Below are 102,474 nucleotides of genomic sequence, written 5' to 3'. Positions count from 1 at the left end.
CGGGAGACGAATCTCCCGGGGCCACCGCCGTTTCCGTGTCTACTTCACATTGATGACGTGCTCTGCCGGGGTCGCGGCGTACAGCTGCTCGATGTCGGCGGCGTACTTCTTGGCGATCGGGGTCCGCTTGAGCGACATCTTCGGGGTCAGCTCGTCACCGCCCGGCTCCCACAGGGTCTCCACGATGACGAAGCGCTTGATCTGCTCCACCCGCGAGAGCTTGCGGTTGCCCGCGGTCACCGCGGCCTTGACCTCCTCGACGATCTCGGCGCGCCGCGCGAGCTCGGCGTGGGTGGCGTCGGTGGCGCCGAACTCCTTGGCGCGCAATGCCGCGACCTCGGGGTCGAGCATGATCAGCGCGGTGATGTAGGGGCGGGCGTCACCGATGGCGACGGCCTGACCGATCATCGACGACGCCGCCTTCATGGCGTTCTCGATGTTGGAGGGGGCGATGTTCTTGCCCGCCTCGCTGATGATCAGTTCCTTCTTGCGGTCGACGATGCGCAGGTATCCGTCGGCGTCGAGGGTGCCGATGTCACCGGTGTGCAGCCAGCCCGCGTCGTCGATGGCCTCGGCGGTCTTGTCGGGCATGTTGCGGTAGCCGGGGGTGACGATCGGGCCGCGGATGAGCACCTCGCCGTCGGCGTCGAGGCGCAGCTCGACACCGTCCATGACGCGACCGACCGAGCCGGGGCGCGGCTTGTCGATATCGGTGAACGTGCCGACACCGGTGGTCTCGGACATGCCCCACACCTCGCTGACCGCGAACCCGAGGCCCAGGAAGTACTCCAGGGTCTCCGCGGGCACCGGGGCGGCGCCGGATGCGGCGACCTTCAGGTCGCCGAAACCGAGGGCTTCGCGCAGCTTGGACAGCACCAGCGCGTCGGCGACCTTGTGCTGCACGCCGAGCAGAAGCGAGCCGCCCTCACCGGACAGCTTCGCCTTGGCCTGCGCCACGCCCACCCCGATCGCCCAGTTGGCCAGGGCCTTCTTCACCGGGCTCGGTTCGACCGCGAGCTTGTTCTCGATGCCGGCCTTGATCTTCTGCCACACCCGCGGCACACCGAAGAACACGGTGGGACGGGCGTCGGGCAGCGCCGCGGCGATCTCGCGCGGGTCGGTGACCGTGGTGATCTGGATGCCGGTCAGCAGGCTCATCGCGTGCGCGGAGATGCGGTCGGCGACGTGCGCGGCGGGCAGATACGACACGGCACGGTCGTCGAAACCGACCGGCAGCGGACCGGAGACCAGACCGACGACCTGAGCGATCACATTGCTCTGGGTGAGCTCGACACCCTTGGACGGGCCGGTGGTGCCGGAGGTGTAGATCAGGGTGGCCAGATCGCCGGGCTGCACCGCCTGCCACGCGGCGTCGAAGTCGAAGTCGGGCAGCGGATCCGACTCCAGCTGGGCCAGGCCGATGGTGCCCTCGGCGGATCCGTCGACCAGGACGGTGTGCTCGATCTCGGCGCCCGCTTCGCGGATGACGTCGAGGAAGGCCTGCTCGGTGATCACGACCTTGTTGCCCGCGTTGGCGAACACGTGCGCGATCTGCTCGGGGGAGCTGGTGTTGTACACCGAGAACGGGGTCGCGCCCAGATGCAGGGCCGCGGTGTCGATCAGGTTGAACTCGGGGCGGTTGGTGAGCATGATGCCGACCGCGTCGCCGTGGCCGACGCCGAGCTTCGCCAGGCCGGCCGCCAGTGCCCGCACCCGCGTCGCGTATTCCGCCCAGGTGATCTGCTGGGTGCCGCCGACCGTTCGCAAGGCGATCTGGTCGGGCCGCAACGCGGCGGTCTGCTGGAAGGCGGCGGGCACGGTGTGCACCGTGACGCCGGAAGCGTGCGCGAAACCGATGTCTGTCATATCCCTGTTCCCGATATAGGCCGTGCCGGACTCCGAGCCAATGCGAGTGAATCTGTCTCATCGTCTCGAGCGATGGGCGTCAGCAGTGGCGCGGCTCACTTATCGTAACCGGACATACGGGATTGTGGCGGTGGTTACCGTCGACGCGCGAAGAGCCTGCGCCATCCGCGCGGGGTCTGCCCGGCCTGCGGCTGCGGTGCGGCGACAGCGCCTGGGTGTGGCGCCCATGGCGCGAAGTCGCGGGGAATCATGTGCTTGCGCCACCGCACCTTGGCCTCGAGATAGCGCCTGCCACGCTCGGTCTCGAGCCGCACGGCCAGCGGGATCACCTCGACCGCGATCCCCGCCTCGGCCAGCGCGCGCAGTTTGTCGGGATTGTTGGTCAGCAGGCGCACCTGGTGCAGACCGAGGCCGAGCAGTGCCTTGGCAACGAGTTCGTATCGGCGGGTGTCGGGTTCGAGACCGAGCCGGGCGTAGCTCTCGAAGGTGTCGATGTCGTAGCGCTCGCTGGTGCGATAGCCGATGGCCTTCCAGATCAGGCCGGCGCCACGGCCCTCCTGCTCGAGGTAGACCAGCACACCGGCGCCTTCGGCCTGGATCATGTCCATCGACAGTGCCAGCTCGGGGCCGCAGTCGCAGTCGTCGGAGCCGAGGGCATCGCCGTAGAGGCACCGCGAATGGACTCGGACCAGCGGCTTCTCGCCGGGGTCGCCGAACACCAGCACATAGCCGCCGTCGTCCGGGTCGTCGATCGTGTGCACCTGCACCCGCAGCCGGGTGCCGTTGCGGCTGAACTGGTGTTCCGGTCGCAGGTCGTCAACGTCTCGTCCGGTCGCCTCACCCGGCGGGACCTGGACGGGCTCGATGATCGTCAAGCGCTCCTCCGAGACGGTGTCGGCACCGGAAAATCCGCTGCGTGGACGGTGTGGGGGCAAGGCAACGGCGCGACTCTACTCCGGCTGTGATGCCAGGCACATCAACCGGGGGTCACACCGGAGTTACGGGTGACGCCGTCACGCGCGTACAGCTGCATGATCCGGTCGACCTCGGCGACCTGGGGGAAGCCGGCCGACACCGCGCCCAGCTTCTGCGTCGGCAGCATCGCGGCCGTGGCCCACACGAAATCCGCTGCGGTGAGGGCATCTTCGGACTGCACCACCCGGTAGGCGAGGGCGGCCGCGAAGGCCGCGGCAGCACCGACGGCGGCCTTGAGGACCTGGGGAAAGTGGTCGACGACGATGTCGTCGTCGTCGGAGTAGACAGTGCAGCCGAAGCCGTCGACGGCACACACCGCCGACACGCCGAGGCCGCGCAGGCGTCGCGCGGTGTCGGCGGCGGAGTCGGTGTCGACGTCCGGGAGCAGCGCGTCGAGTTCGACGGTGCTGCCGACGAGGTAGTCGACGACGTCGAGGTACAGGTACAAGCCTTGCGGCACGGCGATACTCGGTGCGGCACAGACGATCACCTGTGGGCGCTCCGGGAGATCCCGGACGAACGCGAGGACCTGTTCGATGATCGGCGCCGGCTGCTCGAAGGTGAGCACGACCACCGCCGATCCCGCCAGCGCCGCCCGGACCTCGGGTCGGTCGATGTCGCTGTCGAGCAACTGCACGCGCGAATCGCGGCAGGCGATGAGGCGGACTTCGCCGCTGTGGTTCATGACGACGGCCGTGACCAGGGTCGCCGCGGAGGGCACCACTTTCACCAGCGAACGGTCGACGTCGTAGTCCGCGAGCAGTTCCAGGATGCGCGCACCGTTGGCATCGTCGCCGACGGCCGCGATCAACTGCACGTCGAGCCCGAGCAGGGCGGCGGCGACGGCCCGGTTGAGTCCCTTGCCGCCAGGCAGACCGGCGAAGGTGCCGTCGACGGGGGCTTGCCTGGCCGGGAAGGTGTCGACGCGGTAGAGGTGGTCGATCACGGCATCGCCGATCACGGTGACCGTCCGGCCCGTCGGCAGCGAGGTCGGCGTCACGCGCGACGGTGCAGCGGCCGCTGTCGCCGGATCGGCGGTGAGCAGCCCGGCGAGCGCGGTGAGTGCGGCACGTTCGGCCGTGGTGCGCAGGCGTTTCACCGTCGGCGCCGCCGGAGGGGTGGTGGCACCGACGGCGGTGTGCAGCGCTGTCCAGCGTTGCGCCAGGTACTCGCGACGGGCACCGAGGTTGGCCGCGTACAGCTGGTCGGGGTCGATGTCGCCGTTCGGCGATTCACGAAGCAGACCGAGCGAAAGGGTCGCATCGGCGATGAGACGCTCAGCGGGGGGCAATTGCCGGGTCGTCTCGCGGAGCACCGGCAGGACCGCCTCCTCGCGGGAAACGCCTTCGCGCTGCGCGTAACCGGTCACCACCGGGAGATCGAGAATCGGCGCTGCTCCGATTTCGGTGTGCCGCAGGCGTTCTGCGCTGAGCCCGGAGAACTTGCCCAGCCGCGCGAGAATGCCGCGTACCAGGTCTGTTCGTGCGTCCTGCGGGAGCATCGGCACGCGATCGGCCCTCCATGGTCGTGACGGCGGTGTTTGAGCAGCATCTCGTCGGGCAATTACCAATCTACAACGGCAATTGACCGCACTGAAGGGCAAATGCCACACTGGAATTCCCAGGAACCGGGAGCCCCGAACCGCTCCCCTTCGTGGAATCGGAGTCTCCGATGACCATTCACATCACACCGGACGACATGCGCAGCACCCACAGCCCCGAATACGCGGAGCGGGTGGGGTCGGACCCCGAGGTCTGGCGGTTGAGCTGGTTGCCGGAACGTCGGCTGAGCCGGGACCAGGCCTACGCGGGCATGGAACTCGACGAACTGATCAGCGACCTCACCGCGGCCAACGACCGCCTGGCGCACGCGCAGATCAACGCGCTGGCCGACACCTTGGGGATTGTCTGGGAACAGGCGATCATCCGGCTCTACAAGCGGATGCTCGCTCGTTTCGACGACCCCGACGAGAACGCGCCCCGGCCCCCGCTGACCAGACCGCGCACCACGACGTACCTGTTCGGGCACGGCGGAACGCGGCAGGCCAACTACGGATAGACCCTCAGGCCGACGTCGCGCGGTGCTCGGCGCCGACCGCGTCGGACAGCGAGCGGAAACCGCCCGCGCGCAGGTTGGCGGCGATGCCGCGGTGGATGCGGGTGGTCCAGAAGGGGCCACCGTAGATGAAGCCGGTGTAGCCCTGCAGGAGAGTGGCGCCGGCCAGGATGCGGGCCCACGCCTGCTCGGCGTTCTCGATGCCGCCGACCGAGATCAGGACCAGTTTGTCGCCGACGCGGGCGTAGAGGCGGCGCAGGACTTCCAGAGAGCGTTCGGCGACGGGCGGACCGGACAGGCCGCCGGCGCCCATCGCCTCGACCTCGGCCGCGGGGGTGGCCAGGCCGTCGCGGCGGATGGTGGTGTTGGTGGCGACGATGCCGGCCAGGCCCAGTTCGACGGCGAGGTCGGCGACGGCGTCGATGTCTTCGTCGGACAGGTCGGGGGCGATCTTGACCAGGACCGGGACGGTCACGCTGTCGAGGACGGCCTGCAGGATCGGGCGCAGCGACTCGACGGCCTGCAGGTCACGCAGGCCGGGGGTGTTGGGGGAGGACACGTTCACGACGACGAAATCGGCGAGGGGGCCGAGTAGTCGGGCGCTGGTGGCGTAATCGCCCGCGGCGGCCTCGGGTGGGGTGACCTTGGTCTTGCCGATGTTCGCGCCGATCGGGACGGTCGGATGCGCGTTGTGCAGGCGGGCGGCGGCCGCGGCGGCACCGTGGTTGTTGAAACCCATCCGGTTGATCAGGCCATGGTCGGCGGGCAGCCGGAACAGGCGCGGCGCCGGGTTACCCGGCTGGGCGTGCGCGGTGACGGTGCCGATCTCGGCGAAACCGAAACCGAGCGAGCCCCAGGTGTTCACGCCGTCGGCGTTCTTGTCGAAACCCGCGGCCAGCCCAAGCGGGGCGGGGAAGTCGACACCGAAGGCGGTGGTGGCCAGGATCGGGTCGTCGGCGACGGTCAGCTTGCGCGCCAGCCAGCGGGTCGGCGGGAACCAGGTCGCGAACCGCAGGGCGGCGAAAACCAGGTGATGCACCCGCTCCGGCGGGATCAGGAACATCAGGCGTAGTAACAGGGCGTACATGGGTCGGCTCACAATCCGGGTTCGGGCACAGGCAGGACGGCATTCTTGCGGCGGCGCAACAACACCCGGCGGCTGCCGTCGGTGTAGGCGCGTACCCGCGACAATTCCCAGCCACCGAATTCGGCCTGGATGGCCAGCCGCATCGAGGCGGTGACCCGGGTGACCTCGGGTGGCAGCCGCAGCGGCACGTATTCGTAGTCGTCGTTGCTGGTTTCCCAGCTCGGCGGTACCGCCGAGCGAGAACCGCGAGGCCTGGCCGCCATCACTGCCCTCTCTTCCGCTCGTCCACACCGATCCGCTGCAGACCCTCGCCCGTGGCCGAGGCCACGAACAGGTCGCCGGTGCGTTCGTCGACGGTCACCGCGTCGGGCTGGCGCACGGTCGGGAACCGACCCACCTCGACACCGATCCCGGTCGACAGGTCGTAACCGACGACCTCGTTGCTCTCCGTGCAGGTCACCCAGACCGTGTTCGAGCGCGGATCGTAGGCGAGCGCGTAAGGCGACGATGATACCGGGAAACGCTGGCGCAGCACGAGCGGACCGGCCGAGTAGACCAGCAGTTCGCCGCCCGCGGTGTCGGTGACGATGATCCGCCCTTGCGGGTCGGCGATGGCGTTTGCTGCGCCGTCGCCGGCGCGCAGCATCAGGCCGAGCGCGTCGTCGCGGACGCTGACGACGGCGGTCTGCTTGCGGTCCAGGACGGTGATGTCGGCACCGGTCAGGGCGATCACGTCGGCCGAGACGAGGCCGGTGACGGTGCGGGCGACGCTGCCGTCGGGCCGCAGTTCACGCACCGTGCCGTCGGCGGTGCCGACGATCAGCGTGCCGTCCGTGCGTGTTTGCACACTGTGCACGTCGCCGTCGACGGGAGTCTCTGTCACGGTGCCCGCGGTCACGTCGACCTTCAGCACCCGATCCGGTGCGGCGACGAGTACTTCACCCGGTGTGCCCTGGGCCAATGCCGCGCCCGCGGCGGGCAGGGTGACGGTCCGCGCCGTGGTGGGCGCGGCGGGGTCGAGCAAGGTCAGCGTGGTGCCCGCGGTGTCGAGGGCGGCGAGGCGACCGGTTTCCCGTTCGGCCAGCAGCGCTTTCGTCGGGGTGGCGGGAACGACCTGGCCCGCGGGCGATGTCGCGGTGGCAGGGGAGACGGCCGCGGTGGCCGGATCCCTGGTCGGCACGTCGGGGCCGTCCGCACCGGCACATCCCGTCAGCACCACCAGTGCCGCCGCGCCGAACAGCGCTGAGGCGACCGAGCCGCGAGGGCGCATGCACCGAACTCCTAATCTCACGAGGTGACCGCTGATCACCATCTGACCATGATGACTCACCGGTAGCTCCGACCGGGTGGCGCGCGGCGGGCCTGTCGGTGACGGAGGTTACTGTTGACGTGTCGACTAATTGTTTGCCAGGAAGCGGGAGGGGATCACCGATGACCGACCGGACAACCGCGGGTTTCGGCATCGATGACATCTCCGTCGGCCCCTTCGCCCACGGTTTCGGCACCACCGACGACGGCCGCGCGTTCACCTTCCGCACCCACCGCGCCACCCTCACCGTGCAGATCTACCGCGCCGACCTCGGCGAGACCGTGCCCGGCGCCGACGATGTGGTCGCCACCGCCCAGGCGCAGGTCACCGATATCGACCTCGGTGACGAACGCAGCGTCACCGCCTTCGTGCGCGATCTGCTCCACCACGCGATCCCGGTCCCGGCCGCCGCGCCGAGGGACGCCATGACGGTCCGGAGCATCCTGGGCCGGATCAGTGCCGTGATTGATGGTATGTAGATGGTGATGTCTTCCACACTTTTCGCCAGGGCCGCTGCGGCCACCGCCTGCCTCACGGCCCTCGTCGCCCTCACCGCCTGCGGTGGGACCGACGAGGCCTCGGTCGACGCCGCACGGTCATCGGCCAACGCCTCCCTGTCCTCTTCCATCGCGGTCTCGTCGAGCAAGGCCAATGTGCCGCTGCCGACCGCCGCGGAACTCGACGCGCAGATCAAGCGTGCGCTCGACCCCAACCTGCCCGATGTCGAACGCACCGACCTGATCGAGGACGGCGCCGCGTTCAAGGACGCGATTCCCGACATGTACAAGGCGCTGCGCGACAACCCGCACGCCGTCTACGGCGTCGTCGATCCGGTTTTCGACAACCGTGACGGCACGCTGACCGCCACGATGCGCCTGGACAAGGACGGTTCGGGCACCAACATCCGCACCACCATCGTGCACTTCGTGCTGCTCGACGGGAAGTGGAAGATCTCGCGCACCGATCTGTGCGGCATCCTGCGCTCGGCCGACTATCGCACCGCCGCCTGCGGCTGACGATGCCGGAATCGCGTGCGATGCGGTGGGGCCGGTTCGTCCACCGCCACCGCTACCTCGTGCTCGGGCTCTTCATCCTGACGGTGCTGATCTCGGGCTGGTTCGGCCGGGATCTGGCGGGCCGCTACACCCAGGAGGGCTGGTTCGACGAGTCCAGCCAATCGGTGGCTGCGTCGAAACTGGCCGATGACACCTTCGGCCGCGACACCGACGGCGACCTGATCGTCATCTACACTGCGCCCCCAGGCGCCACCGTCGACAACCCCGCGGTGCGCGGCCCGGTGGTCGCCGCGCTCGCGGACCTGCGCGAGCAATACGGCGAACACATCCACAAGATCGACAGCTACTGGGACAGCCCGTTCTCCGCAGATGCCTCCGATCCGAGTAAGCAGCACGCGTTCGCCAGCATCGGACTGGCAGGCGGTGGCGGAACGGCCACGGTCAACAACTATCTCGCCCTGAAACCGCATCTCAACGCCGGTGTGCCCGGTGGCGGGCCCGGCGGCACCACGGTGCAGCTGGCGGGATTGCAGCCGGTGGTCGAGGGCATCAATATCGGGATGCAGCACGACATCCGGCGCGCGGAGATCATCGCGTTGCCGATCGTGGCGATCCTGCTGTACTTCGTGTTCGGTGGCGTCATCGGCGCGTTGCTGCCGGTGATGATCGGCGGGCTCACCGTCCTCGGCACCTCCGGGATCCTGCGGTTCCTCACCGCGCACATCGAGGTCAATGTCTTCGCCAGTGCGGTGATGACACTGGTCAGCCTCGGTTTGGCGATCGACTACGGACTGTTCACGGTGACCAGATTCCGGGAGGAACTCGCGGCGGGCCGCTGTGTGGAGGACGCCACGGCCCGCACCGTCGCGACGGCGGGCCGCACCGTGTTGTTCTCGGCGGCGATCATCGCGATCAGCCTCGGCGCGCTGTTCATCTTCCCCAACGGGGTGCTGCGCTCGGTGCCCTACGGCGGCATCTCCGCGGTGATGCTCGCCGCGCTGCTGTCGGTGACCGCGCTGCCCGCTGCCCTGAGCATCGCCGGGCACCGCATCGACTGGCTGGGCTGGAAGCGATTCTCGCGCAGCAAGACCGAGGCGGAGATCGACGCGGGATTCTTCTCCCGGCTGGCGCAGTGGGCGATGCGGCGGCCCTGGGCGGTCGTGATCCCCATCGTGCTCGGCCTGCTGGCCTTGAGTATTCCGTTGCGCCACATCGAGTTCGGCGGGATCAGCGAGAAGTACCTGGCGGCGGACAATCCGGCGCGCGTCGCGCAGGAGGACTTCGACCGGCTCTTTCCCGGCTTCCGCACCGAACCGTTGAAGCTGGTCGTGGTCGGCGCCTCACCACAGCAGCTCGGCGACATCCGGTTCGAGGCCAATCAGATTCCGGGCCTGACCGGCCGGTTCGAGCCCGCCGCGCCGACCAAGGACGGGGTCAACGTCCTCTCGGCCGGCCTCGGCGACAAACGCGACGCCGACCGGGTGATCGATACCTTGCGCGATCTGCCCGAACCACCGGGTGTCCAGATCATGGTCGCCGGCATCCCCGCACTGGAACGCGACAGCATCAACGGCCTGATCGACGGGCTCCCGCTGCTGTTGGCGATCCTGATGGCCGCGGCGCTGGCGATGATGGTGATCGCGTTCCGGTCGGTGATCCTGGCGGTGAAGGCCGTCGCGATGAGCGCGCTCAGTCTCGTCTCGACACTCGGCGTGCTGACGTGGATCTTCGTGCAGGGACACGGATCCGATGCCTTCCACTTCACGCCGGGCCCGTTGATGTTCGCGGTGGTTGCCTTGATCGTCACGGTGATCTTCGGGTTGTCCACCGACTACGAGGTGTTCCTGCTGTCCCGGATCGCGGAGAAGCGGGCCTCGGGCGCCGATGCCACCGAGTCCATCCGCTACGGCGTCGCCCACACCGGTGGCGTGATCACCTCGGCCGCAGCCATTCTCATCGTCGTGACGGGCGCATTCGGCTTCTCCGACCTGGTGCTGATGAAGTACATCGCCTACGGCATGATCGTCGCGCTCATCATCGACGCGACGATCATCCGCATGGTGCTCACCCCCGCCCTGCTCAAGATCATCTGGCGGTGAGCGGGGGACTCGGGTCGTCTTGATGATGCCGCCGTCGATCACCAGGTCGGCGCCGACGATATTGGCCGCCTTGCCGGAGGCGAGGAAGGTGATCAGGGCGGCGACTTCCTCGGCTTCGGTGATGCGGCGCGAGGCGATGTCGAACTGGTCGGGCAGGGCGTCGAGGAGCTGCTGGTGGGAAACGCCCTGTGCGGCGGCCAGTTGCGCGCCGATGCGGTGCTCGTCGCGCCAGATCCTGGTGCCCACCGGGCCCGGTGAGACGGTGTTGACCCGGACGCCGCGCGGACCGAATTCCTCGCTGAGTCGCTTGCCGAAGGACGTGAGCGCGGCCTTGGCCTCGCTGTAGCCGACCGGGCCTGACCCGGGGACGTGAGCGTTGATCGAGGAGACGTTGATGACGGTTCCGCGGCGGTCGAGCAGGCTCGGGAGGGCGGCGCGGGTGGTGCGGATCGCGCTGAACAGGTTGAGGTCGAGGTAGTGGCGCCACTGGTCCTCGGTGCTGTCGAGGAATCCGCCCAGGGTGAGCCATTCGGGATCGCCGCCGCCGACATTGTTGACCAGGATGTCGATCCCGCCGAGTTCCTCGAGCGCGGTGTCGATGACCGTTGTCGCGCCCTCGCTGGTGCTGAGATCGGCGGAAACGGTGGCGGCCGAGGCCTTTTCGAGTTCCGGGGTGATGGTGCGGGCGGCGCCGAGGACGCGGACACCTGCCGCGGCGAAGGCTTCGGCGACGGCGAGACCGATGCCGCGAGAGGCGCCGGTGACGACGGCGGTCTTGCCGGTGAGTTCGAGATCCATGGGAATACCTTTCTTGAACTGTAGGTCAAAAATGTGGGCATGCGAAAAGACTGGGTGGTGGAGCGGGGAATCAGAGGACGGTCAGTGCGACGTCGACGAGGCGGTAGAGCTCGGGAGCGTCGTTGGTCTTGGCCATGATGCGCAGGCCGGCGCTGGTCGTGAACAGGAGCGCGGCGATCGCGTGTGGGTCGATGGACGCGTCGACGTCACCGTCGCGGCGGCCCTGATCGATGCGGGCGGCCAGGGCGGCGACGATGCGGTGTTCGATGTCGCGCAAGGTTTTCGTGATCGCGGGGTCCTGGCCGCCGAACTCGGCGGCGGTGTTGACCGCCAGGCAGCCGCGACGGATCGGAGTCGTGAAATCGAGATCGACCGCGGCGCGCAGGTACTCGCGGAGGCACTCGCGGGTGGTGCCCGGGCGGGACATGTAGTCCTGGGCCATGGCGACGCCCTGGTGTCCGTAGCGCTCGAGCGCCTGGTCGAAGAGTGCGCGTTTGCTGCCGAACGTGTTGTACAGGCTGCCTTTTCCGATGCCGGTGGCGTCGGCGAGCTGCGCGGGGGAGGTGTTGGCGTAGCCATGGGACCAGAACTGGTCGACCGCGCGGTCGAGGACCGTGTCGGTGTCGAAGTTGCGGGGCCTGGCCATGATTCGACCCTAGATGTTCTGAACCTCTAGGTCAATAACTAGGGATTGCCGTCAGCCGCGGCCGCGTTCGGGCAGCACGAGCTGCGCTCCCGTGGTCGGGTGGTCGAAGACGTCGACCGGGTGGCGGTAGATCCTGGTGAGCAGGCCGCGAGTGAGAACCTCCCGCGGCGGACCGTCGGCGGCGACCCGGCCGCCGTCGAGGACGGTGACCCGATCGGCGTAGGCGGCGGCCACGCCCAGGTCGTGCACGACGACCACCACGGCGGCACCCTCGGCCGCGCGGGCGGCGGCCAGGCGCAGGACCGCCTCCTGATGGCCGATGTCGAGTGCGGCGGTCGGTTCGTCCAGCAGCAGGGTGGCGGTGTCCTGGGCGAGGACACGGGCCAGGGCGACGCGGGCGCGTTCACCACCGGACAGCGACGGGAACACGCGGCCGGCGAGATGGGTGACGTCGGTGGCGGCCAGGGCGGCGGCGATGAGGTCGTCGTCGTGCTCGGCGGCGGGCGTGTGCAGCCAGGGCGCGCGGCCCATGGCGACGACCTCGCGGGCGGTGAACGGGAACCCGACCGCGTGCGATTGCGGCAGCACCGCACGCCTACGGGCCATGTCGGCGTGGGTCCAGTGCGTGAGAGCCTGACCTTCGAGCTGCACCGTGCCGGTGCTCGGTGCGAGTTCACCGGCGAGAGCGGCGAGCAGACTCGACTTGCCCGCGCCGTTCGGTCCGACGAGGGCGACGATCTCGCCTGCCGCCACCTGGAAGTCGACGTCTTCGAGCACGGTCCGGGCACCGCGCTGGACGGTGAGACCCGCCGCGCGCAAGGTGACGGTGCCCGGTGCGGGCCGCGCCGGGACATCGGGGGTCCGGGCGAACAGGCTGCGCAGCGAACGGCTGCGCCGCAGGGGAGCAGCGGGTGTGTCGGTGCCCGGGCGGAGGTCGGTCATCCCCAGCCTCCCGCCCGCGCCCTGGTGCGGCGCAGCAGCCAGAAGAAGAACGGGCCGCCGATCAGCGAGGTCAGCATGCCCAGCGGCAGGTCGGCGTTCGGCACGAGCGTGCGCGCCACGACGTCGGCGCCGAGCAACACCACCGAACCGACGATCGCGCTCAGTGGGACCAGCACTCGATGACCGGGACCGACGAGCATGCGTACCACGTGCGGCACGATCAGCCCCACGAACAGGATGATGCCGCTGAACGCCACCCCAGCAGCGGTCAGCACGGCCACCACCACGATCACCTGCCTGCGCAGCCGTTCCACGTCGACACCGAGATGCCGGGCCGCGGAGTCACCCAGTGCGAGCAGGTCCAGCCGCGGCGCGATGAGAACGGCGGCGAGCACACCGACCGAGGCCAGCACGGCGACCACCGCCACCGCCTGCCAGGTGGCGCCGTTGAGGCTGCCGAGCTGCCAGAACACGATCTGGTCCCGGGCCGCGGGCGTGGCGACGAACAGCAGCAGCGCGATCAGGCCGCCGGCGAAGGCGTTGATGGCGATGCCGGTGAGGATCAACGTCACGACCTCGGTGCGTCCACCTGAGCGCGACAGCACGTAGACCAGCGCGGTGGTGAGCAGTCCCGCGACGAATGCGGCCGCGGCCACCGACCAGGAGGCGACGAAGGCACCACCGACCACGATGACGGTGCCCGCCCCGACCGCCGCACCCGCGGATACACCGATCACGCCGGGTTCGGCGAGCGGATTGGCGAACACACCCTGCAACAACGCACCCGCTGTCGCGAGCGAAGCTCCGACGAGCACGGCGAGCGCGACGCGCGGGAACCGCACCTCCCACAGCGTCACCTCGCCCGCCGGATGCGCGGGCATCGGCCCGATATCGAGCCCGATCCGGTGCGCGACGCTACCCAGCACCTCGGCCGCGGTGGTCGGCACCTGTCCGAGCACCGCCGACACCAGTGCCAGCACCACGAGGGCGATCAGCGCGACCGCGAACACGACGGTCACCCGGGTGGTCCGGTGACGCAGGTGCGGCAGCGGGTCGGGGGTCGCGTCGTCGATCCGCGGCGCGTCCGCGGATTTCGTCAGATCGGGGGCATCGCTCATGCCGGCTTGCCGTAGACGGCGTCGGACAGCGCGGTGATGACCCGGCCGGTATTGGGGCCGAAGCTGAGCAGCACCGCATCGGACATGTCCACGACCCGGTGATTGCGCCCGGCGGGGGTTTGAGCGATACCGGGGATCTTTACGAGCCCGTCGATCCCGCCGACCGACTTCAGCCCGTCCGACATCACCAGCAGCACGTCGGGCGCGGCGGCGATCATCGCCTCGCTGGTGATCGCGGTGAACGGTTCGCTCACCCCGGCGGCGGTGCCCGCGTCGACGCCGCCGATCGCGGTGATCAGCGAATCGGCGCCCGAACCAGGGCCCGCGATCATGGTGATCGCGGTGCTGCGCAGGTACAGGAACGCGATCTTCGGCTGCGGATCCTGTTTCGGCACGCGGGCGGTGGCGGCGGCGATCTCGTCGCGGGTGCGCTGCCCGAGCTGTGCGCCTGCCTCCGGGACGCCGAGCGCGGTGGCGACGGCCTCGATCTGCGGCACGACACCGTCCATGGTGCGGTCCGGATCGAAGTAGACGACGTTCACGCCTGCCGCGCGCAGCTGATCGCGGACCGCGGGCGCGGCGCTGGTGGTGTCGGTCAGGAACACCGACGGGCGCAGCGCCAGGACGGCTTCGACGCTGAGGGCGCCGTTGCCGCCCGCCACATTCGGCACGTCGGCGACGGCGGGGAAGGAGGCGGAGGTGCTGCGGCCGACGAGGTTCGCGCCGAGACCGAGGGCGTACACGGTCTGGGCCAGGGTGCCGTAGCGGTCGACGGCGATGATCCGTGACGCGTCGGTGACGGTCACCTCGGTGCCGTCGAAGGAGCGAGCGGTCGCGGGCAGGCGCGGCGTCGGCGGTGCGCCGATCGGGACCGGGTCCAGGTCGGCCAGCTGCGCCGTCGCGGGCCCGCCGGAAACGGCAGTCGATGCAGGATTGCTTCCGGTGCAGGCGACGGCGCCCGTCAGCACCGTCGCCGCGAGCATCGCCGTCAGCAGACCACGCAGTTTCATGCAGGTAAGGCTAGCCATCATTCGGAACGAGCGCTCACATCGTCCAGAGCTGCCGCGATCGCGCGCGGCAACTCGAGGGTTTCGGCGGCCAGCACTCCGGTGAGCTGGCCGATGTCACGGGCACCCACGATCATGCTCGCGATGCCGGGCCGGTCTCTGATCCAGGCCAGCGCCACCGCCAGCGGCGAGGTGCCGAGGCCGTCGGCCGCGGTGACCAGCGCGTCCACCACGCGGGTTGCGCGTTCGTCGTCGAGCCTGCGCCGGATCTCGGCGGCCGTCGCCTCGTCGGCCCCGCGCGAATCCGCGGGCACCCCGTCGCGGTACTTGCCGGTGAGGATGCCGCCCGCCAGCGGCGCGGAGGCGACGATGCCGACCCCGTGGTGGCGGGCGGCCGGGATCACATCGTTCTCGGTGCCGCGCGCGAGCAGCGAGTACGGGGTCTGCGCGGCCGTGATCGGCGCGATCGCGGCGAGGCTGGCCAGCTGCCAGGCCGCGAACCCGCGCACACCCGCGTACCGGGTGCGGCCGGTGCGGACCGCGGTCTCCAAGGTCGCCGCAACCTCGTCGAGCGGGGTGTAGGGGTCCCAGGCCGCGATGCTCCAGATGTCGAGATGATCGGTGCCCAGTTCGAGCAGCGTCCGGTCCAGTTGGGCGAGCAGCGTGCGCCGCGACGCGTCGACCACCGGGCCCGTCGCCGCCGGCGCAGGCACACTGCCACCGACCCCGGCGCCGGGCGCGTGCAGGACCACCCCCGCGCTGCCGCTGAGCACCAGATCGTCACGGGAGACCAGATCGCCGAGCAGATCGGCCAGGATCCGCTGCGCCGTGCCCTCGCCGTAGACGGGGGAGATGTCGACGAGCGTGCCACCGGCCTCGGTGAACGCCGCCAACTGCACCGATGCCTCGTCGGCGTCGGTATGGGTACCCCAGGTATGGGTCGCCAGGCCGATCCGCGACACCCGAAGGCCGCTGCGTCCCACCGTTCGCTGTTCCATCACCGCGCCCGCGTTTTCGTCACGGCGCCCAGCCTAATGGGCGCACCGTGTGGTCCCTCGCCGACGACCCGCGGCGAGGGCCGCGCGAACCGATCGGCCGGTGGGCGGGCGACGTCACCGCGGCGCGACAGGTAGGGTCGCTGCGAGGTCGCGGCCCTTCCAGGGCGCTCGATGTAGCAAAAGCCCAGGAGGATGCGATCTTTCGGGCGCGAGGTAGCAGGAGGCACGGTGGGCGAGTCGATGACCTGGTTTCAGGCATTGATACTCGGGCTCGTACAGGGACTGACGGAGTTCCTGCCGATCTCCTCCTCGGGGCATCTGCGCATCGTGTCGGAGGTGTTCTTCGGTAGCGACGCCGGCGCGTCGTTCACCGCCGTCACCCAGCTCGGCACCGAGGCCGCGGTGCTGGTGTATTTCGCCAAGGACATTCAGCGCATCGTCGTGGCGTGGTTCACCACGCTGGCTATGCGCTGGCGGGAACGCTCGCAGCAGTCGGTCGCCGTCGGTGACCGGGTCACCACCAAGCTGCCGGTGATGGACCGCAGCGCCCGCGAGGCCCACGAACGCGACACCCAGCGCGAGCTCGACTACCGCATCGGCTGGTACGTGATCATCGCCACCATTCCGATCGGCGTGCTCGGCTTCCTGTTCAAGGACGAGATCCGCACCGGTGCCCGCAACCTGTGGCTGGTGTCGTTCATGCTGGTCGCGTTCGCGTTGGTGATCGCCGCCGGTGAGCACTTCGGTAGGAAGACCCGCTCGATCGAGCAGCTCACCACCCGCGACGGCCTCGTCATGGGCCTCGCGCAGTGCCTGGCGTTGGTCCCGGGCGTGTCCCGCTCCGGCGCGACCTCGACCGCCGGCCTGTTCCTGGGTCTCGAGCGGGAGGCGGCGGTGCGTTTCTCGTTCCTGCTGGCCATCCCCGCGGTGACCGCCTCCGGGCTGTTCAGCCTTCCTGACGCCTTCGAACCGGCCGGTGAGGGCCTCAACGCCAGCGGCCCGCAGTTGCTGGTCGCCACCGTCCTGGCCTTCGCCGTCGGCTATGCCTCGGTCGCCTGGCTGCTGAAGTTCGTCAGCAAGCATTCGCTGTACTGGTTCGTCGGCTATCGCATCATCGTCGGCCTGCTGGTGATGGGCTTGCTCGCCACCGGCGTCGTCTCGGCGACCTGAGCACGCGGCAGGCGATGGTTAGGCTGGTCCCATGACGGTGATCCTGCTCCGGCACGGAGTGTCCACCTCCAACATCGGTTACACCCTGGCCGGGCGCAGTCCCGGTGTCGAGCTCACCGAGCGCGGTACCGAGCAGGCCGCCGCGGTCGCCGACCGGCTCGCGACGCTGCCGATCGAACACATCGCCAGCTCACCGCTGCTGCGCTGCCAGCGCACCGTCGCACCGCTGGCCGAGAAACTCGGCCTCGAACCCGAGCACGACGAACGGCTCATCGAGGTCGACTACGGCGACTGGACCGGCCGCCCCCTGTCCGAACTGGTCACCGAACCGCTGTGGAAGGTCGTGCAGCGGCACGCCTCCGGCGCGGTGTTCCCCGCCGGGGAAGGCCTGGCCCAGGTCCAGCAGCGTGCGGTCGCCGCGATCCGCGACACCGAACGCCGGCTGTCCGAGCAGGCGGGTCGTGACGTGTTGTGGGTGGCCTGCGCGCACGGCGACATCATCAAATCGATCCTGGCCGACGCGCTCGGCCTGCATCTGGACAGTTTCCAGCGGATCGCGGTCGAACCCGCCTCGATCAGCGTCGTGCGCTACAGCCCGACCGGGCCGTCGGTGTGGAAGTTCAACGACACCGGCGCCGACCTGTCCGCGCTCGCCGGCGCGGCGGCTCCCGCTCCCGGCGGGGAGGTGCCCACTGGCACCGGCGCGGATAATGGGAATGCGGGACACCGCGATTCTCCTTGACGGGAATGTGTTCGTGAGTGTCGATCAGGGTCACGTATCAGGAGGTGCATGTGTCACGCGCAATCCATGTATTCCGCACCCCCGATCGTTTCGTCGCCGGGACCGTCGGTGAACCAGGCGATCGTTCGTTCTACCTGCAGGCCGTACAGGAACCGCGCGTGGTCAGCGTGCTGCTGGAGAAGCAACAGGTGAAGGTGCTCGCCGACCGGATGGGCCTGCTGCTCGACGAGGTGGCGCGCCGCTTCGGCGCCGAGGTGCCGCCCGAGGGCGAGGACGTCCGCGATGTCGCGCCGCTGGTGACGCCCATCGACACCGAATTCCGGGTCGGCACCATGGGTCTGGGCTGGGACGCCGACGCGGGTGCTGTCGTGGTGGAACTGCTGGCGATCACCGAGACCGAGGTCGACGAATCGGTGGTGCTCGACGACACCGACGAAGGCCCCGACGCCGTGCGGGTGTTCCTCACCCCCATCCAGGCTCGCGAGTTCGCCCTGCGCTCGGCGCGGGTCATCGCCGCGGGCCGTCCGCCGTGCCCGCTGTGCGGCGAACCGCTGTCCTCGCGCGGGCACATGTGCGTGCGCACCAACGGTTACAAGCGCGGCGAGATCTTCGGCGCGGCCGAGCTCGACGAGGAGTGATCCGGTGGCGGCACTCACCGAAGGCGAACTGGACATCGTCGGCCGGGTCGGCGTCGCCAGCAATCTGACGCTGGTGTGTGAGATCGCCGCACCCGAACCCGACGGTGCCCCGCTGCGGGTGGTGTACAAGCCGGTGCGCGGCGAGCGGCCGCTGTGGGATTTCCCCGACGGCACGCTCGCCGGTCGTGAGGTGGCGTCGTATCTGATCTCCGAACACCTCGGGTGGGGTGTCATCCCCGAGACGGTGTTGCGGGACGGGCCGTTCGGGACCGGCATGGTGCAGCGCTGGGTGACCTCGGTCGATCACCACAGCGCGTCGAGCAGCAGGCGCCTGGACCTGGTCGACCTGTGCAGGCCGGGCACGGTGCCCGACGGCTTCTGCGAGGTGCTGCGCGCCCTCGACGGTGAGGGCAACGAGGTCTCGCTGATCCACGCCGATGATCCACGCCTGCAACGGATGGCGGTTCTGGATCTGCTGCTCAACAACGCCGACCGCAAGGGCGGGCACGCGCTGGAAGGCGTCGACGGTCAGGTGTACGGCGTCGACCACGGCATCTGCCTGCACAGCGAACCGAAACTGCGCACGGTGCTGTGGGGTTGGGCCGGACGGCCCATCCACGAATCACTGATCGCCGACATCACCGCGTTCGCCGCGCAACTGCCCGGCCCCGTGGCCGATTCGCTGGCCGAGCACATCACCGACGCCGAGATCACCGCGCTGGCCGAACGCACGAAGGCGCTGCTCGATCATCCGGTGATGCCGGTCCCGAATTCCTCGCGCCCGATTCCCTGGCCCGCGTTCTGATTCCGGCGACGATTCTCGCCCACCGATGCGCTGACGTCGGGTACTGTGAGGCTGCTTTTCCGGGTCGGGGCCGGTGCTAGTGTGCTCCAAGCACTTTCGTCTTACAAGATCAGAGGAAATCTATGTCGTCGACCCGCTCGATCGTCACCAGCTCCGCCGCCGCGCTGCTGCTCACCGGTGCTGTCGCCGCTGTCGCCGCGCCCGCGCAGGCGTTCCCCAGCGGCTGGTGGTCCGAGAAGACCTTCGTCTGCACCGCCACCGACCGCAACACCGGTGCGCCGCTGCCCGAGGTCACCGTGCAGGCCGCCGATCAGGTCGGCGCCGCCTACTACGCCCTGCCGCAGTTCGGCCCGGAGGCCGACACCCTGAACGTGCAGTGCTACGCCCAGGCGTGATCACCCGGTGAGTTCGGTGTCGCCGCACCCGACACTCGGCGACACCGAACGCATCATCGTCGCTCCGGTCAGCCGGAGTACGCGCCGAGGAACTCCCTGATCGTCGCGGTCTGGCCGAACACGCCGTGGCCGACATCGGGCAGCAGGCGCACCTCGCCCCGCGTGAATCCGCCGCGGGCACGTTCGGCCGTGCGTGCCGAATCGAACAGCACGTCGCGATCGCCGGCGATCACCAGCACCGGAATGTTCACCGTGCGCAGTCGCTCGTCGGCGAAGATAGGCAGACGCCCGGTGCGCGGCTTGAAGTGGGCGAAGATCAGCTCGACATCGTCGAGGATCGGGCCGGCCGTCTCGTCGTCGAGACCGAGCACAGTCCGTGCGGAATCGCGCACACTGCCACGGCCGACCAGACCCAGCAGCATGCCCTTCACCAGCCACCCGAATCGCTGACCACCGAGCCCGCCCGGGCACAACAGCACCAGCGCGGTGACGCGGCCCGGCCTGCGCAGCACATAGTCGAGCGCGGTCCAGCCGCCGAGTGACATGCCGGCGAGGGCGATCGTGTCGAGTCCGAGGCCGTCCATGACCTCGTCGAGCCAGCTCGCGGTCGCGTCGCTGTCCAGCGGCAGCCGGGTCGGCGCAGAGAACCCGGGCTCGCCGGGCAGGTCGACGGCGTACACGCGGTACCGCGACGCCCAGCCGGCGACGTCACCGCGCCAGGCCGTGGTGTTGGCACCCGAGCCGTGCAGCAGAACCAGCGGCGGCGCGTCCACGGGTCCGGAGGCGACGACGAACGTCTCACCGACGCCGGTATCGATGCGCAGTTCCTCGCGCGGTACCGGCCAGGCGTCGAGGTGTTCGCGGTAGCGCTGTTCGACGACTCGCCGGCCTTCGGCGGACTTGTAGATGCCGGTCATGAGGTGAGGACTCCGTCCATGTAGTCGAGCAGCCGGGCGGTGTCGGTGATACCGCCGAGCAGGATGACCTTGAGGCGCGATCGCCCCGGGTCGTAGCTGGTTTCCACGCGCAGTGGCGTGCCGCCCGGGCCTCGGGTGGCTGCCGTGGCGGTGAGCAGTGTGGTGATCCGGTCCGCGGTGGCGCGGTCGACGGCGTCGACCTCGACGATGCAGGAGGCCTCGGCGTGTCTGCCGGTCGCGTCCGGCGTCCACGGTGCGGTGATCGGCAGGCCGGTGAACGCCTCGAGGTCGTCGTGGGCGATCCGGTACTGCTTGCCGATGCGGGCCGCGGGCAGTTTGCCGTCGCGGACATAGCTGCGCACGGTGCGGACATGCAGGCCGAGCAAGTCGGCGACCTGCTCCACCGAATAGAAGCGATCCGTCATGAAGCTACCCTAAACGAATGTATCTATAGGGAGCAATAGGGAAGTTTAGGGACTTGTGGCATGTGACAATGCTCGCCACGCCCGCCCTGTCGGCAACCATCGGCCCAGGTCGCGGGCGCAGGTGCCGACGATCCGCCCCACCAGGTCCGTGACCTGCGGATCTGCCTGAGTACAACCCTTGACGGGAACACCGGAACACGTTTGTGTGCAGGTAGCGGGCGGCGCGAGCTACGCCACGAGCAACCGCCTGACCGGGCCGCGGACCAGTCGCCTCGACGGGGGCTCTACCCTCGAATCATGCAGTCCTGGTCCGATATCGCCCTACCGACCGTCCCCGGAGCAGGGCCGCCGTTGCGGTTGTACGACACCGCCGATCGCCAGGTCCGCCCGGTCACCCCCGGCGCGACCGCGAAGATGTACGTCTGCGGCATCACTCCCTACGACGCCACCCACCTCGGTCACGCCGCCACCTACCTGACGTTCGACCTGATCAACCGGCTGTGGCGCGACGCGGGCCACGACGTGCACTACGTGCAGAACGTCACCGACGTCGACGACCCGCTGTTCGAACGCGCCGCCCGCGACGGCGTCGACTGGCGTGACCTCGGCACCTCCGAGATCGAGCTGTTCCGCGAGGACATGACCGCCCTGCAGGTGCTCCCGCCGCGCGACTACATCGGCGCGATCGAGTCGGTCGAGGAGGTGGTGGAGCTGGTGCAGAAGCTGGTCGCGGCCGGCGTCGCCTACCAGGTCGACGATGCCGAGTTCCCCGACATCTACTTCCGGACCGACGCGACCGAGCAGTTCGGCTACGAGTCCGGCTACGACCGCGCCACCATGGAGAAGCTGTTCGCCGAGCGCGGCGGCGACCCCGACCGTGCGGGTAAGCGCGACACCATCGACGCACTGCTGTGGCGGGCCGAGCGCCCGGATGAACCGTCCTGGCAGGCGCCGTTCGGTGCGGGCCGTCCCGGCTGGCACATCGAGTGTGCGGCGATCGCGCTCAACCGGATCGGCACCGAGTTCGACGTCCAGGGCGGCGGTTCGGATCTGATCTATCCGCACCACGAATACTCCGCCGCGCACGCCGAGGCGATCACCGGCACCCGCCGCTTCGCCCGCCACTACGTGCACGCCGGGCTGATCGGTCTCGACGGCGAGAAGATGTCGAAGTCCAAGGGCAACCTGGTGCTGGTGTCGAAGCTGCGCCGCTCGGGCGTCGACCCGGCCGCGATCCGGCTCGGCCTGCTCGCCGGGCACTACCGCCAGGACCGCATGTGGACCGACGAGGTGCTCACCGACGCCCAGACCCGCCTGGCCCGCTGGCGTGACGCTGCCGCCCTGACCAGCGGCCCGTCGGCCGCCGACACCGTCGTCCGGCTGCGTCAGCACCTGGCCGACGACCTGGACACCCCGAAGGCGCTCGACGCCATCGACAACTGGGCGACGCAGGCGCTGACCTACGGCGGCGCCGATCCCGCGGCTCCCGCGCTGGTGCGTGACGCGGTGGACGCGCTGCTGGGCGTCACCCTCTGACGGGTCGCGGCGACCCGCGACCTCCGTCTGCTCGCCCTCCGCGCCGAGTACTGTCGTCAGGGAAGTGAGGCGCACCGGCGCTGTCGCGTCGTGCGTCGACCGGCGACAGGAGCGGCGATGCCTGAGACGCACCACCCCGCCACCACGTCCGCGACGACCGTCCTGCACGTAGGCGGGGTGCTGCGGGCGAGTTCGCATCGGGTACTCACCACCGCCCTGCTCCGCCGTCCCGGTGTCCTCGCCGTCGATACGAACCCGGTCGCGCAAACCGCCACCGTCACCTACGACACGGCGCGGACGTCGGTCGCCGATCTGCGCACCTGGGTCCAGGAATGCGGCTACCACTGCGCGGGCCGCTCGGTGCCGAACCACCTCTGCGACCCGCTGAGCGAGCCACCGTCCAGCGGTGCGACCGCGCAGGCCCACGGCCCCACCGGACACCAGCACGGCAGCCACGCGGCCATGTCCATGGACGACATGGCCCGCGACATGCGCAACCGCTTCCTCGTCGCCCTCGTCTTCTCCACCCTGGTGATGCTGTGGTCGCCCATGGCCACCCACATGCTCGGTCTGCATCTGCCCGTCCCGTTCGGGCTGCGCATGGATGTGTGGGCGCTGATCCTGAGCCTGCCGGTGATCTTCTATTCCTCGACGATCTTCTTCACCGGCGCCTGGCAGGCACTGAAGGCGCACACCCTCGACATGATGGTGCTGGTCTCGGTGGGTATCGGCACCGGCTGGCTGTATTCCCTGTATGTGACGCTCACCGGCGGCGGCGAGGTGTTCTACGAAGCCTCGACGATGCTGGCCGCGTTCGTGCTGCTCGGGCACTGGTTCGAGATGCGGGCCCGCGGCGGCGCCAACGACGCGGTGACCACCCTGCTCGATCTGTCACCGCCGAAAGCCGTTGTGGTGCGCGACGGCACGGAGATCGAGATCCCGACAGCCGATGTCGCCGTCGGCGACACCCTGCTGGTGCGCCCCGGCGCCAAGATCGCCGTCGACGGCACCGTCATCGACGGTTCCAGCGATGTCGACGAGTCGATGGTCACCGGCGAGAGCATGCCGGTGCACAAGGAACCCGGCTCCCCGGTGATCGGCGCGACCATCAACACCACCGGCAGCCTGCGGGTGCAAGCCACCAAGGTCGGTTCCGACACCGCGCTCGCCCAGATCGTGGAACTGGTTCAGCAGGCACAGAATTCGAAGGCGCCGGGCCAGCGGCTGGCCGACCGGGCGGCACTCTGGCTGACCCTGGTCGCCTTGGCAGGCAGCGTCACCACGCTGGTGGTGTGGCTGCTCGTCGGCGCGTCGTTGAGCAGGGCTTTGCTGTTCGCGATCACCGTCGTGGTGGTGACCTGTCCTGACGCACTGGGTCTGGCGACGCCGACCGCGATCATGGTCGGCACCGGCCTCGGTGCGAAACGGGGTGTGTTGTTCAAGAACGCGACGGCACTGGAGGATTCGGCCCGTGTCGATGTGGTGGTGATGGACAAGACCGGCACCCTCACGAAGGGTTCCCCGGAGGTCACCGAGGTGGTGCCGGCGCCCGGGGTGGACACCGGCCGGATGCTCGCCCTGGCCGCCGCCGTGGAACGTGAATCCGAGCATCCCCTCGCCAAGGCGATCGTCGACTACGCGAAAGAGCATGACGCCCTGTCGCTTTCGGCGACGGATTTCCAGAACGTGCCTGGCCGGGGCGCGACCGCCACTGTCGACGGCCACCGGGTACTCGTCGGCAATCGTGGCCTGCTCGACCACGAACACGTAGCGCTCGGTGGCCTGGCTCAGCACCGTGACGACCTGGCCGCTTCCGGGCACACCGCCGTCCTGGTCGCCGTCGACGGGAAAGCCGCCGCGGTGATCGCCCTGGCCGACGCACCGCGCCCGACGTCGGCCGCCGCGGTGGCCGCCCTGCACGATCTCGGCGTCGGCGTGGTCATGCTGACCGGCGACAACCAGGCCACCGCGCAGCGCATCGCCGCCGACCTCGGCATCGACACCGTCATCGCCGATGTGCTGCCCGCCGACAAGGCCGACCGGATCGCCGAGCTACAGCGCGCGGGCAAGAAGGTGGCGATGGTCGGTGACGGCGTCAACGACGCGCCAGCGCTGGCCCGCGCCGACCTCGGCATCGCCATCGGCGCGGGCACCGACGTCGCGATCCAGACCGCCGATGTCGTGCTCATGCGCTCGGACCCGTTCACCGTGTCGACCGCGCTGCGCATCGGCCGTGGCACCGTCGGCAAGGAGCATCAGAACCTGGCGTGGGCGGTCGGCTACAACGGCATCGCCCTGCCGATCGCGGCCGGGGTGTTCGAGCCGTGGGGGCTGACGATGCGCCCGGAGATCGCGGCCATGGCGATGTCGGGATCGAGCCTGATCGTGGCGCTCAACGCCTTGCACCTCAAACGCCTGCCCCTACCCGCACCTGCTGATCAGCGACGCGCCGACGGATCGCCACGGAACGTGGGCGCGGACTAGATTCGAGCAATGGAATCGATCGAGATCGATAGTCCCTCCGGAAGCCTCGAAGCGCTGGTCGCCCGTCCGCAGGGAGCGGGCCCGTGGCCGGGCGTCGTGGTTCTGCACGACGGCCTCGGCCTGAATGCCGATCTCCGCCATCAACTCGACATCGTCGCCGGTCACGGCTATCTGGCGATCGCACCGAACCTGTTCACCCGTGGCCGCGCCCGCTGCATCCAGCAGGCGTTCCGCGCGCTGGCGTTCACCGGCGAGGGGCCGGCGGTGGGGGAGATCCTCGCCGCCCGCGACCGGCTCGCCGCCGACCCCGACTGCACCGGCCGCATCGCGGTCCTCGGCTTCTGCCTCGGTGGCGGATTCGCGCTGCTCACCGCACCGCAGGGTTTCCACGCGTCGGCCCCGTTCTACGGCGGCCTCTACGGCGACTACAAAACCCTGCTCGATGGCGCGTGCCCGGTGGTTGCCAGCTACGGCAGGCTCGATCCGTCACTGCCCGGCGCCGCGGGCAAGCTCGAAGCCGCGCTGACCGCCAACGGCGTCGAGCACGACATCAAGACCTACCCGAACGCCACCCACAGCTTCGCCAACGTCCTGCCCGGAAACGCGGTGCTGCAACGCATCGGCCTCGGCTACGACGAGGCGGCGACCGAGGACGCCTGGCGGCGGATCTTCGCCTTCTTCGACCGGCATCTGCGCACCGGCGAGTGAGCCCCGCGAGCGGGTTGCCCGGAGTGTGCGGTGTTTATACTGTGGCGAAGCGCAGCTGACCTGCCGTCGATCGGAGAGCGTCACATGGGATACCAGCGCATCGTGGTGGGGTCCAACGGTTCGGAATCCGCGCGCACGGCCGTAGCGGTCGCCGGGGAACTCGCGCTCAAGCTCGATCTCGGGGTCACCGTGGTCAGCGTCTGGAAGGAAGCGACGCTCAAGGCGGGCACCGATTCCGCGTGGGCAGAAGCGGTCACCGCGGCCGCCGCCGAAGCGCTGCTCGACGCAGGCCTGCCCGACGTGGTGTGCCTCGAGCTTCCCGGCACCGCGGGCGCGGTGCTGCTGGAGGTCGCCGCCGGCGAACCCGGCACCCTGCTCGTCATCGGCGGCGGAAGCCTGGGCAGCTCGAAGGCACGGCTGCTCGGCTCGACCGCCAATCACGTGTCCCACCACAGCGAGACCGATGTCGTGTTCACCCACAAGATCCCGAAGCGGTGGACCACGGTCGGGCTCACCACCGACGGATCGGCGAGTTCGATCACCGCGGTGCGCCGCGGCTACGAGGTCGCGGTCGGCCTCGGCGCGCGCCCGTTCCTGGTGACCGCGGCCAAAACCGACGACGACGGCGCCGCGACGCTCGTCGACGTCGAAGGCGCCGCCGAGGTGGAGGATCCGGAACTGTTCGGCCGCGACGTGCTGACCGGGGTCCCCGCGGCGGAGGCGATCTGCAACGCGGCCTGGAAGTACGACCTGGTGGTCATCGGCAATCGCGGAATGAGCGGTCCCGCACGGCTGTTGGGCTCGGTCGCCAACAAGGTCACCCACGACATCGACACCAACCTGCTGCTGGTGAACACCAGCAACGGGTGAGTCGCCCGACGATTCCAGGTTTGCTCCGGTTTAGCGGGTAACTGCGAAACTTGCCCGGAACCTCCTGTTCGGTCACCTATGATGACCGAACGCGCGATGTTCGGAACACGACGGAGTGGACGCCGGATGAATGCTGGGATCGAAGCGGCGGGCTTCTTCGGCCTGCTCGACTGGGAGAAGACAACCGGCCTGAGCAAGTTCTGGGTCGACATGATCAGCATTCCGATCTTCAGTGCCATGGCCGGTCTGATCACCAACTGGACCGGCGTGATCATGTTGTTCGCGCCGGTGCGGTTCACCGGGTTCTACGTGCCCGGCCTCAAGACGATCTTCCCGCTGCTGCCGCGCAAGGTGCAGATCCTGCCGACCTTCGCGCCCGGCGGCATCCTCGGTTTCCAGGGCTTCATCCCGGCTCGCGCGGAGAAGATGGCGAGCCTGATGGTCGACAATGCCGTCGCCAAGATCGGGACCGCGAAGGATTTCTTCGACCAGATGGATCCGCGCAAGATCTCCGCCCAGGTCGCGCAGGTGGCGTTGCCGAACGTGCGGTCGATGGTCGATTCGATCATGATCACCGAGCATCCGCAGCTGTGGGCCGACATGCCGCCGCGCGCACGCGAAGTCGTGTACTCGACGGTCGAGGCGGAACTGCCCGCGATCACCGACCGCGCCTTCGATTTCATCGGCGCCAATATCAACCAGTTGCTCGATGTGAAGCTGATGGTCGTCGGCTATCTGCGGCGTCGTCCCGAACTGCTCAAGGACGTCATCTACGGACTCGGCGCGCCGGAGTTGCGGTTCATGATCCGCAGTGGGGTGATCGGTCTGCCGTTCGGCGTGATCGTGGCGCTGTGGTTGTCGTTGCTGCACTACAGCACCCCGCACGGGGACACGCCCGCGATGATCTCGCTGCCGGGCTGGCTCTACGCCATCCTGCATTTCCTACCGGCATGGTTGTGGGTGCTCCTCGGTGGCGCGGTCGTCGGGATGCTGGTCAACATCATCGCCATCAAGGTGGTGTTCGAGCCCGCGACACCGCAGCCGCGCTACAAATATCCCTGGGGCGTCGCGAAATTCGCCAAACGTCAGCATCAGGCCGCGGCCGATCTGGGGCACGCGATCGGGTACCAGATCGTCACCCTCGACGTGGTCACCGAACAACTTCTCGACGGGCCCAGCGGCGACAAGACTCGCGCCGTCATCGCGCACTTCCTCAAGGCCGAGATCGACCGGGTGCTCGGGCCGCTGCGGTCGGTGACCCGGCTGGCGGTCGGGCCACGTCAGTTCGATGCCATCCAGGCGACGGCGGGTGCGAGCCTGGCGACGGAGATGAAGCCGTGGCTGGTCGAGGACGTCGAGTTCTCCCAGACGACCGCGGCCAGCGTCGACCAGCTGGCCACGGAGAAACTGCGCGAACTGCCGCCCGACGAGTTCGTCGAAATGCTGTACACCGCCATCGAACAGGACGCCTGGCTGCTGTACGCGCACGGTGGCGCGCTCGGTGTCCTCGTCGGCGCACTGCACCTGCTGGTCTTCGGAGTATGAGCATGGACGACCGCGAGAAACTCCCCGAACCCGTTCCCGAGCCCGGGATCCCCACCGACCTGGTCGGGTTGGCGCGCATCGCGGGACTGTCGTTGCGCCACATCGTCGGTGCGGTCACCAAGGGCGCGCTGCATACCGCCACCGACCTGGCCGACGAAATCCGTGCGGGCGAACCGATCTCGCAGATCATCGACCATCGGGTCGAATCGCTGCGCCGGATCGCGCTCAGCGCGCTCGGCCTGACCAGCACCGCCGCCGGAGTGTACGGCACCGCCGAATCGGGCGTCGACGCCGAGGATCTCAAGGCGATGGGCGACGCGATGATCACCGAGGGCTGGGATTCGGCGCAGCAGCCCCGCGACCTGCACCCCTCGTTCGTGCCGATCCTGCACGACCTGACCCCCGACGAGGCGCGCATCCTGCGTTTCCTCGCCGTCGCCGGTCCGCAACCGGCGATCGATATCCGTACCAAGGCGCCGTTCGGGATCGGCTCGCAACGCCTGGCCGACGGCATCAACATGATCGCCTACATGGCCGGATGCGCACTGCCCGACCGTGATCACCACTATCTGGGCAATCTCAGCAGGCTCGGGCTGGTCCGCTTCTCCACCGAACCGGTCGCCGATTTCCGCCGGTACGCGTTCCTGGAGGCACAGCCCAGCGCCCAGGCGGCCTACAAGTCGGTGAAGATGCGGGCGATCAGCTCCTACCGCAGCATCTACCTGACGGTGTTCGGCAAGCAGTTCTGCGACGCGTGTTTCGTACTCGGCGACTACACCGGGGGCGGCTGGGCCAGCGACGATCGTGGTGACGTCTATCTGGGCAAGGGCCCCCGGCTGCCGTGATCGCCGTCAGTCCTTGCCGCGCAACGCATCCAGGACGTCGGCGAACATCACCGACTTGATCGCGGTCATCGTCGGCTGGTCCTTGCCGCCCAGCGGCGCGACCATCGCCACCGCGGTGTCGAGGACCTCGGACTCGGCGACCGCGGCGTCGACCAGGTCGGCCGCGAGCGCGTCGGTGCCGCCGTAGCGGCGGGCCGTGGTCATCGCGGCGATCGCCGTCTTCGGGGGCACCTTGGCCTGGATCAGGGCGGCCATGCCGTTGGTGAACGGGATGCGGATGTCGGCCTCGGGGAAACAGAAGAAGCCGCGGTCGGCGCGCATCACCCGGTAGTCGTGCGCGATCGCCAGCATGGCGCCAGCGCCGAAAGCGTGGCCGCCGATCGCGGCGACGGTCGGCATCGGCAGGGTCAGCATCCGGCCGAACAGGGTGTGCACGGCTTCGACGTAGTCGGCGGCGTGGTCGCCGTTGGCGGACAACCAGTCCAGGTCCAGGCCGTTGGAGTAGATCTTGCCGGTTGCGGTGGTCACCAGGGCGGCGGCGCCCGCGGCGACGACGGCGTCGAGGTGGGCGTGCACCTCGGTCATGAAGTCGGGGGAGAAGCGGTTCTCCCCGTCGCCGAGGTCGAGGATCGCGATCGCGTCGTGGTGGCGCAGGGTGGGCATGGGTGGTTCCTTTCAGCGGGGGCCGAGTTCGAGGACGGCACGGACGGCGGCACGCAGTTGTCTGCGGGCCAGGGGATCGGTGAGCCGGTCGCGGCGCAGCAGCAGCGCGGTCGGCAGGTCGACCAGGCAGGTGGTGACGGTGGCGACCCCGCGCCGGTCGGCGCGACCCCACAGGGCACGCGCGAGCCGTTTCAGTGCGGTCAGCAGCGCCTTCTCGGTGGCGGCGATCTCGAGAGCGAGGTCGGCGGGCAGGTCTCCGGCGAGCAGGTCGGCGCGGTCGACAAGCATCAGCAGGCGGGCCGAGTCGGGGTGGGTGTCGGCCAGGCGCGCCGGGGTCTCGGCGGCATCGACGACCGCCTCGATCCTGGCGCTCGGGTCGGTGGCGTCGACGGCACGGTCGATGTCGGCGGCTTGCAGCGCCAGGAAGCGGCGGGCCGCGCGTAACCAGGTGCGCGCCAGCACTTCCTGACGGGAGGCGAAGGTGTGGTACAGCGCGCCGTTGGAGACTCCGGTCGCCGCGGCGACCGCGCGCACGGTCACCGCGGCCGGCCCGGAACGGGCGGCGATGTTCTCGGCGGCGTCCAGCACGGTCTCCGGGTCGTGGGTACGCGGTCTCGGCATGAACAAAAGTTTACAGAGCATCTGCTCTGTAATTCCATTCGGGTGGGCATGTGACCAGGTGGGCCACCGATTTTGTTCCGGCACTTGGTATTTCGATCGCAGAGCTGCGGATTCGGGCACAGCATGGACTTCGTTACGCTCGCGCGAGTCCTCGTTACGATCGGGTACTGTTCGCATTCTTCGGCCCTGTCCGCACGAACAGATCGGCATCGCGATGTCCCGAGTGGTCACCAAGGAGCAGTACTACGACACCGCTGTGGCGGTGCTCGCCGAGTTCGGCTTCAAAGGTCTCAACATCGGTGTGCTGTGCCGTCGCCTCGGTGTCACCAGCGGCTCGTTCTACCACCACTTCGGCTCGTGGCAGGGCTTCGTCGACACGCTCCTCGAGCACTGGGAGAACCGCCAGATGGTCGAGCTACGCGCGCTCGATGTCGGTCACGGCGATCCCGATGCCGACGTGCGCGCCATGTCGGCGCTGGCCAGCGGTCTCGAACACGGCGCCGAAGCCGCGCTGCGTGCCTGGGCGGCCAACGACGAGTCGGTGCACGTGACGGTCAAGCGGGTCGACGAGTCACGCAGGCGGACCGTGCACCGAGTCATCGACAGCGTCGTCGGCGACGAGGCGACCGCCTCGGTCGTCACCGAGTTCGGCATGGCCATGCTGATCGGCTACCAGCAGCTCGCCGCGACCGGCGAACCCACCGAACTGGACCGCCTGCTCGCCGAGTACGCGCGCCTGATCTACTCGCACCGCCGCTAGCCGAGCAGCTCGTCCACGTAGCACCAGCGCCAGACTTCGCCGGGCTCCACACTGCGCATCACCGGATGCGCCGTCGCCGCAAAGTGGGCACTGGCATGGTTGCCCAGCGAGGACTCGCAGCAGCCGATGTTTCCGCAACCGGTGCACATGCGCAGATGCACCCAGGCCAGTCCCTCTTCGACGCACCGGCGGCACACCAGATCACCGACCGGCTCCCGCAGCAGCGGCGCGTGTTCGAGATGAGCGCAGCCGTCGGCGGCCCCGGCGCCGGCGAGCGGTTCGACGCCCGGTTCCTCGTCTGCCTCGTCGAACCGATCGATCATCGACTCTTCGAGGTCGAGCCGCGCCAGCACATGCTGGAGTACCTCGTAGTCCACGGTCCCGGCGTCGCGGACCCGCAGCACGGCATCGCGTTCGGCGCCCAGCATCGCCAGCCGCAGTCGCCGGTACTCCGCGGTCGGGGTCATCTGTTCGGCTTCGGGGCGTCCCAGCCGTTCCCAGGCCGCGTTGGTGCGCCAGATCAGCCGTTGCCGCAGCGACTCGACCACGGGCTCCGGTGTGTCGGGGCCGATCTGTTTGTCCAGTTCGGCCAGTCCCGCGCTCGTAGCCTGTTGCAGCAGATCGGCTTTGGCGAGCGCGTCCTCGGCGCGGCTGGGACCGCGCAGCCGCAGCAGCCGAACCAGCCACGGCAGCGAGGTGCCCTGCACCAGCAGCGTGCCGCCGACCACCACCAGCGCAAGCAGCTCCAGTACCGGCAGCTGCGGTGTCGTGGCGGGCAGCAACAGCACCGCCGCCAAGGTCACCACGCCACGCATCCCCGCCCACGACACCACCGCGGCGTGGCTCAACGGCTCGGTCGTGCGCCCGAACAGCCGGGCGACCAGGACCGGGGTGAACACCCAGACGGGCCGCGCGAGCATCACCGCGGCGAGCACCGCCACCGCCGCCACCACCAGGGTGCGATGGTCGAGGCCGCTGTGCCAGGCGCCGTCGACGATCCAGCGCACCTGCAGGCCGATGATCAGGAAGACCGCGCTCTCCAGAATGAACTGGATGGTGCGCCAGTTCGTCGTCTCCGCGACCCGTGACGCGGCGCCCTGCCAGCGTTGTGCGCCGTGCCCGAGGATCATCCCGCAGGTCACCACCGCGATCACGCCGGAGGCGTGCACATGCTCGGCGGGCAGGTAGGCGACGAACGGGGCGAGCAGCGACACCGTGGTGTCGAGCACCGGATCGTTGATCCGCTTGCGCAGCACCACCAGTCCCGCCGCGACCGCCCCGCCGATCACCGCGCCGCCGACCGCGGCGAGCAGGAAGTCGCCGCCGATCTGCCACACCGTCACCGTGCCGCCGATCGCCGCGATCGCCCCGCGCAGTGACACCAGCGCCGTCGCGTCGTTGAACAGCGACTCGTCCTCGAGCACGGTCACGATGCTGCGTGGCATCCCGGTGCGCCGCGCGATCGCCGTCGCCGCGACCGCGTCCGGGGGAGCGACCACCGCGCCCAGCGCCACCGCCGCGGCGAACGGCACCGGCAGCAACCACCACGCCACCAGCGCCACCGCGAAGGTGCTGAACAGCACCAATCCCACCGACAGCGACGCAATGGTGCGCACGTTGTCCTTGAAGTCGACCAGCGAGGTGCGCAGCGCCGCCGTGTAGAGCAGCGGCGGCAGCAAACCCAGCAGCACCACCTCGGGCTCGAGATGCACCTGCGGCACCATCGGCAGATAGGAGGCGGCGACGCCGGCCAGGGTCAGGACGAGAGGTTCCGACACCCCGAATCGCCGGGCCAGCGCCGCGAGCGCGGTCGCCGAGCCGACCAGAACCACCAAGCCGATCGCCACATCCACAACCGGCATTCTTCCACCGGAGCTACTTCGGCAACGGAGCCGAGGCGTGCTGGGCCACCGGGCTCCACCGATACACCCCGAGGCCGGCCCCGATCCCCAGCCCGACACACACCGCGGCTGTCAGCAATTGTCGGCAGTGCGGGATCGGCTGTCACACGCCGAGCTCAGCCGACCTGCTCGGTGCCGACGAGATGGCCGACTTCGCCCCACACCCGCAGCTCCAGCCGCGGACCTTCGCGCCGCCACTGCGACACCGACGCGTTCGGGACGGGCTCGAGGTGATCCGGCACCGGCGCGCCCATTCCTTCCAGGATGTAGCGCATCGACATCACGACCGCGTCGTGTGTCACCACCAGCACCTGCTCGCCCGCGGCGACCACGTCCAGTTCGTCGAGGAAACTGCGTACCCGCAGCGCCACGTCGGCCAGCGACTCGCCGCCGGGCGGGCGGTACACCCAGTTGCCGACCCGTTCCCTGCGGGCGGCCTCTTCGGGGGAGCGGCGGCGGATCGCCTTGTACGGGTGCAGTTCGAACACGCCCATCTCGCGGTCGCGCAGCCGTTCGTCGACCAGGGTCCGGATCGGTTGCAGGTGCCGGTTGCGGGTCGCCGCGGCCTCGGCCATCAACGCCCAGGTCAGCCGGGTGCGCAGGAAGGGGGAGCAGACCACCAGCTCGGGCCGCTGCGTCCCGGACAGCCCCGCCAGCCAGTCGCCCAGACGCCGGGCCTGCCACTGTCCGTACTCGGTCAGGTCCATCTCGGCGTCGGTGCCGCGCATCGGCCGCAGTTCGGTCGCCGGGTCCGCGTACCAGGCATTGGCCTCGCTCTGGGCGTGCCGCACCGCCCACAATCCACCCAGTGCGCGGGGCACCGCCAATCCTTCGGGCACCTGCACCCACCCCCTCCGTCGATCGAACGCCATCAATCTTTCCTTCGTGCTCGTCCCGTCGTGCCCGGACGCGCCAGGGAATAGCGGCTCCGTTGCCCGCGTTGCACCCCAAGAATTTGAACGCCTGTCCAGATATGTCCGGCGGATCGCCGCCGGATTTTTCGTGTGCCGGAGGAGGCCCGCTTGACCACCAGAGTAGAGATCTGGACCGACATCAACTGCCCGTTCTGTTACCTGGGCAAAGCCCGTTTCGAGGAGGCGCTGGCAGGCTTCGACCATCGTGACGACATCGAAGTCGTGCACCGGTCCTTCGAGCTCGATCCCGGTCTGCCCGCCGGTGAGACCGGCCCGGTCATCCCGCGCATCGCCGCCAAGTACGGCATCAGCGTCGAGCAGGCCGCCGCCAACGAGCGCGCCATCGGCGCCCAGGCCGCCCAGCTCGGGCTGCCCTACCAGACCACCGGTCGCGACTACGGGAACAGCTTCGACATGCACCGGCTGCTGCACTTCGCCCTCGAGCAGGGCAAGCAGGATGCCGTGCTCGACGCTCTCTACGCGGGCAATTTCGCCGAACCCGAACCGGTCTTCGCCGACACCGAACGCCTTGTCGCGCTTGCGGTGCGCGCGGGTCTGGACGAAGCTGCGGTGCGCGCGGTGCTCGCCGACCCGGACGCCTACGCCGACGCCGTCCGCCAGGACGAACGCGAAGCCACGCAACTCGGCGCGACCGGCGTGCCGTTCTTCGTCTTCGACAACAAGTACGCCGTCTCCGGCGCCCAGCCGACCGAGGTGTTCACCCACGCGCTCACCACCGCATGGAACGACCGCCCGGCACCACTGGTGATCACCGCCGAGTCCGACGGCGAGACCTGCGGCCCGGACGGCTGCAAGATCTAACGCTTAAAGGTCGATGACGACCTTGATATCGCTGTGGTCACCCGGCTCGAACGCCTCGAGCGCGCGCTCCAACGGCAGTCGCCGGGTGATCAACCGGCCCAACCACTCCGGGTCGGCCTTCGCCAGCGCCTGCGCCGCCAGCTCGTAGTGGTGCCGGTTGGCGTTGACCGATCCGAACACCACCGCATTGTCGAGCACGATATTGCGGTTGAGCGCGCCCACGTCGACCGGGGCGTCGTTACCGGGTGAGGACACCCCGGTCAGGCAGACGATCACGCCAGGGTGGTTGATCTCCGCGGCCTGCAACGCCACCGCCGGAGCGCCGGTCGCCTCGATCACGACATCCGCGTGGATCTTCTCCGCCACATCCGCGGCCGAACCCGTGTGGAAGGTCCCACCGAGATCGGCCACCAGCCCCGGCTTCGGCCCCTCCGTCGACCGGTCGAGGACATGCACGTCCAGTCCCCGCTGAGCACCGAGCATCGCCGCCAGCAGACCGATCGGCCCCGCACCGGTGATCAGCACCGTCTTCGGATCGAACCAGGCCCGACCGTTGATCTTCTCGATCTGATCCCACGCCTTGGCCACCACCGTCGTCGGCTCCATCAGCACCCCGACCTGCGCCAGCGACGGATCGAGCTGCACGGCGTAATCGACCGGCACCACCCACTCGCTCGACCCGAACCCGTCGATCTGCTTGATCCCGCGCTCCACGTAGTCCCCGTTGCGGCACATGTCGAACTCGCCACGCGCACACGCCCCGCACGGCACCGGATCGGGGCGGCGCACGATCCCGACGACGAGATCGCCTGCGGCGAAACCACTTCCGTCCGGCGCGGTCCGCACCCGGCCCAGCGACTCGTGCCCCAGGATCAGCCGGTCCCGTCCCGGCGGCGCCCACCCGTACTCGCCCGAGGCGATCTCGCGGTCGGTACCGCAGATGCCGAGCGAGATCCCGTCGACGAGCAACTCGTTCGGCCCCGGCACCGGATCCGGCACGTCCTCGATGCTCAACGATCCGGGCTGGTTCGGCACAACGGTCAAAGCGCGCATGTCGGTTTCCCTTCCGCCGCAACGGCGATGCTGTCGGAACCTGCATCAGCAACTTGTTCGCGAACTCACACGAACAAGAATTGCCTGGGACAACGGTACGCGATCGCACAGCAGCGGCAAGATCGCGAATCGCTTGCAATCATCCCGAGAATGCTGCGACGATCGAGGAGGTCGCCACTCGGCATCGGTGGCGGGACCGTGCCTGTCGGTTTCGGCGCGCTGCCCTACGAGACCACCGTGTCGTCTCCGTACCGGGGCACCCGCACCGAACTCGTCGAAGTCCTCGACATCGCCCGCCAGGGACATGTGTCGGTGCATGTCGAGACGTTCAGCCTCGACGAAGCGCCCCTGGCCTACGAGCGGCTGCACGCGGGCAAGATCACCGGCCGCGCGGTCATCGTCCCCGACAGCTGAGGTGGCACCCGGCCCGTCGGCTACGGTGGAAACCGCTCGCACCGATCGACCGTTGCCTGCTGGAGGCGTCTTGCGCATCATCGTCCGGATCCTGCTCGTGCTCGCCGCGCTCGTCTGCGCCACCGCACCCGCCCTCGGCGCACCGGCTGTCGACGACGCCACCGGCCGCAAGATCGACGAACTGCTCGCCGTGCGCGCCGAAGCGGGCGCCGTGGACCGGGGCGAACTGCTGGCCCGGCTCTCCGCCCGCCTGCTCGGCACGCCCTACGGCGCGAACATGCTCGTCGGATCCGCCACCGAGCCCGAACAACTCGTCGTCGACCTGCGCCGCGTCGACTGCTTCACCTTCCTCGACTACGTCGCCGCCGCCTCCCGCTCGACCGACCGCGACCAGTTCGTCACGAACCTGATCGCCACCCGCTATGTCGACAGCCGCGTCGAATTCACCCAGCGCAAGCACTTCTTCACCGACTGGGCCGCCACCGGCCGCATCGCCGCCACCGACATCACCGCGAGCCTGAGCCCGGCCGCTGTCACCACCACCAAGCACCTCAACGCCAAAGCCGACGGCAGCAACTACCTGCCCGGCCTGCCCGTCGTCGACCGCGCGATCACCCACATCCCCGCGGCCGCGGTCGACGGGGGAGTCGTGGCAGGTCTGCGCACCGGCGACTTCCTCGGCGCCTACACCCCCGAAGCCGGCCTCGATGTCACCCACGTCGGCATCGTCGTCCAGACCCCCACCGGCCCGGTGTTCCGCAACGCCTCTTCCCTGGCCGACTACCAGGTCGTCGATACCCCACTGGCCGACTACGTCCGCACCACACCCGGCATCGTCGTCCTGCGGCCGCTCTGAATCCCGCGAGGTTTCGCCGTGACCACACTGCCCGACCGCCCCCATACCGCGCTGCTCGTCGTCGACGTCCAGAACGGTGTCGTCGGCGAAGCGATCCACCGTGACGAGGTGGTCGCCAACATCGCCGCACTCGTCGACCGTGCCCGCGCCGCCCGCGTGCCGGTGATCTGGATCCAGCACTCCTCCGACGACCTCGTCACCGGCACCGAGGCCTGGCAGTACGTCCCCGAACTCACCCGCACCGACGACGAACCCCTGGTGCACAAGCGCTACGGCGACTCCTTCGAAGACACACCGCTCGAGGAATTGCTGGCCGCGGCAGGCGCCGGCCACCTCGTGGTCACCGGCGCCGAAACCGACGCGTGCATCCGCTCCACCATCCACGGCGGCTTCGTCCGCGGTTATGACATCACCCTCGTCGCCGACGCCCACACCACCTTCGACAAAACCCCCTGGGGCGCACCGAAACCCGACGACGTCATCGCCCACACCAACCTCTACTGGCAGTACCAGCAGGCACCGGGCCGCACCGCCGCCGTCCGCCCGACCGCCGACCTTGACTTCATGTCGACCTGAACAGGCACGGTGGTCCCATGACCACCTTCGGCTCTGCACAGAGCGCCGGCTACGACCGCCGCGCCACCCGCCTGCTCGGCAGCCTGTACCGGCGCATCGCCGCCGACATCGACACCGCGACCGCCCAGGGCGCCACCGTCGTCGACATCGGCACGGGCCCGGGAAAACTGTTGTCCACCTTGGCGACCCGGCGCCCAGATCTTCGTCTGCACGGCATCGATCTGTCCCCGCACATGATCGAGATCGCCCACCGCAACCTCGACGGCCACCCCGCCGAACTCGCCGTCGCCGATGTCGGCGACCTGCCACACCCCGACGCCACCATCGACTTCGCCGTCTCCAGCCTGAGCATGCACGAATGGCCTGACCTCGGCGCAGCCACCCGCGAACTACACCGGATTCTGCGACCCGGCGGCACCCTCACGATCTACGACTTCCGGTTCGCCCGCACCGCAGCGATCCAGCAGGCGCTGCGCACGCACTTCGGCACCGTCGACACCGAAACCGTCCGGCTCCCATGGCATCCCGTCGCGGTCATCACCCGCTACCGCGCCACGGCATAGGGTCGACAGATGGCGGGTGAACACACCACGATCGGCGTGGCGGCAGCACACTTCGGTCTCCCCACGCATGTCCTGCGGCACTGGGAAGACTGCGGACTGCTCACCCCCGAACGCGACTCCGCGGGCCGGCGCCGCTACCGCGACACCGATCTGGACACCATCGCGATGATCGTCCTCGGCAAGAAGGCGGGCCTGTCCCTGGACGACCTCGCCATCCTGTTCACCCGCGCCCCCGACCGCGCCACCCGCCGACAGGTCCTGCAAGCCCACCGCACCCGCCTGACCGACCAACTCGCCCGCACCCGAGCCGCCCTCGACGCGATCACCCACGTCCTCGACTGCGACGCCGAGGACTTCCGCACCTGCCCACACTTCCTCGACCAGATCGCCGCCGTACGAGACTGAGTTCAGACGCCCGTGGCTCCGTCGATGCGTTCGCGGATGAGATCGGCATGGCCGCAGTGGCGGGCGTACTCGGCGATCATGTGCGTGTAGATCCAGCGCAAACTCACCCGGCCAGCCATGAACGGACTCGTGTCGTCCAACTGACGCACGGCGCAGTTGCGGCGGGCGTGGGCGATCTCGTCGTTCCAGACAACCAGGGCGGTGTCGTAGGTCGAATGGTCGAATACCTCGAACCCACCGTCGTGCCCCTCGGTGTCGGCATCCGGGTCGTGGATCGGCGGGGCAGTCTCCCCGGCGAGGACTCTGCGGAACCAGTTGCGCTCGACCTCGGCCATGTGCTGGAGCAGGCCGAGCAGGGTCAGCGCAGAAGGCGCCGCGGCGGCGACACGTAGCTGAGCGTCATCGAGTCCCTGGCACTTGCCCGCCAGCGTCGCCCGGTAGAAGTCCAGCCACCCCTCCAGCGTCGCGCGCTCGTCGGCATTCAGCGGCGGCATCGGCCGTTCATTCGTCATCACGAACAGCGATGGTGCCAGCAGGGTCGGACACCTACGGTGCTGGGAAACCCCGTCCGGACGTGAGACGATCGCGCATGTGACCAGCACCCCGGAGCGGCCCCAGCATCTCAGGGATCTTGCACTGCTGCGCCGCGTCCGCGACCGCATCGATCGCGAATACGCCCAGCCGCTCGACGTCGAAGCGCTCGCGCGCGGCGTGCACATGTCCGCCGGGCACCTCAGTCGCCAGTTCCGCATCGCCTACGGCGAATCGCCGTACTCCTACCTGATGACCCGCCGCATCGAACGCGCCATGGCGCTGCTGCGGCGCGGGGACCTGAGCGTCACCGAAGTCTGCTTCGCCGTCGGCTCCTCGTCGCTGGGCACCTTCAGTACGCGCTTCACCGAACTCGTCGGCGTGCCGCCCAGTGTCTACCGCCAAGAGCACGCCGCAGCGACCCAGGGAATGCCATCGTGCGTGGTCAAGCGGGTGACCAGACCGATCAGGAATCAAGAAGCGCAGGCTTCGGCAGGCAATTAGCGTGGTCGCCATGAACATCACCATTCACCAGAGCTACCTCCCGCAGGACGACCCCGACGCCGCGCTCGCCTTCTACCGCGACGCCCTCGGCTTCGAGGTCCGCAGCGACGTCGGCTACGGCGGTCTGCGCTGGATCGTCGTCGGCCCCGCCGGCCAACCAGACACCTCCCTCGTGCTGACCCCGCCCGCCGCCGACCCCGGCATCACCGACGAGGAACGCCGCGTCATCACGGAGATGATGGCCAAAGGCACCTACGCCGGGATCAACCTCGCCACCGACGACCTCGACGGGCTGTTCGAGAAGCTCCAGGCAGGCGACATCGAGGTGGTCCAGGAACCCACCGATCAGCCCTACGGCGTCCGTGACTGCGCCTTCCGCGACCCCGCGGGCAACATGGTCCGAATCCAGCAGGCCAAGTAAGCCCGACCGCCGGTAGATTCGATATCCGGCGACGCCGACTGACCGAGGGAGACTCATGAGCACGGCCAAGAAGTCCAGCACCGCGACCGTGGAGCCGGCCGACAGCCACGACCTGATCCGCGTGCACGGCGCGCGCGTCAACAACCTGCGCGACGTCAGCGTCGAGCTTCCCAAGCGCAGGCTCACCGTCTTCACCGGCGTCTCCGGTTCCGGCAAGAGCTCACTGGTCTTCGGCACCATCGCCGCCGAATCGCAGCGCCTCATCAACGAGACCTACAGCGCGTTCGTGCAGGGCTTCATGCCCAGCCAGTCGCGTCCCGACGTCGACGTCCTCGAAGGCCTCACCACCGCGATCCTGGTCGACCAGTCCCGCCTCGGCGCCGACCCGCGCTCCACCGTCGGCACCGTCACCGACGCCAACGCGATGCTGCGGATCCTGTTCAGCCGCCTCGGCGACCCGCACATCGGCTCCTCGCAGGCCTTCTCCTTCAATGTCGCCTCGATCAGCGGCTCGGGCGCGGTCGCCGTCGAGAAGCACGGTGTCACCGTCAAGGAACGCCGCAGCTTCACCATCACCGGCGGCATGTGTCCCAACTGCGAGGGCAAGGGCACCGTCAACGACATCGACCTGACCCAGCTCTACGACGAGAACAAGTCCCTCGACGAGGGTCCGTTCACCATCCCCGGCTACAGCATGGACGGCTGGATGGGCCGCATCTACAAGGGCAGCGGCTTCTTCGACCCGGCCAAGCCGATCAAGAAGTACACCAAGAAGCAGCTCGCCGACCTGCTCTACAAGGAACCGACCAAGATCAAGGTCGACGGCATCAACCTCACCTACGAGGGCCTGATCCCCAAGATCCGCAAGTCGATGCTGTCCAAGGACGTCGAGGCGCTGCAGCCGCACGTGCGCGCCTTCGTCGAACGCGCCGTCACCTTCGGCACCTGCCCCGACTGCGACGGCACCCGGCTCAGCGCCGAAGCCCGCTCCTCCAAGATCGACGGCACCAGCATCGCCGACGCCTGCGCCATGCAGATCACCGACCTCGCCGAATGGGTCAAGGGCATCGAAGACCCCTCGGTCGCGCCGCTGCTGGAATCGCTGCGCAAGACCCTGGACTCGTTCGTCGAGATCGGCCTCGGCTACCTGTCGCTGTCGCGGCCGTCGGGCACACTGTCCGGCGGTGAAGCCCAGCGCGTCAAGATGATCCGCCACCTCGGCTCCTCGCTGACCGACGTCACCTACGTCTTCGACGAGCCCACCGCAGGCCTGCACCCGCACGACATCCAGCGCATGAACGACCTGCTGCTGCGCCTGCGCGACAAGGGCAACACCGTCCTGGTCGTCGAGCACAAGCCCGAGACCATCGCGATCGCCGACCACATCGTCGACCTCGGCCCCGCCGCCGGTTCCAAGGGCGGCACCATCTGCTTCGAAGGATCCGTCGACGGTCTGCGCGCCAGCGACACCGTCACCGGCCGCCACTTCGACGACCGCGCCGCCGTCAAGGACACGGTGCGTAAGTCCGACGGCGCCTTGAAGATTCGCGGCGCCACGGCCAACAACCTGCGCGAAGTCGACGTCGACATCCCGCTCGGTGTGCTGGTCGCGATCACCGGTGTCGCCGGCTCGGGCAAGAGCTCGCTCGTGCACGGCTCGATCCCGATCGACGAGGGCGTCATCTCCATCGACCAGGCCCCCATCAAGGGCTCGCGCCGCAGCAACCCCGCCACCTACACCGGTCTGCTCGACCACATCCGCAAGGCCTTCGCCAAGGCGACCGGCGCGAAACCGGCCCTGTTCAGCGCGAATTCCGAAGGCGCGTGCCCGAACTGCAACGGCGCGGGCGTCGTCTACACCGACCTGGCGATGATGGCGGGCGTGTCCACCGTGTGTGAGGTGTGCGAGGGCAAGCGGTTCATGGCCGAGGTGCTCGAATACACCTTCGCGGGCAAGAACATCAGCGAAGTGCTGTCGATGCCCGTCGACGAGGCGCGCGAGTTCTTCGGCGACGGGGAAGCCCGCACCCCCGCCGCCCACAAGATCCTCACCCACCTCACCGAGGTCGGCCTCGGCTACCTCACCATCGGCCAGCCGCTGACCACCCTGTCCGGCGGTGAACGTCAGCGCCTGAAGCTGGCCACCCACATGTCCGACAAGGGCGGCGTCTACATCCTCGACGAACCCACCACCGGCCTGCACCTGGCCGACGTCGAACAACTCCTCGGCCTCCTGGACCGCCTCGTCGACGCGGGCAAATCCGTCATCGTCGTCGAACACCACCAGGCGGTCATGGCCCACGCCGACTGGATCATCGACCTCGGCCCCGGCGCGGGCCACGACGGCGGCCAGATCGTCTTCGAAGGCACCCCCGCCGACCTCGTCGCCGCCCGCTCCACCCTCACCGGCGAACACCTCGCCGACTATGTAGGCGCCTGACCCCGCTCGCCTCCCCCCTCGGGCCACAGGAACCCGGGGGGAGGAGGCTCGATATCGACTACCCCAGAGCGCGGCCGTGACCTCTCAGCAAACAGGCAGCGGTAGTGTCGAGGATGTCGACGGTGTCGATGTCTGGATCGGTCGACTGCCGATGGAATCGATGTCCGCCCGACCACACCGGGTCTTCAGCCCGCACCTTCGCCGGCACGTCGGTGAGAGCATGCCCCGCTGCGCGGTGCATCTGCCGGACCGACGACTGCCAGTCCGGCAGCACAAGGCCGCCTGACCAGGCACGGACCGGCTGAGCGATCCCACTGGGCGATCTCGCGCAGCGTCGGCAATGCCCTTCCGGCATTGGCCGGACAGGTCCAGAATTGACTTGTCGCCTGCTACGCGGCGCTAGGACTCGTCATCATGCAACAGCCTTCCCTGTCGCCCACCGAGACCGGCCCCGGTTTACCCGAGGGCGCATTCGAGCTGTCGGCGGCTCAACACGGCATCTGGTTCGCCCAGCAACTCGCGGGCGACATCCCCTTTTCCATCGCGCAGTACATCGACATGGAAGGGCCGATCGACCTCGAGGTGCTGGCGGAGGCTGCGCGCCAGGCCGGGCGCGAGTTCGGTACCGGGTATCTGCGGCTGATCGAGGTCAGCGGGTATCCCTACCAGCTGGTCGATACCACGCTGGACGAAAGTCCGGTGGTCCTGGATTTCCGTGACAAACCCGATCCGGTCACCGCTGCGCACACCTGGATGTGCGCGGAGTACGCGGCGCCGCTGAACCTGACCACCGATCGCCTGGTCTGTGGTGCCATGCTGCGGATCGCCGACAACCGCTGGTTCTGCTACACGCGGATCCACCACATCGTGTTGGACGGTATGGGCGCGGTGGCCCTGGTGCAGCGCACCAGCGAGCTCTACAACGCGGCGATCAAGGGCAGGGAGCCACCGGCGGCCAAGGCCGATCACCTCCGCAAGATCGTCGACGCCGATGTGGCCTATCGCAGCTCGGATCGGTTCGTGGCCGACCGGGAGTATTGGCGCGAGCACCTCGGCGGGATGGCCGACCCGGTGAGCCTTGCCGGGCGCATCGCCGATGTCGACGCGCAGCCGAGGCGCGTCGCGGGCGCGCTGACCAGCGACATGGCCGCGCTGCTGGACTCTGTCGCGAAAGCTGCCTCCTCGGGCGTCGCGCCGACCGTGGTCGCCGCGTTCGGCGCGTACCTCGCCGCCATGACCGGAGCCGGAGAGGTGGTGCTGAGCCTTCCTGTTTCGGCGCGCACCACGGCGAGCCTACGACGTTCCGGTGGCATGGTCGCCAATGTCGTCCCGGTGCGGCTCACCCTGTCGCCGACCACCTCGGTCGGCGACGTGATCCGCGCTGCGCAGAGTGAGCTCACCGGCGCATTGCGGCGACAGCGATACCGCCAGGAGGACATCGTTCGCGATCTCGGCTGGCCGATGGACGAACCCGCATCGTTCGGGCCGTCGGTGAACCTGATGATGGTGGACACCCGGATCCAGCTCGGCGCGGTCACCGGACGGGTGCATGTGCTGACCTCCGGGCTGATCGAAGATCTCTTCGTCAACCTGTATCCCGGGGTGGGGGGTGAGAGCACCCACATCGACTTCCAGGGCAACAGAAACCTGTACAGCGACGTCGAATTGGCGGCGCACCATCGCAGGTTCCTGCTGTTCCTGCACCAGTTCCTCGCCGCGGGGCCGGACGCGGCACTCTGGACAGTGCCGGTCGTGTCCGACGACGAGCAGACCGAGCTTGCCCCCGTACGCGGGCCGGAAGGTGTCGCACCTCGTTCGCTGCCCGACATCCTCGCTGCCGGTGCGGCACTCGATCGTGACGCAGTCGCGATCCGCAGCGGCGAGACCACACTGTCCTACCGTGGAGTCGACGAGTACACGAATCGGCTGGCCCGGGTGCTGATCGCGGCCGGTGCCGGACCGGAACGCACCGTGGCGATCTCGATTCCGCGTTCGGCGGAGTCGGTGTCGGCGATGATCGCGGTGGCGAAGACCGGCGCGGCGTTCGTGCCGATCGATCCGACCTATCCCGCCGACCGTATCGAGCACATGCTCGGCGACAGCGGTGTCGTGGCGGGCGTAACCGTCGCGGCCGTCCGGCAGTCGCTGCCGGACCGGGTCGACTGGCTGATACTCGACGACGAGGCAACCCTGATCGAGGTGGCCGAGCAGGACGCGGCGGCGATCACCGACACCGAGCGCCGCGCCGCCGTGCAGCTGGACCAAGCCGCGTACCTCATCTACACCTCCGGATCGACCGGGTTGCCCAAAGGTGTGGTGGTCTCACACCGTGGCTTGGCCGATCTGGTCGCGAGCTCCGGCACCGAGTTCCGCATCGACGCAGATTCCGTTGTGGCGCATGCTGTCTCGCCCAGCTTCGATATCTCGGTCGAGGAGGTCCTGGTGACCCTCGCCGCGGGTGCCACGCTGGTCGTCGTGCCGCCGTCGGCCGCTGCGGGCGAGGACCTGGCGGAGGTGCTGCGCGCGCACCGGGTCACCCATCTCGATGTCACGCCTGCGGTGGTGGGGTCGTTGGATCCGAAGACGCTGCCCGAACTGTCCACGGTGGTTGTCGGTGGTGACGCCTGCCCGCCCGAGTTGGTGGCGAAATGGTCAGGGCGGTCCCTGCTGAACGCGTACGGCCCGACGGAAACCACCGTGACCGTGACCGTGAGCGAAGCCCTCACGCCTGCCACGCCGATCACCATCGGCAGCCTCGTGCGCGGGGTCTCCGGCGTCGTGCTCGACCCGTGGCTGCGACCTGTCCCCCCGAATACGACGGGTGAGCTGTACCTCGCAGGCCCCGGAGTGGCGCGCGGCTACCACCAGCGCAACGGACTCACGGCTGCACGATTCGTCGCCAACCCGTACGAGCCCGGCGCGCGGATGTACCGGACCGGCGACCTGGTGCGCTGGAACACCCGAGAGGGCAGGCTGGAGCTGGAATACCAGGGCCGCAGCGATTTCCAGGTGAAGGTGCGTGGCTTCCGCATCGAGCTGGGCGAAATCGACGCGGCACTACGACGGCACCCGGACATAGATTTCGCGATCACCCTCGGCGTCCGGACCGATTCCGGCGCCACCGAGCTGGTGTCTTACGTGCTACCCAGGCCGGGAGCCGAGATGCATCCGGAGGCACTGAAAGCGGCTGCCGGTGAATCGCTTCCGGCCTACATGGTGCCCGCGGTCGTCGTGGTGCTGGACCACATTCCGCTCACTCCGCTCGGCACGGTAGACCGCACGGCATTGCCCGCACCCGACGCAGGCCGCCGCGCGACTGTCAGCCGCGCGCCGTCGACTCCGCGCGAGCAAGCACTGGCCGCGCTGTTCGCCGAGGTGCTGGGGCGGCAGGCGGTGGGTGTCGACGAGAGCTTCTTCGCGCTCGGCGGGGACAGCATCGTCTCGATCCAGCTGGTGTCACGGGCGAAGGCAGCCGGGCTCGGGTTCAGTGCCCGGGATGTTTTCGAGCGCAAGACTGTCGCCGCGCTGGCAGTTGTGGCCACCGAGGTACCGGCACAGGTGGTGCACGAATTGCCCGGTGGCGGCGTCGGCACTGTCGAGCTCACACCGATCGTGCACGCGATGCTGGACCAGGGGGATACGTGGCGCCGGTTCAGCCAGGCGGTAGTGATCAGCTTGCCCACGGGTATCGAGCGAGCGCGACTCGGCGCTGCCGTGCAGGCACTGGTCGACCACCACCACCTGCTGCGTTCCTCGTTGCGGCACGGCGATGAAGGCTGGGAATGGGTTGTCGCCGACCGCGGTTCGATCGATGCCGAGACGCTGGTGGAGGTCGTGGCGGCGGGTCCGGAACACGAGGAGACCTGCGAACGCGCAGTGCGGCGCGCTGCCGACCTGCTCGACCCCGAGTCCGGTGTCGTCGCGCGGTTCGTCCTGCTCGAGCGGGCCGACGCCGACCCCCTGTGCTGGCTGGTCATGCACCAGCTCGTCACCGACGAGCTCTCCTGGCGAATTCTGGCGGCGGACCTGGCCACAGCGGCACGGGGCGGCGTCCTGGCCCCGGGCGGCACCTCGTTCCGGCGCTGGGCGCACGGTCAGCTCGCGCACGCGGGCGAGCGCGTCGGCGAACTTCCGATCTGGCAGCGCGTTCTGGCGACACCCGATCCGGCGCTCGGCTCCGGCACCCTCGATCCCGCTGTCGATGTGGTCGCCACGATCGCGCATCGGCAGACGACCATCGCACCGGATGTCGCGAACATCGTGCTCGCCGCCGCGCCCGACCGATTCCATTGCAGCCCCGACGATGTGCTGCTCACCGCACTCACGATGGCGCTGGGTCGCCGGCGCGACCGGGCCGCCGCGCTGTGCACGCTGGTGGGCCACGACCGCGTAGCGGCCATCCTGCCCGGCGCGGATCTCGCGCGCACAGTGGGCTGTTTCACCAGCATGCACCCGGTTGCCCTCGACCGGACCGGTATCGACCTTGCCGACGCGTTCGCGGGCGGCGCGGCGGCAGGCGCCGCGATCAAGGCCGTCAAGGAGCAGCTGCGAGCCCTGCCCGACCACGGCATCGGCTTCGGCATACTGCGCTACCTGAACACCGACACCGCCGACGCGCTCGCGGGCGCACCCACCCCCCAGGTCCGCTTCGACTACCTCGACCGGACAACGAGCGACGGCACACCCGAAGCCTTTCTCCCGCAACGCTTCGTGGCAGCGCAGGACGACCGGGCCCCGTTGGCCGCCGTTGTCGACATCACCGCCGTCCGGACCGACAGCGGTCTGGAAGTGACCTGGTCCTACGCCTCTCGGTTGCTCGACGCCGCCGCCGTCGACGAACTCGCCGAACTGTGGACAGATGCCCTGCGGGCGCTCGCCGACCATGCCGAGACCGCGGGTGCCGGTGGTCACACGCCGTCCGACTTCGACCTCGTATCGATCACTCAGCCGCAGATCGACGGGTGGGACCACACCTATCCGAATGTCGCGGACGTGTGGCCGCTCTCGCCGCTGCAGTTCGGTCTGCTGTTCCATGCTCTGTACGATCCCGACACCGCCGACAGCTACACGGTGCAGTCGATTCTCACCCTGGCGGGCACGGTGGACGCGTCCCGCTTGCGCGCCGCCGCGCAGGCGTTGGTGGCGCGGCACGACAACCTGCGGGTCGCCTTCGTGGAAACTGACGACGGGCCACGCCAGCTCGTTCTCGGCGAAGCGGAAGCCCACTGGCAGGAGGTGGATCTCACCGGCATTCCGGACGCCGACCTGCGGCAGCGGGAGCTGGATCGGGTGCTCGCCGTGGACGCGCATACCCGATTCGATCTCACCCGACCACCGCTGTTGCGCTTCCTGCTCATCCGGACCGCCGCCGACATATACCGTTTCGTGCTGACCAATCATCACCTCGTGCTGGACGGCTGGTCGGGGCCACTGTTGGTGCGCGAGTTGCTGACGCTGTATGTCACCTCGGGTGATGCCTCCGCGCTGCCGCCCGCCCACCCCTACCGGAAATTCCTGTCCTGGCTGCGCACCCAGGACGACGCGGCATCCGTCGCCGCATGGGCGCGATCACTGGCGGGCGTGGATACCCCGACCCGCGCGGTCGCGAGCCTGGACGGTATCGAGTCCACCGAGACCGGGATGATCTCCACCGACCTGCCCCACGGCACGGTCGCCCGGTTGGAGACGGTTGCCCGCGAATCCGGCGCCACGGTGAACACCCTGGTGCAGGCCGGCTGGGCGATGGTGCTGGCCATGCTGACCGGCCGGACCGACGTCGTGTTCGGCGGGACGGTCTCCGGCAGGCCACCGGAACTGGCGGGCGTCGAAGAGATGGTCGGCCTGTTCATCAATACGCTGCCGGTGCGCGTACGACTCGACCCCGCGGAGCGGGTGGTCGAGCTGCTGGCCCGGCTGCAGGCCGAGCAGGCCCGGTTGATGGACTACCAGCAGGTCGGGCTCGCGGCCATCCACCAGGCGGTCGGCCTTGCCGAACTGTTCGACACGATGGTCGTCTTCGAGTCCTATCCGATCGACCGGGAAATGCTCTCGCAGATGCTCGGCGTCGCGGGGATGCGGGTGCTCGATGTCGAAGTCACCGACGCGGCGGCGTACCCGTTGAACCTCATGGTCACTCCGCTACGCGGCGCCGAGGGGCCTGACACGCTGCACATCACCCTGAAGTTCATGGCCGACAAGCTCGATCACCCGGCGGCGCGGACACTGCTGGATCGTTTCGTCCGGCTGCTGACCCAGCTCGCCGAGCACCCGCGCGCACTGGTCTCGCAGCTGCAGCACTGCGACGACGCGGAACGCGCCGCACTGCTGCCGGTTCGCGGGCCGGAGTCGGTACCGTTGCGGACCCTGCCCGAGATCCTCGCCGACGGCGCGCGCATCGACAGCGGCGCCATCGCGGTCAGCGTGGACGAGCTCACCATGTCCTACGGTGAACTCGACGCCTGGTCCAACCGCATCGCCCGGATACTGCTGCGCAGGGGTGCCGGCCGAGAGGCATTCGTCGCGCTCGCCCTCACCCGATCTCTGGAATCGGTGGTCGCGGTGTGGGCGCTGGCCAAGACGGGCGCGGCTTTCATGCCACTGGATCCGCACTATCCGGTGGCACGGATCGAGCAAATGCTCACCGACTCGAAGGCCCCGATCGGTGTGACGGTGACTGCGATCCGCGAGAGGCTGCCCGGCACCGTCGACTGGGTGCTCCTCGACGACCCCGGCACGATCCGGACAGCGATGACGGTCTCCGGCGCTCCGGTCACCGACGAGGAGCGCGGCAGCTCCGTCGAGATCGATCAGACGGCCTACCTGATCTACACCTCGGGCTCCACCGGCACGCCGAAGGCTGTGCTACTCAGCCACCGCGGAGTCGCGAATTTCGTGACCGCCTACAACAAGTCGCTCGAACTGGACGCGACCGCGAGCGCACTGCATGTGGCCTCGCCCAGCTTCGACGCCGCGGTGGCCGAGCTGTTGACGACGCACGGTGCGGGCGGGCGGCTCGTGGTGGCGCCGCCGGATGTCTACGGCGGCGCCGAGCTCGAACGACTGCTGCGCATCGAGCGGGTGACCCATGCGGTCGTCACGCCGTCGGTGCTGGCCACGATGGACCCCAGCGACTTGGACCAGCTGCGCGGCTTGGCGGTCGCCGGTGAGGCCGTGACACCGGAGCTGATCGAGCGGTGGTCGGCGGGCCGGCGAATGGTAAACCTGTACGGCCCCACCGAATTCAGCATCATGGCGACCGGGTCGGCGGAACTCGTCGTGGGCGAGCCGATCACGATCGGCGGGCCGATCCACGGTGCCGCCACGATGGTGCTCGACACCTGGCTGCGCCCGGTTCCGATGGGCGTCGCGGGGGAGCTGTACCTGGCCGGTCCGGCGCTCGCCCGCGGGTACTTCAACCGGTTCGCGATGACGGCGGGGCGCTTCGTCGCCGACCCGTACGGTGAGCCGGGCGAGCGGATGTATCGGACCGGCGACATGGTGCGCTGGAGCACCGGCGACAACGGCGCACTCGAACTGGAATACCTGGGCCGCAGCGACTTCCAGGTCAAGATCCGCGGCCTGCGGATCGAACTGGGCGAGATCGACGCGGCGTTGTCCCGCGACGAGCAGGTCGAACACGCGGTGACGATCGGGCACACCGACCCGGCGGGGGAGACAGTGCTGGTGTCCTATGTACTGCCCGCCGAGGGGGCGGAATTGGATACCGAGCGGCTGCGGGTGCAGCTGGCCGCGGAACTGCCCGGGTACATAGTGCCCGGCTACGTCGTCGAGCTGGATTCGATTCCGCTCACCCCGGTCGGCAAGCTGGACCGCACAGCCCTTCCGCTGCCCGACTTCTCGGGCGCCCACCGTCCGTATCTGGCGCCGCGCACCCCGGTGGAAGAAGCCGTTGCCGCAGTATTCGCCGAGGTGCTCGGCGCCGACCGGGTGAGCATCGACCAGCCGTTCTTCGAATCCGGCGGCAACTCGCTGAGTGCGACCAAGGTGGTCGCCCGGGTGAATTCGGCACTCGGGTCGACCATCACGCTGCGTGATCTGTTCGACGCGCCCACCGTCAGCCAACTGTCGGCGCGGGTCGTCCCGGCCACCGACGGCAAGCCCGGCCGCCGCGCTCTCGCCCCGCAGATCCGGCCGGACCGGATCCCGCTGTCTCCGGCGCAACAGCGCATGTGGGTGCTCAACCGCATGGATCCGGCCTCGCCCGCATACAACATCGCGGTCGCGCTGCGGCTCACCGGCGAACTGGATGTCGATGCCATGCGGCAGGCGCTCGCCGATGTCGTCGGCAGGCACGAGAGTCTGCGCACCGTCTACCCCGCCGACGAGGCGGGACCGCGGCAGGTAGTGATCGATGCCGAGGTGGCCGCTCCCGCCATCACCCTGCTCGACATCGAAGACGGTGCACCGCTGCGCGATCGGATCAACACAGTGGCGGGCACCGGATTCGATGTCACCAGGGAACCACCGCTGCGCGTTGGCGTCTTCCGCGTCGTCTCACCTACGGCTCACCCGCCGGGTACCGCTGCGACCTCCGCCGAACACGCGGCGGGCGCCGCACAGGTCTGCTCTGGTCACTTCATGAGCGGCGCCGAAAACTCCGCAGTGCCCGCGAGTTCCGCACCGGTACACGTGGTCGTCCTGGTGGTGCATCACATCAGCGCTGACGGCGCGTCGATGGCGCCCCTTGCCGCCGATCTCGTCGCCGCCTACTCGGCGCGGTCGGCCGGAGCCGACACCGCTCGGGCGCCGCTTGCCGTACAGTACGCCGACTTCGCACTCTGGCATCGCGAGCTGCTCGGCAGCGAGTCCGATCCGGAATCCACTGTCGCCGAGCAGATCCGATATTGGACACGCACGCTCTCCGGGGTGCCGGAGCTGCTCGAGCTTCCCGCCGACCGCCCGCGCCCCGCGGTGAACTCGATGCGCAGCGCCGACTACGCGTTCACCATCGACCTCGAGCTGCACAGCGCCCTGGTGCAATTCGCGACCGCGCACAACGTCAGCCCGTTCATGGTCGTGCACGCCACGCTGGCGGTCCTGCTGGCCCGGCTCGGCGCCACCGATGACGTGGTGATCGGCACCCCGGTCGCCGGTCGCAGCGAGCAAGCGCTGGACGAGCTCGTCGGCATGTTCGTCAACACGCTTGCGCTGCGTGCCCGAGTCGACCAGAGCGTCGGATTCACCGAGTTCCTCACCGCGGTCCGGTCGGCCGATCTGGACGCGTTCGGCAACGCCGATGTGCCGTTCGAGCAGCTGGTCCAGGCGTTGAACCCGAGCCGGTCGACCGCGCACCACCCGTTCTTCCAGGTTCTGCTGACCCTGCAGAACTTCGTCGAGCCGGTCCTCGAACTGCCCGGCCTGCGGTTCGAGGTGGAGAATTTCGACCGACGCTCCTCGCAGTTCGACCTGACAGTGGACCTGCGCGAGCGCTTCGCCGGGACGGAACCGGCCGGCCTGGATGGCGTGCTGACCTACGCGACCGACCTTTTCGACGAGGCGACGGTCGCCTCGCTGGCCACCCGGTGGCAGCACGTGCTCACCACCGTCCTCACCCAGCCCGAGGCGCGCCTCGCCGATATCGACATCCTGGACGGCACCGAGCGCAGCGCCCTGGTGCCGGTGCGGGGCCCGGAAAGTTGTGGAACGACAACGCTTTCTCAACTGCTGGCGGCCTCCGTCGCGCAATACCCGGAGCGCGCCGCCCTGGTCGTCGCCGGACACACGACGACCTACCAGGAGCTCGACGCGCAGGCCAACCGGCTGGCGAGGCTGTTGCTGGAAGCAGGCGCCGGGCCGGAAACCTCAGTGGCGCTGAGCCTGCCCCGTTCCGCCGAACTGCTCACCGGCTTGTGGGCGGCCGCGAAGATCGGGGCGGCCTTCTTGCCGATCGACCCGAAGCACCCGGGGGAGCGGATCAAGCACATGCTGACCGATTCCGGCACCCGGGTCGGTCTCACCGTCGCCGCCTACCGGTCGATGCTGCCGAACAACACGACCTGGCTCGTGCTCGACGACCCCGAGCTCGTCGAACGCTGGTTCCGTGCACACAGCACCGCCGTACGCGATAGCGAGCTGCCCACCCCGATCCGGCCGGACAACCCGGCGTGGCTGATCTACACGTCGGGCTCGACCGGAACACCCAAGGGCGTCTCGGTGTCCCATCGAGGGCTCGCCGACATGGTCGCGGCGCAGCGTGACCTGCTGGGCTTGGACGAGCACTCCCGAGTCCTGCAGGTGGCCTCACCGAGTTTCGACGCGTCGCTGTTCGAGGCCGTCATGGCGTTCGGCACCGGCGGCGCCTCGGTGGTGTCGCCGCCGGAGGTGTTCGGCGGCAGCGCACTGAGCGAGCTGATCGAGGCCGAACGGGTGACCCACATGGTGATCACGCCGTCGGCACTGGCCACCATCGAACCCGACGAGGTGCCGAGCGTGCGGGTGCTGGCGGTAGCCGGTGAGGCTGTCGGGGCCGAACTCGTCGAACGCTGGGCGGCGGACCGCACCATGGTCGATCTCTACGGCCTGACCGAAACCACCATCTTGGCAACGGCTTCCGACCCTCTCGTCGTCGGCGAGCCGGTCTCCATCGGTACGCCGATCCGAGGCACAGCCGCCCTGGTCCTCGACGATCGGCTGCGCCCGGTTCCGGTCGGCGTCCCGGGTGAGCTGTACCTCGCGGGACCTGGCCTGGCCCGCGGATATCACGCCAGGCCGAGCCTGACCGCCGCTCGCTTCATGGCGAATCCCTTCGGCGCGGCGGGCGAACGGATGTACCGCACCGGTGATCTGGTGCGCTGGACGCGCTCCGGGTCGAATGTCGAACTGGACTACATCGGCCGCACCGACTTCCAGGTCAAGGTGCGCGGTCAGCGCATCGAGCTCGGCGAGATCGATGCCGTACTCGGGCGTACCGCGGACGTCGGCTTCGCGATGACGCTCGGCGTCCCCGGTCCCACCGGGGCGACGGCGCTGGCGGCCTACCTGCTGCCAACGCGGGGAGTCGAGCTCGACGTCGCGCGGGTGCGCGCCGCCGCGGCGAACACCTTGCCCGCGTACATGGTGCCGTCCGCTTTCGTCGTGCTGGACAGCATCCCGCTCACTGTGGTCGGCAAACTCGACCGGAAGGCGCTGCCCGCACCGGAATTCACAGCCGACCATGCCGAATACCGCGCACCGTCGACCCCCACCGAAAAGGCCATCGCCGGGATTTTCGGCGCGCTGCTCGGTCTCGACGTGGTGGGCGCCGACGACTCGTTCTTCGCGCTGGGCGGCGACAGCATCCTCGCCATCCAGCTGGTGTCGCTGGCCAAGCAACAGGGCATCAATTGCACTCCGCTGCAGGTCTTCGAACACCCCACGGTGGCCGCGCTCGCCACCGCCACCGAGGTCGCGGGTGCGGTGGTGACGCTCGACGAGCTGCCCGGCGGAGGTGTCGGCGAGATGCCCATTCCGCCGATCGTGCACTACATGCTCGAGCGTGGCGGCAACTACAACCGCTTCGCACAGTCCGCGGTACTGGAAATGCCGGTCGGCATCGAACGCGACCAGATCGTCGCGACTGTCACGGCTGTCGTCGACCGGCACGACATGCTCCGCGCACGGTTGACGACAGCCGAGGACGGAGCACCGCGACTGCTGGTCGGCGAACCCGGCTCGATCGACGTGGGCGCACTCGTCCATCGCGTCGAGCTCGACGCCGTCGATTCGGTCCACCTACGCGAAGACACGGTGACCGAGCTCGATTCCGCGATGAACCGGCTCGATCCGGCACACGGTATCGTGCTGCAGTTCGTCTGGCTCGACCCGGTGGGCGGCGCAGGCGCACGGACCAGAGCGGGCCGACTCATCGTGGTAGCGCATCACCTCGTCATCGACAGCGTCTCCTGGCGCATTCTGATCCCGGATCTGGTCGCCGCGTGGGCGCAGGTGTCGGTCGGCGACACCCCGGTTCTGGCCGAGACCGGCACCTCGATGCGGCGCTGGTCGCACGCACTGGCCGACGAATCACGCTCGGACAGGAGAGTTTCCGAACTCGGCTACTGGCAGCGCGTCATCGAGGACCGCCCGGACCCGCTGATCGGCTCCCGCGAGCTCGACGCCGGCGTCGATCAGACGCGCACCCTGCGCACGGTCGAACGCGCGTCAGCCGCCGAAGTCACCAGCGCGCTGCTCACCACGCTGCCCGCTCTCTTCCACTGCGGCGCCGACGACGCCCTGCTCGCCACCCTGGCGCTGGCTCTGATGCGCTGGCACGGCGGTGCCGACGACACCGTGCTGGTGCGGCTCGAAGGCCACGGCAGACAGGAGCAAGTGATCCCCGGCGCCGACTTGTCCCGCACGATCGGGTGGTTCACCAGCCTGTACCCGGTGCGGCTCGACCTCACCGGCATCGATGTCGACGGCGCGCTGACCGGCGGCCCTGCCATGGGCGCGGCGATCCGCGCGGTGCGCAATCAGCTGTCCGCGGTGCCGGACAACGGCATCGGGTTCGGCCTGCTGCGCTACCTGAATCCCGAGACGGCGGCACGCCTTCCGGCACGTCTGCCCGGCCGGATCAGCTTCAACTACCTGGGCCGCTACTCGACGGGCGACGTCCCCGCCGGGCTGGAACGCCTCGGCTGGCTCCCGACCGCGGAACTCGGCGACCTGCACGTCGCCGAATATCCGGACGTGCCACTGCAATCCGCTCTCGATGTGAACGCTGTGGTCATCGGCGACCGGCTAGAGGCGAGCTTCGGGTTCCCGGCAACGCTGCTCGACACGGCCGCGGTGGCCGAGCTGGCCGACCTGTGGATGGACGCGCTCGGCGCGGCCGCGCATTTCGCCGAGACTCCCGCGGCACAGACGGCCGCTGCCGAGGACGCCGCGGCACACGCGGCGGCCGCGACCGCGCCCATCCCGGGCGGCCTTGGTCTCGATGTGCTGCTGCCGATCCGGGTCGACGGCACCGAGCCCGCGTTGTTCTGCATCCATCCGGCGTCCGGAATATCCTGGACCTACCTCGGATTCGCGGAGGCATTGCGGCCCGGCCGACCGATCTACGGCCTGCAGGCTCCGGATCTGGGCGGCCGCGAACCACCCGTGCGCTCGATAGAGGAGTTCGCGGACCGATACATACGCGAGATCCGCGCCATCCAGCCGGAGGGGCCGTATCACCTGCTCGGCTGGTCATTCGGCGGGCTCATCGCGCACGCCATCGCGACCAAGTTGCAGGAGGCAGGCGACACGGTGGGTATCGTCGCGCTACTGGACGCCGATACCGCCGACATCGACGGCGACAGCATCGAGCGGCTCACCGCGGGCGCCTTCGTCAACACATTCGGCCCGGTCGTCGGCATCCAGGATGTGCCCGCGGACGCGACCGCGCAACAGGCCGCCGACCTGATCCGCGAGCGACTCGGTGGCGTATCGCTGATCGACGCGGACGTCATCGAACGGATTGCCGAGTCGTACAACGCATCGGCACGAACCCGAACCGGATACCGACGCCCGGTGTTCGACGGCGACATCCTGTATTTCAGCGCGATCACCGACACCTCCGACATCTTCGGCCCGGACGGCTGGCAGCCGTATGTGACCGGCGAAATCATCAACCATGACATCGAAGGCACCCACTACGAACTGACCGCACCACACGTGCTGCCGTTCATCGCGCGCGTGCTCGACGAACATCTGGGAGGCCGAGGATGACGAGAAGTCGCCGGCGCGGATGTGACCTATCTCGCGGCGATCGGCTCTGGTATCCGCTGTGACCGCAGGCATAGCCTGATACCCCGCGCACACGCGAAATAGATTGCACTAGAAAGATATTCGGTGCAAATCGGACATGTCCAGTCCTGTTGGCGATTGGCTGATTTCGACGTGCGCGCACTGCCGTCCCGGGAGACATCAGCCATCCGGGCCGACGGCAGAATCCTGGCAAGGAGCTGCACGGTGTCGGTTCGTCACAATGCCCCCAGTCCCGTTCGATCCGTGATCACCCGCCGCGGCGCGCTCGCTGCCCTGGCACTACTGGCAGTCGCCGGCTGCGGCGGCTCCGATCCGGCCACCCCGCATTGGGACTACGACGCCGAAGGCCCCGATCACTGGGCCGATCTCGACAAGCAGTACGCGACCTGCCGAAATGGCCACGCCCAGTCGCCGATCGACCTGTCCGACGCCGTCGAGTCACACCCCGCAGGCCACATCGAGATCGCCTACCGGCCGATCCCCGCGGCCACCCTGACCAACAACGGCCACACCATCCAGGCCACCGTGCCCGCCGACTCCGGCAACCGGATCATCGTCGACGGCACCCCGTTCGCCTTGGCCCAGTACCACTTCCACCTGCCCAGCGAACACACCGTCGACGGCGCCGAGACCGCCATGGAACTCCATCTCGTGCACACCGACCAGACCGGCCGACTGGCCGTCCTCGCGGTCCAGCTGCACGCCCAGGACGCGTCGGTCCCGCTGAGTCAGGTCCTCACCGCATCCCCGGACCGCGTCGGCGCCACCCGCACACTGAGCAATATCGACCCGCGCACATTCCTTCCCGGCAACCTCGCGCAGTTCCGGTACCAAGGTTCACTGACCACACCGCCGTGTACCGAGGGCGTCGAATGGATCGTGCTGCGCAATCCCAGTCCCGTCGCGACAGCCGATGTCGACCGGTATCGCGCCCTGTTCCCGCACAGCAACAGACCCACGCAACCCCGCTACGGCCGTCCGGTCATCCTCGCCGGAACCAACTAGCGGACACCACCCTGCGCGCGATGTTGTGATGCGGCGTCGGTGTGGACACGGTTGGGCCACACGAAGCCGCCCGGGCTGGCACCGACGCCCGACGGAGGGAAATGATCGATCGGAATCGGGTTCGCCAGCACAGGAGGTTCCAGCGATGTTCAATGCGATTGTTCAGGTCTGCGGGTTCTTGATCATCGGTGCCGTGGTCGGCGTGTTGGCACGCCTGCTCAAGCCAGGCAAAGAAAACATCAGCATGGGCATGACGTTGGTGATCGGCATGGCCGCCGCGCTCATCGCCGGGGTCATCGCCAGCCTCATCGGTGTCGGATCGATCACCGAACTCAACTTCTGGGGCTTCCTGCTCGCGGTCGTCGCCGCGGTCGTGTTGCTGTTCGCCGCGGAATCGGTCGGCGCCCGCAAACACCCGCCGGTAGCCTGAACCACACCGACGCAACCGCGCACCCCCGGGCTCCGGGGGTGCGCTTCGTCTGCAGGCCAAGGCACGCACCGCAATCCGCCGCAGCCCCCACTCCGCGAGAACTACCCTGGCAGGATGGCTGCGGCAATCGAGATCTCGAACCTGGTCAAAACGTTCGGACGAACGCGCGCACTGGACGGGCTCGACCTCCAGGTCGCCACCGGCGAGGTACACGGCTTCCTCGGACCCAACGGAGCGGGCAAATCGACCACCATCCGGGTACTGCTCGGACTCCTGCGCGCCGACAGCGGCACCGCCACCCTGCTCGGGGGCGACCCGTGGGCGCAGACCGCCGAGCTGCACCGGCGCCTGGCCTACGTCCCCGGTGATGTGAACCTGTGGCCCAACCTCAGCGGCGGCGAGGTCATCGACCTGTTGGGAACCCTGCGCGGCGGCCTCGACGAGAAACGCCGCGCCGAACTGCTCGAACGATTCGACCTGGACCCGACGAAGAAGGGCCGCACCTACTCCAAGGGCAACCGGCAGAAGGTGGCGCTGGTAGCGGCACTGTCCTCCGATGTCGAACTGCTCATGCTCGACGAACCGACCTCCGGGCTCGACCCGCTCATGGAAGCGGTCTTCCAGGAATGCATCGACGAGGTCAAGGAGCAAGGCCGCACCGTCCTGCTGTCGAGCCACATCCTCGCCCAGGTCGAGGCACTGTGTGACCGGGTGACCATCATCCGCCACGGAAAAGCCATCGAATCCGGCACCCTCGCCGACCTGCGCCACCTCACCCGGACCTCGATCAGCTGCGAGACGACCCGCCCACCGACCGGCCTCGACGCCCTGCCGGGCGTGCACGATCTCGTCGTCGAAGGCAACCGGGCCCGATTCCAGGTCGACACCGTCGACCTCGACCCGGCCATCAGCCATCTCACCGGCTTCGGCATCCGCACACTGACCAGCCGACCACCCACCCTCGAGGAACTGTTCCTGCGCCACTACGGCGACGAACTCGCCGCCTCCGGGGTACCGGAATCATGACAACGCTGACCGGCACCACCACCCTCGTCCGCTTCTTCCTGCGCCGCGAACGGATCGCGCTGGTCTGCTGGATCCTCGGCGGAACCTTCCTCTACTACTCCCAAGCCGTCGGCGTCGACATCGCCTACCCGACCCAGGCCGACCTCGATCGGGTCGCCGCCAGCATGGCGGGCAATGCCGCCATGGTGGCCATGGCAGGCCCGCCGCGCGTACTCGACACCATCGGCGGCCAGGTCGCCTTCCAGTCCGCGGCCTTCGGCATGATCGTGGCCGGACTGATGAGCATGTTCCTCATCGGCCGCCACACCCGCTCCAACGAGGAAACCGGCCGCGACGAACTCATTCGTTCCGGCGTCGTCGGCAGGCACGCCGCCTTCACCGCCGCGGCCGTGCTCACCGTCCTGGCCAACCTGCTCTACGGGGCCGCGATCGCACTGAGCCTGCTCTCCTACGGACTGCCCACCGCCGGATCCATCGCCCTCGGCGTCGGCGCGACCTGCGCGGGCCTGGTGTTCATGGCGATCGCGCTGCTGGCCGCCCAGCTCACCGAAAGCACCCGCGCTGTCTACGGCATCACCGGTGCGGCGATCGCGGTTTCCTATGTCCTGCGCGCGGTCGGCGATGTGGGTAACGGGGTGCTGTCGTGGCTGTCGCCGCTGGGCTGGGGCCAGGCGATGCGACCCTACGACGGGGAGACCTGGTGGCCGGTGCTGTTGTCGCCGGCCGTCGCTGTCGCGGTGACCGCGGCCGCGCGGCAAGTGCTCGATCACCGCGACTTCGGTGCCGGTGTACTACCGCCACGACCCGGCCCCGCCCGCGCGGGCAGCGCCATGCGCAGCGCGTTCGGGCTGGCCTGGCGCCTGCAGCGCGGTTCCCTGATCGGCTGGTCGATCGGCATGCTGCTCGCGGGTCTGGCATTCGGCTCGATCGGCGACGATGTGGGCGATCTGCTCGGTGACGTCGACCTGGGCGAACTGCTCGGCCAGGAGATGGGCAGCCTGGTCGATGCCTTCTACGCCATGTCGGCGGGCTTGCTGGCATTGATCGGTTCCGGGTACACGATCTCCGCAGGTCTGCGTCCGCGCTCGGAAGAGGCTGCCGGGCGCATCGAACCACTGCTGTCGACGAGCCTGCCCCGGCTGCGCTGGCTGGCTGGGCACACCGTCATCATGCTCGCGGGTTCGGCGGTGGTGCTCGCGCTGGGTGGACTCGGCATGGGACTGATGTACGGCGTGATCACCGGTGACATGTCCGAGCTGCTGCCCCTGCTCGGGGCATCGGTGACCTATCTGCCCGCGGTGTGGGTGCTCGGCGGAATCACGATGGCGCTCTTCGGATTCCTGCCCGCGGCCACCTCGGGTGCGTGGATCGCCCTTGGTTTCTGCTTCGTGGTGTTGATGTTCGGCGCGACGCTGAGGTTCCCGAGCTGGCTGATGAGCATCTCACCGTTCGACAACATCCCCCTGGTCCCCGCGGTGGCATTCGCGCCGGCGCCGGTGCTGATCACCACCCTGGTAGCGCTCGCCCTGTGCGTCGCGGGCGCGTACGGATTCCGGCGCAGGGATGTGGTGGCCAACTGACAGCGGCGCTCAGGGGCGGGGGAGTAGCCCCAGGGTCAGGTGCCTGACCAGATCGTCGAGCAGTTCCTCGGAGTCGTAGTCGGCGGTGTAGCCCGAACCGACGAACGTCGCCAAGCCCTGCAGGGCCGCCAAAGCGGTCACACCGAGACGTTTCGGGTCGCCGGGGACGATCTCGCCGGCGGCTTGACCTTCGGCGATCAGCGCGATCGGCACGGCGAAGGCACGGTCGGCGGCGTCCTGGATCTCGGAGTCGGTCGAGCTGTGCCTGCGCGCGAACATCAGGGGGAGCAGCTCGGGATTGTCGACCGCGAAGCGCAGGTAGGCGCGGGCGACGGTCTGCAGGCGCGCCGTGATCGGCCCGTCTGTCACTGCCTGTTCGAAGCACGCGCCGAGCCGTTCCAGCCCGGTGACGGCCAGGGCGTCGAGCAGTGCCTGCTTGTCGCGGAAGTGCCTGCTGGGGGCCGCGTGGCTGACACCGGTGTCGCGTGCCAGCTGACGCAGCGACAGGCCGTCCGCGCCGACTGTGCGCAGCGCCGACTCGGCGTGCTGCAGCAACGCGGCGCGGAGGTCTCCGTGGTGGTAGCGCGAGTGCAGGGACATGGTGCTAGCAGGATATCCGACACACGGCGAATGTTTGCATTGACTACTTTGTAGTCGGTGACTACATTGACGTTGCCATGACTGACAACACCGCGCCGACGCGCCCGCAGAGCAGCATGCCGATCCGCGAGTGGTTGGCGCCGATCACGCTGGTCACCGTGCTGGCCGCGCTCCTGGGAACCATGTACCTCGGCTACACCGCCGACCCCGAGAAGCACCTGCACGACTTCCCGATCGCCGTCGTCAACCAGGACGTCGGCGACACCCTCGCCGGCAAACCCGCCAACCTCGGCGAACAGATCACCACCGCACTCAACGAGAACATCCCCGCCGACAAGATCGACCTGCGCACCGTCGGCATCAACGAAGCCCAGCGCCAACTGCAGAACGGCGAGGTCTACGGCGCCATCGTCATCCCCGGCGACTTCACCAAACGCGTCGCCATCCTCGGCGCCTCCTCGATCGTCCCCGGCGACGTCGAACAGCCGATCATCTCCGTGCTGACCAACCCCCGCGCAGGCACCCTCGCCGCCCAGATCATGCACACCATCGCCGACCAGGCCATGACCCAGGTCAATACCACCGTCGGCACCCAGCTCTCCCAGCAGGTACACGGCGCGATCGGCGCCACCCCACTCAGCGGTGCGGCACAACTGCAGCTCACCAAGCCCATCGACGTCGTCGTCACCCCGTACCACCCGCTGCCCGAAGGCACCGGCCAGGGCCTGGCCGCCTTCTTCTACACCCTCGTCCTGCTGATCGTCGGGTTCAGCGGCGCGATGATGATCAACTCCCTCGTCGACGGCTCCCTCGGATTCATCCCCGCCGAATACGGCCCATGGCACAAGGCGACCACCCCGGCCCGGATCAGCCGCTGGCGCACCCTGCTCATCAAGTGGGGGATCGCCGCGATCAGCGCACCCTTGGCCTCCGCCGTGTTCCTCGGCGTCGGCGCCCTGCTCGACATGTCGATCGAGCGACCGCTGCTGCTGTTCTTCTACGGCACCCTGGCCATCACCGCCATCGCCGTCACCGGCCTGTCGGTCATGGCCGCCTTCGGCACCGCGGGCCTGATGATCAACCTCATCGTGTTCGTCGTGCTCGGCATCCCGTCGTCCTCGGGCACCATCCCGCTCGAGGCCACGCCCCGCTGGATCGCCGACCTGGCCGCCTTCGAACCCATGCACCAGATCTATCTCGCCGTGCGCGCGATCCTGTTCTTCGACGGCCACCTCGAAGCGGGCATGAGTCAGGGCCTCTGGATGACGCTCATCGGCCTGGCGATCGGACTTGTCCTCGGCGCTGTCGCCACCCACACCTACGACCTGCGCGGCCTGCATCGCCTCGGCCTCGACCACAGCCAGGAACCGGCCACCGCGCAGTAGCGGCAGCACCGACCGATCACCCCAGGAAGGGCACTCATGCGAGAGTTCGAAGCCCCCGCTTCCTACACCGTTCCGGAACACGCGAACAACTCCGACAGCGTGTTCCGGCACGCGGAGCACTCGCCCGGCACGGTGCTGTTCAACGTCGCGACCGGCGGCGGCGATCTCGCCGACATCACCGCCGCCGAGTTCGCGAAGACCGTCACCGCGGTGGCCAAAGGCCTCCTCGCCTCGGGCATCGAACTCGGCGACCGCATCGCCATCATGGCCCCCACCCGCTACGAGTGGGTCGTGCTCGACCACGCCATCTGGGCCGCCGGTGGCTGCACCGTCGCCATCTACGACAGCTCCGCCGCCGAGCAAGCCAAGTGGATCCTGCAAGATTCCGCGACACAGCTGCTGGTGGTCGACAGCGACAAACACCGCAGAGTCATCGACGAGATCGACACCGACGCGCTACCCGAGCTACGCGAAATCCTGCAGATCGACAAGGACGTCATCGCCGAACTCACCGCCCGCGGCGCCCATCTGGACGATCACGCCGTCCACACGCGTCGCGCACAGGTCGACGCCACCGCGCCCGCGACCCTGATCTACACCTCCGGCACCACCGGCCGACCCAAGGGCGTGCTGCTCTCGCACGCGAACCTCTACGCCGAGTCGAAGTCCGACCGCATCGCCCTGGAGGAGTTCGTCACCGACGGCAACAAAACCCTGATGTTCCTGCCGCTCGCGCATGTCTTCGCCCGCGCGGTCACGCTGGCCGCACTCGATGCCAAGGTGGTCGTCGCGTTCAGCTCCGACTGGTCCACGCTCGTCGACCAGTTCGGCGCCTTCCGCCCGAACTTCATCCTCGCCGTGCCGCGCGTGTTCGAAAAGGTCTTCAACGGCGCGAAACAGAAGGCACACGCCGCAGGCAAAGGCAGGATCTTCGACCGGGCCACCGAGACCGCCATCGCCTGGAGCGAGTCACTCGACAACGGGGGCCCCGGACTCCTGCGCACAATCGAACACACCCTGTTCGACAAGCTCGTCTACCGCCAACTGCGCCAGGCCCTCGGCGGACAATGCGAGGCAGCGGTGTCCGGTGGCGGACCACTCGGCGCACGCCTGGGCCACTTCTTCCGCGGCGTCGGCATCCCCATCTACGAGGGCTACGGTCTCACCGAGACCACGGCCGCGATCACCGTGAACACCCCGAAGAACACCCGGGTCGGCACCGTGGGACGCCCGACCGAAGGCCACAGCATCACCATCGCCGACGACGGCGAACTCCTGCTCCGCGGCCCCGTCGTGTTCCACCAGTACTGGGGAAACCCCGACGCCACCGCGGACGCCTTCACCGACGGCTGGTTCCGCACCGGCGACCTCGGCGCCATCGACCGCGACGGCTACCTCACCATCACCGGCCGCAAGAAGGAAATCCTCGTCACCGCGGGCGGCAAGAACGTCTCACCCGGCTTGCTCGAGGACTCGCTGCGCGCGCACCCCCTGATCGGCCAGGCGATGGTGGTCGGCGACGGCCGCCCCTTCATCGGCGCCCTGATCACCCTCGACCCCGAGGCCCTCCCCGGATGGAAGCAACTCCACAACCTGCCCGCCGACACCCCGCTCGAGAAACTCGTCGAGAACCCCGACCTCGTCGCGGAGATCGACGCCGCGGTCGCCGACACCAACACACTCGTCTCCCGCGCCGAGGCCATCAAGAAGATCCGCATCCTGTCCGCGGACTGGTCCGAGGCGACAGGCGAACTGACCCCGAAGATGTCACTCAAGCGGGCGGCGGTCATGAAGAAGTACGCCGCCGACGTGGACAAGATCTACGTCTGACCGACGGCCGCTCCTGGTGGACGCGACCATGCCGAGCGCAGCCAGTACCGCGAACGTCGCGAACAACCATCGTGCCGGTGTTGCTCCGCCGGCATCGGTCGCGTTCACCACCACGCCGGCCAAGCCCGCGCCGAAGGCGCCACAGACCAGTTGAACGGTGTTGATCGCCGCGGCGGCCCGGCCACCTTCGCCGGGGTCATCGACACCGCCCATCGCCCACGCCGGCAGGTGCGGCCACGCCATGCCGATGCCGGCACCAGTGAGCAGCAGTGCCAGCACCCAGCCGGCTACGACCCCTGCTGAGGCGTTGTCGACCTGGCTGACCGCCGCCGACATCAAGCCGACCGCCATGACCAGTGGTGCGATGGCGACGATCCGCATGATCGCTCGCGGGCCTGTCATCGACGCACTGACGATTTCACTCATCGTCCACCCGATGGCCAGCGCCACTCCGAGGAAGCCCGCCGCCACCGGCGCGAGATGCGCGAGCCGCTGACCGAAGTAGGGCACATACATGTCGACCATGGTGGCCGCCATGAGCATGCCGAGCGTCAGGTAGACCCACTTCAGTGGGCCGGGCCGAAATGCGGTAGGTGGCAACACGGCTGCCGTCGCCCGGCGATCGACGGCGATGAACGCACCGACAAAGCCTGCCCCGACGACCAGCAGCGCCACCGTCCAGCCGACATCACGGGGGAGTGCGGCGCCGCTGATCGCCAGCGCTGCTGATGCGAGCAGCAGAAGCGACCACACCGGAATCCGCTCCGGTTTCCGCGGTACCTCGTTCGAGCGTGCGGGCAGCGCGAACGGCACCAGCGCTGCGATGATTCCGGTCAGTATCAGCAGCGCGCCGAAAGCCCAGCGCCACGAACTGGTTTGCGCGAACAAACCGCCGGCCGCTGGGCCCAGCAGCGTGCCGACTCCCCACATCGCCGAGACGAGCGCTGAGGCTTTCGTCCACAAGGTCTGCGGAAGAGCCGAGTTGATCACCGAGTAGCCCAGGCCCGCGATCAGGCCGCCTGCCGCGCCCTGGACGGTCCGTCCCGCCAACAGGAACTCCATCGTCGGTGCCACCGCACACATCGAGGTACCGAGACCGAACGCGGTCAGTCCCACCAGATACGACCAGCGCGCCCCCACACGGGCCAGGGTCGCGCTCACCGTGGTGGAGGCAATGACGGATGCGACCAGGTACACGGTGGTTACCCAGGCGTAGAGGCGCTGGCCGCCGATTTCGGCCACGGTGCTCGGCAGGAGGCTGATCGTCAGAAATTCGTTGGTGGCGTACAGTCCCACGCCACCGGCCAGCACTGTCGACGCCGCGAGGTACTTCGGGCCCAACAGCTCCCGCCAGGTGCCGCTGATGGCCGTCGCCGTACCCGTCATGGCGGTGATGCTACGACCGCAACTTTGCTCGAGGTCAAGCGTCTCGCGCGCTACTTCGCCGTCGCGCCGGCCAGCCAGCTGATTCCGGGCCAGGACTTGGGCAATCTGATCAAGCCACTCATTGCCAGCACCACCAGATCCTCGTAGCCCTCGCGCATCTCCGCGAGGTGATCCCAGGCTCGGTGGCGCTGGACGGCATCCTCCATGTGGTGCAGGGCCCAATGGGCGCAGGCCGAGGCTTCGGCGACCCGCGCGATCACCCCGCCTACCGAATCGGTTCCCCGGGGCGTCCCGGCCCGCGGCCGTGGAAGCTGCGCGCCGATCCACGCATCGATCTCGTGGACAACCCCAGCGACTTGATGGCGAATCGTGGCGGCGGACGGGTCACCGAGCCACGCTCGATACAACGATCCGAGCTTGCCCGCCCACTGACTCAGCGGGCAATTGCACTCGGCGGATCCACTGATCGCGCGCAGCAGATCCTGCGGTGACAGAAACGGACCGTACTGCGGAGGCACACGCGAACCGGAACTCTGCACCATCGTCCGATTCACCTGGCGAGTTGGTTCGGCATTACCTGGCCACCCTCGATGTTCGAGGTGCGAGATTCACACATCTATCGACATACACCACGATCTCCTGAAGCAGGCACGCCTGAGTCGAAGCACACGCCTGTGAAGAATGAGCTTTCTCCTAGGTATGGACGGACACCGCTGTCCTTCCGCGAGACCCTCGGTACTCGCCAGTAGCAAACTAGCAGCGATGTGATGACGCACACCATCCTCTCCGCGAAGTCTCAGCAAACTCTCATGTAACGCGATCCGGGCCGCCGGATCCCGCGGTGTCGCCGTTTCGTAATCGATTGTGCGGCAACATGATTCAATGCTGAGATGCAGAATCGTCCCCACCGTGTGCACCAGCACGCACTTGGAGTGGTCAGCCAGTGCGTCACTGTCGCCGACCGATTGACCGCGTCGATGCGTTGCCTCGACGCCCTGGTCGAGGGTGTGATCGGCAAGGATCCGACAGCACGTGCCGAGTTCGACCACTATCTCGTGGCCGCGGACGCATCGATCGCCTCGGTCGAAACCGTCGGCAGAAGGGTAGTCGCCGAGCTCGAAGGGTGCGCACGAGTGCCGACGCCCACGGTCGAGCGCCAGGCAGTGGTCGGGCAGCGCAACCGATGGGCAGGCGCGGTCGGCGCGATGCTGTTGACCGAACACCTGCAGTCCTTGACCGCGCTGTGCCATGCCACCAACGCCAGCGGCTGTTCCGCCGGGCTGGCTGCAATCCGTGACATCCTCGCCGATTCCTCGCCCGACGGGCTGCTGCTGCGCGCAAGCATCCTCCGCACCGGTATGGCAGCGAAGACCCTCCGAGGCGTCGCCGACGATCTCGTAGCCGTTGCGCACATATTCGGCGATGCACTGATCCACAACTAGGAATCCATCTACTCCTGAGCTGTTTCCCCAGTCCCGTTAATTCGTCACAGTGACGAATTAACGGGACTGGGGAAGTGGAGGGGGAGTGTCGAACTCATGTTTCCGATCCTCCGGATCCGGCAATTCGTGTACATTCCGGGCTGAAATCAGCCGATACGGAACATTCATCGTGAATGGTCATCAATTGACCTGGAGTCGAGATTCGCTGAATTCACCAGCGCATGCCGAAGCGTCGGCGAACAACGCAACGGTCGCGCACGCAACATGGTCAGCGGACGCTCCGGCGGTGACGCGACAGCGACTGGCACGCAATGCAACACAGCACGCACTGCCAAAACATCCGAAAAACCTCACCCGACCACCCGCGTTCAAACGCCGATAATGCACATTATGTTAAGTCACGGTCGGATATGCCTCTACCCCAGCAGGTCGACTTCGTCGCACAATGAATGGATGACTCATGGGTTTCGTACAGGTTTGGCGGACCCTGGAATGGTGCCGCGCTTCCTCCCCGACTTCTTGTTGCGGAATAGTCAGATGCTCGCGATTGCCGCGGGTTGCGACTCGCTGTGGATGCCGGATCATCTGATCGCGGCCTTTCCTGATTCGATCTGGCAGTCGAAGTATGTCGGCGGTGCGCGGCTCGCGGACAAGGCGAACGCCTTCTACGAGCCGTGGACGGTGCTCGGCTACCTCGCTGCTCGGAATCGGGTCGCTCGTAAGCGGCTCGGTGTTGCGGTGACCGACGCCGGACGCCGGAATCCGGCGGTGACCGCGCAGGCGGCGGCGTCACTGCACCTGTTGAGTCGTGGCCGCGCGATTCTCGGGATCGGGCCGGGTGAGCGTGAGGGAAACGAGCCGTACGGGGTGGACTGGTCGAAGCCGGTGGCGCGGTTCGTGGAAGCGGTGGCCACGATCAGGTTTCTGTGGGATTCCGACGGAGAACCGGTCAGCCGGGACTCGGAGTACTTCCCTCTTCATGATGCCGTCTTCGACGTTCCGCCGTACAAAGGCACCCGGCCCGAGATCTGGATCGGTGCGCACGGGCCGCGGATGTTGCGGGCCACCGGACAGTACGGCGACGCCTGGTTCCCCGCGTTTCCGCAGCTGCCGACGGAATACGCGGAGAAGCTCGATCTTGTGCGGAGCGCCGCGTCGGATGCCGGGCGTGACCCGTCGGCGGTCCTTCCGGCTGCCTACTTCTGGATGCTGGTCGGCCGTAGTCCTGCCGAAGTCGACGAGTTGATGGGGGCTGTGGTGCCGCGGGCGATGTCTCTGGCCGCGCCGGCCGGTATGTGGAAGCGGCACGGCGTGGAGCATCCACTCGGCCCGACGTTCAGTGGTCTCCAGGACCTACTCCCCCAGACCATCGACGAAGAAACCGCGCTCGCCTACGCGAAGCTGGTGCCGCCGTCGCTGCTCCGCGAGGTCTTCGTCGTCGGCACTCCCGACGAGATTCTGGAGCAGATGGCCGAGCGCCGTGATCACGGTGTGCGGTACGCGGTGGCCATGAATTTGAGTCCCATGCATCCGAGCTTGCGGACAGGTCTGGGTGCGTCGGTTCCCTTCCTGCGGGTTTTGCGCGGACTTCGTCGACTGTGAGTCTGTGCGGCGGGCACAAACCGCGCGGACTCAGATCGGTGGGGTGAGCACGTGCCGGTACCAGCGGCACACCCCGAGGGCGAAGCGCAGCTCGAAGTTGTCTGTGTCCACGGCGATTCCGTACCGGCCGGTGAGTTGCTGGATCCGGTATTGGACGGTGTTGCGGTGTACTTGGAGTACCCGGGCGGTGCGGGAGTAGCTGCCGCTTTCGGCGAGGAACACTTCCAGGGTGTGGCGCAGCAGTTCGGTCTTCGCGTTGTCGGCTGCCAGCGGTCCGAGGACCCGGTGGACGAGATCGGCGAGTTCCTCCGGCTCGTCGGCCAGGAGCGCGAAGGGGGCGACCGCGTCGAAATCGATGACGGGGGGTGCGGACTGCCCGGCGGCCACGGCCAGCGCCTTCGCCCGCGCCGCGCTGCGGGCCGTGCGCCGGAATCCCGGTACTCCCCCGCCGACGGATCCGAACGCGACACGCACCGGCAGGCCGGAGGCTTTGATCTGGTCGGTGAGGCGGTCGAGCGAGAAGTCTTCGGCCGGGACCCACACCCGCATGTCGCGGTCGCCGGTGGATGCGACCATCTCGGCGCCGCCGCCGGGGATGGCCGCGGCGATCAGCTGCCGTGTCTGCTCGAGTACACGCACGGTGTCCGCGCCGGCGGCGCCGGGCAGCGTCCATACCTCGGCCGCGAGGTGCTGCCGGTCGAGGCGGTAGCCCAGCGCTGCTTCGGCCGCAGGCAGGTCGACGTCGTCGCCGTCGAGGAGCCTGGTGATCCACTGCTGGCGGGCTGCTTGGCGGCTGCTGAGCCAGCGATCGCGTTCGGCCTCGTAGATCCGGCCCATCGAGGAGTTGAGACGGTCGAGGTAGGTGCCCGCGAATTTGAGCAGCTGCGCGATCCGGGCGGCCTGGTCGGCGCTCGGCACGGCGAGGATCAGGCCGATGGCCGTGTCCAGCAGCCGATACTGTCCCAGTCCGTAGGCGCGCAGGAGCACGGTCAGCGGTACCCCGCGCCGGGCGAGGCGCTGGGCGTAGGCCGCGGCGCCCGCGGGTGGGGCGACGGTGGCCGGATCGATATTGTTGGCCAGGACGTACTGCACGAGGGCGATGTTCTCGGCGATGCTGGCGGCGCGCATCTCGGCGAGGTCGAAGGCGATGTCGGTGACCGGGATCATCTGCTCGGTCACCCGGATGAGGTCGTCGGTGATCGACCCGGTCAGCGGGCCAAGAGCCTGTCCGACCCACACCAGTGATCCGTATGTCGCCACGGGTGGCGCTCCGTCCGTTGAACAAAAACTGTCCGCGACATTGTGCCATGCGCACAAATTTCGGCGGCAGAGTGCGCTTGACGTCGGTGCGCTCGCCGATTGTGTGGTCGTGACAGCGTGACGTGTGGTGTCATGGTCGCCGAACGCCCCGATATCGACTCCTTCTTGCTTGTTCGACACTGGTCCACCACCCGGTAGGCCCAGAATCCGACAGGGTTCGTGGGTCATCGCAGAGCTGTGGGCCGGACGTGTGAAGGATGTAGTACTCGGATGGGTGAAGTGCGTCGTGCGCCGCGAGGTCGAGGCAACCGCAAGGCGAGCACTCCCCTTTTCGCGCAGCTGCTGACCGCTGCCGTCGACACCGCGGCCGACGCGATCGCGATCACCTTCTCCCCCGACGGCGATGACCGGCGCGAGCTCACCTACACCGAGCTCGACGAGTCCTCGTCGCGGCTGGCCAGGGATCTGCTGGACCGTGGAGTCGGTCCGGGCGATGTGGTTGCGCTGGGTTTCACCCGTTCGATCGAGTCGGTGCTGGCGGTGTGGGCGGTGGCCAAGACCGGCGCCGCCTATGTTCCGGTCGACCCGGCGTTGCCCGCGGACCGGATCGCCTACCTGGTCGCCGACTCCGGCGCGGTGCTCGGTCTCACCTGCTCGGCGCACCGGCAGGCACTGGGCGACGGGCTCGAGTGGGTCGAGATCGATGCCGCGCCGCACCGGGAGCGGATCGCGGCGCGTCCCGCCCACCCGATCTCGTATGTCGACCGGGTCCGTCCGTTGACCGATCAGTATCCCGCCTATGTCATCTACACGTCGGGGTCGACCGGTCGCCCCAAGGGCGTGGTCGTCACCCACACCGGTTTGGGCGCCTTGGTCGCGGCGGCGCGGGAGCGCTATTCGGTCGACGCGGACGCCAGGGTGCTGCACGTGTGCTCGCCGAATTTCGACGTCTCGGTCCTCGAGCTGCTGCTGACGTTCAATTCCGGCGCCACGCTGGTGGTCTCTCCCCCGACGGTGTTCGGCGGTTCCGATCTGGCCGTGCTGTTGCGCCGGGAACGGGTGACCCATGTGCTGATCACCCCGGCGGCCCTGGAGTCCGTCGATGCGCACGGGCTGGATGCGTTGCGGGTCGTTGTCGTCGCGGGTGATGCGTTCGGCCCCGCCCTCGTCGACCGGTGGGCGGTCGATGGCCGGGACTTCTTCAACGGGTACGGCCCGACCGAGGCCACCATCCTGGCGACCGGCAGCGCCGAGTTGCTTCCGGGACAGCCCGTCACCATCGGTGCGGCCTTCGCCGGGGTCGGTGCGATGGTGCTGGATTCGCGGTTGCGTCCGGTCCCCGCGGGCGTCGCGGGTGAGTTGTATCTGTCGGGTCCGGCGCTGGCCCAGAGCTACCTGGGCAGGCCGGGGCTCACCGCGGATCGTTTCGTCGCGGCGCCCTTCGCCGGTGCGGCGGGATCGCGGATGTATCGGACCGGTGACTTGGTTCGCCGCACGTCAGGCGGTGAGTTCGAGTATCTCGGCCGTTCCGATTTCCAGGTGAAGATCCGCGGTTTCCGGATCGAGCTCGGGGAGATCGATGCGGCGCTCACCGCGCATCCGGATCTCGAGTACGCCGTCACCATGGGAGTGACAGCGGATTCCGGTGCGACCGTGCTGGTGTCGTATGTGTTGCCCCGCCAGGGTGTTTCGGTCGATACCGAGGAGGTGGCCCGTTTCGTCGGGACGTCTCTGCCCGGTCATATGGTGCCCACCGTCATCGTGGTGCTGGACGAGATCCCGCTGACGCCCAACGGAAAGCTCGATCGTGCTGCGCTGCCCGCGCCGGTGTTCGGTGCGGTCGGGTCGCGGGCGCCGGAGGGTCCGGTCGAGACTCGGATCGCGGAGTTGTTCGCCCAGGTGCTGGGTGTGGAGCAGATCGGTGCCGAGGATTCGTTCTTCGCGTCGGGCGGGGACAGCATTCTGTCCATCCAGCTGGTGACGCGGGCGCGCGCGGCGGGTATCTCGTTCACGCCGCAGGATGTGTTCGCGCAGCGGACCGTCGCCGGGTTGGCGCGGGTGGCGGTGCTGGGTGGCGAGCAGGCGCCTGCGTTGCCGGAGTTGCCGGGTGGTGGTGTGGGTGAGATTCCGCTGACCCCGGTGCTGGCTGCCTCACTGGCTGGTGGGCGGGTTTTCGGCCGGTTCAGTCAGCAGATGGTGCTGGCTTTGCCCGCCGGTATCGACCGGGACGGTGTGCTGAGCACCCTTGCCGCGGTGGTCGATCACCACGACATGCTGCGTGCGCGGCTGCGGGAGGTCGACCGGCGGTGGCTGCTGGAGACGCTGCCGCCGGGCGCTGTCGACGTGAACGGGCTGCTCACCCGCATTGATGTTCCGGCGGGCCGGACCGGCATCGAGCTCGCGGATATCGCCGAGGCCGCGATGGATTCCGCGCTCGCCTCGCTGGATCCGCAGGAATCCCGGATGATCGCCTTCGGGTGGTTGTCGCGGGAGGACGGTCAGGACGGGTTGATCGTCGCGGCGAATCATGCGGTGATCGACGGCGTTTCCTGGCGAATCCTGTTGTCGGACTTGGTAGCTGCGTGGGCGCAGTACGCGGCCGGGCAGCCGGTCGTGTTGCCTGCGGTGGGGACTTCGTTCCGCCGTTGGGCGCACGCGCTGTGCGATGCGGCGACGGGTCGCCGCGAGGAGCTCGATTACTGGCAGCGCACGCTGGCGGTCCCCGATCCGCTGCTCGGTGATCGGCCGCTCGATGCTGCCGTCGATACCGCGCCCACGGTGCGGACTTTCAGTGTCACGGTGCCCGCCGATGTCACGCAGGCGGTGCTGACGGAGTTGCCGACGCTGTATCGCGCGGGCGCCGAGGACGGGTTGCTGGCCGCGCTGGCGCTGGCTGTGCGTCTGTGGCGGGGCCGCCGTGGTGTCGATGCGCCGGCGACGCGGGTCCGTCTGGAGGGGCATGGTCGTGAGACGTCGGTGGTCGACGGCGCGGATCTGACGCGGACGGTCGGCTGGTTCACCAGCATGTATCCGGTCGCTCTCGATCTGAACGGGATCGACGCGGAGGCCGCGTGGCGCGGTGGCGAGGCTACCGCCGCGGTGGTGAAGGCGATCAAGGAACAGCTGCTGGCGGTGCCGCACAAGGGTGTCGGTTTCGGCATGCTGCGGCATCTGGACACCGAATCCTCGGCGTCACTGGGTGGTTCGCTCGGCCAGGTCGGCTTCAACTATCTGGGTCGTGTGTCGGCAGGCGAGGTGGCGGAGACGTTCGCCGATGCCGGGTGGCTGCCCACCGCCGACTGGGGTGAGCCCGCGGCGGAGCAGGATCCCGCGCTGCCCGCTGCCGCTGTGGTGGACATCAACGCGCTGGCGACCGGCACCGACGCGGGTGTGGAGTTGCGGGCGTCGTTCTCCTACGCGTCCGGGATCATCGACGAGGCGTCGGTGCGGGAGCTGGCCGACTGCTGGACTGCGGCGCTTATGGTGCTGGCCGATCATCTGCGTGATCCGGCGGCCGGTGGCCTGTCCCCTGCCGACGTTCCGTTGGTGCGGGTCACCCAGGCGGAGCTGGATCTTTGGCAGCGTGAACGTCCCGGGTTGAGTGATGTGCTGCCGCTGGCGCCGTTGCAGCTCGGATTGTTGTTCCTCGCGCAGGTTTCCCCGGCGGATCCGTATCTGGTCCAGTTGGCGGTCGAGCTGGCGGGCGAGGTGGATATCGAGCGCTTGCGGCGGGCGGCGCAGGCCGTTCTCGACCGGCACGCGATCCTGCGCACGTCGTTCGGTTCCGCGGAGACGGGGACGCCGGTCGGATTCGTCGCCGAGGGCGTGACGGTGCCATGGCGGATCGTCGACACCACCGAGGCCGACGCCGAGCAGTTCCTGGCAGCTGAGGCGCGGATCGGTTTCGACCTGTCGACGGCGCCGCTACTGCGGTTCACGGTGTATCGCCGCGCTGACGGCGGCATGCATCTGGTGTTGACCGCGCACCATCTGCTGGTGGACGGCTGGTCGATGCCGTTGCTGATGCAGGAGCTGCTGATCTGCTACGCGACCGACGGTGCTCCGGCGGTGCTGCCGCGGGTCCGGCCCTACCGCGACTATCTCGCCTGGCTGGGCGGCCAGGATCGCTCCGCCGCGTTGGCGGGTTGGTGCGCGGCCTTGTCCGGGCACGTGCCGACTGTGCTGACGGCCGCGGTCGCGCCGCCTGTCGAGCACGCAACCGGTTACGGCATGTCCACCCTCGAGCTGTCCTCGGCCGAGGCCGAGGTTCTGGCGGCGTGCGCGGCGGCAGGCGATGTCACGGTCAACACGCTGTTCCAGGCGGCATGGGGGCTCGTGCTGGCCGGGGCGGTCGGCCGCGATGATGTGCTGTTCGGCGCTGTGGTGTCGGGGCGGCCGCCGCAGCTCGACGGAATCGACGGCATGGTCGGTCTTTTCGCGAACACCGTCCCGGTGCGTGTCCGATTCGACGGGGACGCGTCGCTGCGCGCGCTGCTGTCGCGGGTGCAGTCCGAGCAGGTCGCGCTGCTCGACGGTCACCATCTCGGCCTGACCGATATCCAGCGGGCCGCGGGTGCGGGTGAGCTGTTCGACACGCTGATGGCGTACGAGTCGTACCCGGTCGACACCGAGGGGATGCGGCGTGCGCACGGGGCGATCGACGGGTTGGAGATCGTCGACGTCCAGGCCGCCAATGCCACGCACTATCCGGTGGCGGTCGGGGTCGAGGTGGGCGACGGAATCCGTGTCGGCCTGCAGTATCGGCTCGACACGATCGGCGCCGATGTCGCGCAAGCATTGGCTCGGCGATTACGCGTGATCCTCGATGCGATCGTCGATACGCCGGACCGCGGCGTCGCAGAACTGCTCGACACCCTGGCGCAGGGCGATGACCCGCTCGCGCGGACCGCGTACTGGCGTGCCGTGCTCGCCGACCTGCCCGCCGAGCTGAACCTTCCGGCAGACCGTCCGCGTCCCGCCCTGCCGGTGACGGCCGACGAGCGAGTCGGTTTCGCGATGTCCGCCGCTCTGCACCGACGGCTGGGTGAGGTCGCCGAGGCGCACGACACCACGGTGTTCTCCGTCGTCCACGCGGTCTTCGCGGTCCTGCTCGCGCGGCTGTCCGGCAGCCAGGACATCGCGATCGGCACCCCATGCGCGCAGGCACCGGATGCACAGACCCTGGTGCTCCGACTACCGGTGCCGGGCGGCGCGCGCTTCGACGAATTGCTCCTCGACGCCACCGAGGTCGCCCGGCAAGCTTTCGCGCGACCGGGGCTGTCGTCGGTGGAACTGACGGCCCTGAGCGCACCGGACATGCGGGTCATGATGGTGCCCGCGGCGCGGTCGGTGCCTGCACAGTCCGATCTCGTGCTGAGCTGGTCCACGAACCCGGAGGGCGGTCTCGACGCCGAGTTCGCTTTCGCCGGTGCATTGTTCGACCGGAACACGGTATCGGTTTTCGCCGACCGGCTACTGCGTCTGCTGATGGCCGTGACGGCGCAGCCACACACCCTGGTCGGTGAGCTCACGATGCTGAGCGACGGTGAGTTGGCGGCCCTGACCGCGCGGCCCGCCTGCCCCGAACCTGTCGCGTTGTTCCCTGACCTGGTGTCGCGTGGTGTCGGGCTGGGCCGGGATCGGATCGCGATCCGGCACCGCGGCCGCTCGATCACCTATGGCGAACTGGACGCGCAGACGTCGCGGCTGGCTCGCGAGCTGATCGCCCGTGGTGTCGGGCCGGAAGTCGCTGTCGCCGTTGCCCTATCGAGGTCGTCGAACATGGTTGTCGCCGCGCTGGCGATCGCGAAGGCCGGTGGCATCCACGTGCCGATGGACCCCGGCTATCCCGCGCAACGGCTCGGGCATCTGGTCACCGATTCGGGAGCGGCACTCGGTATTACCGCGACTACGCACCGCGACGGTCTGCCCGAGGGGGTGGACTGGCTGACGCTCGACGATCCCGCTGTCGAACTGGCCTGTGCTGCGCACGCCGCCACACCCGTCACCGATGCGGATCGCCTCGCGCCGCTGCGGGTGCAGCACCCCGCCTATGTCATCTACACCTCGGGCTCCACGGGTCTGCCCAAGGGTGTCACGGTGACCCACGCGGGCTTGGGCGATCTTGTGGACGAGGCGGTCCGCCGCTACCGGCTTACTGCGGATCACCGTTTCCTGCACATTTGCTCGCCTTGCTTCGACCCGTCGGTGCTCGAGTGGCTGTGTGCGTTCGCCACGGGGGCGACGCTGGTGGTCGTGCCCGCCGAGATCGTCGGTGGCGTCGAGCTCGCCGAGATCCTGGCCGTCGAGTCCGTCACGCACGCGATCATCACCCCCGCTGTGCTCGGCACGTTGGACCCGGCCGGACTCGACCAGCTCGAGCTCGTCTCGGTCGGCGGTGACGTGACCACGCCGGAGTTGCTGGCGAAATGGCAGCCGAACCGCCGCTACCTCAACGGCTACGGCCCCACCGAGACCACGATCATCTCCTCCTACGCCGAACTCGTTGCGGGGCACCGCATCACGATCGGCGCTCCGGTGCAGTCGACCTCCGCGATGGTGCTGGACGCCCGGTTGAACCCGGTCGCGCCGGGCGTCACCGGCGAGCTGCACCTGGCCGGGAACGCGCTGGCCCGCGGCTACCGAAACCAGCCCGGGCTGACCGCGTCCCGGTTCGTCGCCGACCCGTGGGGTGCCCCCGGTGCGCGGATGTATCGCACGGGTGACCTGGTGCGCCTGCGCAATGGCGACCTCGACTATGTGGGTCGCGCGGACGCCCAGCTCAAAGTGCGCGGGTTCCGTATCGAGCCCGGTGAAGTCGATGCCGTGCTCGCCGGGCACGCGGACGTCGACTCCGCGGTGACGGTGGGTCGGACGACGGCATCCGGGTCGACGACCCTGGTGTCCTATGTGGTTGCGGCACAGGACCGTACGGCCGATCCGGCCACGCTCACCGAGTACGCCACCCGATGCCTGCCTGCTCACCTGGTGCCCTCGGCGATCGTGGTACTCGACGCAATGCCGCTGACCTCCAACGGCAAGCTCGACCGCAAGGCACTACCGGAACCCGTCACCGTCACCGCCGCAGTCCGTGAACCGATGGGGGAACTGGAGACGCGCCTGGCCGACCTGTTCGCCCGCGTCCTCGGGGTGCCGTCGGTCGGCGTGCACGATTCGTTCTTCGCGATCGGCGGCGACAGCATTCTGTCGATCCAGCTGGTATCGCTCGCCAGGGCGGCGGGCATCGTCTTCACGACGCGGGAAGTATTCGAGCACCGCACCGTGGCCAAGCTGGCCGAGATCGCCGCGCTCGACGGTCCTTCCGCGCCGATTCTGGCGGAACTACCGGGCGGTGGCGTCGGCGAGGTCACGTTGACACCGGTGCTGGCCGAGTTCCTGACGGACGGTTCCAGTGATCGATTCGCCCAGACCATGGTCTTGGCGCTGCCCGACGACATCGATCGAGCCGGTCTGGTCGCCACGATCACCGCGGTACTGCGTCACCACGACATGCTGCGATCCCGCCTGCGACACGACGGCGACCGGTGGCAGCTCGAGGTGCTGCCTGCCGATGCCGTCGACGCGAATTCACTGGTGTCCGAACTCGAGGCGGACGGTGTCGACCTGACCCGGATCGGTAGCGCCGCAATGAATTCCGCGCTGTCGGTACTCGATCCCTCCGATGCGCGGATGATCGCCTTCACTTGGGTGCGCAGGCACGGTGCACGCGATGTGCTCGCGGTGGCCGCCCACCACTACGTCATCGACGGCGTGTCCTGGCGGATCCTGCTCCCCGATCTGGTCATCGCCTGGGCGCAATACACTGCGGGACAAGAGATCTCGCTACCACCCGTCGGCACCTCCTTCCGCCGCTGGGCGCACGGCCTGGCGGCGGCGGACCGCACCGCCGAACTCGGCTACTGGCAGCAGGTCATGTCCACCCCGGACCCGCTGCTCGGCCGACGCGCGGTGGACGGTTCGCTCGACACCGAGTCGACCATGCGGTCGATCACCGTGCAGGTGCCGGTCGAGGTCACCGAATCGCTGCTCACGACCCTGCCCGCCCAGTACCGGGCGGGCGCCGACCACGCCCTGCTCGCCGCTCTCGCCCTCGCTGTGCGCGACTGGCGTTCCCGGCGCGGCGTCGACGCCGACACCCTCCGGATCCGGCTCGAAGGGCACGGACGCGTGGAAGACGCCGTACCCGGCGCCGATCTGACGCGGACGGTCGGCTGGTTCACCAGCGTCTACCCCGTCGTCCTCGACCTGTCCGGCATCGCCACCACCGGCATCGATGACGATGGGCTCGCCGCGACGGTGCGGACGGTCAAGGAACAGCTGCTGGCGGTGCCCGACAACGGCATCGGCTTCGGCCTCCTCCGCCACGATCACGGAACCCGGAGCCGGCTGACCGGCGATATCGGCCAGATCGGCTTCAACTATCTAGGCCGCGCCACCACAGCCACCCAACCATCAGGCGACGCCGCCTGGCTGCCCACCGCCGATCTCGGCGACATCGACGTCGACTACGACCCGACCCTGCCCGCGAACGCCGCCCTCGACATCAATGCCATCGCCGTCAACACCGAGTCCGGCCTGCAACTACAGGCGAGCTTCCGCTACGCCACCGGCATCCTCGACGAGGCGGCGGTACGCGAACTGGCCGACGAGTGGACGCACCGCCTCGCGGCACTCGCCGAGCACACCCGGCACCCGGACGCGGGCGGGCTCACCCCCTCCGACGTTCCGCTGGTGCGGGTGTCGCAGACCGACCTCGACACCTGGCGCCGCAGCCACCCCGGGCTGGCGGACGTGCTGCCGCTGTCCCCGCTGCAGCACTCCCTGCTGGCCCTCGGCGAACTGCTCGACGAGTCGGTACACGCCTATGTCATCCAGCTCGTCGCCGACCTGACCGGCGAGCTGGACATCGACCGGCTGCGCCGCGCGGCCGGGACCGTCCTGGCCCGGCACGCCAATCTGCGCTCGGCGTTCGTCACCGCGCCCGACGGCACACCGGTGCAGCTGGTGGCCGACTCGATCGAGGCGCCGTTGCGGATCGTCGGCGATGTCGCCGACACGGACCTGCCCGCCCTGCTGGCCGCCGATCAGCACGCGGGTTTCGATCCGGCGATCGCGCCCCTGCTGCGATTCACGGTGTACGCCACCGGTTCCGGGCGGAGCCATCTCGTCCTGACCGGCCATCACATCCTGCTCGACGGGTGGTCCATGCCGTTGCTGATGAAGGAACTGCTCGTCCTGTACGCGACCGACGGCGACGCGACGGTATTGCCGCCGGTGCGGCCGTACCGCGACTACCTCGAATGGCTCACCCGCCAAGACCGTGCGGCCGCGGAGCACGCGTGGTCCGAGGTCCTGACGGGGGTGCGCCCGACCGTGCTCGCCCCGGAACTGACCTGGCCGCCCGCCTCCGGTGACGGTTTCGGTCTGTGCGAATTCGAGCTCGACACCGACCGGACCGGCGAGCTGACCGCGTTCGCCGCCGCCGCGGAGGTGACGCCGAATACCGTGTTCCAGACGGCGTGGGGTTTGGTCGTCGCCGCGAGCACCGGCAGCGACGATGTCGTGTTCGGTGCCACCGTGTCCGGCCGTCCACCGCATCTCGACGGTGTCGGTGACATGATCGGCCTGTTCGTCGACGCGGTCCCGGTGCGGCTCCGCATCGATGCCACCGGCACGGTCGGTGCGCTGATCCGCGCGGTGCAGGCCGAACAGGCGTCGCTGCTGGATCACCACCACCTCGGGCTCGGCGCGATCCAGCGTGTCGCCGGCCTGGGTGAATTGTTCGACACCATGCTCGCTTTCGAGTCCTTCCCCGTCGACGTCGACGGTCTCCGGCAGGCGGGCGGCGCGCTCGACAACCTGAGCATCGATGACCTGCGCGGCGCCGACCACACCCACTACCCGATCACGGTTCTGGTGTTCCTCGGCGCCCGCACCCAGGTGCAGATCAAGTACCGCCGCGATCTCGTCTCCGATGCCACCGCACAGGCCGTCACCGACCGCCTCCGCACGGTCATCGACGACCTGATCGCGACACCGGACACCACCGCGGCGGCCATCGCGCACCGGCTCCGCTCCGCCGCGACAGACCCGATCACGCAATCGAGCTACTGGCGACGGACCCTGGCCGACCTGCCCGGCCGGCTGGCGCTCCCCATGGATCGGCACAGCGAGGACAAGCAGCCCGACGGGCGCGGCCGGACACAGCTGCCGATCCCGTCCTCGGTGCACCGTGACCTGCGCTTGCTCACCGCATCCTCCGGTGTGACCTGGTCGACATTGGTGCGCACAACGCTGGCCGTGCTGCTCGCGCGGCTGACCGGAACCGGCGACATCGTGATCGTCGGGTCGACGCCCGGCGACCGGCACACCGACATCGTCCTCCGCACTCAGGTGGACCCGGCCGCCCGCTTCCTGGACCTGCTTGCACTGGCTCACCGCGCCGAGTCCGAAGGCGTTACCCATGCCGGAATCCGACTCTCCGACTTGGCCGCCCTGCTCGGTGCCGAGCCGGGGTCGCTGGGACAGGTGTCCTTCGTCGTCGGCCACTCATCGGCCGACGACGCCGACCTCGCCGTGGCGGTGCTCGACGGCGACGCAGGCAGGTCCGTCGAGATATCCTTCGCGCGAACACTCTTCGACGATCACGCGGCCGGTACCTTCGGTCAGCGTCTCGTCCGCCTGCTGAGCGCGGTGTCCCGGCGGCCCGAGACACCGGTCGGTGATCTGCCGCTGTCGAACCGGACAGAATCCGCGTTCCTGACCCGGATCGGCGACGGCGCGACACCGCCCGCGACCGGCACCCTGCCCGAACTCCTGGTCCGCGGCACCGGCTACGGACAGCACCGCGTCGCGGTGCGCGACAACGGACGAACCGTCACCTACGGCGAACTCGACGAGGCATCCTCCCGCTTGGCTCGGGTCCTGATCGCCGACGGTGTCGGCCCGGAAACCGTGGTCGCGTCGGCGATTCCGCGCAGCTACGAGTCGATCCTCGCGTTCTGGGCCGTCGCGAAAGCCGGCGGCGTGTACCTGCCGGTCGACCCGAACTATCCCGCCGACCGGGTCCGGCACATGCTCGACGACTCCGGCGCGACGGTGGGCATCACCGTGGCCGCTCGCGTGCACAGCCTCGCTGGATCGGTGCGGTGGCTGGTTCTCGACGACCCGGCCGTGCGTTCGCGCATCGATACCCGCGCGTCGACCCCGGTACGCAACCGGGACCGCCGGGGGTCACTGCGCCGCGACCATGCGGCGTATGTGATCTACACCTCCGGCTCCACCGGTGTGCCCAAGGGTGTCTCGGTCACCCACGCCGGACTCGGCGCGCTCATCGCGCACTCGGCGAACCTGATGGGGCTGCGGCACGACCACCGGATGCTGCACGTGTGCTCGCCCAGCTTCGACCAATCGATCGAGGAGATCGGCACCGCCTTCCACCGCGGCGCCACCCTGGTGATCGCGCCGCCCGACACCGTCGGCGGCGCCGAACTCGACGACCTGCTGCGCACCGAACGGGTGACCCACACGATCATCACCCCCGCGCTGCTGGGCACCCTCGACCCGGCGGGCCTGCCGGACCTGGTGTGCGTGTCCGCGGGCGGCGAAGCCACCACCGCCGAGCTGCTGGCCACCTGGCAGCCCGGCCGCTACTTCCTCAACGGCTACGGCCCGACCGAGGCGACCATCGGCGCGACCTACGCGACGCTGCGTGCCGGACAACGTATTTCGATCGGCCGCCCGGTACCGGGGATGCGCGCCGTTGTGCTCGACGGCCGGTTGCATCCGGTGCCCGTCGGCGCCACCGGCGAGCTGTATCTATCTGGTCCGGCCCTCGCACGCGGGTATCGCGGGCGCAGCGGCGCGACCGCGGACCGGTTCGTCGCAGACCCCTGGGGTGCACGGGGCGAGCGCATGTACCGCACCGGCGACCAGGTCCGGTGGGTGCGCGGCGCCGCGGCGGGCTCCTACGAGTTGGAGTACCTCGGGCGGACCGATTTCCAGGTCAAGATCCGCGGCTTCCGGATCGAGCCGGGCGAAATCGACGCTGTTCTCACGCGGCACCCGCAGGTCACCTTCGCAGTCACCGTCGGTGCCGAGAACCCGGCCGGTGACACCGTGCTGGTGTCGTATGTGACCGGCCGCGACATCGATCCCGGCGCGGTGACACGGTGGTCGTCGTCGATGCTGCCCGCTCACATGGTGCCGGCGGCAGTGGTCGTGCTGGACCGGATCCCGCTGTCCTCGGCGGGCAAGCTCGACCGGAATGCCCTGCCCGCACCGGTCTTCGCGGCTCGCGCCTATCGGGAGCCGTCGTCCGAGCTGGAGCGGACGGTCGCCGAGGTCTTCGCCGAGGTGCTCGGTAGCGACCGTGTCGGCGCCGACGACAACTTCTTCGACCGCGGCGGCAATTCGCTGCTCGCGACCCGGCTGACCGCACGGCTCGGCGCGGCCGTCGACCTCAGGGTGCCGGTGCGCGTGTTGTTCGCGGCCCCCACGGTCGCCGAGTGCGCCAGGGAAATCGCCCGGCTGACCCGCACAGCCAGCCGCCCCGCCCTGCGGGCGCAGCCGCGACCGGATCGGCTCCCGCTCTCGCCCGCGCAGCAGCGCATGTGGTTCCTGAACCGCTTCGACACCCGCACCGCCGCCTACAACATTCCGGTCGTGCTGCGGCTGACCGGTGCGGTCGACACTGCTGCGCTGCGGCAGGCGTTCACCGATGTCGTCGCGCGTCACGAGATCCTGCGCACGGTGTATCCGGTCGTCGACCACACACCGGTGCAGGTCGTCCTGCCACCGGACCACCCCGACGTGCCCCGATTGCAGGCAGGCACGGCCCACGACGTGGAAACAGCGGTCGCGCACCTGGTTTCGACGGTCTTCGACGTCACCGGCGAGGTGCCGTTGCGGGCCACCCTGTTCGAGCTCGCACCCCAGGACTTCGTCCTGGCCATGACCGTCCACCACATCGCCGGTGACGGCTTCTCCGGTGGCCCGCTCACCCGCGACCTGGTGACCGCCTACAGTGCCCGCGTCCAGGGCACGGCCCCCGCCTGGGAACCGCTGGCCCTGCAGTACGCCGACTACGCCGTGTGGCAGCAGGCACTACTCGGTGACGAAGCCGACCCAGCCTCGATGGCCGCGAGCCAGATCGCCTATTGGCAGCAGACACTGGCAGGTCTGCCCGATCAGCTCGACCTCCCCAGGGACCGGCCGCGACCGGCGATCCAGTCCTACGCAGGCGGCAGGGTGCCGCTGACCTTCGACGCCGCCACCCACGCCGCGCTCGTCGAGCTGTCCCGAGTGCACGGGGCGACCCTGTTCATGGCCGTGCACACCGCGCTGGCAGTCGTCCTGGCCGGACTGGCGGGCACCGCCGATATCGCCATCGGCACGCCCGTCGCCGGACGCGGTGAGGCCGAACTCGACGATCTGATCGGCATGTTCGTCAACACGCTGGTGTTCCGCACCCAGGTCGACGGCGACGCCGGCTTCGCCGAGCTGTTGACCCGCCAGCGCGAGATCGATCTGCAGGCGTTCGCCAACGCCGACGTCCCCTTCGAACGCCTGGTGGAGGTGCTCAATCCGGCCCGCTCCACCGCCAGGCACCCGCTGTTCCAGGTCGGGTTGTCGTTCCAGAATCTGGCCGAGGTGCGGATGGACCTGCCCGGCATCAGCGTTTCGTCGGTGGAACTGGACCGCGAGCTGTCGCAGTTCGATCTGCACCTGATCCTGGCCGACCGCTACGACACCGACGGCTCGCCGGCCGGCATCAGCGGCTACTGCACCTTCGCCACCGACTTGTTCGACGCGTCTACCGTCCGCGGCTTCCTCGACCGGTTCACCCGGTTCGTCGACGCCGTCCTGGCCGCCCCCGGTGCGCCCCTCCACACGATCGACCTGCTCGCCTCGGCCGAACGGGCCCGGATCCTCGACACCTGGAATCGCACTGCGCGACAGACAGATCCAGACGCCGCACTCGCCACGCTGCTCGCTGCCACCGTGGCTGCCACGCCGGATGCGGTCGCGCTCGTCGCGGACGGTGCGCGCTGGAGCTTCGCCGAGCTCGCCGCCCGCGTGAACCGCCTGGCGCGCTACCTCGTGTCGGCGGGTGTGGGACCGGAGACCCGGGTGGCGCTGGCCATGCGGCGATCGGTCGACCTGGTCGTCGCGATGTACGCGGTCAGCACCGCAGGCGGTGCCTACGTACCGATCGACCCCACGCAACCGGCGGCACGCTCGCAGTACATCCTCGACACCGCGGGACCGGTGCTCGTACTCACCAACGCCGACACCGGGTTCACGGCAGCCGGAACCCCGGTCCTGTCCGTCGAGCAGATCGACCTGTCACAACACAGCGACGCCCCGCTCACCGACCTCGACCGTCTCGCGCCGCTGCGCCCCGCGAACACGGCCTACGTCATCTTCACCTCGGGATCGACCGGCCGCCCGAAGGGCGTCGCGGTGTCCCACCGCGCGATCGTGAACCAGTTGCGCTGGAAGACCAAGGAATTCGGGCTCACCGCGACCGACGCCGTCCTGCTGAAGACGGCCGCGACCTTCGATCTGTCGGTGTGGGAATTCTGGTCTGCGGCGGTGTGCGGTGGACGCCTGGTGATCGCCGCGCCCGAGGGCCATCGCGATCCGGCCTACCTCGCCGAGCTGATGCGGCAGGAAGACGTGACCACCCTGCACGCCGTGCCCTCGATGCTCGACGCCCTGCTCACCGTGGCGCTGCCGACCTCGCTGCGCCGCGTGCTGGCCATCGGCGAGACCCTGCCGGTGGCGCTGGCCCGCCGATTCGAGGCCGCGGCGCCGGGCACCGCACTGTTCAACGTGTACGGGCCGACCGAAGCGGCCGTCTCGATCACCAGCCACCGCGTGCGCACCGCGGACACCGGCGACATCCCGATCGGCAAGCCGGTCTGGAACAGTCAGGTCTACGTGCTCGATTCGCGGCTGCGACCGGTGCCCGCGGGCGTGCCGGGTGAGCTGTACCTCGCCGGCACCCAGCTGGCCTCCGGGTACCTCGGCAGACCCGGCCTCACCGCAGAACGCTTCGTGGCCAATCCCTTCCGTGCAGGTACGCGCCTGTATCGCACGGGTGACCTGGCGGCGTGGAATGCCGACGGGGAACTCGAGTACCGCGGGCGCACCGACTTCCAGCTGAAGATCCGTGGCTTCCGGATCGAACTCGGGGAGATCGACGCGGTCCTCGCCGCGCACCACGATGTCGGTTTCGCCGTCACCGTGGGCCGGGAGAATCAGGCGGGCGCCACGGTGCTGGTGTCCTACGTCCTCGCCGCGCCGGGCCGCGAGCTCGTCGTCGACGAACTCGTCGACTGGGCGGCCCAGGCCTTGCCCTCGCACATGGTGCCTGCCACGATCATGGTCCTCGACCAGGTCCCGCTCACCCCGGTCGGCAAACTCGACCGGGCCGCCCTGCCCGCTCCCGAGCTCGCCACCCGCACCTTCCGCGAGCCCGAGACCGCGATCGAACGCACCGTCTGCGACCTGTTCGCCGACGTCCTGCACCTGGAGCGCGTCGGCTTGGACGACCACTTCTTCGAACTCGGCGGCACCTCCCTCAGCGCCACCCGCCTGGCCGCACAGCTGAGCGAAGCGGTCGCCACGACGATCCCGGTCACCTGGATCTTCGCCACGCCGACACCCGCGGGCATCGTGGCGGCACTGCGCGCGGGCGGTGCCGACAGTGCGGGCACCGACGCGGCCTTCGACGTCCTGCTGCCGTTGCGCACCGCCGGCGCACGCGAACCGCTGTTCTGCATCCACCCCATCGGTGGTGTCGCGTGGTCGTTCAGCGGGCTCGCCGCCTACCTCGATCCGGACCGCCCGCTCTACGGTCTGCAGTCACCGGCATTGAGTTCGGCAGAGCCACTACCGGATTCGATCGAGGAATGGGCCAAGCTCTACGTCAAGCAGATCCGCGAAGTCCAGGCCGAGGGGCCGTACCACCTGCTCGGCTGGTCCCTCGGCGGCGTGATCGCCCACGCCATGGCGGTGCAACTGCAGGACGAGGGCGAACAGGTCGCCGTGCTGGCCATGCTGGACAGCAGACTGACCGTCGCATCGACCGGTGTCGCGAGCTCGGTCACCGCGGCCGATCTGCTCGGCGGATTCGCCGGTGAGCGCGCCGCCGACCAGGACCTCGACACCTCGCTCGATCTTCGCCAGTTCGCCAGGGAGCTCTGCGAGCAGTCCGCACCGCAGGTGTCCCTGGACGCGGCGCGGCTCGAACGGATCGTGGACGCCGCGATCGACTCGGTCGCCCTCGACGCCGCCTACCGGCCCCGCCCGTTCGTCGGCACCCTCACCTATTTCACTGCGGCCCAGGACGATCCGACGGGAACCGCCGGCGCCTCGTCCTGGACCACAGCCGTCACCGGATCGGTCGACAATCACCCCGTCGACGCGACCCACTGGCGCATGACCGATGATCAGGCCCTGCGCACCATCGCCGACACTCTGCGGAAGGTGATCGCTCAGCGCTAGACACGCTGGTACGTGCGGGCGTTCACGGCTGGAACGCCTGCACGTACGGCGTGTCCACGCCGAGCGGGCCGACACCCGTCGCCCCACCGGGATGGCCGAGCGCTGCCGCCCGGCCGGGCAGCGGCTCAGCGAAGAAGCGAGCATTCTCGACGGCGAACTGCTCCTGACCTTCGGGGATGTCGTCCTCGTAGTGGATCGCCTCGACCGGGCACACCGGTTCGCAGGCAGCGCAATCGATGCACTCGTCGGGCTGGATATAGGCCATCCGATTGCCGACGAAGATGCAGTCGTGCGCAGCGTGTCGTCGGTGCGGGTGAACTGCAGGATCGCCGCGTGCCTGCCGAGGGTGACGGCGCGGCCGGTGTACGGGCCGAGGGTGAATGGTTTCGGGTCGCGGCCCTTGCTCAGGCGAGCCAGGGCATTGGCCGCGTACATGCCCTGCGGGCCGGCGGTGTAGCAGGACTGGCGGGCGCCCGGGACCGCGGCGCAGTCACCGATCGCGAAGACTCGCTCGTCGTCGACACTGCGGCCGACGACGAAATCTCCGGCCGTGGGCGGCTATGCCGGGCGGGCCGACCGGGATAGCGTGGGTCGAGCGGTTCGGCGGAAGGCGGGGAAGCAATGGACAGCAGGACGATTGCGCGGCAGTGCACACTGTGCGAGGCACACTGCGGGATTCTGGTGACGGTCGAGGGCGACCAGGTCGCGCGCATCGAAGGCAATCCCGACGACGTGCTGTCCCAGGGCTACATCTGCCCGAAAGCCACCGCGATGGGCGGGCTGCACCACGACCCCGACCGATTGCGCACCCCCGTCCGCCGGGTCGGCGACTCCTTCGAACCGATCGGCTGGGACGAGGCGTTCACCGAGATCGGGCACCGATTGCGTGCGGTGCGGTCGGCGCACGGCCCCAGCGCGATCGGGATGTACATGGGCAACCCTGCCGCGCACAGTTCCTCGGTGATCTACGGCGCCCTGCTGCGCGCGGCGCTGCTGACCCGCAACTTCTTCTCCGCCTCCTCGATCGACCAGTTCCCGCAGGAATTCGTCGCGTGGCGGATGTTCGGCGCCAACGTGCTCATGCCGGTGACCGATATCGACCGCACCGATCGGCTGGTGGTGCTCGGCGCCAACCCGGCCGTGTCCAACGGGTCGATCACCACCATGCCGGGAGCGAAACTGCGCATCAAGGAGGTCAGGAAACGCGGTGGCACGGTCGTCGTGATCGACCCGCGGCGCACCGAAACCGCGCGATTGGCCGACGAGCATGTGGCGGTGCGGCCCGGCGGCGACGTCTACCTGCTGCTGGCGATGCTGCACGTGCTGGTCACCGAGGGACTGTGCGACGAGCGGGCGGTGCGCGCGCAATGCGCAGGCTGGGACCAGCTGGCGCAGCTGGTCGCGACGACGTCACCGGAGCGGATGGCGGCCGACGCCGGAGTCGACGCCGACACCATCCGGCGACTGGCCCGCGACCACGCGGCGGCGCCGTCGGCGGTGCTCTACGCGCGAATCGGGGTATGCCTGCAAATCACCGGCACGCTCACACACTGGCTGGTGAACACGATCAACGCCGTCACCGGCAACCTCGACCGCGCGGGCGGCCAGATGTTCGCGACCCCACCGGTGGACGCCGCCCGCTTCGGCAAGTACCTGCCGATGGGCTACGGGGCGTGGACCGACCGGTCCGGCACCCACAAGTCGTTCCGCAGCGAATTGCCGGTGACGGTGCTGGCCGAGGACATCCTCGCCGACGGACCGGACCGGATCAGGGCGATGATCACCTACGCGGGCAACCCGGTGCTGTCCACACCGCAGGGCGGGCGGCTCGACGCCGCACTGGAATCGCTGGACTTCTACGTCGCCGTCGACATGTACATCACCGAGACCACCCGGCACGCCGACATCATCCTGCCGCCGACCTCACCGTTGGAGCGCGAAGAGATCAACCTGCTGTTCCCGGTATTCAGCGTGCGCAACAACGCCCGATTCGACGCCGCCGTCTTCGAACCACCCGCCGACGGACTCGAGGACTGGCAGATCCTGGCCCGCCTGGTGACCGAACTGGTACCGCTGCCCGCGCGGCGATTCACCGGTCGCGCGCTCACCGGCGTCTTCGAACTGTTCAGCCCGATGCGGTTGACCGCCGCGGCCATCGCGGCAGGACCCTACGGTGTGCTGCGACGAGGCCGGAAAGGCCTGACGGCCAACAGGATCCGTGCCAGCGTCGGCGGTGTCGACTTGGGTCCGCTGGCGCCGCGGTTGCGTGAGCTGATCGGGACCAAGGACGGCTTGGTACAGCTCGCGCCGCCGGATTTCCTGGCCGCCGTCCGCGAGGTCGTCGACGGCGCCGACACGGCGATGGCCCCCGGCTACGATCTGCAACTCATCGGCCGCCGCCATCTGCGCAGCAACAACTCGTGGCTGCACAACATCCCGTCGATGATGAAGGGACGCGACCGCTGCACCGTGCTCATGCATCCCGGTGACGCCACCGAACGCGGTCTCACCGACGGTGATCAGGTGACCGTCGAGTCCACGGTCGGCTCGATCGTCGTGCCGGTGGAGATCAGCGACGACATCCGCGCCGGAGTGGTCGCGATCCCGCACGGCTGGGGTCATCGCGAACCGGGCGTCGGCTGGACCGTGGCCGCCGCCCAGCCGGGCGCCAATGTCAACCTGCTGCACGACCCCGCCCGCACCGACCCGTTCTCCGGTGCGGCGGCGGTCAACAACACGTGGGTGCGGGTGAGCCCGGTCGCGGGGTGACCCGGGCTCACCGCGGCGAACTCAGCGGAAACGCAGGGTGGTGGTCGCCAGGCCGAAAATCTTGCGGCCGCCGGACTTGGCGACGATCGCGATCACCGCGGTTCTGGTCTCGGGATCGAGCGACTTCACCCGGCCGGTGTACTCGATCTCGCCACCCTGGCTGTCGACGATTGTGTAGTTCGACAGGCGCACGCCGTAGCGGGTGACCGCACCCGGGTCGCCGGACCAGGTGGAGACGAAACCCGCGCCCAGACCCATGGTGAGCATGCCGTGCGCGATCACGTCGGGCAGGCCGGCCAGGCGGGCGATGCTCTCGTCCCAGTGGATCGGGTTGCCGTCACCGGAGACGCCCGCGTAGTTGACGAGGTCGCCGCGCGACAGGCGCGCGTCGCGCATCGGGAGTTCGGCGCCGACGGTCAACTCGTCGAAGGACAGGGTCGTGCTCGGAACACGCGCCACGCCTTCGGCCGAGAGCCGGATCTCGCCTTCCGGGCGCAGCGGTGTCTCGCCTGCGTGCTGAGCGTCGCCGTTGCCGAACACCTTGACGCCGTGCACCATCACGTTCTCGACGGCGCGCGTGATCTCGGGGTCCACGCCGTCGCCGGTGATGCCGACGACCGTGGTGTGCATGATGTGCACGGTCTCGCCGGACTCGTCGGCGAAGGTGTTGGTGACGGTGATGAGGTCCTTGCCCGCGATCCGGCGCACCGAGGACAGTTCGACGTCGACGACGAGCCGGTCGCCGGCGACGATCGGCTTGTGCTGCTCGAAGACCTGCTCGGTCTGCACGAACATGTCGTAGCCGACGACCACCGACTCGAACAGCAGGCGATTGGCGGCCATCGCCGGGATGGAGACGAACGTCAGCGGGGCGACCAGGCCCGGGTATCCGAGCGCGGCCGCCGCGTCGTCCTCCCAGTGCGCGGGGTGGAAGTCCTGCACCGCGCGGGCGTATTCACGGATTTTCTCGCGGCCGACCTCGTAGACGTCATCGACCCGGTAGTAGTGCCCTACCTTCGACGCGATATCAGGGGCATCGACCACGGAAGTCACTTTTGGATCACCTTCGTTCGGGGAACGGACACCCGGCAGGCTAGCGGAATCACGGCCGAACCGCGCACACCTTGGCACACTTCACAGCCGCGTCTCGCGCGGTCCTCGCCCGATGCGTGGGCAGGCCGAACCGGACGACCGCCCGTCAGCGGGACGGGAGCAGCGAGAACTCGCCCGCACCGGGACCGTCGACCGGAGTCAAATCCCGGCCGTGGACGCGTTCCCCGCAGTGCGAGCACACCGGTTCGACGGTGGCGACCTGCCGCAACCACGGTGCACACCGACCTCGCCGGGCTCGACGCCGCGCCGGTGCTGGTGCGCGCCGCGAATGTCAGCACCGGTGACGGCTGGTCCGTCGACGACACCGACATCTGGGACCGCTACGGAGTCCTGCTCGCCACCGCCCGCCAAACCCGCCGCGTCCTCGGCTGATCGGGAGCCTGCCGCATGAATTCCGTTGCCGCCGCGCGTGCCACCGATCCCCGGCTGGTGCTCGCGGTCGTCTCGACCGGCGTCCTGCTGTCGAGTCTGGATCTGTTCATCGTCAATGTCGCCATGCCCGCCATGGCCGCCGACCTGGGTGCGGGGCTCACCGCATTGTCCTGGGTGCTCAACCTGTATGCGATCGTGTTCGCCGCCCTGCTGGTTCCCGCCGGTCGCCTCGGTGACCGCAACGGCAATCGGGCGATCTTCCTGGCCGGCCTCGCGGTCTTCGTGCTCGGCTCGGCGCTGTGCTCGGTCGCGTGGAATGTGGAGTCGCTCGTCGGTTTCCGCGTCGTCCAAGCCGTCGGGTGCGCGTTGCTGACGCCGTCCTCGCTGGCCTTGGTCCTGGCCGCAACGCCGCCGGAGCGGCGGGCTGGCGCGGTTCGGCTGTGGGTCGCCTTCGGCGGTCTGGGCGCCGCGCTCGGACCGGTGATCGGTGGTCTGCTCGTCGAGCTCGACTGGCGCTGGGTGTTTCTGGTGAATGTGCCGATCGGGTTGGTGGCCTTGGTCATCGGTGTGCGCACACTGCCGCGTCCACCCGCCGAGCACGGTCCGCTGCCCGATCTGCTGGGCGCGGGGGCGCTGATCGGCGCGGTCGGGTCATCCATCCTGGCCGTGGTCCAGGGGCCCGAATGGGGCTGGACGTCGCCCGGTGTCCTGGCCGCCTTCGCGGTCGCAGTGGGGCTCGGCGTGGTGTTCGCGTGGTCCTCGGCCCGCCACCACAGTCCGGTGGTAGATCCAGCGCTGTTGCGTGCCCCGAATTTCAGTCTGGCGACCGCGAATTCGCTCGTCTTCCAGATCGCGTTCGCGGGGATGCTGCTGTCGATCACGCTGTGGGCGCAGAACGTGTGGGGATGGTCGGCGCTGCAGACCGGCGCGGCGATCGCGCCGGGACCGCTGATCGTGCCGTTCGTGGCCGTCGCCGCGGGCGGGCTGGCCTTCGGTGGTGGGCGCGCGCCGCCGAACTCGCGCCGGACTACATGTCCGGCATGCTCGGCGGCATGCTGCTCACCGGCCTCGGCGTCGGCCTCACCCTGCCCACCGCGTTCGCGGCCGGCGCGGGAACCCTTCCGCCGCACCGCTTCGCGACCGGCACCGCGGTACTGAGCATGGCCCGCCGGCTCGGTCTCGCCGTAGGCGTGGCGATCCTCGTCGCCCTACTCGGTGCACCGACTACCCCCGCGGCCATTCTCGACGCCTTCCAGCGGGCCTGGTACGTCACCGCCGCCGTCGCCATCCTGGCCGGCCTCGTCGGCCTCGGCATCCGCCCTACGGCACCGGGCCCGAAACCGGTCGATCAGCAAGAGCCCGGCCTGGAACCGGCACCGAATCCGTAGTTACTGGTGCTGGGCGACATGGACACACTGTCGCCGACCGCGCGAGATCAGATCTGCCGGACCCAGGCGGCGAAGAACAAGGCGCCCGCCACGGTGAGCACGACGGCGGCGGGAATCACCCACCAGGACCCGGCTCGGCCCAGGACGGTGCGAGTCGATCGGAGCTGAAGCCGGCCGAGCAGGGTGACGATACCGAGAAACACGGGGGCAATCACGAGGCCGACCGCCGCGTGCACCAGCCACGCGCCTGCCAAAGTTGGGCCACCCCACGATGTTTCGTAGTCGCCGGCGGCGACCAGCGGATAGGCGAGTCCACGGACCAGGCCTAGCGCGGTGAGCATGATCAGGAACCAGGCGACAATCCCGACCCCGGCCGACAACACCGAGTGGAACACGCACCGCACCGCCGAGACCCCGTGCGCGGAGACGGGTTCGTGCAGCAGCCGGCGGGGAACGCGCAGTCGGGTGCGGACCGGAGCCAGAGCCAACGGCAGGGCGAGCAGGCCGTACGCGATAGTCCGCCCGATACCGCCGCCTCTGCCGGTCACCGTAGGGAACCCGCTGCGGCGAGATCGTCGAAGAGAAGCTGGTCGACCGGCGGCACCAGATCACGGTCGTGATAGCCGAACCAGGCCAAGGCATCGATCTCGCTGCTCGCGGTGAGCACACCGCGATAGTCGGCGGTGTAGCACGCCATCCGGACGACGGTGGCATGGCCGTCGGCGATCGCGGCCTCGTAGGTGCCCACGTGGACCGCGCTGTCGGCGGCCAGGTCGACGGTCAGTTCCTCGGCGACCTCACGGACCAGGGTCTGCAAGTCGGTTTCGGCGCCTTCCCGTTTGCCGCCGGGGATGAAGAACACGTCCTTGCCCCGGGGGCGGGCGCACAGGATGCGCCCGTCCTCGATCAGTACCCAGGCCACCGTATCGATCAGCTGCTGTACCGGAGAGTCCACCACGGCCCGCAGCCTATCGCGGTCAGTGACCTGGCAGGACGCAGACGGTATCCAGCCCGAGGACCCGGTTGAGGCGGCCGAAGGCGAGCCAGGACCCGATGCTCATACTCAGCTCGACCAGCTCGGCCTGGGTGTAGTGCTCGAACATCCTGGCCCAGAACTCGTCGTCCAGACCGTGATGATCGGTGGCATAGCGTTCGGCGTATTCGGCGGCGAGCCTGGCCCGCTCGTCGAACCGATCGGTGGTGCGCCAGTTGGTCACGGCGTCGGCGAACTCCGGCTCGACCTTCTGCCCGTCGCGTTCGGTACGCCAGTCCTGACAGAACAGACACCCGTTGATCTGGGCGATGCGCAGCCGGGCCGCCTCGAACTCGCGCAGCCCCAGGGTCGAGTGCTCGTAGACCGACAGCGAGAACGCGGCGGCGGCCACGCCGATACCGGGCACCATCTCGCCCCAGACGTAACCGATCGGGTCCTTGCCCTCGGGAATGTCGATGATCATGGCGATTTCCTTCCGAGTTTGCCGACCGCGGCCCGCAGCGGCACATCGAGTGCGTCGTAGAGTCCCGGCTCGGCGTCGACGAGCCAGTCGATGGCATTGACCAAGCGGCCCACCGCCGTGGCGTTTCCGCCCGCGGCCCGGTTGCCGCCTTCGTCGGTGGCCTCGACGCTGACCTCGATGCGTGGCGTGCCCTCGATGATCACCCGGTGCGCGCCGTCACCGTCCGGAGGCGTCGGCCAGTCCGGCGCGCAACTCGGATGGATACGGGTGACATGCTCGATCACGATGCGCGGTTCACCGTCGACGATGCCCTGCACCTCGAACCGCACCGCCCCTTGCGTGCCCGCCTCGAACTCACCCATCTGCACCGTCTGCACGGTCGCATCGAGTGCACGCCGATCCAGGGTCTCGCGGATCTCGTCGAGTTCGACGCCGAGTGCCCTGGCCATCAGCCGAATCTGCCCGCCCCACACCATCGTCGGGACCGAGGGCAGCAGCATCGGCGGCTGATAGTCCATCGGCTGACCCATGCCGACCAGATACCGCACCGAGTCGGGTTGGTCGTAGGTCGAGTAGTCGAAGATCTCCTGGCAGCGCAACACCTCCACGGTGGTGCCGAGCCCGCTGATCAACAGCGGCAACACATCGTTGCCCCAGCCGGGATCGACTCCGGAGACGAACAGCGAACCGCCGCCGGCGGCAATGGCTTCCAGCACGGGGTCGCGGATCTCGACGGGGGCGCCGGCCGGGTCGTAGAGCGCGTAGAGAGCCGGGGTGACGACGACTGCTCCCGCGCGGATCGCGCGCACGATGTCGGCGAGCGCGTCATCGGGGCGGATATCGCCGGAGGACGCGTAGACGACCGCGCGCGGACCCGCGGCGAGCAGTGCGTCGATGTCGGCGGACGCGGCCACCCCTAATCGGTAGTCGAGTCCGGCGAGTGCACCGGCGTCACGGCCGACCTTGCCGGGGTTGTGCACCAGCACCCCCGTGAGTTCCAGCGCCGGATGGGCAGCCACGGCACGGATGGCCGCTCGGCCGACATTGCCGGTGCCCCAGACGATCGTGGGGATCATCGCGCGAGCGTAGCAAGCGCTTGGTTCGGTGTCCGGGATATCTGGAATCCCGGTACAGGTCAGCCTTCGCGCACCGTGAGCGCGGTGTCGCCGAGCGCTTCCGCGACGCGACCCGCCGCGGCGGACAGCGCACGTTTCGGGAATCTGCCGGAACCGAACATCGAGACGACCACCTCGTCGTCGACCCGGTCCCACGTCCCGGCCACCCGGCCGTCCACCAGCACCAGCGGGGAGATCCAGCCTGCCGTTCTGCTCACCTTCGCGCGGTGCTCGGCGGGCAGCACCGCGGTGTCGGCGGTACCGGGGCCCAGGATGTACTGGTCGAACGGGCCGAGCAGATGGATCGTGCCGTCGAGGGTGGCGGTGGCGAGCTCGTCGACGAACTCGGCCGGGAGCCAGCCGGTCCGGCCCTCGACGTTCACCTGGGTCAGCGCGTCACCCATCTCCGTGAACCATCCACGCACGACGGTCTTGCGCAGGCTGTTGCGGCTGAGCCACGCATCGAACGCTTCCGGCGTCGCCGGACCGTAGGCGCCGAGATAGGCGTTGATCAGTGTCTGCGCGGCGGCGTCCGGTTCCGGAACGCCGGTCCAGCCGGGGATCAGGCGCGCCGGACTGGTGAAGGTGATCTTGGTGCCGCGCGCCGGGCCGTGACACAGCGCGCCCTGCCAGGCCAGCGGTTTGAGGACCGCACCCCAGCCGGAGCGCAACTGCTCGCCGAGGTGGGCGAACCCGGGCTCGGCCAGCACGGCCTCGACGAGCTCGTCGCGAGTCAGGACCTGATCGGCGAGAATCTTCGACACCGCTTCGACCAAGGCCGTCACCTGATCCGGCGTCGCCCCGAAGGTCTTCTGCCAGGACGGTTTCTCCCACGTCCGCGCCGACCCGATCAGCGACAGCGCCGCCGCGGCCTGATCAGGCACCAGCGCGTGCAGGGTGCCGCGCATCGCCCACGTCTTGACCAGCGTGCCCGCCGCGAGCGCGTCGGCCACCGCATCCTGCCGGCCCGCGCCGCTGCGCAGCGCGACCGCGGTCTCCGCCGCCGAGGCGACCTGCGCCTGCACACCGGCGAGCCTGCGCGCGACGGCCTCGGCTCCCTCCGCCGCCGGCTCGGTGACGAACTGCCTGCCCAGCCGCCACGCGAAAACCTGATCCCACCCGACCTCGCGCACGCCCACTCCCTTACTTCTCCACGCTGCGCCGCGTGGCAACCCGTCGCAGCGCCGCCCGCAAGCCCGCGAATTCGTCGTCACTGATCCGGTCGACGAAGTGGCTGAGCACGAGATCGGACCGGCCGCCGATGCCCAGCGCCTCGTGCATGAGCTGGGCGCTGTGTTCCTCGCGCGTCATCGTGGGCCAGTAGCGGTAGGCGCGGCCGTCGCGCTGCCTGGCCAGCCAGCCCTTGCGGTGCAGGTTGTCCATGGTCGACATGACCGTGGTGTAGGCGATGTCGCGCTCGGCGGAGAGCTCGTCGAACAACTCACGCACCGTCGTCGAATCCACATCGCGATCCCAGAGACGGTCCATCAGCACCGCTTCGAGATCCCCGAAACCACGCACCGCCTACCGACTCCTCATCACCGCCGAAACCTGCCTCACAGTACCGGCTCGACCCGAGTGCGGCCGCTACCGCACGGCAACCCTTTCTGTCGTACCCCGATGCGAACATATGTTCGTGTCCGATTCCGCTGCGCCGCGCCGCCCGCGCATCCAGTCCCGCGCCGAGGCGTCGATCCTGCACGCCGACCTGGATTCCTTCTACGCCTCGGTCGAGCAGCGTGATCAACCGTGGTTGCGCGGCAAGCCGGTGATCGTGGGCGGCGGGGTGGTGCTGGCGGCGAGTTACGAGGCCAAGGCGTTCGGGATCCGGACTCCGATGAACGCGGGTCAGGCGTTGCGGTTGTGTCCGCACGCGGTGGTCGTGCCGCCGCGGATGTCGGCCTACGCCGAGGCGAGCAAGGCGGTGTTCGCGGTGTTCCACGACACCACCCCGGTCGTCGAGGGCATCTCGATCGACGAGGCTTTCCTCGACGTGGGTGGTTTACGGCGGATCAGGGGTGAGCCGATCGAGATCGCGCGAGCCTTGCGGGCGGAGGTCAGCAGCAAGGTCGGCCTGCCGATCTCGGTGGGTATCGCGCGCAACAAGTTCCTCGCCAAGGTGGCCTCGGCGGTCGCCAAACCCGACGGATTGCGCCTGGTGGAACCGGGCCGGGAACTGGAGTTCCTGCACCCGTTGCCGGTCGAGCGATTATGGGGTGTCGGCGCGGTCACCGCCGCCACCTTGCACGCCAACGGCATCACCCGGGTCGGGCAGCTGGCCGAACTCGGCGAACCGCACCTGCGCGCCATCCTCGGAGCCGGTGCGGCCCGGCATCTGTTCGCCCTGTCCTGGGCGCGCGATCCCCGGCGCGTGGAGACCGGGAAACGCAGGCGCTCGATCGGAGCCCAGCGCGCCCTCGGCCGTCGCCACCGCGAGCCAGCGGAGATCGCCGCCTACCTCGACGGCCTCACCGACCGCCTCGGCCGCCGCCTGCGCGCCGCCGAGCGCGTGTGCCGCACCGTCGTCCTGCGTCTGCGGTTCGACGACTTCACCCGCGCGACCCGCTCGCGCACCCTGGCGGAAGCGACCGACGCGACCGCGTCCATCCGGCACGCCGCCCGGCTGCTGCTCGACACCGCCCAGCCGCTCATCACCGAACGCGGGATCACCCTGATCGGCTTGTCGCTGACCAATCTCGACGACGCCGACACCATGCAGCTGACCCTGCCGCTGGAACCGCGCGCCGACAACACCCTCGACGCGACGCTCGACGATCTACGCCGCCGATTCGGTTCCGCCGCCGTCACCCGCGCGGCACTGCTGAACAGCGGTGAGGGACTGTCGGTTCCGCTGCTTCCGGACTGACAGCGAAGTCGGTGTGCGGTGTTTGCCACTGCTGCGCCTACTCGGCTGCGACTCCACCGCCGACCGATTCTCCGCCCGCTACGACATCGCTGTGGCCGCACACCAACCGAGGTGCGACGGGTCAGGGCGCCATGGGATAGTCGGCGCATGCCTTACGCCGTCCTCGGCTTCCTGACCCTCGCCCTGTGGGTGTATTGCCTGGTCGACATCGTCACCAGTCCCGACGACGGGATCCGCCATCTGCCGAAGATGGGCTGGGTACTCGTGGTCGTCCTCGTCCCGACGATCGGCGCCCTGCTGTGGCTGTTCGCCGGCAGGCCGATCACCCCGTCCCGGCCCGCCTCCACCACCCGTTTCAGCGAGTACGACAGGCCCGGCCGCGCTGTCGCGACCAATCCCGACGACGACGAAGCGTTTCTGCGCTCGCTGCGCGAACGCGCCGAACAGCAGCGTCGCGAAGCCCGCAGGCAGCAGGCCGAGCGCGACGAGGATCCGGCCTGATCACACGAATCGCTTGGGCCGCTTGTCCATCAACCGCAGGATGAGCGGCGTGAAGATCAACTGCATCGCCAGTTCCATCTTCCCGCCCGGCACCACGATGCAGTTCGGCCGCGACATGAACGAATCGTGCAGCATCGACAGCAGATACGGGAAGTCGATCACCTTCGGATCGGCGAACCGGATCACCACGAAACTCTCGTCGGCCGTGGGAATGCTGCGCGCGATGAACGGATTCGAGGTGTCCACCGTCGGCACCCGCTGGAAATTCACATACGTCCGCGAGAACTGCGGACAGATGTATTTCACGTAGTCGGGCATCCGGCGCAGGATCGTATCGATCACCGCCTCGCTGGAATAGCCGCGATGGGTCTTGTCCCGGTACACCTTCTGGATCCACTCGAGGTTGATGATCGGCACCACACCGACCAGCAGATCGGTGTATCGGGCGACATTGACCGCGTCGGTCACCGCCGCACCGTGCAACCCCTCGTAGAACAGCAGATCGCTGCCGGGCGCGAGATCCTCCCACGGCGTGAACGTGCCCGCGGGCTGCCCGTAGGGTTTGGCCTCCTCGTCGTCGTGCAGGTATCTGCGCACCTGCCCGACCCCGGACTCACCGTAATCCCGGAACAGCGCCTCCAATTCCGGCAGCAGATTCGCGTCCTCACCGAAATGCGAGAACGTCGTATTGCGTTGCTGCTCGGCCTCGGCCATCGCGATCTTCATCTCCGAGCGGTCGTACCGGTGGAACGAATCGCCTTCCACCACGACAGCGCTGATCCCCTCCCGCCGGAAGATCTCCTCGAACGTGCGCGTGACACTGGTCGTCCCCGCACCGGACGAACCGGTGATCGCGACAACGGGATGCTTGACCGACATGGCGACTCCTACTTGCGCTGATCGTGCTTGGCCGGACGGAACAGCGACCGCGAGCCGAACAGCGAGCTGTCGAAACTCGGGCCGGCGTCCGGCTCGGAGTGGTAGCGCTCGATGCGCAGCACCTCGTTGCGGGAACCGAAGATGAACGGCACCCGCTGATGCACCTCGGCAGGCGACACCAGCATCACCCGGTCGTGCCCTGTGGTCGCCGCCCCGCCGGCCTGCTCGACGATGAAGGCGATCGGATTGGCCCCGTACAACAGCGAAACCCGGCCCGGCCGTGCGGGATTGCGGGTATCGCGCGGATACAGGTACATCCCGCCCCGAGTCAGGATGTGGAAGGTGTCGGCCACCAGCGAGGCGACCCAGCGCATGTTGAAGTCCCGTCCCCGCGGCCCGTCCACCCCCTCCAGGCACTCCTGTACGTAGCGGCGCACCGGCCGTTCCCAGAACCGTTCGTTGGCCGCGTTGATCGCGAAACCCGATGTGTCGTCGGGGATCCGCATGTGCGGGTGGGTCAGCACGAACGCGCCGATCTCCCGATCGAGGGTGAACCCGTCGACCCCGCTGCCGGTGGTGATCACCAGCATCGTCGCCGGCCCGTACAGCGTGAATCCGGCACACACCTGCGCCACACCGGGCTGGAGAAAGTCGGCGTCGCCCGGCTCGGCGGTACCGGCCAGCACCTCCTGCGGTGCGCGCAGAATGCTGAAAATCGAGCCGACGGGCAGATTCACGTCGATATTGCTCGACCCGTCCAGCGCGTCGTAGGCCAGCAGATACTTGCCGCGCCGTTGGGTCGCCGGCACCGGCAGCGCGGTGGCGCGCTGCTCGGACAGCAACCCCGACAGGTGCCCGGTCCACTGGGTCTGGGCCACCATGATCTCGTCGGTCAACGCGTCGAGCCGCCTGCTCACCGACAGCGGCTCGTCGTCGTCGCGGCCCGATCCGATGATCGCGCCGCGCGTCACCTGATTGGCGATGATCTTCGTCGCCGTGGCCACCACGTTGACCAGCGCCGAGAACTCACCCGACGAACCGGGATGGCGATGCTCCTCCTCGATCGTGTAGCGGGTGAGGGTCTTCAATCCGTCCGGCATGGCGTCGCGGCCACCTCCTGCCCCGCGTCGTCGAACACGCTGCTGCCGTAGACGTCCCGGTCGCACAGAGTGATCAGGTCGGTCTTCGACAGCGGCCGCGCCGCCTCGACGAGCCGTTTGGCCTGCCGCAACCGGCACCGGTCGATCGCGTTGCGCACGCTGCGCGCATTCGAGAACCGCGGCCGGGTCATCCGCACCGTCAGGTACTCCGCGAACGCGACATGCGCGGCCGCGTCGAAGCGGAAGTTCTCCCCCGTCACCATCAACTCGGCGATGCCCATGAGTTCTTCGTGGGTGTAGTCGGCGAACTCGAGGTGATGGGCCACCCGCGAGGACAGCCCCGGATTGGCGGAGAAGAAGCGGTCCATCCGATCCGGGTAGCCGGCGAAGATGACGACCAGGTTCGCCCGCTCGCTCTCCATCTCCTGCAGCAGGATCTCGATCACCTCCTGCCCGTAGTCCCGTTCGTTCTCGGGCCGGAACAGGTAGTAGGCCTCGTCGATGAACAGCACTCCGCCCGCGGCCTTGGCGATCGCCTCCTTGGTCTTGGGCGCGGTGTGGCCGATGAACTGGCCGACCAGGTCGTCACGGGTCACCGTGTGCACCTTCGGTTTCCGGATGTAGCCCAGCGCGTGCAGCATCTGCGCCATCCGCAACGCCACCGTCGTCTTGCCGGTGCCGGGACCGCCGGTGAAGCTCATGTGCATCGTCGGACGCGAGGACTCCAGCCCGAAGCGCCGCCGCGCCCGGTCGATCATCAGCAGCGCCGCGATCTCGCGCACCCGCTCCTTCACATTCGCCAGGCCGATCAGCTCCGCGTCGAGCGCGGCCAGCGTTTCGGCCACGTCGTGGCCTGCCAGGTCGAGAGAAAGATCCAACAGCGCGTCCTCGCTCAGCAGTTCCTCGGTCGCGGTGGCGCCCTCGGCGGGCGGGCGCGACGGCCGGGCGTCGGTGACGCCCGGCCGCGGCAACCGGAATCCGCCGGCGGATCCGTCAGCCGCCATACCGCTGTCCCTGCGGACGATCGGTGGCATAGGAGCGCACGCTGTAGATCTGGCGGCGATCCGAGCCCTCGGCCCGCGCCAGCTCGAAACCGGGCTCCTCGGCCGGGCGCTGCACCAGGAAACTCAGCGCCGTCGTCTGTTTCGTGTAGGTCGCGTTGTAGGCGGTGACCCGCACGTAGTGGCGCGGAAACGTCGCCCGGCAGGCGTTGATCTCGGCCATCACCCCGTCGGGTTCGTCGAGGTCGAACAGCGGCAACCCCCACATCTCCCAGTAGGTGTTGCGCGGGTGCGGATCGTCGGTGTACTCGATCGAGACCGGCCAGTTGTTGAGCAGTGCGTAGCGCACCTGCGCCGCGATCTCTTCGTCGGTGAGCTCGGGCAGATACGAGAACGTCCCGTGTCGCAGATACATGGTGCTCCCTACAGGCTCGGCGTCGGCACCGCGTCGGGTGCGTCGGTGGACGTGTAATCGAAGGTGACATCACCCCAGGTCGACAGCGCGACCTCGAGTGGACGACACGTCGAGGCGGCCGTGCGCAGCACGTCGGGCCCCTCCTTGATCAGGTCGCGACCCTCGTTGCGCGCCTTGACCACCGCTTCCAGCGCCACCCGGTTGGCCTCGGCGCCCGCCGCGATCCCCAGCGGGTGACCGATGGTGCCTCCGCCGAACTGCAGGATCACATCGTCGCCGAACAGATCCAGCAGCTGATGCATCTGGCCCGCGTGGATACCGCCGGAGGCCACCGGCATCACCCCGGGCAGGCTCGCCCAGTCCTGGTCGAAGAAGATGCCGTTGCCCAGATCGGTGGGAATGTGGTTCTCGCGCAGGGTGTCGTAGAAACCGCGGGTGGTCGCCGGATCGCCTTCCAATTTGCCCACCACGGTTCCCGCGTGCACATGGTCGACGCCGATCAGCCTGCACCATTTCGCCAGCACCCGGAAGCTCACGCCGTGCGTCTTCTGCCGGGTGAACGTCGAATGGCCCGCCCGGTGCAGGTGCAGCAGTACGCCGTTGCGCCGCGCCCACTTCGACATCGACTGCATCGCGGTGTAGCCGACGGTGAGGTCCATCATGATGACCACCGAGCCCAGTTCCTTGGCGAACTCGGCCCGCTCGTACATGTCTTCCATGGTGGCGGCGGTGACGTTGAGGTAGTGGCCCTTGATCTCGCCGGTCTCGGCCATCGCCCGGTTCACGCCCTCCATCGCGAACAGGTACCGGTCGCGCCAGCGCATGAACGGCTGGGAGTTGATGTTCTCGTCGTCCTTGGTGAAATCGAGGCCGCCCTTGCAGGCCTCGTAGACCACCCGGCCGTAATTGCGTGCCGACAGACCGAGTTTCGGTTTCACCGTCGCACCCAGCAGCGGCCTGCCGTATTTGTTGAGATATTCCCGTTCCATCACCGTGCCGTGCGGCGGGCCCTGGAAGGTCTTGACATAGGCCACCGGAATACGCATGTCCTCGAGCCGCAACGCGAGCAGCGGCTTGAATCCGAAGACATTACCGATCACCGAGGAGGTGAGATTGGTGATCGACCCCTCCTCGAAAAGGTCCAGATCGTAGGCGATGTAGGCGAAGTACTCGCCCGGCCTGCCCGGCACCTCGTCGATCCGGTAACACTTCGCCTGATACTTCGAGTGCGCG

77 protein-coding genes and 1 pseudogene (1 of these 78 cut by a window edge) are annotated in these 102,474 nt (G+C 68.8%); 41 read left to right on the top strand and 37 right to left on the bottom strand.

All coding sequences use genetic code 11. The features are described from left to right. Positions 1–39: 39 nt before the first annotated feature. The 3 genes from IEY60_RS16300 to IEY60_RS16290 form a co-directional block, all read right to left on the bottom strand. Positions 40–1,866, bottom strand: coding sequence for an AMP-dependent synthetase/ligase (locus IEY60_RS16300; protein WP_189028882.1), 1,827 nt, complete (start codon positions 1,864–1,866; stop codon positions 40–42). Between the two features lie 134 nt (positions 1,867–2,000). Beyond that, positions 2,001–2,741: a GTP cyclohydrolase II gene (locus tag IEY60_RS16295; protein WP_189028880.1), complete on the bottom strand. Its 741-nt coding sequence runs from the start codon at positions 2,739–2,741 to the stop codon at positions 2,001–2,003. A 101-nt stretch (positions 2,742–2,842) separates the two neighbouring features. Continuing rightward, positions 2,843–4,342 carry a PfkB family carbohydrate kinase gene (locus IEY60_RS16290; protein WP_189029459.1) on the bottom strand — a complete coding sequence of 500 codons (1,500 nt, stop codon included), beginning with the start codon at positions 4,340–4,342 and terminating at the stop codon, positions 2,843–2,845. Positions 4,343–4,512: 170 nt separating this feature from the next. Between IEY60_RS16290 and IEY60_RS16285 the strand changes: the two genes are divergently transcribed. Further along, positions 4,513–4,899, top strand: a complete 387-nt coding sequence (locus IEY60_RS16285) for a hypothetical protein (protein WP_189028878.1) — start codon at positions 4,513–4,515, stop codon at positions 4,897–4,899. A gap of 4 nt (positions 4,900–4,903) precedes the next feature. On the opposite strand, the gene IEY60_RS16280 is transcribed toward IEY60_RS16285, so the two are convergent. From IEY60_RS16280 to IEY60_RS16270, 3 genes are read right to left on the bottom strand one after another with little or no spacing between them, the layout of a single operon-like run. Next, positions 4,904–5,983, bottom strand: coding sequence for a quinone-dependent dihydroorotate dehydrogenase (locus IEY60_RS16280; RefSeq protein WP_189028875.1), 1,080 nt, complete (start codon positions 5,981–5,983; stop codon positions 4,904–4,906). Positions 5,984–5,991: 8 nt separating this feature from the next. Then, a complete protein-coding gene (locus IEY60_RS16275; RefSeq protein ID WP_189028874.1) occupies positions 5,992–6,246 on the bottom strand; it encodes a DUF5703 family protein in 255 nt (84 codons plus the stop codon). Beyond that, the gene (locus IEY60_RS16270; protein ID WP_189028872.1) at positions 6,246–7,253 is read right to left on the bottom strand and encodes an NHL repeat-containing protein; all 1,008 of its coding nucleotides are present in this window, start codon (positions 7,251–7,253) and stop codon (positions 6,246–6,248) included. Before IEY60_RS16270 ends, IEY60_RS16275 begins: the two co-directional genes overlap by 1 nt. A gap of 161 nt (positions 7,254–7,414) precedes the next feature. Here IEY60_RS16270 and IEY60_RS16265 point away from each other — a divergent pair, with 161 nt between their 5' ends. The 3 genes from IEY60_RS16265 to IEY60_RS16255 are packed head-to-tail and all read left to right on the top strand — an operon-like array spanning position 7,415 to position 10,407. Next, positions 7,415–7,771, top strand: a complete 357-nt coding sequence (locus IEY60_RS16265; RefSeq protein WP_189028870.1) for a hypothetical protein — start codon at positions 7,415–7,417, stop codon at positions 7,769–7,771. Between the two features lie 6 nt (positions 7,772–7,777). Next, the gene (locus IEY60_RS16260) at positions 7,778–8,308 is read left to right on the top strand and encodes a WKL family lipoprotein (protein ID WP_229739879.1); all 531 of its coding nucleotides are present in this window, start codon (positions 7,778–7,780) and stop codon (positions 8,306–8,308) included. A 2-nt stretch (positions 8,309–8,310) separates the two neighbouring features. After that, on the top strand, positions 8,311–10,407 hold the full coding sequence (locus tag IEY60_RS16255) for an MMPL family transporter (protein WP_189028866.1): 2,097 nt from the start codon (positions 8,311–8,313) through the stop codon (positions 10,405–10,407). Positions 10,408–10,482: 75 nt separating this feature from the next. On the opposite strand, the pseudogene IEY60_RS16250 reads toward IEY60_RS16255, so the two are convergent. The 6 genes and pseudogenes from IEY60_RS16250 to IEY60_RS16225 form a co-directional block, all read right to left on the bottom strand. Further along, positions 10,483–11,205, bottom strand: a pseudogene (locus tag IEY60_RS16250) (SDR family NAD(P)-dependent oxidoreductase); the annotation flags it as partial. A 70-nt stretch (positions 11,206–11,275) separates the two neighbouring features. Further along, positions 11,276–11,851 (bottom strand): TetR/AcrR family transcriptional regulator, encoded by a 576-nt coding sequence (locus tag IEY60_RS16245; protein ID WP_189028864.1) that lies wholly within the window; start codon positions 11,849–11,851, stop codon positions 11,276–11,278. 51 nt (positions 11,852–11,902) lie between these two features. Further along, entirely contained in the window at positions 11,903–12,793 is an 891-nt protein-coding gene (locus IEY60_RS16240) for a heme ABC transporter ATP-binding protein (RefSeq protein ID WP_189028862.1), read from the bottom strand. After that, entirely contained in the window at positions 12,790–13,911 is a 1,122-nt protein-coding gene (locus tag IEY60_RS16235; protein ID WP_229739878.1) for a FecCD family ABC transporter permease, read from the bottom strand. Before IEY60_RS16235 ends, IEY60_RS16240 begins: the two co-directional genes overlap by 4 nt. Then, on the bottom strand, positions 13,908–14,921 hold the full coding sequence (locus IEY60_RS16230) for a heme/hemin ABC transporter substrate-binding protein (protein ID WP_189028860.1): 1,014 nt from the start codon (positions 14,919–14,921) through the stop codon (positions 13,908–13,910). Before IEY60_RS16230 ends, IEY60_RS16235 begins: the two co-directional genes overlap by 4 nt. 17 nt (positions 14,922–14,938) lie before the next feature. Continuing rightward, positions 14,939–15,916, bottom strand: a complete 978-nt coding sequence (locus IEY60_RS16225) for an aldo/keto reductase (protein ID WP_189028857.1) — start codon at positions 15,914–15,916, stop codon at positions 14,939–14,941. A 240-nt stretch (positions 15,917–16,156) separates the two neighbouring features. Here IEY60_RS16225 and IEY60_RS16220 point away from each other — a divergent pair, with 240 nt between their 5' ends. The 5 genes from IEY60_RS16220 to IEY60_RS16200 all read left to right on the top strand — a co-directional run bounded on the left by IEY60_RS16220 (position 16,157) and on the right by IEY60_RS16200 (position 19,666). Beyond that, a complete protein-coding gene (locus tag IEY60_RS16220; RefSeq protein WP_189029455.1) occupies positions 16,157–17,086 on the top strand; it encodes an undecaprenyl-diphosphate phosphatase in 930 nt (309 codons plus the stop codon). A 31-nt stretch (positions 17,087–17,117) separates the two neighbouring features. Then, positions 17,118–17,828: a histidine phosphatase family protein gene (locus IEY60_RS16215; protein WP_189028855.1), complete on the top strand. Its 711-nt coding sequence runs from the start codon at positions 17,118–17,120 to the stop codon at positions 17,826–17,828. A gap of 50 nt (positions 17,829–17,878) precedes the next feature. Continuing rightward, the gene (locus tag IEY60_RS16210) at positions 17,879–18,466 is read left to right on the top strand and encodes a DUF3090 domain-containing protein (protein WP_189028853.1); all 588 of its coding nucleotides are present in this window, start codon (positions 17,879–17,881) and stop codon (positions 18,464–18,466) included. 4 nt (positions 18,467–18,470) lie between these two features. Further along, complete coding sequence (locus IEY60_RS16205; RefSeq protein ID WP_189028851.1) at positions 18,471–19,271, top strand: SCO1664 family protein; 801 nt, start codon at positions 18,471–18,473, stop codon at positions 19,269–19,271. 122 nt (positions 19,272–19,393) lie between these two features. Further along, positions 19,394–19,666 carry a hypothetical protein gene (locus tag IEY60_RS16200; RefSeq protein WP_189028849.1) on the top strand — a complete coding sequence of 91 codons (273 nt, stop codon included), beginning with the start codon at positions 19,394–19,396 and terminating at the stop codon, positions 19,664–19,666. Between the two features lie 68 nt (positions 19,667–19,734). On the opposite strand, the gene IEY60_RS16195 is transcribed toward IEY60_RS16200, so the two are convergent. Both IEY60_RS16195 and IEY60_RS16190 read right to left on the bottom strand, forming a co-directional pair. Further along, on the bottom strand, positions 19,735–20,583 hold the full coding sequence (locus tag IEY60_RS16195) for an alpha/beta fold hydrolase (protein ID WP_189028847.1): 849 nt from the start codon (positions 20,581–20,583) through the stop codon (positions 19,735–19,737). After that, complete coding sequence (locus IEY60_RS16190; protein WP_189028845.1) at positions 20,580–21,008, bottom strand: helix-turn-helix domain-containing protein; 429 nt, start codon at positions 21,006–21,008, stop codon at positions 20,580–20,582. Before IEY60_RS16190 ends, IEY60_RS16195 begins: the two co-directional genes overlap by 4 nt. 297 nt (positions 21,009–21,305) lie before the next feature. On the opposite strand from IEY60_RS16190, the gene mshC reads away from it, so the two are divergent. From mshC to IEY60_RS16160, 6 genes are all read left to right on the top strand, one after another. Then, positions 21,306–22,544 carry a cysteine--1-D-myo-inosityl 2-amino-2-deoxy-alpha-D-glucopyranoside ligase gene (mshC, locus tag IEY60_RS16185; RefSeq protein WP_189028843.1) on the top strand — a complete coding sequence of 413 codons (1,239 nt, stop codon included), beginning with the start codon at positions 21,306–21,308 and terminating at the stop codon, positions 22,542–22,544. Positions 22,545–22,661: 117 nt separating this feature from the next. Next, positions 22,662–25,028 carry a heavy metal translocating P-type ATPase gene (locus IEY60_RS16180; protein ID WP_189028841.1) on the top strand — a complete coding sequence of 789 codons (2,367 nt, stop codon included), beginning with the start codon at positions 22,662–22,664 and terminating at the stop codon, positions 25,026–25,028. 9 nt (positions 25,029–25,037) lie between these two features. Further along, positions 25,038–25,736 (top strand): dienelactone hydrolase family protein, encoded by a 699-nt coding sequence (locus IEY60_RS16175; protein ID WP_189028839.1) that lies wholly within the window; start codon positions 25,038–25,040, stop codon positions 25,734–25,736. Positions 25,737–25,820: 84 nt separating this feature from the next. Continuing rightward, a complete protein-coding gene (locus IEY60_RS16170; RefSeq protein ID WP_189028837.1) occupies positions 25,821–26,606 on the top strand; it encodes a universal stress protein in 786 nt (261 codons plus the stop codon). Positions 26,607–26,732: 126 nt separating this feature from the next. Further along, the gene (locus IEY60_RS16165; protein ID WP_189028834.1) at positions 26,733–28,151 is read left to right on the top strand and encodes a DUF445 domain-containing protein; all 1,419 of its coding nucleotides are present in this window, start codon (positions 26,733–26,735) and stop codon (positions 28,149–28,151) included. Then, positions 28,148–28,996, top strand: a complete 849-nt coding sequence (locus IEY60_RS16160; protein WP_189028832.1) for a DUF4393 domain-containing protein — start codon at positions 28,148–28,150, stop codon at positions 28,994–28,996. The genes IEY60_RS16165 and IEY60_RS16160 overlap by 4 nt, the downstream gene beginning before the upstream one ends. Positions 28,997–29,002: 6 nt before the next feature. Here the strand turns inward: IEY60_RS16160 and IEY60_RS16155 are convergent, their stop codons facing one another. Both IEY60_RS16155 and IEY60_RS16150 read right to left on the bottom strand, forming a co-directional pair. After that, positions 29,003–29,659 (bottom strand): enoyl-CoA hydratase-related protein, encoded by a 657-nt coding sequence (locus IEY60_RS16155; RefSeq protein WP_189028830.1) that lies wholly within the window; start codon positions 29,657–29,659, stop codon positions 29,003–29,005. A gap of 12 nt (positions 29,660–29,671) precedes the next feature. Then, entirely contained in the window at positions 29,672–30,280 is a 609-nt protein-coding gene (locus IEY60_RS16150) for a TetR family transcriptional regulator (RefSeq protein WP_189028828.1), read from the bottom strand. Between the two features lie 214 nt (positions 30,281–30,494). On the opposite strand from IEY60_RS16150, the gene IEY60_RS16145 reads away from it, so the two are divergent. Then, positions 30,495–31,040, top strand: a complete 546-nt coding sequence (locus IEY60_RS16145; protein WP_189028826.1) for a TetR/AcrR family transcriptional regulator — start codon at positions 30,495–30,497, stop codon at positions 31,038–31,040. Here IEY60_RS16145 and IEY60_RS16140 read toward each other — a convergent pair. Both IEY60_RS16140 and IEY60_RS16135 read right to left on the bottom strand, forming a co-directional pair. Next, a complete protein-coding gene (locus tag IEY60_RS16140) occupies positions 31,037–32,902 on the bottom strand; it encodes a Na+/H+ antiporter (protein ID WP_189028824.1) in 1,866 nt (621 codons plus the stop codon). The two genes, IEY60_RS16145 and IEY60_RS16140, sit on opposite strands and share 4 nt — an antisense overlap. Positions 32,903–33,057: 155 nt before the next feature. Beyond that, a complete protein-coding gene (locus IEY60_RS16135; protein WP_229739877.1) occupies positions 33,058–33,786 on the bottom strand; it encodes a histidine phosphatase family protein in 729 nt (242 codons plus the stop codon). 177 nt (positions 33,787–33,963) lie between these two features. Here IEY60_RS16135 and IEY60_RS16130 point away from each other — a divergent pair, with 177 nt between their 5' ends. Beyond that, positions 33,964–34,677 (top strand): DsbA family oxidoreductase, encoded by a 714-nt coding sequence (locus IEY60_RS16130; protein WP_189028819.1) that lies wholly within the window; start codon positions 33,964–33,966, stop codon positions 34,675–34,677. A 3-nt stretch (positions 34,678–34,680) separates the two neighbouring features. On the opposite strand, the gene IEY60_RS16125 is transcribed toward IEY60_RS16130, so the two are convergent. Continuing rightward, complete coding sequence (locus IEY60_RS16125) at positions 34,681–35,730, bottom strand: glucose 1-dehydrogenase (RefSeq protein WP_189028817.1); 1,050 nt, start codon at positions 35,728–35,730, stop codon at positions 34,681–34,683. A gap of 198 nt (positions 35,731–35,928) precedes the next feature. Here IEY60_RS16125 and IEY60_RS16120 point away from each other — a divergent pair, with 198 nt between their 5' ends. From IEY60_RS16120 to IEY60_RS16100, 5 genes are all read left to right on the top strand, one after another. Next, a complete protein-coding gene (locus tag IEY60_RS16120) occupies positions 35,929–36,144 on the top strand; it encodes a zinc-binding dehydrogenase (protein ID WP_229739876.1) in 216 nt (71 codons plus the stop codon). A 70-nt stretch (positions 36,145–36,214) separates the two neighbouring features. After that, positions 36,215–37,000, top strand: a complete 786-nt coding sequence (locus IEY60_RS16115) for an N-acetylmuramoyl-L-alanine amidase-like domain-containing protein (RefSeq protein ID WP_229739875.1) — start codon at positions 36,215–36,217, stop codon at positions 36,998–37,000. A gap of 18 nt (positions 37,001–37,018) precedes the next feature. Continuing rightward, positions 37,019–37,576, top strand: coding sequence for an isochorismatase family protein (locus tag IEY60_RS16110; RefSeq protein ID WP_189028813.1), 558 nt, complete (start codon positions 37,019–37,021; stop codon positions 37,574–37,576). A 17-nt stretch (positions 37,577–37,593) separates the two neighbouring features. Next, a complete protein-coding gene (locus tag IEY60_RS16105) occupies positions 37,594–38,139 on the top strand; it encodes a class I SAM-dependent methyltransferase (protein WP_189028811.1) in 546 nt (181 codons plus the stop codon). 9 nt (positions 38,140–38,148) lie between these two features. Next, positions 38,149–38,544, top strand: coding sequence for a MerR family transcriptional regulator (locus tag IEY60_RS16100; protein WP_189028809.1), 396 nt, complete (start codon positions 38,149–38,151; stop codon positions 38,542–38,544). Positions 38,545–38,546: 2 nt separating this feature from the next. Here IEY60_RS16100 and IEY60_RS16095 read toward each other — a convergent pair whose 3' ends face one another. Beyond that, a complete protein-coding gene (locus IEY60_RS16095) occupies positions 38,547–39,038 on the bottom strand; it encodes a DinB family protein (protein WP_189028807.1) in 492 nt (163 codons plus the stop codon). A 97-nt stretch (positions 39,039–39,135) separates the two neighbouring features. Between IEY60_RS16095 and IEY60_RS16090 the strand changes: the two genes are divergently transcribed. The 8 genes from IEY60_RS16090 to IEY60_RS16055 all read left to right on the top strand — a co-directional run bounded on the left by IEY60_RS16090 (position 39,136) and on the right by IEY60_RS16055 (position 60,227). Further along, positions 39,136–39,579, top strand: a complete 444-nt coding sequence (locus tag IEY60_RS16090) for a helix-turn-helix transcriptional regulator (RefSeq protein ID WP_189028804.1) — start codon at positions 39,136–39,138, stop codon at positions 39,577–39,579. A gap of 10 nt (positions 39,580–39,589) precedes the next feature. Further along, positions 39,590–40,000 carry a VOC family protein gene (locus tag IEY60_RS16085; RefSeq protein ID WP_189028802.1) on the top strand — a complete coding sequence of 137 codons (411 nt, stop codon included), beginning with the start codon at positions 39,590–39,592 and terminating at the stop codon, positions 39,998–40,000. A gap of 55 nt (positions 40,001–40,055) precedes the next feature. Further along, positions 40,056–42,440, top strand: coding sequence for an ATP-binding cassette domain-containing protein (locus IEY60_RS16080; protein ID WP_189028800.1), 2,385 nt, complete (start codon positions 40,056–40,058; stop codon positions 42,438–42,440). A 414-nt stretch (positions 42,441–42,854) separates the two neighbouring features. Continuing rightward, positions 42,855–56,147: a non-ribosomal peptide synthetase gene (locus IEY60_RS16075; RefSeq protein ID WP_189028798.1), complete on the top strand. Its 13,293-nt coding sequence runs from the start codon at positions 42,855–42,857 to the stop codon at positions 56,145–56,147. A 243-nt stretch (positions 56,148–56,390) separates the two neighbouring features. After that, complete coding sequence (locus IEY60_RS16070) at positions 56,391–57,191, top strand: carbonic anhydrase (RefSeq protein WP_189028796.1); 801 nt, start codon at positions 56,391–56,393, stop codon at positions 57,189–57,191. 145 nt (positions 57,192–57,336) lie between these two features. Next, positions 57,337–57,621: a GlsB/YeaQ/YmgE family stress response membrane protein gene (locus IEY60_RS16065; RefSeq protein WP_189028794.1), complete on the top strand. Its 285-nt coding sequence runs from the start codon at positions 57,337–57,339 to the stop codon at positions 57,619–57,621. Positions 57,622–57,735: 114 nt separating this feature from the next. Continuing rightward, on the top strand, positions 57,736–58,647 hold the full coding sequence (locus IEY60_RS16060; RefSeq protein ID WP_189028791.1) for an ABC transporter ATP-binding protein: 912 nt from the start codon (positions 57,736–57,738) through the stop codon (positions 58,645–58,647). After that, on the top strand, positions 58,644–60,227 hold the full coding sequence (locus IEY60_RS16055) for an ABC transporter permease (RefSeq protein ID WP_189028789.1): 1,584 nt from the start codon (positions 58,644–58,646) through the stop codon (positions 60,225–60,227). The genes IEY60_RS16060 and IEY60_RS16055 overlap by 4 nt, the downstream gene beginning before the upstream one ends. Positions 60,228–60,236: 9 nt before the next feature. Here IEY60_RS16055 and IEY60_RS16050 read toward each other — a convergent pair whose 3' ends face one another. Then, positions 60,237–60,827, bottom strand: a complete 591-nt coding sequence (locus tag IEY60_RS16050; RefSeq protein WP_189028787.1) for a TetR/AcrR family transcriptional regulator — start codon at positions 60,825–60,827, stop codon at positions 60,237–60,239. Between the two features lie 77 nt (positions 60,828–60,904). Here IEY60_RS16050 and IEY60_RS16045 point away from each other — a divergent pair, with 77 nt between their 5' ends. Then, positions 60,905–62,212 carry a YhgE/Pip domain-containing protein gene (locus tag IEY60_RS16045; protein ID WP_229739874.1) on the top strand — a complete coding sequence of 436 codons (1,308 nt, stop codon included), beginning with the start codon at positions 60,905–60,907 and terminating at the stop codon, positions 62,210–62,212. Positions 62,213–62,248: 36 nt separating this feature from the next. After that, the gene (locus tag IEY60_RS16040) at positions 62,249–64,042 is read left to right on the top strand and encodes an AMP-dependent synthetase/ligase (RefSeq protein WP_189028785.1); all 1,794 of its coding nucleotides are present in this window, start codon (positions 62,249–62,251) and stop codon (positions 64,040–64,042) included. Here IEY60_RS16040 and IEY60_RS16035 read toward each other — a convergent pair. After that, on the bottom strand, positions 63,980–65,428 hold the full coding sequence (locus IEY60_RS16035) for an MFS transporter (protein WP_189028783.1): 1,449 nt from the start codon (positions 65,426–65,428) through the stop codon (positions 63,980–63,982). The two genes, IEY60_RS16040 and IEY60_RS16035, sit on opposite strands and share 63 nt — an antisense overlap. 50 nt (positions 65,429–65,478) lie before the next feature. Beyond that, on the bottom strand, positions 65,479–65,970 hold the full coding sequence (locus IEY60_RS16030) for a hypothetical protein (RefSeq protein ID WP_189028781.1): 492 nt from the start codon (positions 65,968–65,970) through the stop codon (positions 65,479–65,481). Between the two features lie 348 nt (positions 65,971–66,318). Between IEY60_RS16030 and IEY60_RS16025 the strand changes: the two genes are divergently transcribed. Both IEY60_RS16025 and IEY60_RS16020 read left to right on the top strand, forming a co-directional pair. Then, positions 66,319–66,870, top strand: coding sequence for a hypothetical protein (locus IEY60_RS16025; RefSeq protein WP_189028779.1), 552 nt, complete (start codon positions 66,319–66,321; stop codon positions 66,868–66,870). A gap of 453 nt (positions 66,871–67,323) precedes the next feature. Continuing rightward, a complete protein-coding gene (locus tag IEY60_RS16020; RefSeq protein WP_189029452.1) occupies positions 67,324–68,472 on the top strand; it encodes an LLM class flavin-dependent oxidoreductase in 1,149 nt (382 codons plus the stop codon). A gap of 30 nt (positions 68,473–68,502) precedes the next feature. On the opposite strand, the gene IEY60_RS16015 is transcribed toward IEY60_RS16020, so the two are convergent. Beyond that, a complete protein-coding gene (locus IEY60_RS16015) occupies positions 68,503–69,732 on the bottom strand; it encodes a PucR family transcriptional regulator (RefSeq protein WP_189028777.1) in 1,230 nt (409 codons plus the stop codon). A 270-nt stretch (positions 69,733–70,002) separates the two neighbouring features. Between IEY60_RS16015 and IEY60_RS16010 the strand changes: the two genes are divergently transcribed. Continuing rightward, on the top strand, positions 70,003–86,265 hold the full coding sequence (locus tag IEY60_RS16010) for a non-ribosomal peptide synthetase (protein WP_189028775.1): 16,263 nt from the start codon (positions 70,003–70,005) through the stop codon (positions 86,263–86,265). A gap of 22 nt (positions 86,266–86,287) precedes the next feature. Here the strand turns inward: IEY60_RS16010 and IEY60_RS16005 are convergent, their stop codons facing one another. Then, positions 86,288–86,647: a ferredoxin family protein gene (locus IEY60_RS16005; RefSeq protein WP_373291728.1), complete on the bottom strand. Its 360-nt coding sequence runs from the start codon at positions 86,645–86,647 to the stop codon at positions 86,288–86,290. Positions 86,648–86,886: 239 nt separating this feature from the next. Between IEY60_RS16005 and IEY60_RS16000 the strand changes: the two genes are divergently transcribed. After that, positions 86,887–89,034, top strand: coding sequence for a molybdopterin oxidoreductase family protein (locus IEY60_RS16000; RefSeq protein WP_189028771.1), 2,148 nt, complete (start codon positions 86,887–86,889; stop codon positions 89,032–89,034). A 21-nt stretch (positions 89,035–89,055) separates the two neighbouring features. On the opposite strand, the gene IEY60_RS15995 is transcribed toward IEY60_RS16000, so the two are convergent. Then, on the bottom strand, positions 89,056–90,087 hold the full coding sequence (locus tag IEY60_RS15995) for a fused (3R)-hydroxyacyl-ACP dehydratase subunits HadA/HadB (RefSeq protein WP_189028769.1): 1,032 nt from the start codon (positions 90,085–90,087) through the stop codon (positions 89,056–89,058). A gap of 273 nt (positions 90,088–90,360) precedes the next feature. Here IEY60_RS15995 and IEY60_RS15990 point away from each other — a divergent pair, with 273 nt between their 5' ends. Genes IEY60_RS15990 through IEY60_RS35805 form a run of 3 tightly spaced genes read left to right on the top strand, consistent with a single transcriptional unit; the run spans position 90,361 to position 91,907 of the window. Continuing rightward, positions 90,361–90,519, top strand: a complete 159-nt coding sequence (locus tag IEY60_RS15990; protein WP_308426103.1) for a hypothetical protein — start codon at positions 90,361–90,363, stop codon at positions 90,517–90,519. A 15-nt stretch (positions 90,520–90,534) separates the two neighbouring features. Beyond that, positions 90,535–91,677: an MFS transporter gene (locus IEY60_RS15985; RefSeq protein WP_229739872.1), complete on the top strand. Its 1,143-nt coding sequence runs from the start codon at positions 90,535–90,537 to the stop codon at positions 91,675–91,677. Then, positions 91,572–91,907 (top strand): MFS transporter, encoded by a 336-nt coding sequence (locus tag IEY60_RS35805; RefSeq protein WP_229739916.1) that lies wholly within the window; start codon positions 91,572–91,574, stop codon positions 91,905–91,907. Before IEY60_RS15985 ends, IEY60_RS35805 begins: the two co-directional genes overlap by 106 nt. A gap of 47 nt (positions 91,908–91,954) precedes the next feature. Here the strand turns inward: IEY60_RS35805 and IEY60_RS15980 are convergent, their stop codons facing one another. From IEY60_RS15980 to IEY60_RS15955, 6 genes are read right to left on the bottom strand one after another with little or no spacing between them, the layout of a single operon-like run. Further along, the gene (locus IEY60_RS15980) at positions 91,955–92,455 is read right to left on the bottom strand and encodes a hypothetical protein (protein ID WP_189028767.1); all 501 of its coding nucleotides are present in this window, start codon (positions 92,453–92,455) and stop codon (positions 91,955–91,957) included. Then, complete coding sequence (locus tag IEY60_RS15975) at positions 92,452–92,865, bottom strand: NUDIX hydrolase (RefSeq protein WP_189028765.1); 414 nt, start codon at positions 92,863–92,865, stop codon at positions 92,452–92,454. Before IEY60_RS15975 ends, IEY60_RS15980 begins: the two co-directional genes overlap by 4 nt. 19 nt (positions 92,866–92,884) lie before the next feature. Then, entirely contained in the window at positions 92,885–93,364 is a 480-nt protein-coding gene (locus IEY60_RS15970) for a carboxymuconolactone decarboxylase family protein (RefSeq protein WP_189028763.1), read from the bottom strand. Continuing rightward, positions 93,361–94,440 (bottom strand): NAD(P)H-dependent amine dehydrogenase family protein, encoded by a 1,080-nt coding sequence (locus tag IEY60_RS15965; RefSeq protein WP_189028761.1) that lies wholly within the window; start codon positions 94,438–94,440, stop codon positions 93,361–93,363. Before IEY60_RS15965 ends, IEY60_RS15970 begins: the two co-directional genes overlap by 4 nt. Positions 94,441–94,499: 59 nt before the next feature. Then, the gene (locus tag IEY60_RS15960) at positions 94,500–95,612 is read right to left on the bottom strand and encodes a winged helix DNA-binding domain-containing protein (protein WP_189028759.1); all 1,113 of its coding nucleotides are present in this window, start codon (positions 95,610–95,612) and stop codon (positions 94,500–94,502) included. A gap of 10 nt (positions 95,613–95,622) precedes the next feature. Beyond that, complete coding sequence (locus tag IEY60_RS15955; RefSeq protein WP_268241476.1) at positions 95,623–96,000, bottom strand: BlaI/MecI/CopY family transcriptional regulator; 378 nt, start codon at positions 95,998–96,000, stop codon at positions 95,623–95,625. Between the two features lie 109 nt (positions 96,001–96,109). Between IEY60_RS15955 and dinB the strand changes: the two genes are divergently transcribed. Together dinB and IEY60_RS15945 are read left to right on the top strand one after the other, a co-directional pair. Further along, positions 96,110–97,345 carry a DNA polymerase IV gene (gene dinB / locus IEY60_RS15950; protein ID WP_189028757.1) on the top strand — a complete coding sequence of 412 codons (1,236 nt, stop codon included), beginning with the start codon at positions 96,110–96,112 and terminating at the stop codon, positions 97,343–97,345. 147 nt (positions 97,346–97,492) lie between these two features. Beyond that, entirely contained in the window at positions 97,493–97,846 is a 354-nt protein-coding gene (locus tag IEY60_RS15945) for a PLD nuclease N-terminal domain-containing protein (RefSeq protein WP_189028755.1), read from the top strand. Here IEY60_RS15945 and IEY60_RS15940 read toward each other — a convergent pair whose 3' ends face one another. The 5 genes in view from IEY60_RS15940 to IEY60_RS15920 are tightly spaced (at most 8 nt apart) and all read right to left on the bottom strand, a layout consistent with a single transcriptional unit that may run on beyond the window. Further along, positions 97,847–98,725: a phosphoribulokinase gene (locus IEY60_RS15940; protein WP_189028753.1), complete on the bottom strand. Its 879-nt coding sequence runs from the start codon at positions 98,723–98,725 to the stop codon at positions 97,847–97,849. Positions 98,726–98,733: 8 nt separating this feature from the next. Continuing rightward, positions 98,734–99,825 carry a class 1 fructose-bisphosphatase gene (locus IEY60_RS15935; RefSeq protein ID WP_189028751.1) on the bottom strand — a complete coding sequence of 364 codons (1,092 nt, stop codon included), beginning with the start codon at positions 99,823–99,825 and terminating at the stop codon, positions 98,734–98,736. After that, positions 99,810–100,829, bottom strand: a complete 1,020-nt coding sequence (locus IEY60_RS15930; RefSeq protein WP_189028749.1) for an AAA family ATPase — start codon at positions 100,827–100,829, stop codon at positions 99,810–99,812. The genes IEY60_RS15935 and IEY60_RS15930 overlap by 16 nt, the downstream gene beginning before the upstream one ends. Then, entirely contained in the window at positions 100,819–101,241 is a 423-nt protein-coding gene (locus tag IEY60_RS15925) for a ribulose bisphosphate carboxylase small subunit (RefSeq protein WP_189028747.1), read from the bottom strand. The genes IEY60_RS15930 and IEY60_RS15925 overlap by 11 nt, the downstream gene beginning before the upstream one ends. Positions 101,242–101,249: 8 nt before the next feature. Then, positions 101,250–102,474 carry the 3' portion of a form I ribulose bisphosphate carboxylase large subunit gene (locus IEY60_RS15920; RefSeq protein WP_189028745.1) on the bottom strand. Its footprint extends 218 nt past the window's final position, so 1,225 of the gene's 1,443 nt are visible here — the last part of the coding sequence; its start codon lies off the right edge, out of view; the stop codon is at positions 101,250–101,252.

Origin of the sequence: Nocardia rhizosphaerihabitans, assembly GCF_014646295.1 — a bacterium.
GTDB classification, from domain to species: domain Bacteria; phylum Actinomycetota; class Actinomycetes; order Mycobacteriales; family Mycobacteriaceae; genus Nocardia; species Nocardia rhizosphaerihabitans.
The sequence above is the reverse complement of the archived record's forward strand: the minus strand, read 5'-3'. Positions and strand labels throughout refer to the sequence as shown.

Excerpts from the sequence above, each read along its gene's own strand:
- IEY60_RS16300 (WP_189028882.1), bottom strand. The coding sequence starts at position 1,866 with ATGACAGACATCGGTTTCGCGCACGCTTCCGGCGTCACGGTGCACACC.
- IEY60_RS16290 (WP_189029459.1), bottom strand. The coding sequence starts at position 4,342 with ATGCTCCCGCAGGACGCACGAACAGACCTGGTACGCGGCATTCTCGCG.
- IEY60_RS16285 (WP_189028878.1), top strand. The coding sequence starts at position 4,513 with ATGACCATTCACATCACACCGGACGACATGCGCAGCACCCACAGCCCC.
- IEY60_RS16280 (WP_189028875.1), bottom strand. The coding sequence starts at position 5,983 with ATGTACGCCCTGTTACTACGCCTGATGTTCCTGATCCCGCCGGAGCGG.
- IEY60_RS16275 (WP_189028874.1), bottom strand. The coding sequence starts at position 6,246 with ATGGCGGCCAGGCCTCGCGGTTCTCGCTCGGCGGTACCGCCGAGCTGG.
- IEY60_RS16270 (WP_189028872.1), bottom strand. The coding sequence starts at position 7,253 with ATGCGCCCTCGCGGCTCGGTCGCCTCAGCGCTGTTCGGCGCGGCGGCA.
- IEY60_RS16265 (WP_189028870.1), top strand. The coding sequence starts at position 7,415 with ATGACCGACCGGACAACCGCGGGTTTCGGCATCGATGACATCTCCGTC.
- IEY60_RS16260 (WP_229739879.1), top strand. The coding sequence starts at position 7,778 with ATGTCTTCCACACTTTTCGCCAGGGCCGCTGCGGCCACCGCCTGCCTC.
- IEY60_RS16255 (WP_189028866.1), top strand. The coding sequence starts at position 8,311 with ATGCCGGAATCGCGTGCGATGCGGTGGGGCCGGTTCGTCCACCGCCAC.
- IEY60_RS16245 (WP_189028864.1), bottom strand. The coding sequence starts at position 11,851 with ATGGCCAGGCCCCGCAACTTCGACACCGACACGGTCCTCGACCGCGCG.
- IEY60_RS16240 (WP_189028862.1), bottom strand. The coding sequence starts at position 12,793 with ATGACCGACCTCCGCCCGGGCACCGACACACCCGCTGCTCCCCTGCGG.
- IEY60_RS16235 (WP_229739878.1), bottom strand. The coding sequence starts at position 13,911 with ATGAGCGATGCCCCCGATCTGACGAAATCCGCGGACGCGCCGCGGATC.
- IEY60_RS16230 (WP_189028860.1), bottom strand. The coding sequence starts at position 14,921 with ATGAAACTGCGTGGTCTGCTGACGGCGATGCTCGCGGCGACGGTGCTG.
- IEY60_RS16225 (WP_189028857.1), bottom strand. The coding sequence starts at position 15,916 with ATGGAACAGCGAACGGTGGGACGCAGCGGCCTTCGGGTGTCGCGGATC.
- IEY60_RS16220 (WP_189029455.1), top strand. The coding sequence starts at position 16,157 with ATGACCTGGTTTCAGGCATTGATACTCGGGCTCGTACAGGGACTGACG.
- IEY60_RS16215 (WP_189028855.1), top strand. The coding sequence starts at position 17,118 with ATGACGGTGATCCTGCTCCGGCACGGAGTGTCCACCTCCAACATCGGT.
- IEY60_RS16200 (WP_189028849.1), top strand. The coding sequence starts at position 19,394 with ATGTCGTCGACCCGCTCGATCGTCACCAGCTCCGCCGCCGCGCTGCTG.
- IEY60_RS16195 (WP_189028847.1), bottom strand. The coding sequence starts at position 20,583 with ATGACCGGCATCTACAAGTCCGCCGAAGGCCGGCGAGTCGTCGAACAG.
- IEY60_RS16190 (WP_189028845.1), bottom strand. The coding sequence starts at position 21,008 with ATGACGGATCGCTTCTATTCGGTGGAGCAGGTCGCCGACTTGCTCGGC.
- mshC (WP_189028843.1), top strand. The coding sequence starts at position 21,306 with ATGCAGTCCTGGTCCGATATCGCCCTACCGACCGTCCCCGGAGCAGGG.
- IEY60_RS16180 (WP_189028841.1), top strand. The coding sequence starts at position 22,662 with ATGCCTGAGACGCACCACCCCGCCACCACGTCCGCGACGACCGTCCTG.
- IEY60_RS16175 (WP_189028839.1), top strand. The coding sequence starts at position 25,038 with ATGGAATCGATCGAGATCGATAGTCCCTCCGGAAGCCTCGAAGCGCTG.
- IEY60_RS16170 (WP_189028837.1), top strand. The coding sequence starts at position 25,821 with ATGGGATACCAGCGCATCGTGGTGGGGTCCAACGGTTCGGAATCCGCG.
- IEY60_RS16165 (WP_189028834.1), top strand. The coding sequence starts at position 26,733 with ATGAATGCTGGGATCGAAGCGGCGGGCTTCTTCGGCCTGCTCGACTGG.
- IEY60_RS16160 (WP_189028832.1), top strand. The coding sequence starts at position 28,148 with ATGAGCATGGACGACCGCGAGAAACTCCCCGAACCCGTTCCCGAGCCC.
- IEY60_RS16155 (WP_189028830.1), bottom strand. The coding sequence starts at position 29,659 with ATGCCCACCCTGCGCCACCACGACGCGATCGCGATCCTCGACCTCGGC.
- IEY60_RS16150 (WP_189028828.1), bottom strand. The coding sequence starts at position 30,280 with ATGCCGAGACCGCGTACCCACGACCCGGAGACCGTGCTGGACGCCGCC.
- IEY60_RS16145 (WP_189028826.1), top strand. The coding sequence starts at position 30,495 with ATGTCCCGAGTGGTCACCAAGGAGCAGTACTACGACACCGCTGTGGCG.
- IEY60_RS16140 (WP_189028824.1), bottom strand. The coding sequence starts at position 32,902 with ATGCCGGTTGTGGATGTGGCGATCGGCTTGGTGGTTCTGGTCGGCTCG.
- IEY60_RS16125 (WP_189028817.1), bottom strand. The coding sequence starts at position 35,730 with ATGCGCGCTTTGACCGTTGTGCCGAACCAGCCCGGATCGTTGAGCATC.
- IEY60_RS16105 (WP_189028811.1), top strand. The coding sequence starts at position 37,594 with ATGACCACCTTCGGCTCTGCACAGAGCGCCGGCTACGACCGCCGCGCC.
- IEY60_RS16100 (WP_189028809.1), top strand. The coding sequence starts at position 38,149 with ATGGCGGGTGAACACACCACGATCGGCGTGGCGGCAGCACACTTCGGT.
- IEY60_RS16095 (WP_189028807.1), bottom strand. The coding sequence starts at position 39,038 with ATGCCGCCGCTGAATGCCGACGAGCGCGCGACGCTGGAGGGGTGGCTG.
- IEY60_RS16085 (WP_189028802.1), top strand. The coding sequence starts at position 39,590 with ATGAACATCACCATTCACCAGAGCTACCTCCCGCAGGACGACCCCGAC.
- IEY60_RS16080 (WP_189028800.1), top strand. The coding sequence starts at position 40,056 with ATGAGCACGGCCAAGAAGTCCAGCACCGCGACCGTGGAGCCGGCCGAC.
- IEY60_RS16075 (WP_189028798.1), top strand. The coding sequence starts at position 42,855 with ATGCAACAGCCTTCCCTGTCGCCCACCGAGACCGGCCCCGGTTTACCC.
- IEY60_RS16065 (WP_189028794.1), top strand. The coding sequence starts at position 57,337 with ATGTTCAATGCGATTGTTCAGGTCTGCGGGTTCTTGATCATCGGTGCC.
- IEY60_RS16060 (WP_189028791.1), top strand. The coding sequence starts at position 57,736 with ATGGCTGCGGCAATCGAGATCTCGAACCTGGTCAAAACGTTCGGACGA.
- IEY60_RS16055 (WP_189028789.1), top strand. The coding sequence starts at position 58,644 with ATGACAACGCTGACCGGCACCACCACCCTCGTCCGCTTCTTCCTGCGC.
- IEY60_RS16050 (WP_189028787.1), bottom strand. The coding sequence starts at position 60,827 with ATGTCCCTGCACTCGCGCTACCACCACGGAGACCTCCGCGCCGCGTTG.
- IEY60_RS16045 (WP_229739874.1), top strand. The coding sequence starts at position 60,905 with ATGACTGACAACACCGCGCCGACGCGCCCGCAGAGCAGCATGCCGATC.
- IEY60_RS16040 (WP_189028785.1), top strand. The coding sequence starts at position 62,249 with ATGCGAGAGTTCGAAGCCCCCGCTTCCTACACCGTTCCGGAACACGCG.
- IEY60_RS16035 (WP_189028783.1), bottom strand. The coding sequence starts at position 65,428 with ATGACGGGTACGGCGACGGCCATCAGCGGCACCTGGCGGGAGCTGTTG.
- IEY60_RS16030 (WP_189028781.1), bottom strand. The coding sequence starts at position 65,970 with ATGGTGCAGAGTTCCGGTTCGCGTGTGCCTCCGCAGTACGGTCCGTTT.
- IEY60_RS16025 (WP_189028779.1), top strand. The coding sequence starts at position 66,319 with ATGCAGAATCGTCCCCACCGTGTGCACCAGCACGCACTTGGAGTGGTC.
- IEY60_RS16020 (WP_189029452.1), top strand. The coding sequence starts at position 67,324 with ATGACTCATGGGTTTCGTACAGGTTTGGCGGACCCTGGAATGGTGCCG.
- IEY60_RS16010 (WP_189028775.1), top strand. The coding sequence starts at position 70,003 with ATGGGTGAAGTGCGTCGTGCGCCGCGAGGTCGAGGCAACCGCAAGGCG.
- IEY60_RS16000 (WP_189028771.1), top strand. The coding sequence starts at position 86,887 with ATGGACAGCAGGACGATTGCGCGGCAGTGCACACTGTGCGAGGCACAC.
- IEY60_RS15985 (WP_229739872.1), top strand. The coding sequence starts at position 90,535 with ATGAATTCCGTTGCCGCCGCGCGTGCCACCGATCCCCGGCTGGTGCTC.
- IEY60_RS35805 (WP_229739916.1), top strand. The coding sequence starts at position 91,572 with ATGCTGCTCACCGGCCTCGGCGTCGGCCTCACCCTGCCCACCGCGTTC.
- IEY60_RS15970 (WP_189028763.1), bottom strand. The coding sequence starts at position 93,364 with ATGATCATCGACATTCCCGAGGGCAAGGACCCGATCGGTTACGTCTGG.
- IEY60_RS15965 (WP_189028761.1), bottom strand. The coding sequence starts at position 94,440 with ATGATCCCCACGATCGTCTGGGGCACCGGCAATGTCGGCCGAGCGGCC.
- dinB (WP_189028757.1), top strand. The coding sequence starts at position 96,110 with ATGTTCGTGTCCGATTCCGCTGCGCCGCGCCGCCCGCGCATCCAGTCC.
- IEY60_RS15945 (WP_189028755.1), top strand. The coding sequence starts at position 97,493 with ATGCCTTACGCCGTCCTCGGCTTCCTGACCCTCGCCCTGTGGGTGTAT.
- IEY60_RS15940 (WP_189028753.1), bottom strand. The coding sequence starts at position 98,725 with ATGTCGGTCAAGCATCCCGTTGTCGCGATCACCGGTTCGTCCGGTGCG.
- IEY60_RS15935 (WP_189028751.1), bottom strand. The coding sequence starts at position 99,825 with ATGCCGGACGGATTGAAGACCCTCACCCGCTACACGATCGAGGAGGAG.
- IEY60_RS15930 (WP_189028749.1), bottom strand. The coding sequence starts at position 100,829 with ATGGCGGCTGACGGATCCGCCGGCGGATTCCGGTTGCCGCGGCCGGGC.
- IEY60_RS15925 (WP_189028747.1), bottom strand. The coding sequence starts at position 101,241 with ATGTATCTGCGACACGGGACGTTCTCGTATCTGCCCGAGCTCACCGAC.